Source organism: Tateyamaria sp. ANG-S1 (assembly GCF_000814025.1).
Classification (GTDB): domain Bacteria; phylum Pseudomonadota; class Alphaproteobacteria; order Rhodobacterales; family Rhodobacteraceae; genus Tateyamaria.
This window is the reverse complement of the sequence record NZ_JWLL01000003.1, coordinates 394,999-507,003: the sequence shown is the minus strand read 5'-3', so window position 1 is coordinate 507,003 and position 112,005 is coordinate 394,999. Positions and strand designations below refer to the sequence as shown.

Genomic DNA, 112,005 nt, shown 5'->3' with positions numbered 1-112,005 from the left:
AAAAGCGCTGTCAAATTGAGCGCCTAGCGGCGCATTACACTTTGATCCGCCTTGTTTCTTCTGACTGAAAATACCACCGCCGGAGGCTTCTGACGGAGATGTCGGGAGCCTCCGGCGGGGATTTTTTTGAAACAGGGAATTCGGACCGGTCCGCGCAGCGGCAAACACTCTGGGAGAGTGTTTGAGGTCCGAATGGGCGGAGCCCCAGACCGGTCCGCGCCGGTTATAAGCGATAGCCTGCGTTGACGTCGAGGATTGCGCCGGTGATCGCACCTGCCGCGCCGGAGGCGAGGAAGCGGACGGCGGCGGCGATGTCTTCGGGCGTGGCCATGCGGCGCAAGGCGCTGTCGTTGATGATCATGTCTGTGATGTCGTCGGGGCGGGTCGCTTCGGGCGTGTTGACTGCGCCGGGGGCGACGGCGTTGACGCGGATGCCTTTGGGGCCGAGCGCTTTGGCGGCGATTTTGGTCCATGTGTCGAGCGCGGCTTTGCTGGCCGAATAGCTGTGCGCGACCATGGCCGGCAGGCGGGCATTTTGGGACGAGATGTTGACGATGGCCGCACCGGGGTGGAGATGCGGCAGCGCAGCTGCAACGAGGCCCATGGGGGCGTTTACGTTGACGTTGAAATTGGTGGCGATCTTTTGGGCGTCGTAGTTTTGCGCGTCATCGGTCAGGATGCTGCCCGCGTTGTTGACGATGATGTCGAGACTGCCGAACTGGTCGATGACACGTTTGGGCAGGGCGGCTGTTGCGTTCGGGTTGGAAAGGTCGATCTGGAAGTCTGCGATATTGGGGTGATCGGTGAGCATGCCGGTCGGCGCGGTGCTGCGCCATGTGATGGCGACGTTGTGATCCTGGGCCAGATTGAGGGCGATGGCGTGTCCGAGGCCGCGGGCTGCTCCGGTGACGAGTGCGGTTTTCATGGCATTCTCCCAACAAAAAGGGCGCCCCGAGGGGCGCCCGTTCTGGTGGTATCACATCTGCTTTAGGCGGCAGACGCAAGGTTGCGCAGCACGTAGTGCAGAACGCCGCCGTGTTCGATGTATTCAATCTCAATCGCGGTATCGATCCGGCACTTGAGCATGATCTCTTTCACCGTGCCGTCACCCATGGTGATGGTGCAGGGCACTTCCTGCAGCGGCTGGATCGTGTCGAGGCCGGAGATGGAGACAGTTTCGTCACCTTTGAGGCCCAGCGATTTGCGCGTGTCGCCGTTTGTGAACTCGAACGGGATGACGCCCATGCCGACGAGGTTCGAGCGGTGGATGCGTTCGAACGATTCAGCGATGACCGCTTTGACGCCCAAGAGTGCCGTGCCTTTGGCCGCCCAGTCGCGGGACGAACCCGCGCCGTATTGTTCGCCGCCGAAGATCACGAGTGGGGTGCCGTTGTCCTGGTGCGCCATCGACGCCTCGAAGATCGAGGTCTGGTCGCCGTCCGGCCCAAGTGTGTAGCCGCCTTCGACGCCGTCCAGCATCTCGTTCTTGATCCGGATGTTGGCGAAGGTGCCGCGCATCATGATCTCGTGGTTGCCGCGACGGGAGCCGTAGGAGTTGAACTCGCGCGGTTGGACCTGGCGGTCGGTCAGGTAGCGACCGGCGGGAGTGCTTTCCTTGAACGAACCGGCGGGCGAGATGTGGTCCGTGGTGATCATGTCGCCGAGGATGGCCAGAACCTTGGCCCCGTCGATGTTGGTGATCACGCCCGGCTCGGGCGACATGCCCTGGAAGTAGGGCGGGTTCTGGACGTATGTCGACGCGGGCGGCCAGTCGTAGGTTTTCTGGTCCGTGGTTTCCACGCCTTGCCACTTTTCGTCGCCGGTGAAGACTTCGGCATATTTTTCCTGGAAGGCTTCGCGGGTCACGGTTGCTTCGACCAGCTCGGCGACCTCCTGGCTGGTGGGCCAGATGTCCTTCAGGAAGACGTCGTTGCCGTCCTTGTCCTGTGCGATGGGGTCAGAGGCGAGGTTGATGTCGAGCGTACCGGCCAGCGCGTAGGCCACGACCAGCGGCGGGGACGCGAGGTAGTTGGCGCGCACATCGGGCGAAATACGACCTTCGAAGTTGCGGTTGCCGGAGAGGACCGAGGTGGCGACCAGATCGCCGTCTGCGATGGCTTTGGAGATTTCCGGCTGGATCGGGCCGGAGTTGCCGATACAGGTGGTGCAGCCGTAGCCCACGAGGTTGAAGCCGATCTTGTCGAGGTCTTCTTGCAGGCCTGCGGCCTCCAAGTAGGCGGAAACCACCTGCGAGCCGGGGGCCAGCGAGGTTTTCACCCATGGCTTGCGGTCAAGACCCAGTGCGGCGGCCTTGCGTGCCACGAGGCCCGCGCCGATCATCACGTAGGGGTTCGACGTGTTCGTGCAGGATGTGATCGAGGCGATCACGACCTTGCCCGATTCCATGGTGTAGTCTTCGCCCTCGACCGCGACTTCCTTGCCCATGGGCCGCTTGAAGGTTTCTTCCATTTCCTTGGTGAAAGCCGCTTTGGCGTCTGTCAGCGCCACATAGTCCTGCGGGCGTTTGGGGCCGGAGATGGCGGGTACGATGGTGCCCATGTCGAGGTGGAGCGTGTCGGTGTAGACCGGCGCGTAGTCCGCGCCGCGCCAGAAGCCGTTTTCCTTGGCGTAGGCTTCGACCAGGGCGATGCGGTCCTCGTCCCGGCCGGTGTTGCGCAGGTAGCGGAGTGTTTCGTCGTCGATGGGGAAGAAGCCGCAGGTGGCGCCGTATTCGGGGGCCATGTTGGCGATGGTCGCGCGGTCGGCGAGCGGCAGGCGGTCGAGCCCTTCGCCGTAGAATTCGACGAATTTGCCGACGACGCCCTTGGCGCGCAGCATTTCGACGACTTTCAGGACGAGGTCGGTGCCGGTGGTCCCTTCGACCATGGAGCCGGTCAATTCAAAACCGATCACTTCTGGGATGAGCATGGAGATCGGCTGGCCAAGCATGGCGGCCTCAGCCTCGATCCCGCCGACGCCCCAGCCGAGGACGGCGGCGCCGTTGACCATGGTGGTGTGGCTGTCAGTGCCGACAAGCGTGTCGGGGTAGGCAACCTCGGCGCCGTTCTGATCCGTGTCGGTCCAGACCGTCTGGGCCAGGTATTCGAGGTTCACCTGGTGGCAAATGCCGGTGCCCGGGGGCACGACGCGGAAGTTGTTGAATGCGGACTGGCCCCATTTCAGGAACGTGTAGCGTTCCATGTTCCGTTCGTATTCGCGGTCCACGTTCATCTGGAAGGCGCGGGGGTTGCCGAACTCGTCGATCATCACCGAGTGGTCGATGACGAGGTCAACGGGGTTCAGCGGGTTGATCTTTTCGGGATCGCCACCGAGGGCCACCAGACCGTCGCGCATGGCAGCAAGGTCCACCACGGCGGGCACGCCGGTGAAGTCCTGCATCAGCACGCGGGCGGGGCGATAGGCGATTTCGCGGGGGTTCTTGCCGCCCTTGGCACCCCATTCGGCGAAGGCCTTGATGTCGTCCACGCTGACGGTCTTGCCATCTTCAAAGCGCAGCATGTTTTCTAGCACCACCTTCAGCGCGGCGGGCAGGTTGGCGAAGTCACCCAGGCCCGCGTCTGTCGCGGCGGGGATGGAGTAGTAGTCGATGGACTGGCCGCCGACGGTCAGCGTCTTGCGCGTCTTGGCGGTGTCGTGGCCTACGGTGATGGGCATGGGGTTTTTCCTTTCCTGAAGCGGATGGGGCAAATCTTTGGGTGCGTCATGCCCCAAGTGTGCGGGTGCGATCAACCGCATTTGGGATGCCTGCGACGATTTTGTATACTATTGCATACAGTTTTTGCGCGCAATGTCGTGATCGGGCTGTCACATACGCTCAACAAACCTTGATTGGCGCTTGGGGTGAGTCTCTCATAGGTACGCTATACACCTCGAAACTCCTCCCGACACAGGTAGCGTGCGACCGTGATGAAACGCCTGATTCCCCTTGCCTTTGCGGCTCTTGCCAGCCTTGTCACACCTGCTGCGGCGCAGTCGCCCGTTGTGGTTGAGCTGTTTACCTCGCAGGGGTGTTCGTCCTGTCCGCCTGCGGACAAGCTGATGCATGAGTTGGCCAAGCGGGATGACGTGATCGCGCTGGCGCTGCATGTGGATTACTGGGATTACATCGGGTGGAAGGATGAGTTTGCCGACCCCGCCTATGCCAAGCGGCAGCGGGCCTATGCGGTCGCGGCGGGCCGTCGGTCCGTCTACACGCCGCAGATGATCATCAATGGCGAGACTGACATCGTGGGCGCGCGACCCATGGAGCTGTCGCGCGTGATTTCGGATTATGCGGCTAAGACAACACCGGTCACGCTGGCCATCACCAAGTCCGGTGACCGTGTCAGCATTCTGGCCCAAAGTGCCACGCCGAGCGGGCCGCTTGTTGTGCAGATGGTCCGCTATACCCCCGAACGAACGGCGCGGATCACGCGGGGCGAGAATGCGGGCCACACGCTCACCTATGCCAATGTCACCGAAGGCTGGAAGATCCTGCAGCAGTGGGACGGGGTGACGGACCTTGCGATTGAGGCGGATGCGCCGGGCGACAAGCCGCTGGTCGTGATGGTGCAGAAGGGTGTGGATGGTCCCATTCTGGCTGCGGCGCAGATCAGGTAGCCAGGTCCGGGTAGTATTCATCCGTACGCCAGCGTCTTGCGACCCAGAGCCATTGTTCCGGGTTGGCCCGGATACGCGCGCCGATGCTGTCATTCATCGACTGCGTCATCGTTTCAGGGTCTGAATGGGCAATGGGATCCTCCATCACACAGTCGAAGGTGAGCCCGTCAGGTTTGCGGATACCGTAGAAGGGTATCAGCAGGGCGTTGTACCGCAGAGCCAGCTCGGCCGCGGAGACAGCAGTGCGGGCTGGATGGCCGAGAAAGTCGAGGATAGGTGCGCGCTGGACATGCTGATCGAAGAGCAGGACCAGTTGTCCGCCCGCTTTGAGGTGCCGGACGAACCCGGCGGTGCCCTTGCGTCCCTGAGCGAAGACGGGGCCGCCAAACGCCTGCATGGTGCGTACATAGTGGGCGTTGAAATACGGGTTTGACATGTCGCGGTAGAGCCCGCCCACGTCAAAGCCGCGTCCCACGAGGGTGGCGCGCAGTGCTTCGTAATTGCCGAAGTGCCCGGTGACGAGGACCACGGGCTGCCCGGTTTGTGCTGCCTGTTCAAGTGCGGCGATGCCGGGCCCTTCGATCTGGGCCGACTTTTGGCGGGCCAGGAGTGCGCCGGTTGAATAGTTTTCGATCAGCGTGCGGCCTGCATTGTTCAGGCTTTCGCGCGCGATGCGCTCGTGTTCGGTGCTGGGCAGATCGGGCAGGACAAAGGCGATGTGTTCGGCGGCGCGGCGTTTGAACCCGGCCGCGGGGCCGACAATATGCGAGAGGATCCATCCCATGAAGGGCACGCGCCACTTGTAGGGCAGTGCGAGCGCTGCACCGATACATCCGCGTGCGACGGCGTTTGTGGCCAGATAGGCCAACCGTGTCTGCCATGGCAAATCTTCGGGGTCGTGTCGCATTCGGGTCCATGTGATGAGCGCACTGCCTTGCAGCACAGGAAATCACGGACAGACATAGAACCAGGCCCCCGGGTTCACAAGAACACCGTTTGGGATCGGCGTGTCGGCGATGTCGTTGGCCGGGCACGTTGCTGAGATGCTGCCCAAATCGTCTGCCATCCGTGCCTGTGTGTAGCCGTTTACCTGCCAGGCCGGGCCAGTTGTTGCCAGTATCGAGGCTGCCCGGGGCGCTATTCTTCGTCCTCGGTGATGAGCATCAGATCGCCAGAGGCTTCCATGTCGCGGATCGCCTTGACGATATTGCCCATCGCATCCTCGACCTCTGCCGGTTTCTGTTTTCCGGCTTCCTGCACCTCTTCCCGCAACTGATCGGCCATGCGGGCCGACATGTTGTTCAGAACAAACTCGACCGATGTGTCGAGGCCCATATCGGGGGCGCCAGCAAAGGCTGTGACCAGATCCTCCTGTTCGATGTTCCGCAGGATGCGGGGGACATCGCGCGGGGCGATGCGGGTCGGGACATTGGCGAAGGTAAAGATCGCCTTGCGGACGGCCGTGGCGAAGCCTTCGTCAGTTTCATCGAGCCCTGCCAGCATGTCATCGCGCGTCGACGATGTGGAGGAGTTGAGGATCGCGCCCACACGTTCCACCGGGCCATTGTCGAAGGCGCGCAGCGGCTCTGCGTCCATCTGGCTGGCGAGCGAGAGGCCGATGCGTTCGACGGCTTCGGGCGTGACCGCGCCGGTTTGCGATACGGCATATGTGATGGAACGGGCGCGTGGGCCGGGCAGCAGGCCCAGAAGCTCGGCGGCTTTGGACACGTCGAGTTTGGACAGCATGACGGCGGCAATCTCAACGCTTTCGTCTTCGAGGATGGGGACCAGTTTGTCGGCGTCCATCTCGCGGATGCGCTGCCACGGGTCGCCGCCGCGTTTCACGCCCGCCTCTTTGCGCAGGCGGGCCGCGGTTTGGGCGCTGATCTTGCCATCAAGCGCGTCGAGCGCGCCCGCCATGCTGCCGGGGAGGCTGAGGCCGATCCGCTCAACCTCTTCCGCGAATTCGGCAGCGATTGCTTGCAACGTGTCGCGGTCGACGACACGCATGGAGCCCATCGCCTTGGTCAGATGCGCTTGCAGGTCTTCCGGTAGCTCCTCAAGCGGGATGTCGGCCCCTTCGTTCAGCAGAAGCCGCACGACAATGGCCGCCTTGGCCCGGCGGGACAGGTTCGCGGGAGGGCGTGCCACGGGAGCAGGGGTCAAAGAAACGCCGCCGCCCGGCTGCATAGGTGCAGGGGCGGCGGACATGGGTACCAAGTCTGTCATGTCCTGCCTCGAAACGATTTGGCATCGTTGTGGCAGGCAAAGGTTGAGAATCCCTCAACCTGACCCCTCACTGTGGGCGTGGATTTAGTAGTTGTAGGTGGTCCCGGTTTCGATGGCGTCGCGCAGGCTGGCTTCGGCCCAGGTGCCGGCACCGCCGCGCTCTTGGATCTCGCGCAGTTGGATCATGGCGGCGACTGTGTCGCCCTCGACCACCTTGCCTTGGCCCATGTAGGAGCGGGCGAGGATGTTGTCGGGGTTCGCGTCGATGGCTTGTTGGTAAAAGACGTTGGCCAGTTCCAGTTGGCCGGTTTTGCGGGCGGTGAAGCCGCGATAGGTCAGCACGCGGTCTTCGGCCTGGTCAGGCATCTGGTCGAGGACGGTGTTTGCTTCGTTGTATCGCCCGGCATAGGCCAGTTCGCGCACGGCTTTGTAAAGCTCATCGGCGTCCAAATAGGACGTCTTGTCGGGGCGCACGCATTTGCCGATCTTGGCGTCCCAGACGCCGTTGACGGGCTGCGAGAAGCGGACATAAGCGTTCTGCTCAGGGTCCCACTGGCGCACGTTCAGGCAGTTCTGGGTGGTTTCCGTTTTCTTTGGTTTGGCGTTATCATCGCTGCCTGCGGCAAAGCCGGTTGTGGGCAGGGCGAGCGCCGAAGCGATGGCGGTGGTCAGGATCAGCGTGCGCAACATTGTAAGTCTCCGTCGTGAGGTGCGTCAGGTTCGATGTAGAGGTAACCCGTCGCACCTCGGTCTTATGCGATCACGAAAACGTGAGCGTCAGCCGGTGGTGGCCACGCAGCTGTTGGTGTCGGCGTCATAGACGGTGCCCGCTGCACAGGACATCGCCTGTTGTTCGAGCTTGCCGTAGTTGCAGCCCATGGCGAGGCTGAGTGTGGGGGCGAGCGTGAGGGCCAGCGCCACCAGAACGGTTTTGGTCTTCATCCTTCGTCTCCTTTGTTCGGGTGACGTAAGGGTAGGGCGGATGGGCCGTTCTGCCAAAGGAAAACAGGTTTGGGCGCATCAGGATGCGCCTTACTGCATATCTGCGGGGCAATCGTAAGGCGGAGGTGTCCTCCGCCCAAGCCCGTTCACTCCTCGGCGAAGACGCGGGCGAAGATCGTGTCGACATGCTTGGTGTGGTAGCCAAGATCGAACTTTTCCTCGATCTCTGCGGGGCTGAGGGCTGCGGTGACGTCCGCATCTGCCAGCAACTCTTCCTTGAAATCGGTACGGTGTTCCCAGACCTTGAGCGCATTGCGCTGGACGTAGGTGTAGGCGTCTTCGCGGCTCACGCCCGCTTGGGTCAGGGCCAGGAGTACCCGCTGGCTCATCACGAGGCCGGGGAACTTGTTCATGTTTTCCAGCATGTTCTCGGGGAAGATCAGCATCTTGTCGATGACGCTGGTGAGACGCGCGAGAGCGAAGTCGAGCGTGATGGTGGCGTCGGGGCCGATCATGCGTTCCACCGACGAGTGGCTGATGTCGCGTTCGTGCCAGAGGGCCACGTTCTCCATCGCCGGGATCACAGCGGAGCGGACCATGCGGGCGAGGCCCGTCAGGTTCTCGGTCAAGACGGGGTTTTTCTTGTGCGGCATGGCCGAGGAGCCTTTTTGGCCCATGGAGAAGAATTCGGCCCCTTCAAGTACTTCGGTCCGCTGCATGTGGCGGATTTCAACGGCGATGTTTTCGATGGAACTCGCCACGACGCCAAGGGTGGCGAAGAAGGCAGCGTGACGGTCGCGGGGGATGACTTGTGTGCTGATTGGTTCGGGGACGAGGCCCAGCTTGTCGCAGACATGTTCTTCGACGGCGGGGTCGATATTGGCGAAGGTGCCGACCGCGCCGCTGATCGCACCGGTGGCAATCTCGGCCCGTGCGTCACGCATGCGGCTGAGGTTGCGGTCCATTTCGGCGTAGAAGCGGGCAAAGGTCAGGCCCATTGTCGTCGGTTCCGCGTGGATGCCGTGGCTGCGCCCGATGCGGACCGTGTCCTTGTGCTCATACGCGCGGCGCTTGAGGGCGGCGAGCAGCCCTTCGAGATCGGCGATCAGGATGTCGGCGGCGTGGGTGAGCTGGACGTTGAAACAGGTGTCGAGCACGTCCGAGGAGGTCATGCCCTGGTGGACGAAGCGGGCCTCTTCACTGCCCACATGTTCGGCGAGGTGCGTGAGGAAGGCGATGACGTCGTGTTTGGTCACGGCCTCGATCTCGTCGATGCGGGCGACGTCGAACTCGACATCCTTGGCTTTCCACACGGCGTCCGCGTTTTCGCGGGGGATCACGCCCAGATCGGCCATGGCGTCACAGGCGTGCGCCTCAATCTCGTACCAGATGCGGAACTTGGTGGCCGGGTCCCAGATCGCGACCATGTCGGGGCGGGAGTAACGTGGGATCATGGGGCACCTTTTATGTCTGTCGGATCGTTGCCCGCGTCCTTAGACTGAGGTCCGGTGAACGACAAGACGAAGGCCATGATATGAGACGCTTTGCCCTGATGCTGGTGGTCCTACCGGGTGCGGCGGATGACATCACCGGGGCACGCCATGTCGACTGAGCGGGTGCTGGCGGATTTCGAGGGGGCTTGGGCGATCGAGCGTGTGATCACTCCAAAGGTCGGTGCGCCCGCGCGGTTCTCGGGGAGCGCGACGTGGACGGCGCAGGGGGATGCCCTTGCCTATGCCGAGGTGGGGACATTGTATATGGACGGGGCCGCACCCATGCAGGCGGAGCGGCGGTATCTGTGGACGCCGGGCTTGCATGTCTATTTCGATGACGGGCGGTTCTTTCACACGGTGCCTGCGGCTGGGGGGGAGGCATCGCATTGGTGCGACCCGGATTCGTATAATGTATCCTACGATTTCTCGGGCTGGCCGGACTTTCGTGCCACATGGACCGTGGAGGGGCCGCGCAAGTCCTACGTGATGACCAATCACTTTCGTCCCTCCGGGCGCTGAGCCCGCGCCGCTGCGTCTGTGATCGCAAACATTGGCTTTGCACTTGCAGAAAGCGGATGTGCTTGGCACAAGATGCGCAAATTTTTGCCACTTGGACAGGTGAGACCTCATGGAAGCGACATGGAACAACAAGGTGCTGAGCGAAGCGTTCGGCGCAAATGAGGGCACCGCCCTGCGGATCAAGCAAGCGGCCCTTGTGGTGCTGGGCATCGCCTTTCTTGCGGTTGCGGCAAAGATCAAGGTGCCGATGTGGCCCGTTCCGATCACCATGGGGACATTTGCCGTTCTGACCATCGGTGCGGCCTATGGTGCGCGTCTCGGCCTCGTGACCATCATGGGGTACATGATCGTCGGTGCGCTGGGCTTTGACGTCTTTGCCGGGTCGTCGGCCGAGAAGTTCGGTCTGGAATATATGATGGGTGGCACGGGCGGTTACCTGGTCGGTTACGTGCTGGCGACGCTGGCGCTGGGCGCCCTGGCTCGTCGCGGCTGGGACCGGTCGGTTGTGTGGATGGCTGTTGCCATGCTGCTCGGCAACGTGCTGATCTATGTGCCCGGTCTGGCGTGGCTGGGTCAACTGTACGGCTGGGACAAGCCGATCCTGGAGTGGGGTCTGACGCCCTTCCTGATCGGTGACGCGCTGAAGCTGGCGCTGGCGGCGCTGGTTCTGCCCCTGGCCTGGAAGCTGGTTGGCCGCGCGCGCGGCTGATCCAACGCCTGAGCTAAAATGAGAGGCGCGGCCCCGGGTGGGACCGCGCCTCGTTTCATTTTTGGGGACAGGTTGCGGGCCTGAGCCCTTTATGCCCTAGGTTGTCTCAAGGAGTTCGCTGGCGGGTGCGAGTTCCGTGAGCACCGTCGATGTGCGTTCGAGTGTGCGGTGCACCGGGCATTTGTCGGCTATTTCGAGCAGGCGTTGGCGTTGTGTGTCGTCAAGCTTGCCGGTCAGCGTGATCCGGCGTTTCCACTCGTCAATCTTGTCGCCTTGAGTGCCGCTTGCGTCCTGCGCGTGGACCTTGTTGTGGCTGACATCGACATGGACGTGATCCAGTGGCCACTCCTTGCGCCGCGCGTACATGCGGATGGTCATGGACGTGCAGGCGGCAAGCCCGGCAGAGAGCAATCCGTAGGGCGACAGGCCCTGGTTGGTGCCGCCATAGGCGCGCGGTTCATCGGCGAGGATGTGATGCCGCGTGCCGTGGGTGATGTCCTGTAGGAAACCCTTTGGATCGGCTTCTGAACTGCGCACGACGCCTTCAGGTGCGCCGATGGGCGGGGCGGGCGGTTTGAGTTGCAGGTATTTCTTGGCCCAGGTCGCGATGATGTCGGCGGCGTATTCGGCGTGGTCCGCGTTGGTGACGAGGTGGTCTGCATCGTCGAGGGTGACGAAACTTTTGGGGTGTTTGGCGGCGAGGAAAATCTCGCTCGCGTTGTCGATGCTGACGATGGCGTCGCGCGGGGCGTGCAGGACGAGCAGCGCGGCGTTCAGCCGGGCGATGGCGGGGTGCAGGGCTTCCTCGGCGACGTCTTCGATGAATCCTTTGCCGATGCGGAAGGGGCGGCCGCCGAGGCTGACCTCAGACTCGCCTTCTTCGATGATCTTGGGCAGGGCGTCGGCGAAGTTGTGGGTGACGTGTTCGGGGTCGAAGGGTGCGCCGATGGTGGCGACGGCCTTGATCTGGTCGAGCTGCGCCGTAGCCTTCAGCACGGCGGCGCCGCCCAAGGAATGGCCGACCAGCAGGGCGGGGGGCATGTCGCGGGTGTTGAGGTAGTCGACGGCTTTGACGAGGTCCTGCACGTTCGAGGTGAAGGACGTGTTGGCGAACTCGCCGTCGCTGTGGCCCAGACCCGTGAAGTCGAAGCGCAGGACTGCGATGCCCATTGTGGTCAGCCTTGCCGCGATGCGTCGGGCGGCGGGGATGTCCTTGCCGCAGGTGAAGCAGTGGGCGAAGACCGCTGTGGCCAGGTGCGGCCCTTCGGGCAGGTCCAGCCGTGCGTCGAGCGTTCCGGCGTGGCCGGTGAAAGTGATGCGTTCGGTGGGCATGTGTCGTCTCCTTGGCAGGGAGAATGGGGGCCGCGGGCCAAGCATGGAAGGGACATGACACGTATCTCACGCAGAGGTGTGAGTCTGACACAGTGCGTTTGTGGAGCCCAAATTGGCGGTCGGCGGATGGGCTAACGACGTGGCGACACTGTTAGAGTGCGTGTTCTTCGGCTTTGGTTTCTGAGCGATTGGGTTTGAAGTTCAGGTTCGCACGCTCGCGCCAGAAGGGCGTGTCGAAGGGGAGTGCGGCGTATTGCAGGTGCGTGCTAGCGTGTGTGCGTTCCGCCGTGCGTGCAGCGAGTGCGGCGTAGATCATGGGGGCGTCTGCGTCGCCCTCGACCGCGTCCGCGACGGCGTTTCCGGCGAAGAAGCCGCCGGAGAGCGCGTTGAAAAGCCCCTGGGATGAGATTGGGTCGAAGGCCGCACTTGCGTCGCCTGTCGCGACCCATCCGCTCTCGCTTGCGCGGTCGAGGACGGCGCTGCGGCAGTCCATTGTTGCGCAAGGCGTGGTCGATTTCGGGATTGGAATGCGGGTCAGGGTGCGTGCGGCATGCTCGAGTATGGTGCCCGGTGCGCTCAGCGCCCGTTTGGCGTTTTCCGCGCTGGTGACAAAGGCGATGGTTGAGCTGCTACGACTGGGCACGGCGTACCACCAGCCGTCTTCGGTTGCTTCGGCGACCATGGTCGGCTCGGCTTCACTGGGGGTAGTCCAGAGCAATGCCACAAGGTTGGGACCGTGCAGGGCCGTCGCACCGTTGCGACGGGCGATGTGGCTGGGTCGGCCTGTTGCGTCGATCAGGTAGGAGGGCGTGGCCGTTCGGGAGGTTCCATTTTCGGAGATGTCCACCTGCCAACCTCTGTCGTGTTTGCGGGTGTGCCCGATCCGTCCTTTGATGATCTTCACGCCCATGGTCATCGCGCGGTTCCGCATAGCAACGCTCAGTGAGTGGCGGTCAACGCCCCAACCGTGCAGGCCGAGCCCCGGTGCTGCGCCGTGAGACTGGAGATGCGCACTGCCCCAGACGCTTTCGACAGCTTTGATGCGGAGAGCGTTTTCCAACACTTGGCCCAAGCCAAGCCGTTGCATGATGGCACCTGCGCCGTGCGCGAGCATTTCGGCACGCGTCTGAGAGATGCAGTCGCCGGGATCGACAACCGTCACACTGACCCGGCGTTCTGCAAGTGCGATCGCGGCGGCCAGCCCGGCAGGCCCGCCCCCTGCGATCAGAACCTCCGGCATTAGACCTCGCCCCGGCCCAGCCGCTCGAATGTCTGTTCCTCAAGCACTTCGTCGGCGTCGGCTTTGGGTGCCGCGCGTCGGGCGAGCGTTGTGACATGCTCTTCGGTCGATTGCAGGGCGACGACATCTTGCGCCAGCTTCAGGCTTGGGTCGCCCGCTGTGAAGATCGGTGAGCGGCCCGTTTCGACAAAGCACGGATCGGGCAGACCGGACCCTTTGGGCGGCGTGTGCGCCTCGACCAGACCGGTCATCCACCATTTGTGGACCATGTTGTCGATCCGTGCTGCATAGCCGGTGCCCTGCAAATCGCGCAGCCAGAAGCGGCGATGGCTGAAGTGGCGTTGTACCTGAAGCGGGACCAGTTCCGGAGTGGTGGCAATAGTATAGGCCTCGATCGGTAACACCTGGTTCGGGACACGGGCGCCCCAAAAGCTGGGTGAGGAGAGATATAGGCTGGGCGTATAGACCAGACCTGAATTGCAGGACGCTTCGTCCGTCTGCCAGGGCACGCCCATCCAGCGGGTCAGGCTGCCGGGGCCTGTTGGGCCCCATGGCCCGTCCCAGGCAAGCGCCTGTTCGCGGCTGAGTGTGTCGCCGTAATCCTGGCGGACGGGCTCACCTTCGGGCAGGGGGCGCAGGCGGTAGGGGATGTCGGGGTTCCACATGGAGGCGAGGCGCATGGGCCATGTCATCTCGATCCCCGGGTGGAACGGCCCGCCGAGGCATTCGTGCAGTGCGGCGCGGTCCAGTTCGCGGGGTTGGTCGCAGGTGGGGATTTCGTCGAAGGCCGGGACGGTGGGGATGCCCTGCCAATCGGCTTCGAACTGGCCTAAGGCCCAGTTTTCCAGGTGTTGGTACTGGGTTTTGGTCAGGAACAGATCCTCGCGCGCGGGATTCACGAGCTTGCCCTTGTTCGGGCCGTCCAGATATCGGTCGCCGTAGGTGTCGCCATAGAACGGTGGCAGGGCGGCGTGGTTCAGCGCTTCGGTGTTGCTGTTGCGGAAGAGGTTGAAGACAGCTTGGCGGTAGGTGGCGCTTGCGTCGGTCGGGTCGGCCATTTGAGCGATGATGTCGGGATCGCGGGCATCGAGCGGTGTGCCCTGACCGGCCAAAAGCAGGATGCCGTCGCAGACCCATTGGTGCCCGGTCATACGCTCGAAGATGGGCCAGACGTCGCGGGTGAAGCTGGTGGTCGTGGGCGGCTCCAAAATCCCTTCCCGGAAGTAGAGGTCGCGTACGACATCATCCATCGTGACCACGCCGAAGAGGCCCGGTCCGAAATTGGGGGGTGCGACGATCACGTGGGCCGGTGTCGCCTCGAACGCGGTGTCGCCGATGGTGACGGTCGCCCGGACCGGGCCGTCGCTGGTGTCGTCGTGCCAGCCGTCATTGTTGGCGAATGTGGTGGGGGCGGTGCCGGGCACCAGCGGCGCGGAGTGGCCGTGGCCGCCGAAGAACAAAAGCCGACCAGCCTCGTCCGTGCGCAGTTCGCCAAGATAGACGGGTTTGCCAAAGAATGTCCCGTCGTCGAATGGCGCAGAGGTTTGATTGGGGCCGGAGATGTCGCGCGGGGAGGGCCGGATGCTGAGCCTGTCCCGGTCATCACCGTTGAAATTCGCGTTGCGTTTTGGCGGCTCAAAGACCTGGTCCGGGGGCAGGTCCATGGCGTGCTGGAAGTCGTACCAGCCCGCTTTGAGATTGGCGATTTCGACGCGCCAGTTGATTTGCGCCTCGGCTGCCGTGACCTCGCGCACCTCGCCGGAGTTCAGCGTGGCGTAGATGCGGAACCGAGCGACTTGCCGTTTCAGCCGCCCTTCGGCATCGCGGAAGCCATCGCTGTCTTGCGGTGTCGCGCCAATGACATCTGGTGCGAGGAAATACCCATCTTCGGAATTACCGACCCGTGCAACGCCAATGGCCGGATGGATCGAAATACTTTTGATGTCACCGGCGTCCATTTCCAGGTCCTTTTAAATGCATTGATAAAAATCAATTACTTGTCTGGGTCGATTTTAGAATCGTTTCTTTACTTCACGTTATGCGAGAATTGCCAATTGGCCTACGATTTGTTTTCAAAAAATCTCTTGCACCAAAAAATGGAAATGGAGTGGGGCTTTTTCCGATGAACTTTGGGGTGGGTGCCTTGCGTCAGGCCCGCCCCATCAATGCGGGGTCGAAGGGGTATGTGATCAGGTTTTCGTACCCGTCCTCTGTCACCAGCACCTGATCTTCGAGCTTGATGCTGAAGTCGCCCCCCACTGCGCCAACTGCGGCCTCTACACACAGGACCATCCCGGGTTCGAGCGGATAGTCATAGGCGCCTGTAACAGCCTGATCCGGATAGGCGACCAGGGGCCATTCATCGCAAAGACCGACGCCGTGCATGAGGCAGCCGTATTTCTGCGCCTGGAATTTGTCGTCCAGCACGTGGGTGTTTGCCGTAAGCTCCGGGATCATGACACCGGGTTTGATCATCTCCATGTTCTGCATGATGTGTTCATGGGCGTGCTGCATGGCGTAGACCATTTCGGCGCGTGGTGTCTGGTCCCCGATCCACCAGCTGCGCGAGATGTCCACGCAGATGCCGTAGCTGCCGATCAGGTCGGTGTCGAAGCTTATGATCTCGTTCTGCTGGCACACGCGGGGGCCGCATTCCTGAAACCACGGGTTGGTGCGTGGGCCCGAGGAGAGGAGCCGCGTTTCGATCCATTCGCCACCACGTTTGATGTTTTCGGCGTGCAGGATGGCCCAGATGTCATCCTCGCACGTTGTGCCGTCGCCGACATTGGCGCGTGCGAAATCTTCCATCGCTTGTACGGAGGCTTCGCAGGCGTTCACGGCGCAGCGCATGGCGAGGATCTCGTCCGGTCCCTTGATGGAACGGGATTTCTCCGTGACTTCCTCGCCGTCCATGACGGTGAACCCCTGTGCCTCAAGTGCACGCAGGCCGTGGACCATTGGCTTGTCCACGGCGAGGCGTGTCAGCCCGCGCGCATGTGCGGCACAGATCTCGCGCACGCTGTTGGCGAACAGATCCGCAGCGACGTCGACCTTGTCGCCGCGGTCGAAATAGAACAGGTCGGCACCGTGCCGGACCTCGCGCACCAGCGGGTTGAACGAGGACAGAAAGGGTGCGTTCTTGTAATCCCAGATCACCATGTAGCCGTCGGCGCACAGCAGCACGGCGCGGAACGGGTTGTGCGCGTTCCAGAGTTGCATGTTGGTGGTGTCGGTGGCGTAGCGGATGTTGAGCGGGTCGAACATCAAAAGGCCCGCGTAGTCGCGGTCCACGATATGTTGGGTGAGCCTGCGCCAGCGGTATTCGCGCATGTTGGCGAGGTTGGGCAGGGTCAGCCCGGCAGCGTCCCACTCCTGAAAGGCAAGTTGGGTGGGGCCGATTTCGATCCGGTTGGCATCGTTTGGTGTGCCGTCGCCAAGTGTCGCGCCAAGGCGTGGATCGATCTTGCGGCTGTCCCGGTAATGCTGGTTCATTTGGCTGTCCTCCCGCCGGGTCAGCGTGCAGCGGAATGCGCGCGGCGAATTGCCAGATTCCGACAGGCTTTTGGCGTTTTTTTCCGCTGGAGGGGTGGTGGGCCGCGTGGCACAACGGGCCATGACCGCGATTTTGCAGACGCATTTGCCCGATGATATGCGCGTGGCGCGTGCCTTGCCGGGCATTCAGCCCGAGCGTGGGCCGTGGTTGCGTGTCGATGACGCCTATGCCGCGCAGATGGCGCGCCGGGAGGCGCTGTTGGCGGAGCAACCTGCCGATGTGCTGTATCTTGATCCGCTGGCGCGACCCGCGGCGGAGGAACTGCTGGAAAGCGTTCTGGACTGCCTGCCTGCTCTCGGGTTCGAGATGGGCGAGGCGCAGCTGATCTGCCCGGATGGGCGCTGCGTTCCAATGGACCGCACCGCGCCTTTGGAGACGCTTGGGCGGCTGTGCCAGAACGATTTCGTGTTGATGGAAAAGCGCGGTGACGCGCATGTGTTGACCGGGGCTGTCTTATGTTTTCCGGCCTCGTGGCGGCTCAGCGAAAAGGCGGGGCGTCCGCTGATCGATATTCACATCCCGGTTGAGGACTACACCGACGATCTGGCCCGTCGTGTCCAGCGGCTGTTTGACGGGATCCAGGTAGGACGTCCGCTGTGGCGGTTCAATCAGCTTTGGTACGAGGACCCGGAATTGTTTCAGCCCCGCTCGCAGTTTGAACCACGGCGTGTCGGGGCCGGGTCACAGGATGGGTCGTACTACCGGACCGAACGGCAAACGCTGTTGCGCCTGCCGCAGAGCCGGGCAGTGGTGTTTGCGATCCACACCTACGTATTGGCCCGCGCCGACGTGCCACCCTTGGAGTAGGCGGGCGGCACGCCCGCCTTACGAGGTATCATGCGCCGGACCAGGCATCGTTGATGATGACATGCGGTTGCCCGTTCGAGGTGACGCGCAGCGAGCGGCCCTTGCCGTTCACCACGCAATTCACCTGTTTGCGCCAGGCTGAGAATTGTCGCGACTGCACCACGTCAATCGCATCGTCAAACCGCAAGGTCAGCGCGTGCCGACCACCCGGCATAAGCCGCGCGGCTTTGACGAACCCACAGAAGCGATGGCCCAGATACCGGCCACTGACGCGCTGCCCTGGGGCATAGCCTTGCTGCGGCGCATCCTGGGCCCGCGCGCTGAGCGTGTTCCAATCCCGCGCGCCCCATTGGCGGGCGACGGTTTCAAGGGCTTCTGCGTGCGTCAACGGCGTGCCTGCCGCGTTGACCGTCTGTCGCAAACGTTTGGCCTGCGCCTTGAGCGCAGATCGTGAGGGTAGGGGGATATCCATATCCAGCTCCGTTATACGGTCGCGTGGTTTGGCGTTCGGGGCTCCGCGTTGCCGAGGCTGCGACCGTGAAAGAGGTCGGACAATCAGGACTTCACCACGATGCGGAGGGCAGGGGCCTGAACCCTATGCGCGGCTGATACGCCGATATGTGCGGGGGCGCAAGTGTCCGCTCGCGCCGTTTGCTCGGGCCTCAGCCGTCGATCCGGGCGCCCATGATCGCGATGGACTGCTGGTAGACGGTGGCTGCATTCCACTGTTTGATCACGGCAAAGTTCGGTTGGCCCTGTTGGTAGCCCTGACCCGGTTTCCAGCCCTTTTGACGCAGGAAGTTTGCCGTCGATGCCAGGGCATCGGTTTGGTTGTAGAGATCGACACGGCCGTCGCCGTTGGCGTCGACGCCATATGTCAGCGCGTTGCCGGGCAGGAACTGTGTATGCCCCAACTCGCCATGTTTCGCGCCCTTGGTGGCACCGGTAATGGAGCCTTGATCGACCAGTTTAAGCGCGCCGATCGCGTGTGGTTTGAAGAAATCAGAGCGGCGGCAGTCATAGGTCAGAGTGACGATGGCGGATACGACCGAGCTGTCCCCCATGAAGCCACCAAAGGCCGTTTCCATGCCGTGGATTGCAATCAGAACACCGGCGGGCACGCCGTATTGGCGTTCAAGCGCTGCGTAGAAATCCGGGCTTCGCGCTTTGCGCTTGCGGCCTTGCGCAACAATCGTATCAGCCCCACGGACCTGCATGAACTTGTCGAGGCTGTAGCGGAATGACTTTTGATTGCGGTCTGCCGCGATGGTGCGGGTGGCGTATGTGGCACCTGCGAGGGCCTGAAGGCCGCGGGATTGGACACCGGCCCGCTTTGCTTCGGCTGCAAAACCAGCCTTCCACGCTTCAAATCCGGCAGATGTATTCCCGCATTGTGCATGCGCAACTTGCGCTGCCAGACCGAGTGCCGCGGCGAAGGTACCGCCGAGCAAATGTTTCAAACACATCTGTCTTCCTCCCTCTGACAGTGCTGACTTGGGGTAGCGCGCGCATATGCGTCACCCCAAGCTTTTTCTATATGTCTTCAGGCCATGTGCGTGAGGATCATGTGGAGCCCCATAATAACCGAGGCCGCTACACAAACGCGGAGGCAAAATTGAGTTGTCGTCATATAATTCACCACTTTTAAAGTATTAATAAAGGTATGGTCTCGCTGTAGCGCGTTTGATGCAAGTCAGGAATACACCACCTCTGCTGCGCCGCAGCGAGATAGGCGAAAATACGCTCATGTTTTGAGCGCTGTCGGGGCAGGGCGCTGTTTGCAAAGGGTTTTGCTCTGCCTGCAATCGCGGCAGGCCGCTGGATTTTCGCGCGATGGTAGTGAAGTAGATTCCCTTTGAGATGGCTTTGGAAGCGTAAAATGTTGGGCACAAACTGTCCGAACGCTGCCGTTTGGAAGGCTCGTCCCTTTTTCATTTGCAGATATATACCGATTTGGCATGGGCCCTGACAAAATGCAGAAGCTGCGTTGATCCGAGGCGTCGCCACGCCTTAGGAAATGGCCGGAGGAGGTCAGGTTGAACGCAGTTCCTGAGTAGGCTTGGCCCAGCCGCCGACCGCATAAAAAAAGCGCCCCAAAATTGGGGCGCTTCAAGTTTCAACTGCCAGGGAGGATCAGCAGCTGTAGTACATGCCGAACTCAACCGGGTGCGGTGTGTGTTCGTATGTTTCGATCTCTTCCATCTTGAGTGCGATGTAGCCCTCGATCTGGTCCTTGGTGAACACGTCACCGGCCAGTAGGAAGTCCATGTCGGCTTCCAGCTCTTCCATGGCTTCACGCAGCGAACCACAGACGGTCGGGATACCGGCCAGCTCTTCTGGCGGCAGATCGTAGAGGTCCTTGTCCGAAGGATCGCCGGGATGGATCTTGTTCTGGATGCCGTCGAGGCCAGCCATCAGCAGCGCTGCAAAGCACAGGTAGGGGTTGGCCGACGGATCGGGGAAGCGTGCTTCAACCCGCTTGGCTTTGGGCGACTCGGTCCATGGGATCCGGACGCAGCCCGAGCGGTTGCGGGCCGAGTAGGCGCGCAGCACGGGGGCTTCAAAGCCGGGGATCAGACGCTTGTAGCTGTTGGTCGACGGGTTGGTGAAGGCGTTGAGGGCCTTGGCGTGCTTCAGGATGCCGCCGATGAAGTACAGGGCTTCGTCGGACAGATCGGCGTATTTGTCGCCTGCGAACAGCGGCTTGCCGTCTTTCCAGATCGACATGTTGCAGTGCATGCCGGTGCCGTTGTCGCCCGCGATGGGTTTGGGCATGAACGTGGCCGACTTGCCGTAGGCGGCGGCGACGTTGTGGATGACATACTTGTATTTCTGCAGCTCATCAGCTTGCTTGGTCAGGCTGTCAAAGATCAGACCCAGCTCGTGCTGACAGGACGCCACTTCGTGGTGGTGCTTGTCGACCTTCATGCCGAGGCGCTTCATGGTGGACAGCATCTCGGAACGCAGGTCCTGGCTTTCGTCCGTGGGGTTCACGGGGAAGTAGCCGCCCTTGACGCCGGGACGGTGGCCCATGTTGCCCATCTCGTATTCGGTGTCGGTGTTCCAGGACGCGTCGGTTGCGTCGACTTCGTAGGACACTTTGTTGATCGAGTTCGAGAAGCGGACGTCGTCGAACAAGAAGAATTCAGCTTCGGGGCCGAAGAAGGCCGTGTCGCCGATGCCGGAGGATTTCAGGTAAGCTTCGGCTTTTTCTGCGGTGCCGCGCGGGTCGCGGTCATAGGCTTCGCCCGTGTCGGGCTCCACGACCGAGCAGTGCACGCAGATCGTTTTTTCGGCGTAGAACGGATCGACATAGGCGCTGTTCTGGTCGGGCATCAATTTCATGTCGGAGGCTTCAATCGACTTCCAGCCTGCGATGGAGGAGCCGTCAAACATAAAACCTTCTTCAAGGAAGTCTTCGTCGACCTGGTCGGCCATGACGGTGACGTGCTGCAGCTTGCCGCGCGGGTCTGTAAAGCGGATGTCGACGTACTCGGCGCCTTCTTCCTTGATCATATCGAGAACGGGGTTGGCCATTCCTATGTGTCCTTCCTGACGTTTGGTATTGAGTTACAGCGCGTCCGAGCCGGTTTCACCGGTACGGATGCGGATAGTCTGTTCGATGGGGGTGACAAAGATCTTCCCGTCGCCGATTTTCTCGGTCTTGGCAGCATCAACGATGGCTGCGATGGCGGCGTCGACCTGATCGTCGTCAAGCACGACTTCGACTTTCACCTTGGGCAGGAAGTCGACCACGTATTCGGCACCGCGATACAATTCGGTATGACCCTTTTGGCGCCCAAACCCTTTCACTTCGATGACCGAAAGCCCTTGAACACCAACTTCTTGCAGTGCCTCTTTTACCTCATCAAGCTTGAAGGGCTTAATGATTGCTTCGATCTTCTTCATGGGCTGGCCTCCCTTTGTCGCGCCTTGGATTGGGATGGACCATTTCCGGGTTTGGGACGTCCATGGGATGCGGTAGAGAATAGGCGCGCGTCGCACCGATTGTGAGGTGTGCGCACTCCGATTGTGCAAAGCGCACAAAAAATGTGCGAAATAAAAACTTTGGAGATTTCAGCATGACTGAACTGCTGACGGCTGCACAGATGCGGGGGCTTGAACAGGCGGCGATTGAGTCGGGGGCGGTGACGGGCCTGGAGTTGATGGAGCGCGCAGGCGCAGGTGTGGTCGAGGCGGTCTTCGAGGAGTGGCCAAAGCTACGGCAGGGCGCGCATCGGGCCGTTGTGCTGTGCGGTCCCGGCAACAATGGGGGTGACGGTTTTGTGGTGGCGCGCCTACTGCATGGACGCGGTTGGACCATCGAAGTGTTTCTATACGGCGATGCGGAGAAATTGCCGCCGGATGCAAAGACGAATTATGACCGCTGGCGCATGCTCGGTGTCGTCGAGCCGATGGTGGTGGATCGGGTTGCAGAAGGCGCGCGACCGACCCTAATGGTTGATGCAATTTTTGGAACTGGCCTGACCCGGGCCATTCCGCTTGACTGTGCACTGGCGCATCATGCCGTGCGGGACCGCGACGTCGGCGACACTCACCCTTGGCTGCTGCCATACCATGTCGTCGCATTGGATTGCCCATCTGGCATGGATTGCGACAGCGGCAATTTTCTGATGCCCGAGTATCCGCCTGAGCTGCGCGATACAGAGGATGTTGATGCGCACCATGCTTGGTGGCTTGAGGATGCGTCTCAACGACTTGTGGGGACCCACCTTACAGTAACGTTTCATCGTCGTAAGGTAGGGCATTATCTGCGCTCACACGACTTCGCTCTGAGGGTCGCTGAAATCGGGCTGGGAGCCGAGGACCGGCACCCGTCGCATTTGCAGTTTCCGCGAGACCCAGAGATTGCGTGTCTTTTGGATTTTGATCCACCCAAGGGCGGAGGCCGACGCATTTGGCCCTATGATTTGCTAGATAAGGGCGTGCCGCGCTCCCTGCATAAGTTTGACCACGGCCATGCGCTGATCTTGACCGGCGGCCCGGGTCGTACGGGTGCGGCGCGCCTCGCAGCACGTGGTGCGTTGCGGATCGGGGCGGGGCTGGTCACACTGGGTGTGCCGCCCTCCGCTCAGATGGAGGTTGCGTCGCAGATCACGTCCTTGATGTTGCAACGCATCGACGATGACGATGCGTTGAACGCGCTGCTGGACGATGCCCGGATAAATGCGCTGTGCATTGGACCCGGTTTGGGCTTGCATGATCATGCAGGAGCGCTGGTGGATGCCGTGCTGGGCGGAGGATACCTCCGCCTTACGAGGCGGGTGGTTTTTGACGCAGATGCTTTGACCCTGATTGCGCGAGAACCGGGGCGCATGGAGGCCCTCAACGAACATGCGGTTTTGACGCCGCACGGCGGGGAGTTTGCGCGGCTGTTTCCTGACATTTCGGAAAAGCTGAAAGCCGTGCCGGACCGGGGTCCGGCTTACTCAAAGGTGGATGCTACGCGAGAAGCAGCCAAGCGATGCGGGGCCATCGTTCTATTCAAGGGGCCGGATACAGTGATCGCGCACCCGGATGGCTGCTGTTCCGTCCACGCTGCGGCATACGAGCGCGAGGTGCCGTGGCTTGCAACCGCTGGCGCTGGGGACGTGCTGGCCGGCTTCATCACCGGCTTGTTGGCGCGCGGTCTTGACCCAATGGCTTCTTGCGAAGCTGCTGCTTGGCTGCATGTCGAATGCGCCCGCGCCTTCGGCCCCGGCCTGATTGCCGAAGACCTACCCGAGATGCTTCCCCGGGTGTTGCGCGATTTGGGGGCCTAGGCGGCTTCGGCCCCCATCATCCTCATCGCGGGAACCGACAATTCGAGCCCGTCCGCATAAACAACATGCGGTGCTTCAAAGCCGAGCCGCACAAGGGTCATTTGCCGCGGACCGAGCGATGTAATGAACTCATCGTCGATCAGACATCCGGCGGGCATCACCGCTTGGGCCGCGCCGCGCATCGCCCTGGCCCGCCAGTCGCGCACCAGCACCATCTGGGCGGCGGGGATAATGACATGGTGCGTCGGCTTCGTATCCCCGAGCGATCCGGCGGCGATCTTCACCGCCTCATCCGTCGTGCGGTAGGATTGTGTCGCAGTCAGCGGGACCATCCCGGCGTTGCGGGTGACGATACGATCCCCTGCCGAGAGATACTCGACCGGGATTTCACCATCGGATGTCAAAAGAAGCGTGCCGGACACAAGTCCGACATGCGCGATATCAATGCGCAAAGGGGGCATCCGCCCGACCGTTTCGCGCCCGACCGTTTTCGGTTTCATGGCGTCTCTTTCTGTAACCTGCCTCTAGGTTGGGCACAGGTTACCTCAACACCCGCTTAATGTCGCGTCATTTTTCGCAAATACGTCTCGCCTCCCCGCGTGCTCTTTGCTATGTGGGCGCGTGTTGCGGGCGTGGCGGAATTGGTAGACGCACCAGATTTAGGTTCTGGCGCCGCAAGGTGTGGGAGTTCGAGTCTCCCCGCCCGCACCAGAAATGGCCGGAACGGCGTTGAGAAACCGTTGGCGGTTTCATACGTTCACACCTCATGACCCAGCCCGAAACAAGCAGCGTGCCGCCCAAAGATCCCGCCCTTTGGTGGCGTGCCATTCGGCATGTCGCGCGTTTGAATGATGAAAAGCATCTGGGCCTGATCGCGGCGGGGGTGGCATTTTACGCCATCCTCGCGGTGTTTCCGGGCATTGCAGCGACGATTGCCTTGTGGGGGATCATCGGCGATCCCGCCTTGGCGCTGCGGCAGATGGAGGAGTTTCAGGCGCTGATCCCCGCGGATGTCTATGCCTTGCTCGCGGCGCAGCTCGTGAAGCTTGCGACGACGGACGGGCTCACGCTGGGCTGGGCGTCGCTTCTGTCGTTCGGATTTGCCCTGTGGTCGGCGCGTGCGGGGGTGGCTGCGCTGATGCAGGGCCTGAACGCGATTTACGACGCGCCAAACCGGTCGGGCGTGGCCCACTACATCCGTGCTTTCCTGCTGACGCTGAGCCTGATCGGTGTGGTCCTGACAGCCATGGCCTGCATCGTGGTTGTGCCGGTCGTCCTTGCGTTCCTGCCGCTTGGACCCTGGGCCAATTTCGGCGTCGAGGTGCTGCGCTGGGCCGTTGGTATTGCCGTTCTTCTTGCCGGTTTCTCGGTCATTTACCGATTGGGACCCAACCTGTCTGGCCAGCGTCCGCGCCTGATTTCGCCCGGCGCCGTCTTTGCGGTTGTCTGCTGGATCGCTGCATCAACCGGGTTTTCCGTCTACCTGCAAAACTTTGGCAATTACAACGAGGTGTATGGGTCCATCGGCGCGGTGATTGTCATGTTGCTTTGGCTATTTATCAGCGCTTACCTGGTGTTGCTGGGCGGTGCATTGAATGCGGAATTGGCGCGGGCGCGGCGCGCAAAGCTGTCTATCCCAGAACCACCAGCCACATCCAAGCCGTCAGAATAGTCAGGGCGGTGGCGACCAGCACGGATGTCGCGGCCACGCGCTTGGCGCGTCCGTACATGTTGGCAAAGATGTAGCCGTTCACGCCCGGTGCCATGGCTGCCGTAAGCACCGTGGTTTTATGCAAATCAGCAGGGACGGACAGCGCGTTGCCCAGTCCAAAGGTGATAGCCGGGTGTAGCAGCAGCGAGATTGCGCAGACCATCGCGATCACCCGTGCGTCACCCTCGGGACGGTATTGGATCAGCACTCCGCCCAGGGCAAAAAGCGCCGTGGGCAGGGCGGCCCGGACGACCAGGTCGAGCCCGTCCTGCAGCACATCTGGTAGTGTGAGCCCGCTGAGGTTCACGGCAAACCCTGCCATGATGGCCAGAACCAGCACGTTGCGAAACATTGCTTTTGCGACGCCGCGGGCCATTGTCAGCGCGCCTTGCCCGCGGTTGCGTGCAATCTCCATCGCGGTGATGCCAAGCCCGTAACAGAAGGGCGAATGGAAGGCGATGATGGTGAAGGCCCCCGACAGAGCCTCTGGCCCATATGCGCGTTCGTTGATGGCAAGGCCCAGAAGGACGGAATTCGAGAACAAGCAGCAAAAGCCGATGGCAATGCTGTCCTCTATGTTGCGGTTGAAGATATAGAATGCGCCCGCTGTGCCCACCGCAAATCCGGCTGCGGCACCGACATAGAAGCTGGTGAGCAGGCGCAGGTCGAGGCTGGCCGACAGGTCAAGATTTTCGATGGCCGAGAACAGCAGGCAGGGGATGGCGAAGTTCTGCGAAAACTTCATCAAACCGTCGACGCCGCTTTGGGTGAAAAAACCACGCCAGACGGCAACGTATCCGAACCCGATCACCAGAAAGACGGGCAGGATGACCTCAAGAAGCGCTTGCATGTTCGGGCCTTTGCGGCGGGTCAGAGGGTGGGAGCCTCCGGCGGGGATTTTTTCAAATAGGGAAGGTCAGGACACGGGGCGCGTCACAGTCAGACCGTCATAGGCGGGTTCAATGTGGTTTGGCGTTTCGTTCAACACCGTCTCATAGTCGAGGTCTATATGCATGTTGGTGAGGATCGCGCGTTTCGGTTTGACCCGTTCGATCCATTCCAGGGTGTTTTCGAGGTGGCTGTGCGTCGGGTGCGGGTCGCGGCGCAGGGCGTCGACGATCCATGTGTCCAGCCCGTCCAGGGCGGGCCAGACCGCGTCGGGGATGGTCGCGACATCGGGCAGGTAGGCCACATCGCCGATGCGGAAGCCGAGCGCATCGATGCTGCCGTGATTGACCTGGAACGGTGTGAAGGTGATGGCGCCGCCGGGCCCGTCAATCACCGTATCGCCATCGATCGTATTCAGTTCGAGGATGGGCGGGTAGGGCGAGCCCTTGGGCTGGACAAAGGCATAGCCGAAGCGGCTGATCAGGTCGTCTTGCGTGTCGCCATCGGCCCAGACCTGTAACCGTTCGCGCATGTTGAAGACGATCATCCGCAGGTCGTCGATGCCGTGCACATGATCGGCGTGGGCGTGGGTGTAGATCACGCCATCAAGCCGTCCGGTTCCGGTGGTCAGAAGCTGGTTGCGCAGATCTGGCGAGGTGTCGATCAGCACCGTCGTCGTGCCGTTTTTGCTGGTACGCTCCACCAGCATGGAGCAGCGCTGTCGCCGGTTTTTGGGGTTGTCGGGATCGCACGCGCCCCAGTTCCCACCGAGCCGCGGCACCCCTCCGGACGATCCGCACCCGAGGATCGTGAACGTCAGAGTATCCGTCATGCAGCAACCTTGTAGGCTGCGGCCTTGGCGAACAGGCGGTCAAAGTTCTTCTGTGTTTGTGCGGCAAATTCGGCGTAGTCGAGGCCCATCGTCTCGGCCCCCTTGCGCGCGGTGTGTGCCGTGAAGGCGGGTTCGTTGCGTTTGCCGCGATGGGGCGGTGGCGCGAGGTAGGGCGCGTCCGTTTCCACGAGGATGCGGTCCATGGGTGCGGCGGCGAAGATATCGCGCAAGTCCTGGCTTTTGGGAAAAGCGGTGATGCCGGACATCGACAAATAGAAGCCGAGATCGAGTGCTGCGCGCGCCAGTTCCGGAGACGAGGAAAAGCAGTGCATGACGCAGGTGTAGGCGCCCTGCTTAAATTCCTCCGTCAGAATGCGGGCCATATCGTCATCCGCCGCCCGCGCGTGAATGATGAGCGGCAGGCCCGTTTCGCGTGCTGCTGCGATGTGGATGCGCAGGGACTGTTTTTGAACATCGGCGCTATCGGAAGTGTAGTGGTAGTCCAGCCCGGTCTCTCCGATGCCCACGAATTTCGGATGCTGCGCCAGGGCAATCAACTCATCCGCCGTTGCCAGCGGCTCGTCTGCGGCACTCATAGGGTGCGTTCCTGCGGCATAGAAAACGGGCGCGTGGGCTTCGGCGATGGCGCGGACCTGTGGTTCCAGCCGCAGTTTCGTGCAAATTGTGACCATGCGCGTAACACCCGCCTCTGCGGCGCGCGCAACGATCTCGGGCATCTGGCCCTCGAAATCGGGGAAGTCGAGGTGGCAGTGGCTGTCGGTGATTTCTGGGGTCATCGGGCGGGGGCCATCTCGGATAGTTTGAACAGCGTATCTAGGACCAGCGCCGCAGGGTCAAGGTTGACCGCCCTGCCGTGGCGGGCGCGGGCCAGCGCCGTCTGTGCGGTCTGTGCCCAAGCGCGGGCTTGTTGTGCGTGCGGGGCGAGGCGCATCAGAATGGCACCTTCGTCCGGTGCCGCCTCGACCGGGGGCGGGTGACCCAAAGCGCCGGTGCGGGCTAGGCGCGACAGGGCCACGTCGATCAGAGTGTATAGAAGGTCGAGCTTTTCCTCGGCCCCGCGCCCTGCGGCTGCTTCGGCCAAGACCAGCGCGCGCCCGCGGTCGAGGTTCGGTAAGGTGCCAAGAATGTGGATCACTTCGCGGTAGATCTTGAGCCCATCGAGGAGGGACAGGCGCAGGGCATCGCCAACTGATCCCGCACTGAGTTCGGCGAGTGCTGTCGCATCCGGGCCGGGATCCACCCCGGCCTGAGCCATGGCCTGTTCCATCTGCTGCGGATCAAGCGTGCCCAAGCGCAGCGTGCGGCAGCGCGAGCGGATGGTCGGTAACAGGCGGCTTGGCTGGTGGCAAATCAACAGGAGTGTGGTGCGGGCAGGTGGTTCCTCCAGCATCTTCAGCAGCGCGTTCGCGGCGTTGACGTTCATGTCGTCGGCTGCGTCGATGATCACGACCCTGCGTCCGCCATCGGTCGCACTGAGTTGGAAGAATGACCCGAGTGCGCGGATGTCGTCGATGGTGATCTGATCGCGCAGGCGCTTGGTCTTTTCGTTCTCGGTCCGGTGTACGGATTTCAGTCCCGGATCGGCGCCCGCTGCGATCCGCCTTGCGACAGGATGGTCGGGCGAGACATCAAGCGTGGCCGGGACCGGCGCGCCGAACATGTCGTCGGGGTCCGGATCCGGGGTGGCCAGCAGGAAGCGTGCGATGCGCCAGGCAAGGGTAGCCTTGCCCACACCGCGTGGGCCCGTCAGCAGCCATGCGTGGTGCAATCGACCACCATTGAATGCATCCAGGAATGCCGCCTGGGCTGCGTCCTGGCCGATCAGGTTCACGGTTTCGCGCGGGTGCGGTGCGCCGGGAATGCGCGTGGGGTCCTGGGTGTCATCGGCCATGGGTGTGACCTAGCATCGGACGTAGCTGGGGGGCCAGCCCCCCGGCGCATATGCGCCTCCCCCCGTCGTATTTTCAGTCAGAAGAAGACAGATATGAGGCGGCGACTGTCTGGACGTCGCGAGATACGGCGTCGACATCTTGGGCACCGTTGATCTTGCGAAAGCGATCCGGGAATTCGTTGGCAAGCGCGAGAAAGCCTGCGCGCATCTTTTCCTGGAGATCGCTGCCAAAGTCTTCGAACCGCTCTTCGATGCCTTGGCGTCCCTTGGCGCGGGCGAGCCCTTGGGTCGGGTCCATGTCGATCAGGATGGTCAGGTCGGGCTCTCGGCCAATCATCAGCTCATGCAGCGTGTCCACCTTGGCCCGCAGATCACCACGGCTGAGGCCCTGATACATGCGTGTGCTGTCGGCAAAACGGTCGCAGATGACGATCTTGCCCGCGTCCATGGCCGGTTGGATCAGCCGCTCCATGTGGTCGCGCCGGGCAGCGGTGAAGAGCAGGAGTTCGGTTTCAGCGGACCAGCGATCAGGGTCACCTTGCAAAACGAGCGCGCGTATTTCTTCGGCGCCCGGGCTGCCCCCGGGCTCGCGCGTCAGGATCACGTCATGGCCAAGGTCGCGCAGGTGATCGGCCAGCAACCGCGCTTGGGTGGATTTGCCGGAGCCGTCGATGCCTTCGAAGGTGATAAAGTGCCCTTTGGACGTCACGCGCCACCTTCTGGCGCGGTTTCCTCGTTGAAGCGTTCGATCAGAGACAGCGCGGCTGTCGAGATCTTGGCGAGGAAGCCGCCATGGGGCACGTCCGCTTCTGCCAGCAGCGGGATGACCACTTCTGGCAGCCCTTCGGGTTGGATAACCAACTCACCCAGCGGTGTGCCCGCAGCAATGGGCGCTTGGATCGGTCCGGTATAGACCACCTCGGCGTTGACGGTCTTGCCCGCGAGGATGGGCAGAAGGACGGTGATGTCTTCTTCGGGCACGAGGCCCACTTCGGGTTCCGCACCTTCCCAGACGCGGGCGGTGGCGACACGTGTACCGGCTTCGACCACAGTGCGTTCGGCGAATTGGCGGAAGGCCCAGTTCACAATAGCTTCGGATTCCTGCGCGCGGCCTTCGATTGTATCGAGACCCGAGATGACAAATACCACGCGGCGATCGCCCTGTTTGGCCGAACCTGTCAGCCCGTAGCCTGCTTCCTGCGTGTGTCCGGTCTTGAGCCCATCGGCGCCAATACCGAGGTTCAGGAGCGGATTACGGTTGAAGCGGTTGGCGCTTTCATTTGGATCAAAGAGGAATTCGGTTTCCGAGAACATCGGGTAGAATTCCGGGTAGTCCGTGATCAGGCGCTGCGCCAGCAGACCCAGATCGCGCATCGACATCAGGTGCCCTGCTGCGGGCCAGCCGCTGGAATTGGCAAAGGTCGAATTGGTCATGCCCATTTCCTGGGCGCGCCGGGTCATCAGGCGGGCGAAACCCGCCTCTGTCCCGTCTGGGCTAAGCGCTTCTGCAATAACGACGCAGGCGTCGTTGCCAGACAGCACGATAATGCCGCGGATCAGGTCTTCGACCGTGACACGTTCGCCCTGCTTCAAGAACATGGTCGATCCGCCAAAGCTGTGGGCATGGGCCGACACGACCAACTCGTCCGTCATGGACAATTGCCCGCGCTGCACAGCCTCGAACGCCATGTACAGCGTCATCAACTTGGACATGGACGCGGGCGGCATCGGCTCATCCGCGTTCTTGTTCAGCAGAACAGTGCCGGTCGTGTGGTCGATCACATAGGCCGCCGTCGCGCGCGTCTCAAACGCGGTGACGGGCAGGGCGGTGCTCGCAATCAGCAGAGCGGCGGCAGCAAGGGGGCGGATCACGGGTGATTTGCTCCTGATCAGTTGGTGACGGCGTATGCGTCAGTGAACCCTTCGCCCTTGATGGTCTTGAGCAACTGGCTGCGCTCGGAAGCTGTGCCAGCCGGGCCGACAACAACGCGCCAGAACGGTTTGCCATCGCGTTCAAAGGATTTCACGGTTGGAATGACCCCGGCGCCGCGCATCTGCTTGGCGGTCCGTTCGGCGTTGGCCTCGATCGAAAAGATGCCGATCTGGATGAACGGTTTGTCGAGGCTGGATGCGGTTGGTCGCGTCGTGGCCGCAGCCGGGGTTGGTTCAAGTGGTGCGGCAGGCTGGATGCCCGACGCAGGCGATGCCGGCGCGTCAAGGGCCGCAGCAGCGCTTTCGATAGGGTCAAGCGTTGTCGTCGACACGTCGGCAGGTGCGGCAACGGTTTCCGCGTCGATCGGTGCGGCTTCGGGTTCCAGCGACACTTCCTCTTTGCGCAGGGCCGTGACGTTCAACTGAGCCGGCGCACCAGCCAGCATACCCAACGCTTCGGCGGCGTCTGAACTGATCTGGATGCGCGGGCCGGGAATATCGCGTTCGCGCCGGAACAGGGCCCCCACGACGAATTGGTCGTTTTCGGTGTTGCGGATGATCACACGCTCCGGATCGGACACATCGGGGTGCGCCACCCACACGCCACCCAGAGACGGACGGCCATCCCAAAGGCCTGCTTCGGTCGCCGAGAACACCTCGGGCGCTTCGACGTCGCGTTCAACAGTCTTAAGGGCTGTGCCCGGTTTCGGCGTGCCCTCGACCGAGGTGTTGGACCGTTTGAAAGCATCCATGGCGACAAATTGGCCACTCTCATTGCACCCGGCCAAGAGGCCAAGCGCGAGAAAAGCGGCGGTGCCGCAGCGAAGTGTGGAACGGGATGATAGTCTGCTCATGGACCAAGTCCTTGCCTGCTGTTGCCTGTGCGCCCTGTTTTGGGCTGTGTTGGTGCCACATTTGGCACAGAGATTTGCCCCGCTTGAGCAGGGTTCTAGCGCGATGATAGCGCGAGTTCACCGTTGTGGAAAGCACGCGATTCGCAGATCGGCAGATTTCCACGGCGCTGTGGGCATTTGCAGAATCGCACTGGCCACCCTAAAGCACGTCGCACCGGAGGTTTGGCAGAGTGGTCGAATGCGGCGGTCTTGAAAACCGTTGGGCGTGAGAGCGTCCCGTGGGTTCGAATCCCACAGCCTCCGCCAATCGCATTATCTCCAACGCTTTGGCCTGCTATATTTGCTGATAGATGACTCTATCTTGGCGCGCCGCTGACGTAGTGTCGTTTGGTTTTTCCGGCGTCCTAGGTGGCCAGCAAACTACTCCGCCGCCCGCAACCCTCGCAGTTCGCCGAACAGGCGCGGGATTTTGTCTTTGAACCGGAAAAACCCATGCGTCGCGTGCGGCCATGCAGCACTGTCATAGCTTCGGCGGATACGGCGCAAGGGTGGTGTCCCATCAGCGCTGCTGAACCGCGCCAGCACATCTGCGGTCGGACCGACCGGCGCGTAGGGCGTGATGACCTGATCAATCCCGGCGGCCTCCGCCCAAGCTGTCAGCGCGTCGGTATTTGGCGCAACCTGGGATACCGTGCCCAGGCGATCCCCGAAGCGCTCGACTGTATCTCGTGCGGCGGCTTCGGCGAAGTCTGTGACGTGGGCTGCCAAGGTCAGCGGCGTCATCCCTGCGCGCGTTGTGATGACGGCGGTTGCTAAAGGTTCAATTCCGGCATCAAGAATGAAACCGGGGCTCAGGTCGTCATCGTGCAGGATCAGCCCTGTACGCGAGCTTGGGATCGGCAGATCGGCATCGGGTAACGGCATCACGTCCGGCTTGGGCGGGGCCGACAGGGCAGGGGCGTCACGGACCAACTGCCATTTGGGCGCAAACCGCCCCTTGGTATATTTCGATATGTTCGAGGTGCGCGCCAGATACGTCTTGCCCGGAGTTTGAATACCCGCCACCCAGCGCCAGCTGAGCGTATTTGATGCCGGATCGCCGTCGAGAAGGTGCCGCAGAAAGAAATCTGCACCCAGCTCCCACGGCAGCTGCAGCGTAAAGATCCAGATCGAGGCAAACCACATCCGCGCGTGGTTGTGCATGTACCCCGTTTCGACCAGTTCCCGCGCCCAGGCGTTGAAGCAGTCGATGTCCGTCTCGCCCTTGCAGGCTTGTTCCCACCGGTCACGCAAACCCGATTGCGTCTGCACGTTATCAAGCGCGCCCTTGAGCGAGGTCTTGTATTGCCCCCAAACCGCGGGCCGCATCTCCAGCCAGCCTTTCCAGTAGGTACGCCAGCACACCTCTTGAATGAACTTCTCCGCAGCACTCGCGCTGTGGCGTGCAAGGGTCGCGTCCAGCACTTCGGCTTCCGTAAGGAGGCGCGCACGGATGTAGGGCGACAGGGTCGACACACCGCTATGTCCATCCCGTCCCAGATCATAATTTCGCCGCGCCGCGTAGTCGCGCCCGGCATGGGGCAGAAAGCGGTTCAGCCGCTCCAGGGCGGCAGTTCGGGTCGGGGGAAATCTGGTCAGCGCTTCAGTCATGACGGGCGAGCTAGAGGTGCAGAGGCCATGTTCAAGCGTGCGCATGCCCTTGCAGCCCCCCTTGGCCAATACTAAGACTCGGGTAACACCTCTGCGGGTATGGTCTCGCAGACGTCTGACGAGGCAGGACTTATGCGCGATCCCATCGATCAATATGCACACATTCACAACAACCTAGTCCCCATGGTGGTCGAACAGACCAGCCGTGGCGAACGGGCTTACGACATCTTTTCGCGCCTTCTCAAGGAACGGATCGTGTTCATCAACGGCCCGATCCACTCGGGGATGAGCCACCTTGTGGTGGCGCAGCTTCTGCACCTTGAGGCGGAAAACCCGTCCAAGGAAATCAGCATGTATGTCAACTCGCCGGGCGGTGAGGTGACGGCGGGCATGTCGATCTACGACACGATGCAGTACATTAAACCAAAAGTTTCGACGCTGATCTGCGGCATGGCAGCGTCGATGGGATCAGTCATTGCGATCGGCGGTGAGCCGGGGATGCGCTTTGCCCTTCCCAACTCTGAAATCATGGTCCACCAGCCCTCTGGCGGGTCGCAGGGGACGGCCGCAGACATCCTGATCTCGGCCCGGCATATCGAGAAAACGCGCGAGCGCCTGTATCAGCTATATGTCAAACATGCCGGTCAGGACTACGAGACGGTGAAGCAGGCGCTGGACCGTGACACGTGGCTCACGCCGGAAGAGGCGAAGGAATGGGGCCACATTGACGAGATCGTGGAACAGCGGACCAAGTCCGATGATGACGAAAAATAAGGCATTCGCGCTGGCCCTCACGGCCAGCGTGATCTGACCGCGAGGTCAGGCAAAAAGACGATTGTGGACCCCGCGGGCCTGTCCTAAGCTGACGAGCAACGCGGGGCGGACCGGGAAATCACCGGCGCCTAGGATGGCGGCATAGGCCGGGAAGGACGCGATATGGCGACGAATTCGAGCGGCGACAGCAAGAATACCCTCTACTGCAGCTTCTGCGGCAAGAGCCAGCATGAGGTCCGCAAACTGATTGCAGGGCCAACCGTATTCATCTGTGATGAATGCGTCGAGTTGTGCATGGACATCATCCGCGAAGAGACGAAGGCATCGGGTCTGAAGTCGACCGACGGTGTGCCGACGCCCAAGGACATTTGCGAGGTGCTGGACGACTACGTGATCGGCCAGGCCATGGCCAAGCGCGTGTTGTCGGTCGCCGTGCACAACCACTATAAGCGCCTGAACCACGCCCAAAAGGGCGGTGACATCGAACTGGCGAAGTCCAACATCCTGCTGATCGGCCCAACGGGTTGCGGTAAGACGTTGCTGGCGCAGACACTGGCGCGCATCCTTGATGTGCCGTTCACGATGGCCGACGCGACAACGCTGACAGAGGCCGGCTACGTCGGTGAGGACGTTGAAAATATCATCCTCAAACTGCTGCAGGCGTCGGAATACAACGTCGAACGCGCGCAGCGCGGCATCGTGTATATCGACGAGGTCGACAAGATCACGCGCAAATCCGAAAACCCGTCCATCACCCGCGACGTATCGGGCGAGGGTGTGCAGCAAGCATTGCTCAAGCTGATGGAAGGCACCGTCGCTTCCGTGCCGCCGCAAGGTGGGCGCAAGCATCCGCAGCAGGAGTTCCTGCAAGTAGACACGACGAACATTCTGTTCATCTGCGGCGGCGCTTTTGCGGGCCTCGACAAGATCATCGCGCAGCGCGGCAAAGGGTCAGCCATGGGCTTTGGCGCTGACGTGCGCGACAATGACGAACGCGGCGTGGGCGAGATCTTCACAGATCTGGAACCAGAGGATCTGCTGAAATTCGGCCTCATCCCCGAATTCGTCGGCCGTCTCCCGGTCTTGGCAACGCTCGAAGATCTCGATGAAGACGCGCTTGTCACCATCCTGACCCAACCCAAGAATGCTCTGGTCAAACAATACCAGCGTCTGTTCGAGTTGGAGGACACAACGCTCACCTTCACCGACGACGCACTTAGCGCGATCGCCAAACGCGCGATCGAACGCAAAACTGGTGCCCGCGGCCTGCGGTCAATCCTCGAGGATATTCTGCTCGACACCATGTTCGAGCTCCCGGGGCTCGAATCGGTGACCGAAGTGGTGGTGAACGAAGAAGCGGTGACATCCGATGCCGCACCACTGATGATCCACGCCGAAGCAGAAAAAGAACCGGCCTCGGCAGGCTGACGCCATCACCAAATGCAAATGAAAGGCGGGTGTCATACCCGCCTTTTTCATTTTTCCATAGGCGCAATCGTAAGGCGCACTTACGGGTGCGCCCAAACCAAAAGGAAGTGCCATGTCCATCCAACGCATCCACTCCGGTGGCGAATTTGAACCCAAGGTCGGCTATTGCCGGGCCGTGGCGGCTGGCGACTGGATCCACGTCGCAGGCACAGTCGGTCACGGCACCACTGCGGTCGAACAATGCCGCTCCGCACTGGAGATCATCGGCAACGCCCTCAAGGAATGCGGGGCCGACTTCAGCCACGTGGTCCGCGTCACCTACATGCTGCCCGACCGCACCGAATTCCCGCCGTGCTGGCCCATGCTGCGCGAGGCCCTTGGTGACAACCCACCGGCGGCCACGATGATCGAATGCGGCCTGATCACCCCGGAGGACCGTATCGAAATCGAAGTGACGGCCTACAAAGGCACGTGATCACCTTCATGCCGGAACGCGCCTGTGCGTCCGTGTCCACTGGACGACGCTGGCATGATGCGGCATAGACAGTCCAAAGCGCTGGAGGCGAAACATGGGCATTCTCAACACGCTGCTGCGGGCAGTCACTTGGTGGAACGGCCAAACTCTGAACACGCAGCTTTTCACGGCTCGCAAGGGCGTGAAAGTGGGCGAAGACAGCCAGGGCAACGTCTTTTACAAGACGCAGGACGACAGCAAACGCTGGGTCATCTACAACGGCGAGGCCGAGGCGAGCCGCGTGGATCCCGAATGGCACGGCTGGCTGCACCGCACCTGGGACGAGCCGCCCACAGACAAGCCGCTGAAGCGTAAGGACTGGGAAAAACCGCACCAGCCAAACCTGACCGGCACGGCACTGGCCTATGCGCCCGCTGGGTCGATCCGCCGGGAAAAACCGGCCGACCGCTCCGATTACGAAGCCTGGACGCCGGAATAACATGGCCGAGAACACGACCGAGGTTCTGGTAGGCGGCGTTGTGCTTGCTGCGGCGATCGGGTTTGCAGTCTACGGCGCGCAAGTCGCGGGCCTGGGCAGCAGCGGCGGGGCATCCTATCCGCTCACGGCTAGCTTCCGCAGCCTTGAAGGTGTGAATGTCGGTACCGATGTCCGCCTTGCGGGCGTGAAGATCGGCACAGTTACCGATGTTGCCCTGAACCCTGAAACCTTCCGCGCCGACACTGTCGTGTCCGTGCGCTCTAACACGCAGATTCCGGACGACAGCGCCATCGTCATCAGCTCCGAAGGGCTGCTGGGGGGCAATTTCGTCGAGATCGTTCCGGGCGGGTCCCCTTTCTACTTCGAGGAAGGCGACGAAATCACCGACACCCAAGGGTCGGTCAGCCTAATCTCACTTCTCTTGAAATTCGTTTCCGGGGGCGAAGGCGAATGATGCGCCGCGCCGCACGCATTGCGGCACTGGCGGTTTGCATCGCCACGGGCGCAATGGCCGAAGACCCAACAGAAAGCGCGTCGGGCGCGGTTCTGCGCGGTCTTGATAAATTCAGTGGACAAGTTGTCGATATCGAGATGCTGGCGGGCCGCACCGTGCGTTTCGAACGGCTCAACATCACGCTCACCGAATGCCGCTATCCGTCTGGCAACCCATCCGGCAACGCCTATGCAGGGCTGCAAATCTCAGAAGTGGGGCGGGAGGGTGTTGTGTTTTCCGGCTGGATGATCGCGTCCGCCCCGGCTTTGAACGCCATGGAACACGCGCGCTATGACGTGTGGGTCATGCGCTGCACCACATCTTGAAAACTGCCGACGGGTGCAGCGGTAAAATCCGCTGAATGCACACCCAGCGCATGGCTCAACCGCGCATGATATGTTGCGCGTGACACTTCCTGAGCGCCCAACGTGGCTAGGTGCGGCGTCAGGAATTGCGTATCAAACAGAGTAAATCCGGTGCGCCGCAAGTGATCGACAGCCGCGGCAAGCGCCATCTTCGACGCATTTGTCCGCCGCGAGAACATGCTTTCCCCAAAAAACGCGCCCTTGAGCACGACGCCGTAGACGCCGCCGATCAACTCGTTCCCGTCCCACACCTCGACCGACCGCGCCTGGCCCCGCTTGTGCAAGGCAAGGTAAAGCCGTCGGATTTCCGGATTTATCCAGGTGTCGACACGGTCTGCACACCCGTCCACCACGCCGGCAAAGTCCCCATCCACCCGCAACATCCAATCGGTCCGCCGCATAGCCCGCGCAAGCGAGCGGGAGATATGGAAACCATCCAGCGGCAGAACCCCCCGCATACGGGGATCGACCCAGAATACCTCAGGGTCGTCACGCGACTCCGCCATCGGAAAGATGCCCGCAGCATATCCCTGCAGTAGCAGATCTGGCGTCAGTCTGATGTCGTCTTTCATGCGTGTGTCCCGCGACTACGCCGGCAGATTACCGTGACAGAGGCACACAAAAAAGGGACCGCCGCGGCGATCCCTCTTGAAAGCTTGCCCGGCTGGTCAGTCCGCCTGCGCTTCAAGCCACTTTTCCAACCAGTGAATGTTGTAATCCCCGGTGTGGATGTCTTTCTCGGCCAGCAGGGCGTGGAACAAGGGCACCGTCGTGTCGATCCCGTCGATGATCAACTCACCCAACGCCCGGTTCAGCCGCGCCAAGGCCTCTCCACGGTCGCGCCCATGCACGATCAGCTTGCCGATCAGGCTGTCGTAGTAGGGCGGGATCGAATAGCCATCATAGAGCGCCGAATCCATTCGCACGCCCAAGCCACCCGGAGCATGGTACTGCGTGATCCGGCCAGGAGAGGGCGAGAAATCTGGCAGCTTTTCCGCGTTCAGCCGCACCTCGATGGAGTGGCCGTTGATCTCCAGAACCTCTTGCGTGAACGACATGTCCATGCCTGACGCCACACGGATCTGCTCGCGCACCAGATCGACGCCAAAGATGGCCTCGGTCACGGGATGTTCCACTTGAAGCCGCGTGTTCATCTCGATGAAATAGAACTCGCCTTTCTCGTAGAGGAACTCGATGGTGCCCGCGCCGATATAGTTGATCTTGGCCACCGCATCCGCACAGATGCGCCCGATCTCGGCCCGTTCTTCAGGGCTGATCGCGGGGCCGGGGGCTTCTTCGAACACCTTCTGGTGACGGCGTTGCAGCGAACAGTCCCGCTCGCCCAGATGCACGGCACGACCCTTGCCATCGCCAAAGACCTGAATCTCGATATGACGCGGCGTGGTCAGGTACTTTTCAATATAGACCTCGTCGTTGCCAAAGGCCGCCTTGCCCTCGGCCCGCGCGGTCATGAATGCGCTTTCCATGTCGGCTGCGGTTTGCGCGACCTTCATCCCACGTCCGCCACCACCAGCGGTGGCCTTGATGATCACCGGATAGCCAAACTCTTCGCCGATGGCCTTGGCCTCTTCCAGCGTCGCGACGCCGCCGTCCGAGCCGGGCACGCAAGGCACGCCGAGCGCCTTCATCGTGTCCTTCGCCGTGATCTTGTCGCCCATGACGCGGATATGCTCGGCGGTGGGGCCAATGAACGTCAGGCCATGATCTTCGACTATCTGTACGAACTGCGCGTTCTCTGACAAAAAGCCATAGCCGGGGTGGATCGCTTCGGCGCCGGTGATCTCGCAGGCCGAGATAATCGCCGGGAAGCTGAGGTAGGACTGGGGCGAGGCCGGAGGGCCGATACAGACAGACTCGTCTGCCATACGCACATGCATGGCGTCTGCGTCCGCAGTGGAATGCACGGCGACGGTCGCAATGCCCATCTCGCGGGCCGCGCGGATGACGCGCAGGGCAATCTCTCCGCGGTTGGCAATCAGGATTTTGTTGAACATGGGCCCTGATCCTTATTCGAGGATCACAAGCGGGGCGCCAAACTCCACGGCGGCGCCGTCATCGACAAGGATGCGCTTGACCGTGCCTGCGCGCGGGGCAGGGATGTGGTTCATGGTTTTCATGGCTTCGACGATCAGCAACGTGTCGCCTTCGTTGACCTGCTGGCCGACCTTGATAAAGGACGGCGCACCGGGTTCGGCCTGCATATAAACTGTACCGACCATGGGCGAGGTGACCGCGCCCGGATCGTTGGCCGGGTCTGCCGGTGCATCGGCAGGCGCGGATGCGGCGGCTGCTGCCGGGGCCGGGGCTGCAGCGGCTTGCGGTGCAGGTGCTGCGATCTGGGTCACCACCTGTTGTGCGGTCTGGCGAGACACACGCACATTCAGGCTGTCGTCTTCGCCATATTCACGTTTGACCTGCAACTCCGTCAGATCGTTTTCACGCAGCAGTTCGGCCAGTGCCTGGATAAAGGCCACGTCCGCATCACGTTTGGTTTCTGTCATTGCTGTCCTCAACCGGTTGGTCGTTGCCGCACCGGCATATGGGCGGCTGTTCATGCTCTGGCCGCTTATAGCTGCGCAATGACGCAGAGGAAAGCGCTCTGACGCATGGCCACCTTCTGCCTGATCCGCGGCCGGAACCACCGTCCGATCAACAAAAAACCGGCCCCGCAGAGGGCCGGTTTCACATGTCCAGCATCGACTTTTCGTTCAGATGGCGAGGTATTCGGCCCGCAGCTCCTCGTTCTCAAGGACTTCGGCGGCCGTTCCATCAAACACGATCCCGCCAGTGTCCAAAATAACGGCCCGATCCGCCAGTTGCAGCGCCCGAACAGCGTTCTGTTCAACGATGATTGTGGTGATTCCCTGTTCCTTGATCACGGTTAGGGTCTTCTCAATCTCGTCCACGATGACCGGCGCCAAGCCTTCATAGGGTTCATCCAGCAACAGCACCTTGATGTCGCGCGCAAGCGCACGGGCAATGGCCAGCATCTGCTGTTCACCGCCCGACAGCGTCACACCTTCCTGGTTCCGCCGCTCTCCGAGCCGTGGGAACAGGTCGTACAGCCGCTCGATTGACCACCCGATGGGCGGCGCGATCTGGGCAAGCTTCAGGTTTTCCTCGACTGTCAGGCCCGGGATGATACGCCGATCTTCGGGGACAAGGCCAAGACCCGCCTGGCTCGCCTCGTGGCTCGACATGTTGTGCAGCGGCTTGTGATCCAGCCAAATCTCGCCATGGGTCACCTGCGGATCACCGATCCGGGCAATGGACCGCAGGGTCGAGGTTTTGCCAGCCCCGTTCCGACCCAGCAGGGCCAGAATCTCGCCCTCGTGGACGTTAAAGCTGATGCCCTGCACGATGTAGCTTTCGCCGTAATAGGCGTGCATGTCCCACACACTCAGAAAGGCGGGCGCCGTGGCTGCGTGGTTGGCGTGCTTTGAAAAGTCGGGTTTGACGTTCATCTGTCAGTCTCCTTACGCAGCATCTTGGGTTTCGCCCAGATACGCTTCGCGCACCTTGGGGTGACCCTTAATGTTGTCGGGCGTGTCTTCGACCAGCGGGGTGCCTTGCGCCAACACCGTGATCCGCTCGGCCAGACTGAACACCACGTGCATGTCGTGTTCGATGATCGAGATGGTGATGTCCCGCTCGTCCTTGATCTGCTTGAGCAGGTCGATGGTGTTGTTGGTATCCGCACGCGCCATACCCGCCGTCGGCTCATCCAACAGCAGCAGCCGTGGCTCCTGCGCCAAACACATGCCGATCTCCAGCCGCCGCTTGTTGCCGCGCGACATGGTTGCCGCGTTGTCGTTGCGCGCATCCGCCATGTTCATCTCTTCCAGCATCTGCTCGGCCCGCTCGACAATCTCGCGATCCTTGAACATGTCAATAAAGGCGTTGGGCGTGAACGCCCCGTCGCGCTTGGCAAAACACGGGATCATCATGTTTTCCATCACCGTCAGTTCGCCAAAGATCTCCGGTGTCTGGAATACCCGGGAAATCCCCATCTGATTGATTTCAAATGGCTTTCGCCCCAGAACAGACTGCCCGTCGAACATGACCGACCCGGTGTCGGGGATCAGCTTACCGACCAGACAATTCAGCAGCGTGGACTTGCCCGCCCCGTTGGGGCCGATGATGGCATGGACCGTGTTCTCGGCCACGCTGAGGTTCACGTCCCCCAGCGCTTGCAGACCGCCGAACCGTTTGCCTACGTTTTTGACTTCAAGAATACCCATTGGTTTCTCTCCTTATTCCGCAGGCGTGGTTTTGCCGTCTGGCCCGTCTTCGGCCGGTTTCTTGCGCTTGAACAGGCGGGCCACACGCTGGCCCCCTTCGACAAGGCCACCGGGCAGGAAGATCACGACCAGCATGAAGATGATGCCCAGCGTCAGGTGCCAGCCCTTGCCGATGAACGGGTAGACGAGCGACACAAGGATGTCCTCGATCCCGTCGGGCATGAACGCGAACCACTGGTGCAGGATCTCCTTGTTGATCTTGGACAGGATGTTTTCCATGTACTTGATCGCACCCGCACCCAGGACCGGCCCGATCAGTGTGCCGACACCGCCGAGAATGGACATGAGAACGACCTCACCAGAGGCGGTCCAGAACATACGTTCCGCACCCACCTGCGTGTCCATGGCCACCATGAGACCACCGGCGAGACCGGCATACATGCCCGAGATGACAAAGGCTGCGAGCGTGTAGGGCTTGGCATTGAGGCCAGTATAATTCAGCCGTTGCTGGTTTGACTTCACCGCGCGCAGCATCATGCCAAAGGGCGAGCGGAAGATGCGGATCGACATGTAGAACGCTATCAGCATCACGACCGCAGCCAGATAGTAGCCCGCGTTGAAGGTGAACAGCCAACCACCAACGCTCCATTCAAAGCTCGACCCCATCTCCAGCCCAAAGAGGTTTGCCTTGGGTGTCGCGCCTTCGGCCAAAGCACCGTCCAGAACACGCGGATCATTGACCTTTGGTTGCAGGCCCGTCTCACCGCCCGTGATCGGTGTCAGCACCGAATAGGCAAGCGAGTAGGACATTTGTGCAAAGGCCAGCGTCAGGATCGAAAAGTAGATGCCCGAGCGGCGCAGGCTGATCCATCCCACGGCGAGGCTGAAGATGCCCGCCACGATCACCGACACGAAGATCGCGGGGATCACGTTCATGGTCAGCAGCTTCATCATCCAGATCGCGGCGTAGGAGCCGACACCGAGGAAGGCCGCGTGGCCGAAGGACAGGTAGCCTGTCAGGCCGAAGAGGATGTTGAACCCAATGGCGAAGATGCCAAAGATCACAAAGCGCTGCATCAGGTCGGGATAGCCCGCATTGAACTGCGCCATGGCGGATCCTTCGGGGAAGGGGTTCAGTAGGAAGGGGGCCAGCGCCACGAGGATGGCCACCAGGATCAGGAGGCGGGTGTCTTTTTTGTCGAGACCGAACATGGATTACTCCTCCATCACGCCCTTGCGGCCCATAAGGCCCCGAGGACGGGTCAACAGAATGATGATGGCGACCAGATAGATGATGATCTGGTTGAGGCCGGGCAGCACGGCGAGGACCTCGCGCATGGATGCAAAGCTTTCGAGGATGCCAAGCAGAAAGCCCGCGGCCACAGCGCCGGGCAGGGAGCCCATGCCGCCCACAACGACCACCACGAAGCTGAGGACAAGGAAGTCCATGCCCATGTGGTAGTTTGGCGAGTTGATCGGCGTGTACATGACGCCCGCAAGCCCTGCGACGGCGGCCGCGATGCCAAACATCAGGGTGAAGCGGCGGTCGATGTTGATGCCCAGCAGCTGCACCGTCTCGCGGTCGGCCATACCGGCCCGCACGACCATCCCAAATGTGGTGAACTGAAGGAAGGCAAACACGGCGCCGATGATGACGGCGGCAAAGGCGAAGTAGATGATCCGCCAGTAGGGGTAGATGATGATGTTGGGATCAAAGCCCAGCATCGCGCCAAAATCGAACGAGCCCTTGAAGGCTGCCGGGGCGGGCGTCGGGATCGGGTTGGCACCGTAGTAGTACTTGATGATCTCTTGCAGCACGATCGCGAGGCCGAAGGTCACCAGGATCTGGTCGGCGTGGGGGCGCTTGTAGAAATGCTTGATCAACCCGCGCTCCATGATCACGCCGATGGCGATCATTACCGGGATGGCGAAGAGGATCGAGAGTGGGACGGCCCAGTCGATGATGGCGCTGCCCGTTGCCTCGCCGAACCAGTCCATCACGTAGGGCACGTCCACTTTGAGAGGGTTGCCGAGGAAGTCGGTTTGGGTGTCGTCCACAATCGTGTGGCTGAGGGTCAGAATCCGGCTCAGGGTCACGGCGCAGAAGGCGCCGATCATGAACAGGGCCCCGTGGGCGAAGTTCACCACGCCCAGAGTGCCGAAAATCAGCGTGAGACCCAGCGCAATCAGCGCATAGGCCGAGCCCTTGTCGAGCCCGTTTAGAATTTGAAGGATGATCGCTTCCATCGGCCGAACCTCTGGGTTGGGTCAGATGTCCCACGGTGGGACATGTTATGTTAAATTTTGGAATGCCTGGGATCGCGCCAGGGAAGGGTGGGCCAATCGCGGCCCACCCAGCATTTTCAATGGCTTACGCGCCCGGGTTGCAGGACCCCAGCTCGCCACCGAAGATCGATGCGTCGTAGGTGACCTGCTCGACCGGCGTGACTTCCACGATTTCGAGAAGGTCGAACTCGGATGTCGGGTTCTCTTTCCCTTTCACGACCAGCACGTCCTTGAAGCACTGGTGGTCTTCGCCACGATAGAGCGTTGGGCCGTTGCCCATGCCGTCGAATTGGAAGTCCTTGAGCGCTTCGCCAACCGCACAAGGGTTGAACGACCCGGCACGTTCCACGGCGTCTGCATAGAGCAGGGCCTGAACGTAGCAGGTGTGTGCCGCCTGCGACGGCGGGAAGCCGTACTTGGTGCCGAATGATTTGACGAACGCCTTGGAGCCTTCGTCTTGCAGCGACCAGTGCCAGTTCGTGGAGCCGAAGATCCCCTTCACGTTGGCACCCGCACCCTTCGCCATCAGGCGGGAGTAGAGCGGAACCACGATCTCGAAGTTCTTGTTGTTCACCAGCTTGTCACGCAGGCCGAACTGAACCGCGTTGGTCAGCGAGTTCACCATGTTGCCGCCGTAGTGGTTCAGAACCAGCACGTCGGCACCCGATTGCAGAACCGGCGCAATGTAGGACGAGAAGTCGGTTTGTGTCAGCGGCGTTTTCACGGCGGCGACGGTTTCCCAACCCATGGCTTCGGTCGAGGTGCGCACGGCTTCTTCGGTCGTGTAGCCCCAGTTGTAGTCAGCCGTCAGGTGGTAGGCTTTACGATCCGTGCCGTAGTTGTTGGCCAGGATCGGCGCGAGGGCCGCACCGGACATGTAGGAGTTGAAGAAGTGGCGGAAGCCATTTGCTTTCTTGTCCTTGCCGGTGGTGTCGTTCGAGTGGGTCAGACCCGCCATAAAGATCACGCCTGCCTCTTGGCAGAGCGCTTGCACGGCCACGGCCACGCCCGAGGACGAGCCGCCGGTGATCATCACAGCACCGTCTTTTTCGATCATCGAGCGGGCCGATGCGCGGGCGGCGTCAGACTTGGTCTGCGTGTCGCCTGTGACGTATTCGACTTTCTTGCCCAGGATACCGTTGCCTTGCAGGGCCTTGGACGAGAAGGTGTTCATCAGGCCGCCATCGCCGCCACCGTTCAGGTGTTCGACCGCCAGTTCGTAGGCGCGCAGTTCGTCCGCACCTTCGTCAGCGTAGGGGCCGGTCTGCGGCACGTTGAAGCCCAGCGTCACGGAAGAGCCGGTGGGCTCGTTCGTGAAAGCAGCGGCCGACTGCGCCGTGAAGATCGTCGGAGCGGCAAAGCCTGCACCCGCGACGGCACCCGTCTTGAGCACGCCACGACGAGTCAGATTCGTTTTGGACATGAATATCCTCCCATTTGTTGAAATGCGCGGTCCTGCTCCTCAACCGGGCCGCGCGCGCACTTTGTGCAAAGCCACTATCGCGTATGGTTGGAAAATTGCGCAATAAACCCCTTGTTTCGCAGAATTATTTTGTAAACATCTGCACAATACAGCGGTATACTTTGTAAACTTTCTTATGTCGCAGCGCAGAAAAGCGTTGAAATGGCTGACAAACGCAGGGGAATGGCGCATGGCGCGGGACGCATTGACAGGCACGCGAATTCGCGAGCGACGCGCCATGGGGGGACTTAAACAGTCCGATCTTGCCAAACAGATAGGTATATCCGCGTCCTATTTGAACCTGATCGAGCACAATCGCCGCAGAATCGGCGGCAAGTTGCTGTTGGACATTGCTGCAGCGCTGGACGTTGAACCCACTGTGCTGAGCGAGGGTGCCGAGGCCGCGCTAATTGCCGCGTTGCAGGAGGCCGCCCAACGCGCGCGCCTGCCGGAAGATGAGAGTGCGCGGGCCGAGGAATTCGCCGGTCGCTTCCCCGGTTGGGCGGAGGCGCTGGCGGCGGCCCATCGCAAGATCGCCGATTTGCAGCGCACGGTCGAAACACTGAGCGACCGGCTGGCGCATGACCCCGAACTGGCCGCGTCCGTGCACGAGGTGTTGTCGACTGCCGCGTCCATCCGGTCCACCGCGTCCATTCTGGCCGAGGACAAGACCATTACCGCCGAGTGGCGCGACCGCTTCCATGCCAATATCGATGCAGACAGCCGCCGTTTGGCGGACAGTTCGAAGGCGCTGGTCGGTTTTCTGGATGCCGAAACCGGGGAGGCTGCCCCGTCGGGTTCACCGCAGGAAGAGGTGGCTGCATTCCTTTCGGCGCATGCGCAGACGCTGGAGGCGTTTGAAAGCGGAGCGCAGGATCCGGAGAGCATTGTCGGGCAGGCGCCCGAGCTTGCCTCCGCCCAGTCGCGTCATCTGGCCCGCACGATCCTTGACCGTATGGTACGCGACAGTGCGGAGGTGGGTTTGGCTGATCTGAAGGGTGCGCTGTCTGTACACGGTCCAGATGTGATCGCCCTGGCCGCGCATTTTGGTGTGTCGGTGCCGCATATCATGCGTCGTCTGGCGACGGTGCCGACCCTGGACGCTGGGTTGGTGGTGGCAGATCGGGCAGGCAGCCTACTGTTTCGCAAGGATACCGAAGGCTTTGCCATTCCGCGACATGGCGCTGCGTGTCCGCTGTGGCCGCTGTTTCAGGTGATGGGCCAGCCCGGGCAGGTCATTCGGGCGCGCGTTCAGATGCCCACCCGCGACAATGCCGTCTTTGACTGTTTTGCCGCCGCCGAACCGGTAGGTCCTGTCGTCTTGAACGCGCCCCCGCTGCTGGAGGCGACGATGCTGATCCTGCCCAGTCCGGACATGCCGGGTGCGCATGATCTGCCAACCGAGGAGGTGGGATCAGCTTGCCATATCTGTCCCCGCTCCGGGTGCCGTGGCCGCCGCGAGCCATCAATCCTGAGCGATGGTTTCACTGGTTTTTGACAGGTCTGCCAATTGCGCACATAGTTGACGGGCGGGGTCCAAAGAGCGAAACAGCCTCCGGCCTGCGCGATTTGGGGAGGAGACGCAGACATGGGCAAGCATGTTCTGCTCGTCGAAGACGAGATTAATATTATAGAGGCGATCCAGTTTCTGCTGAGCCGCGAGGGGTGGAAGGTGGATACCCATTCAGATGGTGCAACGGCGGTCGACAAGGTCCGTGCCATGAAGCCCGACCTTGTGGTGTTGGACTACATGTTGCCCGGCAAGAACGGCATCGACATTCTGACAGAGCTGCGTGCCGATCCGGAATTTACCCGGTTGCCCATCCTGATGCTAACCGCACGCGGTCAGGGTCGGGATCGTGAGCTGGCCGAGCGTGCCGGGGTCAGCCGCTTCATGACCAAGCCGTTTTCCAACACAGAGGTGATGACGGCGGTCCGTGACCTTGTGCAGCTTGCACAATGAGCGACCAGACCCCCAACGCGACCCTGTTTCTGGAAAAGCGCAGCTATCGCCGTCGTCGGTTGATGGATGCCTTGCATTTGTTGCCCATCGTTGGGGTGCTGCTGTGGCTGCTGCCGGTGTTCTGGCCAAGCGGTGGCGATCATCCGGCCGATCCAACACCTGTCGCGATGTCGAGTGCAGTCACTTATGTCTTCGTCGTCTGGATGCTTTTGATCCTGGCCGCCGCTGTCTTGTGGTGGTTCATCGGCGAGCGTGATCGGGCGGACCCGGGGTCATGATCTCGGTCAACCAGTTGCTTGGCGTCAGCCTGGTTTACGTGGCCTTTCTGTTCGCCATCGCCTTTTTTGCCGAACGCGCCTCCATACGGGGCAAGGGCAGTTGGCTGCGCTCGCCCACCGTCTACACCCTGTCCCTGTCGATCTACTGCACGGCCTGGACGTTTTATGGTGCCGTCGGATACGCGGCCCGGTCCGGGATGGAGTTCGTCACCATCTATCTGGGCCCGAGCCTGGTGATGATCGGCTGGTGGTGGGTGCTGCGCAAGCTGGTGCGGATCGGGCGGGCCCAACGGGCCACATCGGTGGCTGACCTGATCTCGGCCCGGTATGGTAAGTCGAACCTGCTGGCCATTGTTGTGACCGTGATGGCTGTCATCGGGGTCACGCCGTATATCGCCCTGCAATTGCAGTCCGTGACCCTGTCCCTGTCGATCTTTTCCGAGACCGGCCAGCCCGACAGCCTGAGCCAGCAGACCGCCGCGTTCTGGGTGGCGGGAGGGTTGGTGTTGTTCACCGTGCTTTTTGGCACCCGCAACCTGAACGCCAACGAACGCCATGATGGTGTGGTCATCGCCATTGCCGTCGAAGCGGTGGTCAAGCTGGTCGCGTTGCTCGCTGTTGGTATCTTCGTCGTGTGGGGCATTGCTGGCGGCATCGGGCCGATGATGGAGCGGATCGACAACTCCAGCATCGGCGAGTGGAGCATGGACCGCAGCCGCTGGGCCGCGCTGACCATGCTGTCGGCGGCGGCCTTCCTGGCCCTGCCGCGCATGTTTCAGGTCATGGTGGTCGAGAATGAGGACGAGCGGCACCTGCAGATCGCCAGCTGGGCCTTTCCGCTCTACCTGATGTTGATGAGCCTGTTTGTCGTGCCGATTGCCGTTGTTGGCCTCGACATCCTGCCTGCGGGATCAAACCCCGACCTGTTCGTGCTGACCGTGCCCCTGGCCGAAGGGCAGGGAGGACTGGCGACGCTGTCGTTCCTGGGCGGCTTTTCGTCGGCCACCTCCATGGTCATCGTGGCGACACTTGCGCTGTCGACGATGGTGTCGAACCACGTGGTCATGCCCGTGTGGCTGAGCACGCAGGCCGAAGGGGCGCAGGTATCGGGCGATGTGCGCAATGTCGTGATCCTGGCGCGGCGCGCGTCGATCCTGATGATCATCTTCTTTGGTTACATCTATTACCGGCTTTCGGGCGGCGGGGCGGCGCTGGCGGCGATTGGCCTGATCTCTTTCGTGGGGGTGGCGCAGTTTTTACCCGCCATGCTGGGCGGCATTTTCTGGCGGGGGGCGACGCGCTGGGGGGCCTTGACCGGTCTGCTGGTCGGGTTTGCGGTCTGGGTGTTCAGTTCGCTTCTGCCGAGCTTCGGTCCGGATGCAGTTCTGAGCGCCGCGGTCTTCGAGCAGGGGATCGGCGGACTGCCGTGGTTGCGCCCGCAGGCCCTGTTCGGGATCGAGGGAATAGACCCCACGGTCCATGCGATGGTCTGGTCACTGAGCCTGAACACGGCCGTTTTCATTGCGGTGTCCCTTGTCACATTTCCAACGCCGCTTGAGCGGTTGCAGGGCGCACAATTCGTCAACATCTTTGACCACTCGACCCAGGCCCGTGGATGGGATGCGGCCCTGGCCACATCCGAAGATCTGATGATCATGGCACAACGCATCCTGGGCCCAGCGGATGCACTGGCACTGTTCCGGGCCGAGGCGCAGCGACAAGGGCTGACAGGTCATCTGCCCGAACCGACCCAGGGCTTTCTACAAACGCTGGAGCGCGAGTTGGCGGGTTCTGTCGGGTCGGCCACCGCGCACGCGATGATCAGCCAGCTTGTGGGCGGTACATCCGTGTCGGTCGAGGATCTGATGGCTGTGGCGGACGAATCCGCGCAAATCCTGGAGTATTCGAACAGGCTCGAAGCCAAATCAGCCGAACTGAGCCGCACGGCGCGGCAGTTGCGCGAGGCGAACCAGAAGCTGACGGCGCTGTCGGTGCAAAAGGATGCGTTTCTGGGCCAGATCAGTCATGAGTTGCGCACGCCCATGACCTCGATCCGCAGCTTTTCCGAAATCCTGCGCGATACCGATAAACTGGATCAGGCCGACAAGACGAAATACGCATCTATCATCCATGGCGAGACGATACGCCTGACCCGGTTGCTCGATGATCTGCTGGACCTCAGCGTGTTGGAAAATGGTCAGGTCAGTCTGAACCTGGAGCACGGGAACCTTCATGCCGTGATCGAACGGGCGCTTTTGTCGGCGGGCGGCGCGCATACAACGCCGCTGCGGATTGATCATGTTGGGGCCGATACGGACGTGCCGCTGTGCACGGATCTGGACAGGCTGCGCCAGGTCTTTATCAACCTGATCACGAACGCGCAGAAGTATTGCACAGCAGCCGAGCCATCCCTGACCGTAACGGTGCTGCAACACAACGGCGGCTTGCAGGTCGTCTTCCACGATAACGGCACACCTATTCCTGCCGACGCAAGGGCCCTGATTTTCGAGAAGTTTTCGCGCATCAACGACAAGGATGGATCGGGCGCGGGCCTTGGCCTTGCGATCTGTCGCGAAATCATGGCCCGGCTGGGCGGCGACATTACCTATGAGTCCCGCGCGGATGGCAACGCCTTTATCGTCCATCTACCGGGTCAGGTGGCGCTGGCAGCTCAGTAAGGATTATCAAAACCTTGGCGCGCATAAAGCGCTTGGTAACCTATCGCTCTTACACCGGGGCTGCATCTGCAGGCCGTAGAAACGGCGGAGGTTATGGGCGAGACAGCGAATACAAGTGTTTTGGGACGCATCGCTGCGGCGGGGCGGGATGTGCGTCAGGCGCGGGCCATGACGCTGCCCAAGGCGATGCGCCTGACCGTGGCCAAGGTGGCGGATGCGCTGATGGACCTGCCCATGGCGGTGATTGGTGCGGTCGTTGACAAAGCGTCTGGTGACCAGATCGAGGGCCAGTTTAACGATGATGCGCTTCTCATGCTGCTGGATGGACCGGACGGGCATGCGGGTGCTGCTGCATTTGATCCGGTTTTGGTTGGCGGTCTGATTCAGCAACAGACTATGGGCAGTGTCCAACCGGACAAGGGCAGCGCGCGAGCCATGACCCGTACCGATGCTGCGATCTGTGCGCCCCTGATTGATATGTTGTTCGAACGGATCGCGCCGGTGTTGGATGATCCGGACGACAGGACTTTGGTTGATGGTTACCGTTTTGGGGCCAAGGCCGAGGATGCACGCACGCTTGCCATGGCGCTTGATGCGCAGGAATACGCGCTTGTTCGACTGACCATCGACATTGCCCGGGGCGCGCGGCAGGGGGATGTCCTGTTTGTTCTGCCTTTGCCCGATCCGCTGGATCAAGTCCCGGGCGAGGATGCCCCTGAAGAGGCGTCAACCCAGTCGGCGATGACTGACACTGTTATGGCGCTGAACGCTGATCTGAAGATGGTTCTGTGCCATCTGAATCTGCCGCTTGGCGCATTGCAACGCATGAAGCCCGGCGATGAGCTGCCCTTGACCCCGGGCGCTTTTCCAAATGTGCAGATCGTCACCAGTACGGGGCGTATCGTGGGCCGGGGTATTGTTGGTCACGTGAATGGCGTGCGCGCCGTCAAGCCGCAGCGCAAGCCGAGCCATGCGTCGCAACCTTTGCGCCGTGCCTCTGACGAGCCGTTGGTGGACATGCCGGATGTCGAGGAAATCCAGGGGCCGGCACGGCGGGATGAAGACCCGAAAGTGGCCGCGCCCGAGATGGAGGCAGACGTGCCAATTGCCGTCTACACCCCTGATCCGGTCGCTGTCGATGTGCCTGCATCCATTGCCGATGAACAACCGGCGGCCGATGTAACGGAGAACCTGCCTGCTCTGACCGATTTGCCGGATCTTGATGATCTGCCGGATTTGGCTGACTTGCCGGACCTTGCGGATCTGCCCGATCTGGCTGCGGGCAACGGTTAGCCGTTTTTGTGCGCTGCGATGGCTTCGATCGTGGGCCGCAGCGCGTCGAGGTCGTAGCCCCCTTCGCGCGCTGTGCGCAGGATGTCGTCACACGACATGCGCCCGGCTTGGCCCAGACACCACACCACCGTCGACCGCGTGCCCGAGGCGCAATAGGCCAGAACGGGTGTGTCCGTGTCTTCGGCGAACGCCATGTGTTGGGCCACGTTGTCGGGCGTCATGGTCTGGTGCGTCAGGGGCAGGCGGTGAAAGGCGAGGCCGGCGGCCAGGGCTGCTGCCTCAAGCGCATCGGCCTGGAACGCTGGTGGGACTTCGATATCGGGCCGGTTGCAGATCACGGTTTTGATCCCGGCCGCCGCGATGTCCGGCATGTCCGCTGGGTCCAGTTGCGGGGCAACGAAGTAGGCGGGCGTGATCTGTCTGATATCCATGTGCTTGGTTTAGGCTGCGCATCGGCTGCTGTCCAGCCGAGCGCGGCGGGCAGGGCAGGAAGCGCGCGCAATCCCGTTCAGCTGTGCGCTAAGCTAGGAAAATCCCGACAATCACCAGCATCAGGCCAAGCACCGATACGAACAGCGCCCCGAGGTTCAGGGGCAACACACGCGACATGACGGCGCGCATCTCGGCGTCTTCCAGCCCAGCGGCGCGGGCGCGCCACACCTTGAGGATGCACCAGACAAGCCCGATCAGGCCCAGAACCGACAACGCGGCCCCGCCCCAAATGACACCGTCGAACACGGTAAAACTGCTTTGCTCTTCCATGCCTCGGGGCTATCCGAGGCCCAAGCGGATGACAAGAGATCATGCCCCTTGCGACACTGTGCCTGCGCGGCTATCCAGCAGGCTCAGCAAAGCCAAGGAGCGCGCAATGACCGACACTGCCACCAATGCCGAAAGCTACCGTGTCACGGCGGATGAGTTGCGTCAGTTCATCGAACGTTTCGAGCGTCTTGAAGCCGAAAAGAAGGATGTCGCGGAGCAGCAGAAGGAAGTGATGGCCGAGGCGAAGGCGCGCGGGTACGACACCAAGGTGATGCGCAAGGTCATCGCGCTGCGCAAGCGCGACAGTGATGACATCGCCGAAGAAGAAGCGGTGCTTGAGCTTTACAAAGAAGCGCTTGGCATGAGCTGAATGCTAGTCGTCGCCCGATGTGGCCGTCCGCGGCTGTTTCACATCATAGGCAAGGCGAGACAGCGGCAAAGCGTCCGTTTTCGCAACGATACCGATTTCGACCGGCGCGCCGGATGCCTTGTCCGACAAGGCCAGGGCGGATGTCCCATCACCTATATGCTTGTCGCCCCACTGCATCAGAGCCAGGATGACCGGCGTCAGGTCGCGCCCCTTCCGCGTGAGCACATAGGCATGTCGGGTGCGCGCCGACCCATCGCGGTAAGCCTTTTTTCGGGCCAGCCCGTTTTCAACCATCTGTGACAGGCGCGTGGACAGAACGGATTTCGGAATGCCGATGTCCGATTGAATATCTGCAAATCTGCCAACGCCGTACAGCAATTCGCGCAGGATCAGCCATGTCCAGCGATCCGGGAGTTCGCCGATGGCCAGCGCGGCACCGCATTCCTCCAGGGGAACAGGCGCCGCGCGTGTGAGGTCTTCATCTGGGTTTGACATTTGAACTCAGCCCTGTCAGCGTTCTGCCATCACACGGAGGATACTGTGGCATGGCAGCAGAAACCACAGCACAGCATAGTCAGACCGGTGGGTGCTATTGCGGCAAAGTCCGATATGCGATTACCGAGCGCCCTTTGGTCAAAGGTCAGTGTCATTGCCGGGCCTGCCAGTATATGGCAGGCGGCGCACCGCAATATTTCCTGCTTGTGCCACCCACCGGGTTTGCCTGGACCCGCGGTCGTCCGGCGTCGTACCAAAGGCAAGACGTTCCGAACTCAGTGACGCGACAGTTTTGCCCGGAATGCGGAACCCAACTGGTGACACGGCGGCAAGACAACCCGGCCATCGTGGTCAAGGTTGGCACACTGGATGACGCCAGTCGCTTTAGTCCTCGGGTGGCGATATGCCATGCACAGGCGCAGCCTTTTCACCATGTACCCGATGGCGTTCCGATCTTTGACGACCTGCCGCCGGGCTAGGGGGCCAGAAAGGTGATGCCCGGAATAGCCGCGACACGCGCCATGTCTTCCTCATAAAGGTCTGTCATGGTGTTGATCGTCTCTTCGGTCCAGCCGGGGGCGTTCAGCTCTTCCTCCATCTCTTCCTCGATCGCGAATTTGTCGAGAAAGGCGATGATCACCCGACGCTTTTGCGCCTCTGTCATCGTCGGATGCGTTTTCAGGTATGACCGGAAGCGTTGCATGCCTTCTTTCGACATGATCTCGGACAACAGATCAAAACCGCCGACGATCTTTTCGCCCTGCTTCAGACCGGCAAGGTCGCGGATAATCTGCGCCCAGATCATCGGCATATCTTCGAAGCACCATGTGGTGATGGTTACGTCGGGCGCTGCAGAGCGGATGGCCGCAAGCGTGTCGGACCAGCGGATGGCGTACGGGTCCGCGCCGCGCAAGAACGCATCCATGTCATCCTGAGGGGCCTGGTTGAACAAGGCAGGCAGAAAGGTTGCCGGATTGCGCATGGCCAGAAAAAGCTGGACCTGATCGTTGGCAAACAGCGACGACAAATGCGCGATCCGCTCGGGTGCGGCCTCATAAATAAAACCGTTGCGCACGCAGGCGCGCGGTGCTCCGAACAGGAACATGTGGCTCAGGATCATCCGGTCCGCGTTTTCTTCGTCAAGAATCAGATCCAGCAGAACATCCCGTGCATCCGGCGCAGGGGGCGCGTCCTGCAGCGCGGCCATGGTCTGTTTCAGTAGGCTGCGATACTTGCCCGGGCCGGGGACAGCGATTCCGCGTTTCGAAAAGTCTTCCTTGTTGCGCAGCAAGCAGCGCACCAGACGATCCTCCTCCGTAAAGTGTGCACCGGCGTGAAGGACAATTTGCATGCGGATCGACCTGAGGGAACTGTGAACGACACCAGCTAGATATACGGAAAACCGGTTGGGATAAAACCTCTGACCTGTTTGGAAAAACGATCTTGCCACCGCGATGCGCACAGAGTAGACGATGCGCCCAAGGCCCCTATAGCTCAGCTGGTAGAGCAACTGATTTGTAATCAGTAGGTCCGCGGTTCGAGTCCGTGTGGGGGCACCAAAACAGACTCCCTTACCATCAACTGCCCTTAACGCTTTGAATGGTAAGGCGATTTGGGCGGTTCTAGGTCCCTTATTCCGGTCATAGTGAATACGGTCTGCGAAGATCAGTTTGAGCACTGTTCTGCGTAGGGCTGTGTGACCTGTTTCCCAGATTTTCCAGGGGTTTGCGAGGAAAGTGAGCACTGGTTCTAGTTTTTCCTCATAGGTTCCCTTGGGTTCGGCCTGTTTTGCCAGTTGATCACCCAGAACGATCTTCTGTTTTTCAAGGGTAGTTATCTTGTCTTCATAGGTGCCGATCACGGCGGCGTTCGTTGATTCCATGATGCGCGATAACAGCGTTTCGATTTGCTTGTCCAAAGCATGGAGTTGGTCTTTGCCGGACTTGATTGCCTCTTGCGCTTGGGCGCGACGCTGATCCCAGGCATGGCGGAACATGGCCTTAGCGAGCGCAACGAGCTGTTGGGTGGGCTGCAGCGATTTGATCATCTCACCGATATCGCCCTCGATTTTGTCCCGCGCGATGGATTTACCGTAGCTTTCACAGTCCTTCGTTTGGCAAAGATAATAGGCGTAGTTCTTGGTGCGCCCTTTGGACCAGGATGAGCGCAGAGGTACGCCACAGTCCGCACAGCAAACCATGCCGCGAAGGGCAAAGTCATCACCAACATTCTTGCGCAGAGGCGCTTTGACGATCCCGTTCAGGCGCGTCTGGACCTTCTCGAAGGTCTCAACGCTGATAAGCGGCTCATGATGCCCTTTGAGCCAATCAATGCCGTAGTTTTCCGAGCAGATGTAGCCGGTGTAGAGCGGGTTCGTAAGCGTGTCTTTCACGCGCTGGCGGGTGATGTCGCCTTTGCTGTTGCGAGGGAAGGTTGGAAAGGTTTCAAAGAAGCGCTGGATTTCGGCCTGCGTTTGGAACCGGCCCATGGCATAGCCTTCGAAGGCATCGCGCACGACATCGGCCAGGGGTGCATCGGGGAAGAGCATCTTTCCCCGACCTCGAACCGTCTCATATTTGTACCCAACCGGCGCGGTATGAACCCAGTACCCAGATTGCATACGCGCCTTCATTTTCTGAGAGACCTGCCGCCCGTTTTGTTCGCGCTCTAACTGCCCCTGGGCGGCCATGATGGTTTCAATGAACTTGCCTTCTGGCGAGTTGTCGAAGTTGAAGTTCAAGCATTCCCGTCGCGCGCCCCGCGCATCCATTTCCCGCCGGAGTTTGATGTGGAACTCGACATCGCGAGCATAACGTTTGAGATCGTCGAAGATCACGACGAACTGCTCATCGGGATAGGCGTCCAGATACGCCAACAAAGACCGCATGCCAGGACGTTGGATAAAATCACCGCCGCCCGAGATCGTATCGGGGAAGACCATGGCAACCTCATAGCCTTTTGACTCAGCATGCTGACGACACCGCAATTCCTGGCTGTTGAGACCGTGGCCTTCGGATTCTTGCGATTTGGACGAGACGCGACAGTAGATAACGGCGCGTTGCGTTTCGCTATTCTTTCTCACGGGTCGCCTCCTCGTTATGCTTTTCTGATGCTTCTGAGGATAGCACAGCCGCCTCTAGCGCAGCTTTCAGATCAATGGTTTCTCCACAGGTTTCTGGGGTGGAATTGATGTCCCAACCAAGATCGACAAAGGCGAGGATGATAGACCACAGGGCTTCGATCAACTCGCGCTTTTGGGCATCGTTGGCGGCTTCATCTTCAAGGTAAGGTAGCCAGTCCATCCAGTTGAACTGGACGGTAGTTTGTTTTGTGTGGTGTTGCGGGGCGGTGTCTTTCATCTCTGCTCTTTCTGTTCTGTCTCCTTTGTTGTGTTCACGCGATCATCGGCGTGAACAAAAAAGGAACATATTAGGCATATTTTCCTAATTCGGGCAAGGATTTACTAGACTATCTTTGCGGAACTGACCTTTGCATCTGTGCCTGTTCGCGCTTGCGGGCAGCACGTGCGGCCTCGCGCACGGGCGTATGGTGCTTCTCCTCAAGTTCTTTGCCGTACTCGCGCAACGAAGGTCCATCGGCCCGTTCAAAGGCCTCGGCCATCATCTTCTTCGCGCCACTTTCCGTGATGCTGTGGGCACGCGCCATCGTTGTTCCAGCGATATCTGCGGTTTGATAGAATGGCATGGTCGGACCAGAGGCGATCATATCGCCGATGCTGCGGGCATGATGCAGGGCTTGCGGCTGGATAGTGTCGCGGATGGCGGCTTCTTTATTCAACAAGCCTTCTCGGGTTTTGTTCATGCTCTCCCCATAGCGAGCCGAGTAAATGTCGCGCAGGATGACTTCTGCGCGGTCTTTGTTGAACTTGCGGTCGGTCTCGAACGCAGTGGCATATTTGCCAAGTGTGGTGATGAAGCTTCCAGAACGATGGATTTCACGATTGATGATGCCAGCGATGTGCCAAGCCTCATCGAACTGACTGTCCGTCATACGACTTCCGGTAAAGCTATCCCGAGCGACTTGCCGCCTTGGATCGATGTATTGCTGTGTCATAAGATTCCTTTCATTGGCGTTGCATCCGGCGATCTTGCCCGTCGCGGCGATCATTCACGCGATTGAACTCATTGCTGGGCAGCTCCCGTGCTTGCTCGCGGGCGCGGATGTCTTGCTTGAGCTTGGCGTAGGCCAAACCTTCGTCTTCGCGGATTTTGATCAGGCGGGTTTCGTGGGCCTGCTCCACTCGACGGCGGGCCTCCGCATCGATGGTGGTTTTGTTGAAGCGGTCGGTGCCGAGAGGCGTCGGATGTTCAAACGTCTTCGATCCGGCCTCATTGATCAGTTCTTCGCGGGCCTTGGCGAGCAGGTCCGCCTTGTCGCGGTCAAAGGTATCCTTTTCCTGCTGTTCAGCGGCGCGGGCGTTGCGATCAATCTGCTTGAACCGTTCCCAGTCCGATGTGGTTTTGAGCGATGACATGAGGTTCTGCTTGGTGGCATCACGGAACAAGGTGGTGACGCCAAGATCGAGGGATGTGTGCATCTTTCAGACTGCTCCGCGCTCAAAATTTGCATTGGCAAAACGCGATGTGGCACACTGGTGCCATGGTTGTTTTCCAAGACATTCAGGATGTTGAAGAATGGCTGGAACCCTTGGACTACATCGCGTTCTGGGAGGCGGTTGCCCCCTATGGTGTCTTCAGCATCGCAGACCGCGATCACTGTGACGGGCTGATTTCCGGCGGAACGGTGGTGCAGGATTTAATCCTGGAGTGCATCAAAGCGATGGCCCGCAACAGCCTACGCGACGGCTTCGGGCTTAAACATCGCCCGCGTCATACACATGCGGATCAGGGTCTACGCTCGCTCCACTAGTTTAGGTGGAACAGCCGTACTATGGGGCAGCGCCCGACCTGGTCCGCGGTTTTTACCGTGTGCCATCCCCAGCCGTAGTAGGTGCAGGAGGTGTACTGGCGAGCCACAGTCGGGTTGTGAGCGTCACCATTGTCCAAGAACGTATAGCTGAACAGCAGATGCGGGCTGCCGAAGGTGTTGTGCGCGGCCACCGCAAGAAACGGCACTGCAATCCAAAGAAGCATCGCGGCCCATCTCATGAAGCGATCTCCACATTCGTCGTGAAGGTGATCCAGGGATCAGCAGCCAAGGTGCCACTCTCGATCCTGTTCATGCCCACCTCATGGCAAAACGGCGCGACATTCTGCATGCCCACCTTCCGCGCGAGAAGGAAGCCCAGCCCCTTCACATAGATCAGTTGCACATGGCTCGGCATGGCCAGCAATTCGGCGGGCGAGAGAATGCGCTGTTTGATCAGGCTGATATTGGTGTTGAGCTTGAGATCATCATTGCGGCCTAACGAAGTAGACACCGCATGTTCTTCACCCATCATATCACTGATCATCTGCGCTTCTTTGAGCGAACTCACTCCGTACCAGATTTGCACAACGGCATTATCTGCTATGGTTTCCGCCTCTTTTTCGCCGAAGCGACGGACAATCTCTGAGCGCGATTGTGCGATAATGTGAAGCTCAGCCCCAAATCCCCGCAAGGTCGTCAGCATCTCCACAAGGGATTGCAACGGACAGTTGGTGAACTCGTCTGCTATGATCCGCAGCGGTCCCGCATCGTTATAAAGCGCTTCGGCAAAGGCCAGCATATGCAGAGCATAGTAGACGCCGAGCCTATTCATATATGCCTGTGGGCCAATCAAGAAGATGACATAGCCTTCCCGGATCAATTGCTCGTGGGTGATGTTTGCATCCCGGCCCGCCATGTGCAGGCGGGTTCCCGGCGCAAAGACTTTCATAGCCCTTTGCGCCTCTTCGAGGTGCTGTGGCCAATGTTCATGCGACGCCATGGCGAGGATGCTTTGCGCCAGCCCCTTGAGATACGGATCGCCTTCTTCAGCTTCGATTTCGGCAAATTCCAACATCATCTTCTGATGGCTCAGCAACATACTGACGCCGCCAGGGATCACCTGATCAAGTTGACGCTTTGCGTAGAGGAGAATGCAGAACTCGATCAGATTACGAGGCCAGGCCCGGAAGTAGATGTTTTTGGCGTCACCGTCCGGCGGCTCTTTGATCGCGGCATTGGTGATGTTTTCCGTCGTAAAAATCATATCGCGGGGATCGCGCCGATAGGTGGAAACCGCCGCGCCGAACGGGTTGAGCGATATGCGATAGGCCTCCAGATCAGTCCAAACGCCCATATCGTCGACAACGGCAACCTTGCGGCCCATCTTGGCCAGCATTTCCGCAGCTTGGATCGCCATTTCGCCATTCTTGGAGTCCAAGCACAGAATAGCCTTATCGGGTTCAGATGCCGCAAAGGAATAGAGCCAAACCATGGCCCCGCAGGTGGTCTTGCCTGATCCGGCTGCGGCCAGCAGAAGACTATGCCCGGAGGGTGCCCAAAGCGGTTCGTTGGTCTCTAATGTGAAGCCAAGCAAGCGCTGGCCTGCCGCGTCTACCGCCTTTTTGACAAAGGGCCGCGACATGCGCGGCCCCTTTCCAAATGTTAGCCCAAAGGGAAAACTCATCGGATTATCCCCCTGTCTTTCAACGTATCGCGGACAGGTTTGGGATCGGATTTCGGCTTCGCCGCCTTGCCTATAGTCCGCCGCCAGGACCAATGACCCCAGACCAGACCAACCGCCTCAAAGCTGGTCCGAACGAACTGCACGCCGCCGCCGACCAGAAGGATGCCGCCAAACAGCCATAGCTGCCAGCTGGCGATGGATGCGTTGGTCCAACAGAACCACCCGGGTATCAGAAGAATGACGCTGCCCAGAAAGCGCATGTTAATCTGCCAGATGCGCTTCCACGGGATTTTGCCCGGATTGTTCATGACCGCACCTCGCCAGATGTGGTTTCCTTTTCACGGGCAAAGTCTCGTGCGTTCAGGATTTGCGGGCGCAAGCGGTTGAGATGCCTGTAGGTGCCGTAAACCGCATCCGCGATAGGAAGCCCGCGCAGATCACGGCTGATCAATTGCAAGCGCCCAACCATCACCCCGCCTAGGAGCGCCAAACCTCCGACAGCAGCTAGCGTGACCAACTCCCCAGCATATAAAATGTCGGCGAATGCCAACCCGAACAGGGTACAAAATCCGCCGATCATTAGCCCTGAAGACAGAAATGGCCGCCGAGCGGACACTGCGGTCACGCTGGCCAGGGCATAGCTATCATTATGGGTTTCAAGTGATGTGCCGGTGATGGTGATATAGCCTAAAATCATTGATCAGCCCTCCATCCCGCACGCAGGGTTCCGCAAGGCACGGAACAGCGCAGAATTGCGGTTTTCGACGGGTTCTGGCGTTGTTAAACGCCCGCTGGCCGCATAAAGCGCCAACGACATTCGCTCTTTTTCCACATAAACAGAGGTGGCGCAGGAGCAGGCATTTTCTGTCTCCGCGACCGCCCGGCGAATGCGGGCTTCTTCGGCTGCACGTGCACGGCGTTCTGCCTCACGCGCAGGCGCATTGACGTCTGGGATCATGTGGCAAAGCTGGTTTAGCTCCGGGTAGAACGTGCAGAGCATGTTTCCGAGGTCCGGCACCTCGGGAACGGCCTGTCTGGGCCTTCGTGTGGCTTCTATGTCAGCGCGGAGTTCGCTTTTGCAGACGGTCATCCAGTCCGAATTGGCGATCTCGCGCTTGGCGATGGTAGGTCCTGCAGCAAGAAGAGAGAAGGCTGCAAACCCCAAGGCTGCAAGGATGAATGTACCGCTCACAGGCAACGACGAAGAAACATCAGGAGACATCGGCTTTCCTTTCGATCAGTTAAATTGGCAATGCGTGAGGGCGATGATCCTGAGCGCGTCCGCGCTGAGGCCAAACCCGGTCAATGCGCTCTCATCTAACGATGAGAGAGCCGCCCATTCGGGCGGGCTTTCGGCGGATTTTGCGGCCAATTCGATCTGCTGATGCACAGCGCCGTCCGGCACGCTGACATAGCACCACTGGCTGGCCGGAATGCCATCCACCACGTCCCGGGCTGTCGCAAAGCGGATGCCTGTTTGAACCAGCAATCCTTTGCCCGCGATGGGCTTGGTGCGGAAAAAGGTGAAGTCTGACGCGGCTTCCAGCGCCTCCTCAAACCGGTTCACCGTTTCGCAGGCGTCTACGTCCCGCCCAGGCGGGCACCAGCCCTGCGCTGACCACTCTGAAGTGAAGGCTGCGCGGAACCGCTCCAGACGGTCACGAAGGGCGTAAGGGTCGCTGTCCCAGGCTACGACGCACACCACGACCGCAAGGCAGAGAAGGCCTGCTAGCGACAATACAATCCCCCGCACAAGGCGGGGGATTGCGTTTCGGCACTGAGGCCCGTTCATGACGATGTCTCATTCGCGCGGGCTTCATTTTCCGCCATCTCCATTTCGCGAACATGACCCCAGTAGGTCATGAGGTATAGCGACAGGGGCAGAACCAGTTCTCCGACGATCACGATGGCGGCGATAGCCAAGAAGGCGGGTATGTAGCGCAGGACATCTGCCATGCCTGGGCGATCCGGCATTTCCGGCAGCACCAGCTCCTCACTCGGCAGATCGTTCAGCTGATCCAGCAGTCCAGTGCCCAGGTCTCGCAGATAAGCACTCAAAGCACGCGAGCCCGCCGGATCACTCGGAACACTTGCGCCCGCCCGCAGATCGTCAGCCAGCTCATTGACGAGGCCGATGGGCAAGGCTTGATCCAAGGCTACGGCCACCTGCCCAATTTGCGCATGGATGCCCTGCATTGCCGCACGGCGGTCACTGATAGGGCGGTCGGTGTCACCCAGAACTTCAAGGAATTCCGCGTGTAGCTGGTTCAATTCTTCCAGCCGCTGGTCCCGCACCAAGGTTCCTTGCTGCAGGGCTTCCGCGACGACCAGGACTTGTCCGGCCTTTGCATCCAACGCCCGACTTACGGGACCATTCCCGCCGTTGCCATTGCCAGAAAGGCTGGAACTGGCGCGTTCACCGGCTGCCGTCTGAGTGATGTCAGCCGCCAGGGTCTCAACCGCAGGGGCGATCTGCTGTGCGCCAACGGCCACTTCATGCGTGAAGCCGATATAGGCCCCGATCTCCTGCCCGAACGCCTGATAGGTTTTGACTTCAACGGAGCCAATGATGAGGCCGGTGAGCGCTCCAAGCGCCGTGCCAAACCCCGTCAGCATGATACCGAGAATGGCGGCAAGCCCGGCCATCCTGAAGTTCTGTGCGTGCAATTTCGCCAGACGATCAACGGCGAACTTGTTAACGCCATAGGCCGCACCCGCTGCGGCAAAGCCGACGAGCAAGTATTTCAAACTCGCCGCTGGCCCTGTCTCTTCGCCCATTGCAAAGAGTGCGAGCGGCACAAGTATTAGACTTGTAAGAAAGATTGCCAAAAGCGCGAAGTCCGCCAGTGTCATGCCTGGGCCGGTTTCGTGGCGGTACACCGTGGCAGGCGCTATTGCAGCGCTAACCCCGTTGTTTTGGTTTACGTTTGGTTCGCTCATCTCCGAGCCTCCTGTGCTGAATGAAAGTCACGAGGCCCGTTGTGAAAGAAAGAGGCCGATCTCCCGGGCGGGAGATCGGCGGATTTGTGGAGGAGGTGGCCGACAATTCATTGGCCACCTGTCTTGAGCTATTCGGCAATAATCTGGGTGAAGATCTTCGCTGCCACGGCAATCCAAAAAAGACGCGGTAAGTTCTCAACACTCACCCGCCGCTGCGAAGTTTGCCCTTGCTTAGCTCGCATGTGATTGACACAGCGGCGTGGGCTTTGGCCAAAGGCCTCCTCAAGCCTGATCAAGGGCACAAGCGGCTCCAAGAATACCGGCTTGTCGTTAACATCATAGATGATCAGTTCGCCGGTAAACTCCGCTCGCTCGATATCTAAAATCCCCCCGCTAGCCGTGGCAAGCTCCCCGCCATTATCCAGCCAGTCCTGCACAAGATTTTGAACCGCATCGAAGCACATCATGTCGGTCTCGCCGAGGTTCAACATGAATTCCGTGAGCTCTTGTTCTTTATGCGGGTCGCGTAGGTCTGCAGCCCGAGGGCCGTAAACGATATTCGTATTCATTGGGTTTCCTCACCAAAGAAGTTGATTGGTTCGGAACGCGTTCCTTAGGCTTCGAGAGATGTGCCGACGTTCTCGAAATCTCAGGAACCAATGTGCCCGAGAGCGTCATGTATTCGAGTTGTATTTCGAGGTGGTTTTTGTGGAACCAATTGAAACATAACAGTTATTTATTGACGAATGGGGTCGTATTGGACTATTCTGAAGCGTGGATCACAACGATGAACATGGAGAATGGCAGGAATATAGGGTCAAGGCGCGATACCTTCCCGGCACGAGTGCCGTAGTCGAAGAGCGCTGGTACGATGCTTCCCTTGAAGACGCTCTTGGTCGCAGTCATGCACCAGCGGTTCTTGTTTGGGACTCTGACACCCTTAATCTAATTCGAGAAGAACACTGGATGATGGGCATGCTTCAAAGCCCGCGGTCCGATGAGATTCCAGCCATCACCGAGTACGATCCCATCAATGGAAGCCCCACAAAGCGTGTCTGGATGACGCACCACGAAAAGCACCGGGCAGAAAACCTTCCTGCGGTGGAATTCCTGAAAGACGGAAAACCTGTTCGTCATGAGTATTGGGTGCGTGGTCAATTGACGCGGGAAGACGGTGGGCCACCGGTTGTCAATTTTGACCCAATCAACGGAGAAGTGATAAGCACCTCTGACAAGATGGATCGTGGATCTCAAGTCATTCCGCGACCCAAACCTTCACTTTTCCGCCCAGGGTAGGTTTACACAACAGCTAAGATCACCTTGGATGAACTCCGGCTTTAGTTGGGGTAGCCATGGCAAAACTCGTTACACAGTTTGAATTCGAAAAGCTGTTTGAAGGCAAGGAAGTCAGACCGCAGGTGGCAGATCAGGTCACGAGGTTTATCGAATCCAAGGAATTTAAGGGCGACCGGCATTCAAAGGAAACAAAAGTTGCCTCCGTGTTGAGGCAAGTCGAAGTCAAGCGATACGCGTCCCCCAAAAACACCGGCAGGGAAAAAACGAACAGCATTAAATCGTTCGCAGATATGCACGTCAATTGGGGAAGGCGCAACAGAGCCACAGGAAAATCCGACCCCAAGGGCAGTAGGGACTTCGCTCTTGGGGCGCTCTACTACTTCTTTCGGGATGTGAAGAACCCGGATTATTTTCTCTCAATCATCAAAGAACTTTGGAAACCTCGAGACTATGACTTTCGAAGGCTCTATTTCGCTAAGTTTTCAATAGAACAGCCTTGGGACGAGTTCGCAGTTGTCAGTACGCGGTTCTCAATGCCAAGCCTTGATATTCGAGAAGGATTCGACAGGATTTGGTCTGGCGAGCCGTTAGCGCCAACGGAACAGGTTCTGTTGGGAAAGTTCAACTTGCTTCTCGGGTTTGATGAAGATGTTCGCATCAGAGAGCTGCAGTCCAAACCTTCCCAAGAACTGTACGGAGACAAATCCCCGAATGTTTTTGCCGCATTGAATTGGCGCGCAAAGCTGTCGAAGCTCTATGGTCGAGACAAGCAAGTGCAGAGACTGCTTGATTGGGCCACTGACGGGGACATGCATCCCAAAACCATGCTCGTCAGCGGTCCCGGCGGTGTGGGAAAGTCTCGCTTGGCTGGCGATGTCGTGGAGATTTTGAAAAACAAACTGGGATGGGCTGCCGGCGAATTGCCGATCGAGTTGGCGGAAGGCGATGTCTTGGATGGCAGGGGCAACGGTGTTGCTGTTGTCGTTGACTACCCAGAAGAAGATTTTGAGATGGTGGAGCGGCTGATTAGGGCCTGCCAGAATGCACAAACATATCCATGTCCGGTCCGAATTATTCTGGCCTCACGCGATAATCTGACTGCCTGGAAGAAACGGCTGGCCATGGAAGATCTTGGGAACATTGAAGAGGTGCCGCTTGAGTTCAAGCCGTACCTCAACAAGAGAGACGGACTGGCTCTCTCCAAAGAAGTTGCGGAGACTTTTGCCAAGGAAGTCAGAAAATCCGTTCCAAAATTGGTTGGGGTGGCCGAGTGGCGTGAACTGAACCCTATCCATTCACTACCGCTGTTTTTGGTAGCAGCATCGATCCACGCCGTTTTGGACCCGAAGAATGCCTTCGCGTTGTCGGGGAAGGAGTTGCTGCTTAAGCTTGCTCAAATCGAAATGAAGCGCGTGTTTTGGTATTCGAGGAACGTTCTTAAGGACGAAGCGGGCCTGCAAAAACTACTGGCGCTCTCCCTGCTGACGCTTAATGGTCTTTCGAAGAAAACAATATATGAGCTAGGTCAAGCCGGGCTCTGCGCCGAGAAATCCGGGGACACCTTGCTGGAAGCGGTCCAGAAAACGCCCTACTGGACCAAAAGAACTGAACAAGTTCCAGGTCACTTGATGCGCTTGCAGCCAGATCGGCCTGCTGCGGCATTTTTCTACCTTGCTCTTGGTATGGACGACGAACCATCTCCTGCATTGCCGCGCTGGTTTGCACAAACCGTTGCTCAAGAAGGCGACGAGATTTCTCACACACTTTCAAGAATTTCTTTTGATATTGCTCAAATCGACACGAAGGCCAGCGTTGATGTCGAACAGACCGCAATAAGAATGCTCGACAGCTCTCCAAGCCTGGTGGTCAAATTCGGAGCGTTAACACACAAGATTCCGCCCGTATTTTCTGCAGGCTTTACTGCAGAGATTTGTGAACGCTGGCTGCGCTTTTACGACGAAGGGGAGCAACGCGGAAGTCTTTTGTACAATCTCTCTTTGAGGCAGTCGGATCTCGGGCAGCTCAATGAAGCGCTTGCAAGCGGTGATGAGGCCGAGAAGATATTCCGCCGCCTCGCTAGATCGGACCGAGGCCGGTTTCAAAAGAAGCACGGTATGTCGCTGCAGAATTTGGCCTTTTTGTGCGGCAAGGTTCAAAACGAGGAAAAAGCCCTAGCTTCAGCGACGGAAGCAGAAAAGATTGGCCGTAGTCTCGTTCAAGAAAATCGGGAATCTTTTTATCCTGAGTTCGCCAATTGGCTAACAAATATCGCGAGTGTACTCTCCGATTTTGGTCAGCATGACGACGCGCTTGTTCGCTTAGTGGAAGCGATAGAGATACTTCAAGAGTTGCCAGAGGAAAGACGCGAAGAAAGCAAACAGCAATTGGCTGCCTCATATAACAATTACGCAAATAGGCTGAACGCCATAGGCCGAATTGACGAAGCATTGGTTCCATCAACGAAAGCTGTTGAGATTTTCGCTGAACTCGCGACCAGTCAGCCAGATGCTTTCCAGCCAGCCTATGCTCTATTACTTGGCAATCTTTCAAACAAGCTCATGCGACTTGAGAGATACCTTGAAGCGTTGGAGCACGCTCAAAAAGCAGCTGAGATAACCAAGATGTTAGCTGACGCGCGTCCTCAAGCATTCTCATTCAATCTTGTACACGCCTTGATTTCATTGGCGCAGTGTTTCCAGAAGCTCGACAGGAACACGGAAGCGTTGTCCAAAATCGAAGAAGCGGTTTCCACTTCTAGAGACCTGGCAGCGACACAGCCTGATGCATTCGAACCAATCCTGGCTTTATGCCTTTCAGTTAAAGCCAGCATCTTTCTTCAAGACGGTCAGTTTATTGATGCTGTCGAAAATTCACGTGAAGCAATTGAACGTCTCACCCCACACTTTAACCGAAATCCCGAGAAGCATCGAGCCGAGGTGTTTCAGGCTGGTCGTTGCTATTGGGAGGCTTGTAAATTGTCGGAGACCGAGGTCGATCCAGAGGTAATCGGACCAATTAACAAAAAACTTGATGATCGAGATATTCAGAACTTGAAGCAGAGAGGATTTCTGTAACTCGGATTGTTCTAGGGTGCCTTGGTCGGATGCCTGCAGGAGGCACCGAATCTGGCCTCAGGGGACTTAGGCGAGCTTTGTGCTCAAGCACCTCAAGTCGGTTCACTTTGAACCACAGCTTGTCAAAAAGTAGCATTGAAAAGGCTAAGGCAAGCTGTGTCCCGTAATACGTGACTACTTGCAAAGGGGGATTTTTGTGCCCCCGTTTGATCCCCCAGGTCCTTGGGAGTGCGCGGCCCAGAGCCGAAGTCCACCAATGTTGCTTTTGCCGCATTGCAGCTTTCGCAAAGCGGTCATCCGTGATCCACTTAGTGTTTGAAAGCCTAAACCCGCTTCAAACTCAGATCCAAGGCAGATGTCGTACAAGGATATGTGGAATGACAGTCCCAAAGGTAGACTATTCCAAAATAGATGATGTCTCTGAAGACGCCAGTCGCCTGTTTAAAGTTATGATGCGTCTAGAATTCGCCCTCAAAGACGTGGGATTTTTTGTTCCAGGTCGAAGGGCAGTAGCAGAGGTGGATTGGGTTCGTTTCGCTAACGATCAACTTGGTGCCGATTTCTGGCAGAGGATCCAACGTGTAGACGAAGTTCAGGTGCTCTTACAAGCCCCTCCCAGGAAGCAAATTGTTGATGAAAGTGGTCACTTGATCTGGCGGGATCGTGGTGCGGTTGTATCCGTTCAAGAACTGATCGCCGCACTAAACGGGGTCCGGAACAACCTCTTTCACGGAGGAAAGAGCGGCGATCCTGATGGCAATCGTAACGCAGAACTAATCTCGGCAGCGCTCTATTTGGTTGATCAATTGCTTAAGGAGGATGATGTCCTTCACACCAGCTTTAGCGGAGCCTACTGATGTATGCTCGGCCCATTTCGGTCCTCCGACCCAGTTTTTCCATGCTGCATTTGCATCCCGCATTGCCGACATTCGCTCCAGCTGCAAAATCCGAGTGTTCTGGGTAACCAATGGTTTCGAACAAAGGTCGACAGCCCCAGCTCGCAACAGTGAGGAGTCAAGCTACGAGTCAGCTTGTCAGAGCTAAGGTGTTCGACCCAAAACAGCGGCATCTTCTATGATAGACGTTATGTCCTTTACTTTTGCAAGATTGATCCGGACGGTTGCCATCATACCCTTCCCTCTCAGGTACTCGATCATCGGACGATGAGGATCAAACCCGCGCGCTACTGTCTTCAGAGGCTTTACGCTACCATTCTCCAATTCGAAATCCAAGCAACGCCCCGCCCAAGACGACCAGCGAGCTCGCCTAGAGCCAACCTATTTGTCAACCGGCGATGTTCATAAATGTAAAACTATGCGTGTTCTGTATGCTAGCTCTCGGAGGCTAACCTTCAGGCGTGAGGGAATCGATCAGCGTAAGACGTTTGTCCCACTAGCGAGTAGATGCTTGTGCAATGTCGAGTGTGAATTAAAATGATGCAAAAATAGGACGAATAATGGAAATTTGGGCAGGTGCGCTTTCTGTAATTTTGGCAGGCTTGGGGGTTTTTTTTGGACAGGCCGGCGAGCGGAATCGCGTTACAAGGGTGGGCTATGCAATCTTAGTACTTATCCTAATTTCCGGTACTGTTGATACAGTGGCTACAACACTGAATAAACGGAGTGCTGAGAAAGAAGCCGAAGGCATGAGAACCGCGATAGAACTCGCCAATCGCCAGATTGTGATTCAGAATATTGATTTAGATCGGCCCTTCTACGATGTATCGGTATGGGCGGGATTTGAAATCTGGGGTAGAGAAAATAGCCCAAGCGTCGTTGATGTTTCTGACTTGAGTTTCGAGCCGGCATACGTTGCGCCCTTCTGGCCTAAACAAAGTGATGGTGATGAGGTAGCCAAGATCGAGATAAGAATTGGAGAGAGCACTAACCGGGGTTTCACTCTAGTTCAAACCGAGGAAGGAATTTTGGTGACCCAATCCATCGGTCTTGGCGAGGGAGCAGAAAGGTTTTCGTACATTTACGGCATGGACAGCTGTACAGCAGTTGAAGAAGGTCAAGAGTGTTCGTTCACTTACAGTGGAGGCCGGGCAGCCTACCAGGAAGGAATTGACCTCGGTTCAGCGGGCGCAAGTTTTGATGTTTCATCTCAGATCAGTGCAGGCAGAACAATATCCGATTTACTCACACAAGGGGTTGTCATGAATATTCGAATTCCTGATGCTTATAAACACCTTGCATGGTGGCAGTTAGGTAAGCGAAACCGGCTTACTCGACTGTGGGTCGAAGAATTGGATGTAGGAATCTCATTGAGACAAGCTAGAAATATTTCTCAGGAAAAAACTACGCCTAATGAAAGCTGCTTAGTCACATTTTCGATTGACCTCCATCCAAGCGATCCATGGACGCAACATACTGGTAAACGTTTGAATATGTTTCAAAGATGGAAGACCCGTCATGGTTTTGGGTTGTTTGAGGATGACTTGTGGCTGTCATACTTTCCTGAAGGGGTGATTTCTCAGCAGATTTGTCCCGGTTATCCGTAGAATGGTAGGAGTTCTGTTTATGCTACTTCAAAGAAAATGTCAGTTTCCGGCCCGAAGCCGACCTCCAAATGTTGATCGCGTCGCTGCGATGCGCCCGTAAGAGCAGCCGTTCGCTGCAAGCGCAAAATCCAAGCTGCGGCCAACTCACATATCGCGGACGAAGCTGACATCCAACGGTCTTCTGCGAATGGCGGTGTGCGGTTGAGAGACACCAACCCACTACATACATTACCACTGCAGACAGAGTGAAGCGTCACTTGCCATGACCCAAGACTTGCCAAAACAGAAATGTAGAATCGCGACTGCGACAGATGTTTCGTTTCTGGCTCGCGTGACCTACGAAGCCACCTTGCCGCCACTGGGCAAGTCTTTCTGGGACAATCTGCTGCAAGGAACAGAAACGGAAACTCACGAATTCCTTCAGGTTATGCTTCAAAACCAGGCGTCAAACTGGGGTAACGTACAGGATTTCATCGTTCTTGAGGCAGAAGGTGAACCAGCAGCAGCGTGCGCTGTGTTCAGGCCAGGTCTGACCCCAGGCAGTGAGACTCCATTTGATCTTTCACGCTTGGAGAATGTGGCGTCATCACTCGCGTGGTCGCAGGAAACAGCTATGATGTTTCGAAGGACGTTCGAGACCGCTTGGGGTGACGGCGACGCGATCTTATTGAAGCCGCAAGCCGATCTAATCATAGAGAATTTTTCAGTTGTTCCAGATCATCGTGGGAAGGGGCTCGGCACGAACCTGATCAAGGCCGCTTTTGATCGGGGTCGTCACCTAGATGCTCAGAGCATCGGGCTTATGGTGATCCACGGCAATGACGCAGCGCAAGCTCTGTATGAAAAACACTTTGAACCCTACCTCACATTTCACGCGGCATACTTCGATCACACTATTCCAGGTGTGACCAAGTACAAGAAAGACCTATGATCGGTGGTCGGCGACGCGTCTTTAGAGGTCTGAAAGCAGTCATTCGTTTGCAGCGCAGCATGTGATAGTTTGGGCTCGCCGCTGACCTTCGTTGCATCCAGTTCCAAGGTCATCCCCCAGCCCCAAGCGGACGTTGGCCACATCATTCCAATGTGACTTGGTACTTCAAAAGATGTAGCGGAACGCGGCTATACATTCGAAAATCAAAACGGTCGCGCCCAGAGCCAACATGAAACTTCCGCAGATGCGCTTACGCCAGCTTGGCCGTGGGTGGTCATTGGCAACGAACAGGTGCGCGTCTTTTGGTTTCATGAGTACCCTCTCTCTGATGACTGCAAAGGCCAACCCCGACACCAAGCACAGAACAATCCCTCGCTCTGTGATGCGAGATATCCAAGTCTGCTAGCAAAACCTCGTGCTTTGCCGCAGTCAGAGCCGTGTTCAACTGAGTTTCCAGATGAGCCAGGTTGTGCTTCTTGGCATAGTTTTTAAGATCCTCACATACCTCAATAATCCAGTCGTGTTTTTGCATTTCCGAATCCTTGGCTTGCCTACACATCAAGCAAAAGGAGATTTGGTTAACCGTTGGTAAAGCCGTACGGAGCCCGTCCAAGGTTTGGTCTCAACGATGAGCGCAAAGACACAGCAGGATGTGAATTTGACAGACTGCCAATCATCCGCTCGTCGCTGCATCTGGATGCGCGCAACACATCCAGAAGTGCAGCATGCGTTTGGCTGAAACCTGCGCGACGCGCTTCTTCAGCGGCTATCATGACCTTTGTTTCGAAGCATTCTGTTGTAGGCATTCAGTTTACCTCCATAAATGATGGGTAAACTTCTGCTTCGCATAGTTAATGACCTCTTAACGTGAAGGTAACGTCCTGTAACACGGGCGAGAGTTTGCCTATCTGACGTCATCATACGCTCTGCTAGGGCCGGAAGCAGCCCAAACCGGACATTCACCCAGCACGATCACCGATCGACTTGTGTGATAAGAAGTTCAGATGGATCAATTGGATTGACGAAGACTGCCATACCATAGCCATCGCCATAGCACCCATGCTGCGACTGAAGCACAAACAGCAAGCATGGAATATTTGACAATGAGATACGCCCAGAAAGCCGTGGTGCTAACAGAGGTCCATTCGCCTGGCTGATCTCGCAGCTTCATCAGATGCTGACTGCCTTCTACTTTGTAGTCAACAACCACGCCACCGATCCATAAATGCAAGATGATACATACGGCGAGAAGAAGCCAGAAACCTGTTACCCGGAGTTTTCCGATACTCTGCACCAAAATTACCCTTTGCTCTAGAGGTTTGCCGTTTGAATCCTTGGATTACTTAGAAGACAATAGTCACGCAAAGTGCAGCATTTGGGAAGTATGGTCTCGTTGCCGCGGGCATAGTAGAGGCAGCATCAGAGCTTGGTCATCACTGGTCCTTGCAGTGGACAGCCCAAACCGGACGTTGGTATTCGACGGTGCGATGGAACCCGAAGTTCGCTGCGCATGCGGAGTTACTGTGGACGGTCTGTGAAGCCAGACGATCCCTTGAGTTGTGCCAAAAAATACTGTTTGGAAGTTCAGATATTGTAGCGGTGGGCTATGTGATCATAATGGCCGAGCGCGACAGAAGCCATATCTGGAGGGCACTTCCTCATTGAGATGCGGCGAAGCCTCTCATTTGCATGAAACACCAAGGAAACTAGGAAACGAATGCTACTTGAAGAAATCGAAAAAGCGCAGCGGAATGTTCGTACCGACGCCTTTCAGATGTCCATTGGCGAGTTGGTGAACCTGTACGATGACGGTGACATAATAATCGCACCAGAATTCCAACGACTTTTTAGATGGGAAGTAGGCCAGAAGTCAAAACTGATCGAGTCTCTGCTGCTGGGTATCCCGCTGCCATCTATCTTCGTGTACGAGCTAGAAAACGGGCAGTGGGAGCTCGTAGATGGTCTGCAGAGGCTTTCATCAATTCTAGAGTTCATGGGCAAATTGAGGGACGAAAAAGGTGTGGCTTGCCCACCATCTGTCTTGGAAGCAACAAAGTACCTGCCGTCCCTACACAATGCAGTTTGGGAAAAAAGTGCAGCAATTGCTGACGTGGAGGAGAATGAACAAGTCGAACTTGATCGAAGCCTTCAACTGGCCATTAAGAGGTCTCGTATTGGAGTGGAAATCCTCAAGCGTCCGAGCGACAGCATGACGAAGTTTGACCTGTTTCAACGACTAAATGCTGGTGGGACGACCGCAAACGCCCAAGAAATCCGAAACTGCATAATTTTGATGGTCAATGCCGACTACTTTAGGGCGATCAAAGCCGCGGCGGAGACCCCCAAATTTCTTGCTGTAACGGGCTTGAACGAAGGCCAAACAGAAAAGCAGCGACACATCGAGATGGCGGTAAGACTACTGGTACACACGTTAGTAGATTACGACGGAATCCTAGACGTCGGTGAATACATAGACGAGGGTATCGTACAACTTGCTACGGAGGCCGATATTACCGGTGCCTCCACGACTATCAAAAGCACCATGGACCTTCTGCATGAAGCTGCGGGCGGGAATGCTCTTCGGCGCTTCCAAAATGGAGACTACTCAGGAAGAGTGGGACTAGTGGGCTTAGAAGCGATTGCTGTAGGTGTCGCAAAGAACCTTGCGGACATCGAGCAGCAGGCAGACCCAGTACAGTTCGTGCGCGACAAGTCTCAGGCATTTTGGGAGCAACCTGAAGTTGAAGGTTTCGTATCACCCGGCATGCGTGGAACAACGCGGATTCAAAAAACCGTGCCTTTTGGAAGCGAGTGGTTCAAGCCATGAGCAAACCGTATACCGCGGACGATTTCTCAAGTCTTGTAACCGCAGACAGGACTTGGCGTATCCGCGAGATATCGGATTTGAAGACTGCAATTCGAAGTGCCGATCAGAACTTAGGGAGAGTTCTGCTTAGGGCATTGGTCACAATTTCATATGCCCACTGGGAGGGGCATGTTAGAAATTCAGCAAAACTGTATTTAACGCATGTCGCGTTGCGTAAGCATCCATACGCAAGCCTCAACAACCAGTTTTTAAAAAATTACTTTTTGCCAAGGCTCGCGGCTCTATCGAAGAGCAAGGGAAGTATCGAGTCGAGGTGTAACCTTCTGGATGAGATCCTTGCATCTTCGAACAGGTCGTTCAGTAAAGTGAATGATGATCTGATCAACACTAAATCGAATCTAAACTCTGAGGTGCTGAAGGAGATTTGCTTGGTTTGCGACGTTTCTTACCAAGAATTCATTGAACACGAGGCCTTCATTGACGCAATGCTTCTGAAGAGACGAAATGCGATTGCCCATGGCGAAGACACCTTCATGGCGAAGGACGACTTAGATGAAGTCACAAATACAACCGTCGCTTTGATGCGAATGTTTGGGGACGCTTTGGACAACAAGGTTCAACTGAAAACCTATATGGCCGCGTGACTACGACCATCTGAAAAGCCGACCTCCACCGGAGCAGTGAGATGTATTGGCTAAAGGCGGCAACGGCCTTTCGCTAGACTTTGCAAAGTCCGCTTTCTGCGCGTTCCAGACGTTCGCTGATGACAGGGCATCAATGCTGGCACACCACCGCCAATGAACGGCTGCTTTTGGCTCAGCGAGGAGCGCCTTTCGCGGATGCAGCTAAAGTCCGCTTTCCGCCCGACCTGTAAATATGCCCAGGGTTCGAAGTGTTCGGTGCAGACAAATTTAGATTGCAAAGTCCTCGAGGCTTTTCCCTGAAGAAAGCCCTTCCTTGATCCAGCCTGGCTGACGCCCACGGCCCGACCAAGTCAGCGTTGGGTTTTCTGGGTGTGCATACTTGGGGGGGGCCTTGCTTGCTTTCGCGCCTCCGCTCCCGACAAGATCTTTCAACGTAAAGCCCAGCTCGGCTGCCTTGGCTTCAAGAGCTGCAAGTGCTTCCAGTTTCTTGCGTGCCTCGAAGGTTTCGATTGCTTTGCCAGCTTGCTTTTGAATGTCCTTCAGCTCGTCGAGAGACAACTTATCCCAGTTTATTTTGGCCATGCTAACTCCTATCCTAGACAGTGAGATCGCACAGCAGAGAAGTTGTCTCAATCACCAAGTTGTCTTCTCTTAAGACGCCCAGTTCTACGGGGACTGCGCTAGGCGAAATTCACAAGCGTCATATCCATGTATGACCTAAACATTTCTCTTGTCAGCCAAGTTAGCATCGTTCACTTTATGTTCCTTTTTGAACGAAAGGAAATTTATGAACTCAAAAGATACTCAAAACACAAAGAAGATGGACGCACCCGGACTGAAGCGGCCTCTCATGCTGGCCTACACAGTTAAAGCCGTCGGCGACGGGAAGAAGTCTATCTGGAGCAAGATCGGCGCGGCTTGGACCCACAATGATGGCCAAGGATATGAGATCCGCATGGACGCGCATCCGGTCGATGGCCGCATTGTTCTTCGGACGATTAGAGGCAACGGAGATGATCAAACCGGAGAGCTATTCGAACAATCACCCGCTTAGACGAGAAGCAGTGCTTTACTTTGAGGGCGAGCCATTGGTTCGCCCTTTTTTTGTGCACGTGTTGTCCGGAGGGGCACCACGTTTGGCGGAAGGTCTTATGGCTTCGCCCCCAGCGCAGGGCAAGCAAATTAGATCGAAGAGATCCTTGCTTTGACGGTTTCCCGGCGCACCGTGAGCCTCCGTCAAAGGCAGAGCATCTTTCGCCGATTTTGCTTCACCTTTGCACCCCCACTCTCGGCGAGGGCCAAGGGTTGCATGAGCAACCCATACCCAAAGAGAGGAAAAGACATGACACAGCACAACATTATCAATGGAGAGGCCTTGGAAACCCTAAAAGGCATTGAGGCCGGTACGATTGATCTGGTGGTTACCGATCCGCCTTACCTTTGCAATTATCAGGACCGGGACGGTCGGAAAGTCCGAAACGACGACAATGCGGCGGGCGTCTTGGGCGTGTTTTCAGAGCTGTTTCGTGTCCTACAGCAAGACAGCTACGCGGTTGTATTCTGCGGCTGGACTGCGATTGATCAATTCTCAAAAGCATGGGCGGATGCAGGCTTCAAAGTCGGGGGGCACTTGGTTTGGGGCAAGGACTATGTGTCGAATACAAAGCATGTTCAGTATCGCCATGAGAGTGCTTGGCTTCTGACCAAGGGCAACCCGCAACGGCAAGGAAAGGCGCTGCCTGATCTGCTTGATTGGACCTACAGCGGAAACCGTCACCACCCAACGCAGAAGGCGGTCGAAGTGATAGCGCCGCTGATCCGTAGCTTCTCGAAACCCGGGGATGTAGTTTTGGACCCGTTCTTAGGGTCAGGTACAACAGCAGTAGCCGCAGCTTTGTCGGGGCGCGTTGCAATCGGTGTGGAGCTGGAAGCTAAATACTGTGAGCTTGCCAAGAACCGGGTAAGCGGTGCCGAGCGATACCACGCGGCAAAAGGCGAACGCCAAGCCGCATAGGGTATTCCAAATCTACAATATGACCCGCTGCGCTGATAGCCGCAGAGGGTCTCACGGTGCGCTTTCCCGCGCCGCGCTCCCCGTGGTCGCGCGGCTGGCCAGGCTGGCTTGTTGCACAGCCTGAAAGATCCTTGCTTATTCAGGGAATAGCCGATCATTCAGAACCTGTCCAAACAACCAAGCTCTGGGCCCCACCTGTCGCAGCACTGACAGGGCCTTAGTCAAGAATTTACAAAGCAGTTTTCAGGAAGAACCGAGGACTTACAGATCTCACTATGTGCCTTAGTTCGCGTGGGTGAATAGCGTCTAAAGCGAACCTTCGCGCAACCTGCAGAGAAAGACCGCTTCGAGCCCTTTTCGACTGATGCTGCATGATGCACCAAGGTCCGCTTTGGCAGCGCTTGGGGCACTGGCCAAGGGTCCAGTTCGCGAGAAGATGCCGCAAGCCTACTGGTACAGAAGTTAGTCTCTGATACTCTCAGATCGAAGACTTAACACTATTAATAATTCTGTTCACTCCCGCTGCACTCAAGCGGGTGCCGGGGATGTGGATAAGCTGGCATTGACGCTCTCAGTGTGAACAGTTTTCGGGTATCGTGTTCATGAGCACGTTTTCGAGCATGGTTGAGGCAAAGTTCGCTGCCTCTCAGCTTCGCCTCTAACGCGAACTTTGCCAAGTGATCATTTGAGCCCGAAAAACTGATATGAGTGAAATGCGCCTCTATGACCCTGCCGGTAATCGCCTGTATCTGAACGCAGAAGAACGCACCGCTTTCTTAGCCGTTGAGCGCAAGAAACCCGCCCGTGACCGCGCATTGTGTGAGACATTGCACTTCACGGGCTGCCGTCCTTCCGAACTTCTGTAGATCACACCGGTACGAGTAGACCTCCCAGTCGGCACAATTGCAATCCGCAGCTTGAAGAAGCGCAAGGATGCAGCGGACAAGCAGAAAGTGGTCTTTCGCACGGTGCCGGTGCCGTCAGACTACCTAGACACGCTGAACACGGCCCACGGCATCCGAGAGGCGCAGAAGTCGAAACGGCAGGCCAGCGCACCGATTTGGGCGCTTGGACGGACGCGGGTCTGGCAGATCGTGAAGCGCATCATGATAGAGGCCGGGATACCGGATGCGCCGCACCGCAGTCCTAAGGGCTTGCGCCATGGCTTTGGGATCAATGCGAGCGTGAACGGTGTTCCTCTCAACATGCTGCAAAAGTGGATGGGCCATACGCAGCTCACAACGACGGCGATCTATGCGGACGCCGTTGGCAAGGAAGAGCAAGACATCGCGGCGCGGATGTGGGGGGAGGAGAGATGTATCTAACAAAGATCGCGCCCGAACTTACGCAGTTTCGGTTCTACCGGATGAGCATCTTGCGTGGCCCCTTTGCCAACTGGAGAATAGGGCGCGAATTTGGACGCATCGGTGACGGCGGTCAGTCATTTACAGATTGGTCTGACACGGAGAACGCTTCAAAGGACGCGCTTCTATTTGTGCATGCAGAAAACCAAGCGCGGGCGTACGTCAGACATGATCGCCGCCGACGGTATTTCTTGCGTGCTCAACGCCGCAATAAAGGTATCATGGGTTTGAAATCGTTTTAACCCTGCAATCACCCCCTTTTCCATCAGAATAAATTGTGCCAAGCACTCGCTGGAAAACATGCAACAAGCGAGGCATTTTCAATCTTGACCAAAGGAAAAGCAGTATTCAATCTGTGTTGCGGAGTTTTGTTGCTATGGTTCGGTTTTTATTGGTCTGAACCTGAGCAGGACAACTATTTGTCAAACTTTTGCGTTGCTTTCGGTTTCTTCCTGGGTTTCTTCCGAAGTGTGTTTCCATTCTTAGCTACTCTCGTTCTTAAGAGGCAGGGAGTACTAAAGAGTGGTTTAGATAACCAAGGTTTCCTGGGTCGCGTCAGGAGCTTATTTGTAATAAAGGACATTTAGTTGAGTGAAGTTGGTTTTTACGGGCAAATTGGCACGTTTGGGGGCGCAATTGGTTTCGATAGTGAGAACGGTGCGACAGTAAGTGGCTTCTTTAGTTTTTCGGCTGGCATTAGCTACGATGAATGGTCTTCGTATAGTGTGGGTGCCGGATATGAAGGGACGTCGCGGTACTTGGGGGGCGGTGTCCCAACTGGTGCTCCAACCCCTGTCGGAATCAATGTTCAGCGAAACTTGGATACAGGCGATGCGTTTGGAACATTTGGACTGAACCTAGGGCTCGGAAACAACATTGTGCAGGTCGGCGTATACGTCGAAGGGGACGCGCTTGGTACTGTGCCGGCACCTGCAGATTGGGTTAGCAATTCTACACCGGCCGGGATACTGGCCAATGTCCTGAACTCGCCTGGTATGACTGATGCACTACGGGACTATCCAATTGACTTAATAAACTCGAACTACACCGATCCATCGAACCCGCATAACCCCGAATATGGCTCTCCTGGAGGTGCGACGGGCCAACCCGGTCAAAATCCGGATGGCTACGGGTCTCCAGTGGGTGAACCACGCACAGGCGATGACGCTGATCAGGGTGGAGGTTCGCCGAGTAATCCGACTTCTTCCAACGATGGCGGTTCACCGTCAACAGGCGGCGAAGGCATAAATCCTGATACTGGCCACGACACTAGCTACGGCGATACAACCAGTGGAGAATTCGGTGACGCTCCAAATGATGGAGGATTTGACGGCCATGGAAATACTTCCGAGGGCGGTGAATTCGCTGGTTTTCCAATCGTCCTCGACCTTGACGGCGATGGAGTTGAGCTCACGTTCGGCCAGCAAACGTTTTTCGATTGGGACGACGACGGCTTCCTGGAACAAGGTTCATGGGCCTCATCAGACGACGGTTTTCTTGTTATTGACCTCAATACAGATGGCACGCGCGGTGCGGGCGATGGTGAAATTGATCAAGCGCGCGAGTTGGTCTGGTCTTTGTGGGGCGATGATGAAGACACAGACCTTCAAGCCTTACGCCGCGCCTTTGACGATAACGACGATGGCGTAATAAATGCGAACGACCAGATCTGGGGTGAACTCCGCATATGGCAGGATTTAGACCAGGATGGTGTGACGGACCGCGGGGAGTTGTTTGTCCTCGGTGGCGTAACCGCAACAGCCTGGTACGACGAGAATGGCGATGGCATTGAGCAGGCCAGTGAAGTCCATACGCTCGAAGAAGCAACGGCCACGGTTTGGAACGACCTGAACGGCGACGGCGAACGGCAAGACAATGAGCTGACGCAAGAGGTCATCACAGACATTAACCTGATCTACGACGATGGCTCGGACTATTCAGATACCGATGACGACATCACGGTCTTTGGCAACACGCTGCACGGGCTGGCGTCCTTTGTGACCACCAACGGCGCGGTCGAAGGTGGCCTGGGGGACGTCTCCTTGTCTTACAACAGCCTGGGATACCGCGAAGTTCAGACGGCCCTTGGTTACGCCATCGAGTTCGAAACCGGTGAGAGCTACCACTACGCCGTGGTCACGGACGACGGCCCGCAACACGTGAACCTCGACGCCTTGGCGCTTGATGGAGCGACCGGAGATGAGCGGGCCAACAATCTGAGTGCGTTTGGTCATACACGTTCGGTGCAGATCGCTGGCGGTGAGGGAAACGACACAATCCGGGGCGGTGAGAACGACGATATGCTGTCCGGAGACGATGGGGCGGATGTCATTGACGGCAATGACGGCAACGACCTGATTTTTGCGGATGCAGCGGATTTTGCAATGGGCGCGGTCTCAGGCGGAAACGGGTTCGACACGTTGATCGTGGTGGATCCAGACCGTCCCGAGACGCCGACCGACGCTTATGCAGCACCAGGCGTGAGCGTCAACTTGGCCGCGCATGCATTTGAAGTGGCCTATGGTGGAGAGGGCGACGATTTCTTCTCCGCTCAGGGTGCGACTGCAGGCACAGTTGGATTGACCGACAACGTCAATCTTTTTGGTGGAGAAGGCGACGACACGCTCCTTGGCGGTGTCTCAAGTGACCTTCTGAGCGGTGATGGTGGCCACGACTCAATCAATGGTTGGCATGGCGATGACGCCATCTTTGGTGGAGCTGGAAATGACGCTCTAAACGGTCAGTCTGGTGATGACACTCTGTTGGGAGGGGACGGTGCTGATGTTGTTCATGCCGGGGGCGGCGATGACCAAGTCTCTGGTGGTGACAGTGCGGACACGCTGCGTGGCAACGAAGGAGACGATACGCTTGATGGAGGTGCCGGAAACGACAGCCTGATTGGCGGCAATGGAGAAGACGTCATTCGGGGCGGTGAAGGCGACGATACAATTGGCGGGAACGATGGTGTCGGTGACGACATCATCTTTGGCGGCGAAGGCAACGACGTCATCTACAACTCTTCCGGGGATGACGTTTTCCACGGCGACGAAGGCGACGATGTTTTCTACCACGGCGGTCTGATAGATTATGACGTCTACTTCGGCGGTGGAGGCCACGACGTTCTGTACCTTACCGGCAGTCAGAGCCAGTACGTCGTGGAATGGACTGCGGCGTCAGGGTACAATCAGATCCAAGTGACAAGCCATCAGCTCGGAATCGAAATTGATACACGCGGTATAGAAGTATTTGTCTTTGATGATGGGTCAGAAATATACCACTTATCCGCGTCTTACGGCGATCAAGGGGCGGAGCATTACGTTGAACGCGCTACAACATCCAACAGTTCAAATATGTGGTCTGGCTGGCAGGACAACAATTATGTTCACGCGACAAACCTTGGCGACCATCGCTTCACGGGCTCGGGTGATGACTGGATCGACGCATATGGCGGTAACGACTGGATCCAGGCTGGACAGGGCAATGACACAATCATCGGTGATGATGGTGCGGATTGGCTCGAAGGCGCGTCCGGTCGTGATGTAATCGCGGGCGGTACCGGCAACGACACCCTTCTTGGCTTGTCCGGTGCTGACAGCATCTGGGGCGACGAAGGTGCAGATAGTATCCTCGGGGGCACTGGTTCAGATCAGTTGTCTGGTGGCGACGGCAATGACGTAATCAACGGTGACACCGGAGCCGACCGTATCTGGGGCGACGCTGGAAACGATACTATTCATGGCTTCACAGGATCAGACTTCCTGAGTGGTGACGCCGGTAACGACATCATTCTAGGCGAGACAGGTGATGACAACATCTTTGGTGGTGAAGGCCATGATATCGCGCATGGCGGCTATGGTGCCGACCAACTGACGGGTGGCGAAGGCAATGACCAGCTAAACGGCAACAGTGGGGATGATCGTCTCTTCGGTAATGATGGCGATGACGTCCTAAGAGGCGGCGAGCACTTTGACTTGTTGTCTGGAGGAACCGGTTCTGACACGTTGTACGGCGACGAGGGCGATGATTATCTGATCGGCAATGCATTCACCGCACCGCAGCTGAACCTGTATGTGCCGCCGACCATGCACGCGCAGGCCGATGACTACACGGCGCTCTTGTATTTGGCCTCCTATTCGGACCTCGTGGCAACGGATGCGGCCAGTGGCCGTTGGCACTATGCAAACTATGGCGCCGCCGAAGGTCGCACGATCTCGTTTGACGCGCTGTCCTACTTGGCCGCTAACAACGACATCATCCAAGTCGTCGGTATGAATCTTCAAGAGGCTGTCCGGCACTACCTGGTTTACGGTCAGCATGAGATCGCAGCAGAAAACCCTGGCAGGACCCTTTCATTCGATCCCGAGCAATACCTCCGCAACTACGCAGACCTTCGCGCAGCATTTGTGAACGACTATTCTGAAGCAACTCGACACTACATTGCGTACGGCTTCGCTGAGGGACGGATATGGCGAGAGCCAACAGAAGACGCTCTCACGGAAGACGGCTATCAAAGCTTTCTGCTAAACGTAGAAGACGGCAATGACGTCCTTTACGGCGGTGAAGGCCGTGATGTCCTTGAAGGTGGTGCCGGAGCCGACACAATTGATGGCGGTGGAGGCGTTTTGGATGTGGCCAGCTATGTTGCTTCAGATGCGGCTGTGGCCATTGACCTCACAAATGGTACAAACTCGGGCGGTCACGCTGAAGGTGATGTCATCACCAGCATCGAAATCCTGATCGGCTCACAGTTCGCTGACCGCCTGACCGGCAACGATATCGACAATACGCTGCAGGGTGGTGCAGGCGACGACACGCTGAACGGTGGCGGCGGTAATGATGACCTTTATGGCGATGGCGGCGACGACAGCATTCACGGTGGAGCTGGCGCTGATCGCATTTATGGCGATGACGGCGATGACAGGGTCTTTGCGGGTGACGGAAACGACAGGGTTGATGGCGGGGTAGGCAACGACACGATCATAGGTGGCAGCGGCGTCGACACGTTGAGTGGGGGTGCAGGCCAAGACACATTTGTGTTCCGTGCCCCAGGTGACGATGACGCACCTGTTTGGCGGGAACAGATCACCGACTTCGTGGCGGCTGACGACATCATTGAGTTCCAAAACACCACGGTGACAAGCTTTACAGAACTCACCATCTTCTACGAGGCCGGGAATGACATCACCATTGTGCGCTATGGGAATGAAGGTTCTTTGCAGCTGACCGGCGACCAGACGGGATTGCTTGGCGACGGCAACTTCCTGTTCAGCTAAGGCTGAAAAGTGGGGACGCTGCCGGCACATGTAGCGTCCCCATGATCGGGTATTTACAAAGGATGCTCGGAAATACTTTGGCAGCTAGCAGACCATTGCTGTGTTGCGATGCTCATGGTTATCGCAACAGCTACTGACTGTTGTGCTGGCATGTCAAAGCCCGCCAATGCGAGAAGTAGTATGTTCACGAACCATAAAGCCGACACTGGTGCAACCGCAGCGAAAGAGCGCTTTGTCCGCTCTTTGCCCGTCCGCCGGTGCGATGGCCAATGGCAGCATCGTTCGCATAGGGGTCATCACGTGATCAGCGACGCGGCCCAGGAATTTTGCGTTGCAATCTGGGAAAATGACTTGGCGAGCGACGTTCCGACCAAGCTGGTTGATCTGTTTCATTGATGTAAAGCTGTGCGCTTTCTCGGTGCCGCGTCATAGCCACGTAAGTCAGCGGTTCATCCATCGTTCTTGAAGCCAACACATAAGACCGATCCACGGTTGCGCCTTGGGATTTGTGGATGGTCACGGCATAGCCATGATCAAAGGCGCGATAGGTATTGGGATCGAAGCCAATGGAGCGGCTTTCCTCATGATCTAGCCTGACCGCTATTTCACTACGGTTTGCATTAGTCACAGTACCCAGCATGCCGTTCTTGACGCCAATGGCCCTGTCGTTGCGCGTGAACACGATCCTATCACCTTCGGCGAAGGCACGCGGGCCTGTTTCCGTCTCAAACAGGGCTTCAGGGTTCGACTGGTCGGCTGATCGGATCGCTGCCCTGATACCTTGGTTCAATGCAAAGACGTCCTTACGGCGGTGTGCGTAGGCAAGTCGCGAGCCGCTGTCTCCATTTATCTCAACATCGCTCACGTAGTCTTCGACCAAGGCTGCCAGAGTGGCTGCGCGCGATGACTGATGAGCGACGGAGCCTCGATTTTCATAGCTTTCAATCGCTTCACGCACACGTCCTTCGGCGAGATCGCGTGAGGCTTCGCGTTGCCACTGGTCGCGCTGACGATGGATTTCGGTGAGGCGGGCCGCACCGTGGGTTTGGATCAAGTGGCAGAAAGGACGCCCAGCTTCAATGGGTTGCAACTGGTCGGGATCACCGACGAGCACTAGCTTAGCACCGATGTCTCGCAATTTGTTGGCAAAGCGCATCATTTGACGGGTGCCAATCATGCCCGCTTCATCGACCACGAGCACATCGCCAGACGCAATCGGCTTACAACCGTTCTCCCAACTTGCCTCTAAAGACGCCAGCGTGCAGGAGTTGATGCCGGAGGCCGATTGCAGACCTTCAGCAGCCTTTCCTGCCAATGCTGCCCCATGGACGGTGACGCCTTGTTTCTCCCAGGCGGTTCGAGCGGTTCTCAGCATTGTGCTTTTTCCGGCCCCGGCCAACCCGACGACGCAGGCGAGTTGTTCTGGTCCAAGAATGTGATGCAGCGCCGCGCGTTGTTCTTCGCTCAATCGCCCGCCAAAGCTATTTTGCATCTGAGCATCCTGCGTGCTGATAGCCTGTGCGATATAAGCCCCATCCACAGCCGCACCACGTGAGGCAGACAGTGCAGCACAACTCATGTTCAAGCTGATTTCGGCAGCATGGTAATTCTTGGTGGTAACATCGCCGCTTTCGCCGAGCCGAAGCAGGTCGGGTGATGCCATGGCCGTGTCCACAGCCGCCCGCAGCGCCATCGGATCAGGAATGCGCTTCGACAATTCGCGCAGAATGTCGGTTCGTGTGAAGCGAGCTTTCTTGTGCGAGATGTGACCCAAGATCTGTGCCGGATCAGCGATCAACTGTTCGCGCGTGAAGGGGATATCGTCTGGTGGCAGGACGAGCTTCTGTTGAGGGTCGGGGCAGGTTGCGGTCTCAAATGACGCCAACAACTCCTTTAAAATGTCTGGCTGTGACCACTCCAGATCCAATGCGTTCCGTTCGGTTAAGTGCCGGTGGATCAGATTTTGCTGCTCTTGCCTGTCACGCGCCTCAGCGGTCTTGGCTTCTTTGTCGATCCCCTCAATCAACGCCTGATATCGACCCGTCAGCCGCGCCCATACAGCTTTCAAGCCCGTCGGTAGACGTTTCTGTCGTGCCTTTAGCTCGTTAGTTCTGCGGCTTTCATGTGCGGCCCGCTGCTGAATGCGTTCTGAACGCTGACGCTCGACCAGCGATTTCAGTCGACGCTCAAACTCAGGATCGCGCTTTGTCTCTTCTGGTGCTGACTTTCGTGCGTCCAGTCCGTCGAACGCAGCTTTCGCGTCATCAATGGACCACAGCGATTTCTCTGATCCTAATCTCGCCCGCAATTCCTTTGGTCTAACGCCGCACCAACGAGAGAGCGACCAAACTTTCCCCGAGGCATCAACGGCGACAAATCCTCGCCGGTCACCTCGTGCAAGCATGTAACCTTCTTCCCAGAGCGCTGCGGCAAAGGCTGCGCGAGAATCCGATTGTTCCCAGCATCGGCAGAACATAGCCTTCAGATCTTCCCGGTCGGCTTTAGCGCGTTTGGCTTGTCCAGCTTCTTGCCGGGAGTAGTTTTGTGGGTCACGCGCCTCATGATCGCGGAAGCCGTCTGGCATATCCCAATTATGGGTCAGATACAGCTCGCGCGAAATGTCCATGAGTTTGCGTTTATAGTGCGACAGCTTGATCGCTTTCATCTGGCACGCATCGATCCGTGACCACACGCAGTGGGCGTGACGGCGCCCCAGCTTTTCATGGAAGACGATAGCGCGGGGTTGACCGTTAAGACCCAGTTTCTTTTCGACCGATGCAATCGCTTGTTCAAATACCTCAACGGGCACTGCTGGTCCCGGCGGTGGATTGAGGGACAGCGAGAACAGGTACTTGTGGCATTGCGTGCCGCCCGAAATCGCTTCGGCCTCAGTGAAGGCCCCATGGAGGTCATCAGCAATGAAGCCTTCAACAGCATGGACAGTCACGTGATCATTGTCGCGCGGATTGAGCAGGTGCCGCGCTAACTCAGCTCCATGTCCGCGCTCATTGCCTTCAAGGATCATCCCTGTTTCCCGAGCGCCTGCATCAGCAGCGTACGGATTGATTGAACATGGCCATAGGCCTCAGCAATCTGCGCNNCGAGATAGTGGTGCGCTTCGCGGCGTTTTTCTGCGATCCGCTCATAGCGACGGTCCTCGTGTTCGCTTGCGCGGCGTGGACGCCGTTCGTGCTTTGCTCTTTGGACTTCCGATTGGCGGCGCTGCAGCTGCTTCGAACTCACTAAACCAACGAACAAGCTCCGGTTCCGCATTTATGACGGCACCCCAATCTTCCAACTCATCAAGCAGAGAAACGAGCGATGCAGGTTCTAGGTTCGTCTGGTCAACTGCACCATTTTCCAAACACCACAGACGATAATAAGTCGATTTTTATACCGGGTATGGCGGTCGTTCTCGTCGTGAACGGGCGGTGCATTTGATATTTCTCAAGTGCTCGGAGCCGCCTGGAAATGTCTATCAATAGCCCCGGCATAAACCGGTGATGTAAGGCCTGTTTTTGTGCGCGCTCAGGGGGTGGGAACCTGCAAGTTTCTTGCGGAATTTTTCAAAAGCTGCGCTATTTTGGGACTCAAAAAATATAATTTAATTTCAAGTATTTAATCGCGTTTTGACGTGCCTGGACCGCCATAAACCAAAGGTATAGGCCCGATTCCGGCCCGTTCTTAAACCGCCAACCTATCGACCGGGTTTGAGCGGTACACAATCTGTTGATCAACCAACGGCGCACCCCGCTGCCGTGACATCAAAAGGTTGATCGCACATGCCAACGATCTCGAACATCAGAACCTGCGCCGCACATCCACCACTCACGGGCGCATTTGATCGCCATGGCGCCTCTGTGATCAGCGATCTTCAGTGGGAGGTCGTGTGATGTGTAACTCGCCCCGCCAAAACGACACCTGCCCTCTGGCCGCAGTGTGTGGTGCAGCGTGCCGTCGGCTGTTTCAGGCCCCTGACCGGCCCGGCCTGGTCGTAACGCCCCCCTCATTTTCAAAGCACGCGCCGCGGTGGTCCGTGCACAACACCAAGGAGAACGACATGAAATACTTCAAGCGGATCCGGAGCGACGTGGATGTCAAACCGTTCCTGAACGAGATTGCCAGTGTCGATGATGCGTGGGCGCAAGCCACGGGCCGCCAGGACAAGATTGCGGTTCAGCGTGAAGCGCTTGCCATTCCCTTGCGGGGGCTGCGTAAGTCCATGATCCTTGGCCGCAAACGCCGCGACGTCCATGAAAGCCGCTGGACCAGCGGATCCATCAACTTCCCCTTGGCCCGCGGCTTTATCGAGGATGTGGCGAACGAGCTCGACGCCGATATGAGCCGGGCCAAGATCGTCTGCCTGCCCGGCGGTCGGCGCGTGTATCCGCATATCGACCGTGGTGAGTACTACCGGTTCCGCGGTCGCTATCACTTCGTCCTGAAGTCCTCTGCCGGGTCCTGGATGAAGGCCGGGGACGAGGAAATCCGGATGAAAGAGGGTGAGCTGTGGTGGTTTGACAACGACCAGATGCACGAGGCCTTCAACGATGGAGATGAGGATCGGATCCACATCATCTTTGACCTGTTGCCGGGCGACATGCGCGCCAAGGCCGCCGCCGCGACTGAAAAGGCGCGCGCAAAACTGGCAGAGGCGGCTTGACCCATGGCACGCATTCACTTTCGTCACGGGATACCGGGCGTTGTTCCAAGTGCGTGGGTTATCCACCCTGACGCGGGCCGCACTGACCTGGCCCCCGTCGTCGCGGTCCACGGCCTGAACCGTGAGACTGAGGTTATGGCCAATCTGCTCGCACCTCGGGCCGATGCAACTGGCAGGACACTGGTCCTGCCGATCTTCGACCTGGCGTCGTGGCGCCGCTACCAACTGGCGGCCTGCAAGCAACGGTCGGACTGGGCGCTGGTTTCGCTGCTGCGTGTCTTGCGGGATGAAGGGGTGATTGGACATGACCGTCCCGACATCTCAGGCTTCTCCGGCGGCGCGCAATTCGCGCACCGCTTTGCCTGGCTCTATCCTGATCAAGTGGCGCGGCTGTGCCTCGTGGCGCCTGGCTGGTGGACCTTCCCCGACGCGCGCGGAGCCTTTCCGCTTGCCATGGGCGAGGGCTGCAACGCGCGAGAGTTTCGTTTGCGCGCCAACCTCAAGCACTTCCTGAACCGGGAGGTGCATGTGAGTGTCGGTGCGCTTGACGTTCAGCAGGATCGAAACCTGCGCCAGGACGCCCAGACCAACGCGCAGCAGGGGGTCAACCGGGTTGCACGTGCGCGCCGGTGGACGGCCGCTGCTATCCGGGCGGCGCGGCGCGTCGGAATGCAGCCGCGCGTCACCTTCGACCTGATGCCCAACTGCGTGCACAGCTTTTCCGACTGTGTCGCGAATGCGCGGCTGGATCGCGCATTTGTTCCAGACCTCCCTTCCGAAAACCAAACCCCGCTTTTTTGCGGCCAGGACCAACTTGAAAAGGTGGCATGATGCATCTTCTTGATATGAATACCGACGCAGGCCCTCAGATTGCAGGTGCCAAATGGAGCTTTGTGACCCGACGTGTGCCGCCGAGGGTCGTGCAGAAGCTGGATGGCGACCTGACGGCCGCCCGCTCCGGTGATCTGGTGCTGGCCGAAGTGCAGCAGATCGGCAGCCACAAGCGGTTGCAGCTGAGCGACGGGCGCTACTCTGCGCTCTATCCCAAGGACCGGATCGTGCTGGCCTGCGGCGACCGCTTTGCCGAGGACCAGTTCGAAGGCATCGCCGTTCTGTCGCCTGATGGCGCGGACCTGTTGGCCGGAGGCGGGGTCATCGGCCAGATGCAGTCGCGAAACGGCAAGGTGAAATGTCCCACCAGCCTGTCCGTGATCGGCCGGTTGGCAGACGCCGATGGCTGCGTGCTGAACCTTGACCAATTTGCCCTTGCGCCAAGCCACGGGGCCGCACCGGCGCGGGTCATCGGCGTGCTGGGCACCGGCATGAACGCGGGCAAGACCGCTGCGGCGGCTGGCCTTGTGAACGGCTTCACCCGTTTTGGCGACCGGGTTGCGGCGATCAAGGCGACAGGCACCGGATCGTTCGGCGACGTGCACCAGTATGAAGCGGCGGGTGCCGCACGCACGCTGGACTTCACCGACGCGGGATTTGCCTCGACCTTCCGTCAGCCGGTTGAGTGCATCGACACGCTCACGCGCACGCTTCTGTCCGCGTCATCTGATTGCGATATTGCAATCGTCGAACTGGCGGACGGTGTGACCCAGGTGGAAACAGCCGAGCTGTTGAGCCGCCCCAGCTACCGGGCGCTGTTTGATGCGTTCGTTCTTGCGGCACCCGGTGCGCTGGCATCGCGCGGGGCGTTGGCATGGCTTGCCGAACACGACATCACGCCCATTGCGCAAACCGGTCTGATGACGCAAGCGCCGCTTGCCGCGCGCGAGGCCGAAACGCTTGGCCTGCCGGTTCTGTCGCGCGAGGATTTGTCTGACCCCGCAACGGCAGGCTCCCTGCATACTCTGCTGTCGGATGCCCGTTCGGAGCATGTGGCATGAGCCGTAGACCTGGCATAGCAGCCGATCGCCGGTGGATGGGATTGTGTGTCCTTGTCTGCCTGGCGATCGGACAGGCGGTCACCATGGTCGTGACCGCCTTTGCCACCCGCGACGTGATCGGTGCGCTGCGGGACGGCAGCGGGGTTGTGCCCATGCACGCCCTGTTGGCGATGGTTGCCGCAGGCTTTGCCATCTTCGCCCTGCGCTCTGCCGAGGGCGCGATTGGCGAGCGGACAGCGCAAAGCTATGTGTCCGCCATCCGCCGGACCCTGTTTCTTCATATGACCAAGATGCCCGCCAGTGCCATGGCCCGCCGTCGGGCCGGTGCCACCGCCCTGCGTTATGTCGGTGATCTGACTGCGTTCAAGGGGTGGGTGGCGCGCGGACTTGTCCGCTTTATTTCCGCCGGGGCGACGATCCCCGCCGCATTTCTGATCCTCTACTGGCTTGAGCCGCGCCTCGCGCTCGCCGCTGCGGTGCCAATTGGTATCGTGATGATTGCAATCTTCTGGCTGGGCCGTCCCCTCGCGGACGCGCACGCCACCCTTCGGTCAAAGCGTGCGCGCATGGCCGCTGACCTGGCCGAGCGGTTGCCACAGGGCATCGCGCTGCGCCGCTCCGGGCGCGTGAAAAAGGAGTTGCGCGCGCTTGATGAGAAGTCGGGTAAGATCGTGCGCGCCGCGGTGTGGCGCGCCTGGCTGTCCGAAACGGTCCGCGCCATGCCCGATGCCGCGGCAGGGATCGCGGGTGCGCTGTGCCTGTGGGTCTGTCTGGATCTGCAACTGAGCGTCGCGGACGCGGTGGCTGCGCTGACGTCGCTGGCCCTCGTGGTCTGGCCGCTGCGCCATCTTGCCGAAGCGCGGGATCGGCAAAAGGCATTCGGCGTCGCGCGCGCCAAGCTGGATGCGGCGCTGGCAGCACCGCGCATGCCCGCGCTTAAAAAACAAAAGGCGGACCCCGAAGCGCCCGCGATTGAGATGCAAGATGTGCAATGGCCCGGTGTTGCGCCTGTTGATCTGCTGCTGGACCGCGGCGCGATGCGCCGTTTGGCCGGACCGCCAAGCTGCGGCAAAAGCCGCCTGCTTCTGACCCTTGCCGGGTTCGAAACGCCGCCGCAGGACGGGATGTTGAAGGTGCTGGGCAATGTGCCCGCTGCACTGTCAGGTGGGCGCATCCTGTATCTCGGGCCCCATGCGCCGACGCTCAAAGGGTCTTTGCGCCGCGAATTGACACTGGGCACAGGGCGTAGCCCGAAAGATGCAAAGCTGCTGAACGTGATCGCGCAAGCGGGCCTGAGTGACACCGCAGAGCGCCTTGGCGGGCTGGATGGCAAAGTGGCGGAAGGGCGCCGTAATCTGACGGCGACCGAGCGTGGGCGGCTTTTCCTTGCGCGCGGGCTTATTGCCCGTCCGAACCTTGCCCTGATCGATGCCGACGAAATCGGGTTGAAGGGCGCGGCGCTGACCCGTCTTCTGACCCACTTCGAGCAAATTGGCGCGGCCTGCCTGATCGTCACATCGGATAAGGAGGCGCAGATCAAACTGGGTGCCCCCCTGTGCCTCGACGTCACGGACGGTGGGTCTGTTGCAGCGGCATGACGCTGGAAAAGGTCACATTGTGGATGCCTTCCACAAGCGGGCAAGTTCAATCATTGCGTGCAGATGCCTTGATCGTGGTTCGAACATAATCCCGCGCTCCAAGACCTGAAGCGCCTATTGTTTGTGCGATTTCATATTTGAAGCGTAAAAAAACTGCAGCCACATGCGTATCGGCCCATTTTTTGAGCGCCAGCGGGTGAGAACAGCGCGCAGGGCGATACCACTTGCGGCGGGCGTCACTGCCCAAAGTTCGTGCGATGGCGTCGGCCTAGGAAACCAAAAAACGCCACCGCACTCCGCATCAAATGCGTAGGGGGGCATATGGATGTTCGGTATTCCGAATGCAACGCCCTGCGCGACACGCAAGGGGATACACGATGTCTAGAAAACTTCTCACCACAACGGCTGCGTTGGCTGTGATGGCAGCGCTGCCTGCCGCTGCTCAGGATTGCCCGATCAAGGTTGGCGTTCTGCACTCGCTGTCGGGGACCATGGCGATTTCGGAAACCACGCTGAAAGACACGATGGAAATGCTGGTTGAACAGCAGAATGCCGCCGGTGGTGTTCTGGGCTGCCAGCTTGAGGCTGTGGTTGTGGACCCGGCATCTGACTGGCCGCTTTTTGCGGAAAAGGCGCGCGAGTTGCTGACCGTGCACGAGGTCGACGTGATCTTTGGCAACTGGACATCGGTGAGCCGCAAATCCGTGCTGCCCGTGATCGAGGAACTGAACGGTCTGCTGTTCTACCCGGTCCAGTACGAGGGCGAGGAAAGCTCGAAAAACGTGTTCTACACCGGCGCGGCCCCCAACCAGCAGGCCATCCCGGCGACCGACTACTTCTTGGAAGAACTGGAAGTCGAAAAGTTCGCACTTTTGGGCACAGATTACGTATATCCGCGCACGACCAACAACATCCTCGAGTCCTATCTGAAGGACAAGGGCATTCCGGCCGAAGACATTTTCGTCAACTACACGCCCTTCGGTCACTCTGACTGGTCCAAGATCGTGGCTGACGTTGTGGCGCTGGGCGCGGACGGCAAGAAGGTCGGCGTGATCTCGACCATCAACGGTGACGCCAACGTTGGTTTCTACAAGGAACTGGCTGCTGCGGGCATCTCGGCTGACGACATCCCCGTCGTCGCATTCTCGGTTGGTGAAGAAGAGTTGGCCGGTCTCGACACATCGAACCTGGTCGGTCACCTGGCGGCATGGAACTACTTCCAGTCGGCAGATAGTGAAGCCAATGAGACATGGGTCGAAGCGTGGAAAGCCCGCATGGGTGAAGACCGCGTGACCAACGACCCCATGGAAGCGCACTACATCGGCTTCAACATGTGGGTGAATGCTGCCACTGTAGCAGGCACGACTGACGTCGACGCTGTCCGCACCGCGATGTACGGTCAGGAGTTCCCGAATCTGACCGGGGGTACGGCTGTCATGCTGCCGAACCACCACCTGGCCAAGCCGGTCCTGATCGGTGAGATCCAGGAAGACGGCCAGTTCGACATCATCAGCCAGACCGAGGAAGTGCCGGGCGACGCCTGGACAGACTTCCTGCCGGAATCGGCTGTGCTGGTGTCCGATTGGAAAGAGCTGGGCTGCGGGATGTACAACACCGAGACGTCCACCTGCGTCCAGATCAAGTCGAACTACTGATTTGAACCTTCGGGGGCGGGTAACTGCCCCCGATCACCATCTAGGATTGGATGCCCATGTCGGTTTTCCGTCGCTTCTTTGTTGCGGCCTTGTCCCTTTTCGTGACGCTGGCCGCTTTGCCTGTCTCCGCCCAGGATGCTCAGGCACCGATCCAGCGCTTGCTGCAAGAGCATGGCGAGATTATCGCCAAAAGCTCGCGGCGCACCATCGGCCCCGCGATTGACGCTCTGGCCGCAAGCGGTCTGGACGAGGCGCAGACCGTGCTGGAACGCTGGCGCGAGAAGGAGATGTGGCAGAACAAGGACACGGGGCTTTTCGTCTACGCCGAGGAAATCGACCGCCGCACCATCCGCGCCTTCGACTTTGCCACAGGCGCTGCGCTGGGCGAGTTCGAGGACAAAGCCTACAAACAGCTCAAGCCCAATAGCGGCATTCGTGGTCTGATCAGCGCGGCCCTCGTTCGCTTTCAGTTGACCGACCCGAACCCACGCGCGCGCATTGCCGCGCTGAACGCGATTGAGCGAGATGCGGACGAAAGCCACCTTGCCGCGTTGCGCGCGGTGGTTGACGCCGAGAGCGATGCAAATATCGCGCAGCGCATGAAGCGGCTGGAGCGCATCCTCACCATTCGCTTTGCCGAGGAAGACGCCGAACGGATTGCTGCCATCCAGAGTTTCGAGGGCGACCTGGGCGTGGACGTTCGCGCCGCACTCAACCCTCTTGTCGTCACGCAGTTGGATGTCGATAGCACCGTGCCGGACAGCCCTGACGTCGTACGCCAGATCGAGCCCGGAACAGACGCCCTTGGTCTGGATGCCGCCTATGCGCTGCTGGTGTTCAAAGACCTGGCGGTCGAGCGTATCTCGCGTGATGCACAAAAGGCGGCGCTAATTGCCAATATCGACGGCGATACCGTTGGCGGCCTTCAGGTCGCCTCGCTCAACACCGAGACGGCACGCGACCTCGCCTATGCGGCATTGGTCCAGCAGGGTGCAGTGGAAGCTGCTGCAACCGACGCCGAGGTCAGCGAAACGCTCAGCCAGTTCGTCTTCTTCGAACGCTACAGCGCCGTGTCGCCAGAGGTCGCGCTGGCTGCGCATGCGGTCCTCAAGGGCATCGAAAACAAGGTCGCTGTGAACCAGACCATCGACCTTGGCCTTGACGCCCTGTCACTCGCGTCGATCTATTTCCTCGCGGCCATCGGCCTCGCCATCACATTTGGTGTCATGGGTGTCATCAACATGGCCCATGGCGAGTTCATTATGATGGGGGCTTACACGGGCTACGTCGTGCAGCTTTTCGTGTCTGACTACACGCTCAGCATCCTCCTCGCCATCCCACTCGCCTTCATGGTCACATTCGGCACAGGCGTCGCGATGGAGCGGCTGGTGATCCGCTGGCTCTACCACCGCCCGCTGGAAACGCTGCTCGCGACCTTCGGCATTTCCATCGCGCTCCAGCAATTGGCCAAGAACATCTTCGGCACCCAAGCCCGTCCGCTCACGGCCCCGGACTGGCTGGACGGCTCACTGGTCTTCAATGACATCGTGTCGATCAGCTACATCCGTATTGCGATTTTCGTCCTCGCCCTTCTGTTCCTGGCCCTGTTTTTGATCGTCATGAACCGCACCCGGCTGGGGCTGGAAGTGCGCGCGGTCACGCAAAACCCGCGCATGGCGGCGTCGATGGGCATCAACCCTGACCGCATCAACATGCTGACCTTCGGCTTCGGCTCCGGCATCGCGGGCATCGCCGGTGTCGCTATCGGGCTTTACGCCAAAGTGACATCCGAGATGGGCAGCGACTATATCGTCCAATCCTTCATGACCGTGGTCGTGGGCGGTGTCGGCAACATCTGGGGCACGCTTTTGGGCGCCACCATGGTCGGCACACTGCAAAAGGGGATCGAGTGGTTGAACCCGTCGAACACACTGGCGGCACAGACCTACATGATCCTCTTCATCATCCTGTTCATCCAATTCCGGCCCAAGGGCATCATCGCCCTCAAGGGCCGCGCGGCGGAGGCATAGGCGATGACCGACACAACATTCGCCCCGGCACGTCAGCCCATCGTCAAACGCTATCCGGTCGTTCTGGTGTTCCTCGGCTGCCTCGCACTCTTCACGCTTGGGGTCACGATCCTGTCTGAAGGGTTCGGGATCGGCGTGATCTCCACCAGTTTCGTCAAGACACTGGGCAAGACGTTGTGCCTCTGCCTCGTGGCATTGGCCATGGACCTTGTGTGGGGCTATTGCGGTATTCTCAGCCTTGGGCACATGGCGTTTTTTGGCCTTGGCGGCTACGCCATCGGCATGTGGCTGATGTATGCGCGCACGGAAATCATTGTGGTGCAAAGCCTCTCCGCCGCCCCCCTGCCACCTACGGCCCAAGAAATCTCCGACGGGATTGCCACGCAGATCTTTGGCGTTGTTGGTGCATCTGAATTCCCGCCGATCTGGGCCGTGGCGCATTCGCTGCCGCTGCAACTGGCCGCCGTTGTTTTGGTGCCGGGCCTGCTGGCGTTGGTCTTTGGCTGGCTCGCCTTCCGCAGCCGGGTCACGGGCGTCTACCTGTCGATCCTGACCCAAGCCATGACGCTGGCCCTGGCGCTGTACCTTTTCCAAAACGACAGTGGCCTGCGCGGCAACAATGGACTGTCGGGCCTGCAGAATCTGCCGGGCCTTGGGCACGTGCCGCAATCCACCGTGTCGATCTGGTTTTTCTGGGCCTCGGCTTTGGCACTCGGCATTGGCTTCCTGCTTTGCACATGGGTCGTGTCCGGCAAATTTGGGTCGGTCATCCGGGCCATTCGCGATGATGAAAGCCGCGTGCGGTTTCTTGGCTACCCGGTTGAGGCCTACAAACTGTTTGTTTTCACCCTGACAGCGGTCATCGCAGCCATCGCTGGTGCGCTCTACTATCCGCAAGCGGGCATCATCAACCCGGCTGAGATTGCGCCAATCGCGTCCATCTACCTGGCTGTCTGGGTCGCCATCGGGGGCAGGGGGCGGCTTTATGGCGCCGTCATGGGGGCCGCTTTCGTCTCGCTTTTGTCCACCTATTTCACGGGCGGTCAGGCCCCCGACATCAACTTGGGCTTCTATACGATCCAGTGGGTCAACTGGTGGACCGTGCTTTTGGGCCTGTCCTTTGTTGTCGTCACGCTCTTTGCGCCCAAAGGGTTGGGCGGATTGTTCGATTTGATCGCTGCGCGCACGTCACCGAACCGGCACGGCGCAGACCTTGGCCCCGACGTCGGTGCCCTGCGCGAAAAGGAGGCTGAGAAATGAGTTCCCTTCTCGAAGTTTCGGGCGTCTCCGTATCCTTTGACGGGTTCAAGGCCATCAACAACCTGACCTTTCAGATTGGTGAGGCCGAAATGCGCGCCGTGATCGGGCCCAATGGCGCGGGCAAGACCACTTTCATGGACATTGTCACGGGCAAGACGCGCCCGGATGAGGGTCGCGTACTCTGGGGTGAGAAGTCGCAATCTCTCTTGTCGATGTCGGAAAGCCAGATTGCGCAGGCGGGCGTCGGTCGCAAGTTCCAGCGCCCGACCGTGTTCGAGGATCAGACGGTTGCCGAAAACCTGATGTTGGCGCTGAAAAAGAAACGCGGGCCTTTGGCTGTTCTTGGCTTTCGAGCGTCCCGTGCGGATCAGGACAAAGTGGTCGAGTTGGCCGAGGAAATTGGCTTGTCCGCTGCGCTTGATCGCAAATCGGGCGAGCTGAGCCACGGCCAAAAGCAATGGCTGGAAATCGGGATGCTGCTTGCCCAAGAGCCCAGATTGCTATTGGTCGACGAACCGGCCGCAGGCATGACCCCGGCCGAACGCGAACACACGACCGAGATTCTGGTCGAAGCGGCCAAGACGCGGGCCGTTGTGGTGGTGGAGCACGACATGGAATTCGTGCGTCGCTTGAACTGCAAGGTGACGGTTCTGCACGAAGGCTCCGTGCTGGCCGAAGGGTCGATTGACCATGTGACATCGGACGAAGCTGTGATCGAGGTGTATCTTGGCCGATAACCTGTTGGAAATCGAAGGGCTGACGCTGCACTACGGCGGCAGTGAAATCCTGCGCGGCGTGGACTTGACCGCAAAACCGGGCGAGGTGACCTGCGTCATGGGCACCAACGGCGTGGGCAAGACCAGTCTGCTCAAGGCGATCTCGGGCACACACGCCCGCAGCGGCGGGCACTACCGTCTGAACGGTCAAGACATCGGCAAGCTCAGCGCGCACGCCTTGGCCCAGAAGGGCGTGGCCTATGTGCCGCAGGGGCGCGAGATTTTTCCCTTTTTGACGGTGCAGGAGAACCTGGAAACAGGCTTTGCCTGCCTACCACGGGCCGAGCGCCGTGTCCCGGCAGAGATTTTCGACCTGTTCCCGATCCTCAAGGATTTCCTGTATCGTCGGGGTGGTGATCTGTCAGGTGGTCAGCAACAACAGCTTGCGATTGCGCGCGCGCTGGTCACAAACCCTAAGCTTTTGCTGCTGGATGAACCCACCGAAGGCATCCAACCGAACATCATCAAGCAGATCGGCAATGTCATCGCGACACTGCGGGAACGGGGCCAAATGGCCATCGTGCTGGTCGAGCAGTATTTTGATTTTGCATTCGATCTGGGCGACAGATTTACGGTGCTGGAACGCGGGGCTGTGAAACTGGAGGGCCCGAAGTCCGCGATCAAGCGGCCTGATCTACTGGCTGCTGTATCGGTCTGATCAGGGCCTATTGCGCCGCGCAGTAGCGATCAACGATGGCGTTGATCTCGGACGCAACGATTGGCTTTCGCAGGTACCCGTTCATACCCGATGACGAAATTGTCGTATCATCGTGATAGTCACTGTCTGCGGTGACTGCGATGATGGGAATGTTCTTGGGCGGATGCTGTGGCGCGCTGCGGATATTGCGAGCTGCATCAACACCGGACACGCGGGGCATGTGAATGTCCATCAGGATCACGCCATAGGCATCGGGGTTGGCGTGCACCTTCTCCTGGCATTCCTGGCCATCTTTGGCGATCTCGAACTCGTATCCAAGCGTGTGAAAAATCTCACCCATCATGTATTGGGTGAAACTGTCATCCTCCGCTAAAAGGATTTTTTTTGACGTCGAAGTCATGCCGCTGCTTCCTCGATACCCTGTGTCGGGATGCGCAAGGTGAAAGTCGTTGTATAGTTGAGATAGCGGGAAGGGCACTCAACCTCAAGATGTCCGCCCATCAGTTTCGCAAGGTCAAAGCTGATTGACAGGCCCAAACCGGTCCCGCTGTAGCGCCGCGTCAGGCTGTCGTCGACCTGTAGAAACCGCTCAAAAACATTGCCTGCGTCTTCGGGTGACAAGCCGGGGCCCGTATCGGACACCGAAATCTCGATCATCCCCGGCTCCGCACTGTCGCCGTCCGCGCGGCGCACATCTATCAACAGCGAACCGCGCGTCGTGAACTTGGCCGCGTTGTCGCACAGATTGTGGACAATTTGACTGACACGTTTGTCGTCCATGGGCACGGTTTCGGGCAACTCGTCGGCGACCTGAACCTGCACCTCGATATCCTTGCCATAGCGTTTCACGGATCCGTTCGCCGTATCGCACCACTGCTGCGCGATCGCAGCAAGATGTGTCTTCTTCGGGTTCAGCTTGACGGCGTTCGCCTCCAGCCGGGACACCTCAAGCACGTTAGTAAGCTGTGCCAGCAACACCTTGGCGGCCTCCAGCCCTGTGGCGGCTTGCTGTTTCTGGCGATCCGGCACATCCGACATCTCGATCAGTTGAAACAATCCCATCATCGCATTCAACGGCGTGCGCACTTCATGGCTCATGTTGGCCAGGAACCTCTTGCGGGCCAGCGATGCCGCAACAGCGTCGCGCTCCGCCTTCTTGCGCTGCGCAACCTCGTTCTCCAGCGTGCCGATCTGATGGGTCAAGCGCTGGCTCATGTCGTTCAGCGCCAGCACGATCCGGTCGATGGCATCGGTGTTCGATTTCGTGTTGCGATCCAGTCTCAGGTTCAGCGGCGTTGAATTGGATATGGATGCGTCAACCTGGCGAACAACATCTGTCAGGTGACGTGTCACCATCCAATAATACAAAAGCAACAAGGCGAAGGCGACCAGATAGGCCTTGATCAGGTTGGTCGCAACAAGAGCAAGAAACTGCGCCCAAAGGTCCGCCCAGATGCTGTCGAGCGACAGGTAGATTGTCAGCGTTCCGATGGGTTCGTTCAACCCGTTCAGCTCTCGGAGCAGATCGAATTCGTTGCGCCGATCCACATAGTCGGGATCGCCAAACTCAAACACATGCCCGGTCGTGGATTGCAGTTCCACATGGGCGACAGCGGGATCGGCCTGTATCCCCCGCAGGATTATATCGACCTGGTCAAAGTCGAACTGCCACAGTGCATTTTGAAGCGGATCGACCGATGTCGCACTGACCCGGTCAACGATCTGGAAGGCTGCCCCGACCTGACGCTGATAGCTGAGAAAAAGCTGTATGCCCGCCGCAAAGGTGGAAAACACCGTGCTGACCAGCAGGGTCACCACTACAAGGCGCAGACCCAGCCTGTCTTTCAGTGCTGTCCGAACAAAGGTCATTCGTTAAGGTGTAACATGCTCGGACAGAATCTCGGCCAGCGTTCCATCGCTTTGCATAGCCAGCAGGGACGCACTGAAGTCTGCCAGGATTTGATCTCGGTTCGGAAAGTCCTTTCGCATGGCCATGTGAACCTCTTGCGATGTCATCACACCGGGCACGAACTCAAGCTGTTCCGCGAGCGAAGGCTCAAGCGTGCCCATCGCGTAGTTTACCACATCCACACTGTCCAACGTCAATTCCGCGCGGCCAAAGGCCACCATTTGCAGGGCCTGCAACGTCGTGGTCACTGTGATCTTGTTCAGGTAATCGGCGCTGTCGAATTCATCTTCGTACAGCAACCCGTCACCGACAGCGATGGAATAGGGCGCTAGATCAGCCACACTGGTGTAGCTGTGTTCGTCTCCGACCCGCTGGACCAGCCGAACGTCGGTTGCGTAAAATGGTCGTGAATACTGCAGAACGTCGGTCAGATCCGGATCGAAGAACAGGCTGCCAACAACGTCAAATTCATTGCGTTGCACGCCATCCATGATGCGCGCCCAGGGCAGGACATCGCTGGAAACATTATAGCCCGCGTGTTCGAAAACGGCTGTGATCACATGCAAGGACAGTCCTTGCTGCGGTAAGTTCGCGCCTGAAAAGGGGGGCCATTCGTCCGCTACTACCCGGATGCTTGGCTTGGTTTCATCAGCGACGGCAGCGGTTGTCAAAAGCGCGAGCAGCGTCAGAAAGATGTGAAGTATTCTCATTGAAATGGGCCTCGGCCCCCTTGTGCGCAGATACCTGTATCAAGACGTCATTTGCATTTAACATTCAATTAAAGGCTGAAAAATTCGACATTTAATCTTCTCTTTCATGGGGTAGCGGGAACATTGAGATACTGCGGAGGTCTACATCGCCCGCTGCCCAAACACGCGGTTATGTGTGTAGGACGCATCGACGTTCCAAAGGGCTTTGATGAGACAGATTGGAATTAAGTTATTGTTTTTATGTCATAAATTTCTACTAACTTTTTAGTTTGACAGAAATTTTACTTTGCGCCTATCGTATCACAAGTCGGTGAAAACCGGCTCACATAGAAATTTGGGAGGATGAAAGATGCGCAAGTATCTTCTCTCCGCGACGGCTGTTGCTGCAGTCATTGCGGGGCATGGGACTGCTTTTGCCGACACGGCGGCAGCCCAGAAATGGATTGATCAGGAATTCCAGCCATCCACGCTCACGAAAGAAGAGCAGATGTCGGAGATGGAGTGGTTCATTCAGGCGGCAGAGCCATTTTCCGGCATGGAAATCAACGTGCTGTCCGAGGGCATTCCGACCCACGGCTACGAATCCGAGGTGCTGACCAAGGCGTTCGAGGAAATCACCGGGATCAAGGTAAACCACCAGATCCTAGGTGAGGGCGAAGTGGTGCAGGCCGTGCAAACGCAGATGCAGACCCAGCGGAACCTCTATGACGGCTACGTCAACGACTCTGACCTGATCGGCACGCACTCGCGCCTGCAACTGGCCTACAACCTGACCGAACAGATGGCGGGTGATTGGGCGGCGACAACATCGCCGACGCTGGACCTTGAGGACTTCATGGGCATCCAGTTCACGACTGGCCCCGATGGCAACCTCTACCAGCTGCCCGACCAACAGTTTGCGAACCTCTACTGGTTCCGCAAGGACTGGTTCGACAACGAAGAGTACAAGGCCGCGTTCCAGGCCAAGTACGGCTATGAGTTGGGCGTTCCGGTCAACTGGTCCGCTTACGAGGACATCGCTGAATTCTTCTCCGAAGACGTCAAGGAAATCGACGGCGTCGCGATTTACGGCCACATGGACTATGGCAAGCGCGCACCCGACCTTGGTTGGCGTATGACTGACGCGTGGCTGTCGATGGCCGGCGCTGGGTCCGTGGGTGAGCCCAACGGCGTGCCGATCGACGAATGGGGCATCCGCATGGAAGCCGGGTCCTGTAACCCCAACGGTGCAAGCGTCACGCGAGGCGGTGCTGCAAACGGTCCGGCGGCGGTCTACGCGATCCGCAAGTGGGACGAATGGCTGCGCGCTTACGCTCCACCCGGTGCGGCGTCCTACGACTTCTACCAGTCGCTGCCCGCTCTGGCTCAGGGCAACGTGGCCCAGCAGATCTTCTGGTACACCGCCTTCACCGCCGACATGGTGAAGCCGCAGTCGGAAGGCAACAACACGGTGGACGAGGATGGCATGCCGCTCTGGCGGATGGCGCCCAGCCCGCATGGCCCATACTGGACCGAAGGGCAGAAGGTTGGTTACCAGGACGTGGGGTCGTGGACCTTCCTGAAGTCCACACCGTCGGATCGTGCGCAAGCAGCCTGGCTTTATGCCCAGTTCGTGACGTCCAAGACGGTCGACGTGAAGAAATCCCATGTGGGTCTGACCTTCATCCGCGACAGTTCGGTCAACCACGAGTCGTTCACTGAACGTGCCCCCAAGCTGGGTGGTTTGGTCGAGTTCTACCGCTCGCCCGACCGCGTGGCCTGGTCGCCCACGGGCATCAACGTGCCGGATTATCCGAAACTGGCGCAGATCTGGTGGCAGCAGATTGGTGACGTGAACTCGGGTGCCTTCACGCCGCAGGAAGCAATGGACCGTCTGGCCGAAGAGATGGACATCACCATGGCCCGGATGCAGCAGGCGGATGAAGCCGCTGGCGTCTACGGCGGTTGCGGCCCACGCCTGAACGAAGAGCGTGACGCCGAATGGTGGTTCGCCAATGGCGGCGCCAAGCCGAAGCTGGAGAACGAAAAGCCGCAGGGTGAGACCGTCAACTACGACGATCTGGTCGCGCGCTGGCAGCAGTAACTCCCCGTGGGTCCGCCCTGTGAGTGGGGGCGGGCCGACATGGGCCGGGGCTCTGGTTGTGCCCCGGCCTTTTACGGACACAAGGTTTCCAACAATGACAATCGAGCTGAAATCGGCGGTCAAGACGATCCGCGGGATCACGCATATCAAGCCAACTTCGCTGGTTTTGGAGACAGGGCATTTCAACGTCCTGCTCGGTCAGACCGGATCGGGCAAAACGTCCCTGATCAAGCTGATGGCGGGCCTCGATCCGCTGGCGAGCGGAGAGGTCTGGATGGACGGGCGCGACGTTTCGAAACTGTCGACACAGAAGCGCAACATCAGCCTCGTGCACCAGTTCTTTGTGAATTACCCGCAGATGACGGTCTTCGACAACATCGCCTCCCCCTTGCGGGTTGCAGGCATGGCGAAGTCTGAAATTCAGGGGCGTGTGGAAGAGGCGGCAGATATCCTGCAACTGCGCCCCATGCTGAATCGCCGCCCGCAGGAATTGTCGGGCGGGCAGCAGCAGCGGTGTGCCTTAGCCCGCGCGATTGCCAAGGAAAGCCGGGCAGTGTTTCTGGACGAACCGCTCGCGAACCTCGATTACAAGTTGCGCGAGGAGTTGCGTGAGCAATTGCCGGAGCTGTTTGCTGGGCGGGGTGCCGTGGTGGTCTATGCGACCTCCGAACCGGAAGAGGCGCTGCTGCTCGGCGGTAGGACGGCTCTCATGGATGATGGGGTTGTCACGCAATTTGGACCAACCGCCGAGATTTACAGAAAGCCCGAAAGCCTAACAGCAGCGCGCGTGTTTTCCGATCCACCGATCAACGCGGCGCGGATGTCGAAAACCGGCACAACCGCGACGCTCGATACAGGCGCGAGTTGGACTGTTTCGGGGCCTACGGCGGATCTGCCTGATGGGGCGTATACGCTGGCGATCCGGCCGCATCACGTGACGCCTGTCCCCGCGGGGACAGATTATGTGAAATTATCTGGTGAGGTTTTGGTAACGGAATTGTCCGGCTCGGAGTCCAGTGCGCATTTTGAGTTGGGTTCGGAAGGCTGGGTGTCGCTGGCGCATGGGGTGCATCCCTATGAGGTCGGTGAGGCGCATGATTTCTATATGGATGCCAGCCAGGCCTTCTATTTCTCGGAAGATGGGAGGCTTGTGGCCTGATGGCGAAGATCACGCTTTCGAACCTGCGCCATTCCTACATGCCGAACCCGGAAGGACCGGAAGATTACGCGCTCAAGGAAATCGATCTCGATTGGCAGGATGGGGGCGCCTACGCGCTGCTCGGCCCGTCGGGCTGCGGGAAGTCCACGCTCTTGAACATCATCTCGGGCCTGCTTACGCCGTCCGAGGGGCGCATCCTTTTTGACGATCACAACGTCACAGACCTGCCGCCCAATCAACGCAACATTGCGCAGGTGTTCCAGTTCCCGGTGATCTACGACACGATGACAGTGCGGGATAACCTTGCCTTTCCCCTGCGCAATCGCGGCGTGGACGAGGCGCGGATTGCAGCCCGCGTGGCCGAGATTGCGGCGATGTTGGAGGTCGAGGAGATGCTCGACACCCGGGCTTCACACCTGAGCCCTGACAACAAGCAGAAGATTTCTATGGGCCGTGGCCTCGTCCGCGATGACGTGAATGTCGTGATGTTTGACGAGCCTCTGACAGTCATCGACCCGCATCTTAAGTGGAAGCTGCGGTCGAAACTGAAGGAGCTGCACCAGCGGGTGAAGGCCACGATGATCTACGTCACCCACGATCAGACCGAGGCGCTGACCTTTGCGGATCAGGTGGTGGTCATGCAGGAGGGCGAGGTGGTGCAGATCGGCACGCCGGTCGAGTTGTTCGAGCGGCCGCAGCATACGTTTGTTGGGCACTTTATCGGCTCACCCGGCATGAATGTTTTGCCTGCCGAGGAACATGGTGGCGGCGCTCGTTTCGAAGGGCGACATGTCGCGCTTGAAGGGGCGGTGACCGGGCAGGGGGGCAAGACCCAGATCGGTATTCGGCCGGAATTTGTGTCCCTGGCCGACGCGGGTCTGCCTGCGCGCGTTCGCAAAGTGTCCGATGTCGGACGGCACGCGGTGGTCGAAGCAATGGTGGGCGACACTCCGGTTAAGGCGATCATTGAAGGTGAACTGCCTGAACAAGGTGCAGAGGTGCATTTGGCATTCCGGCCATCTCACACGCGCCTGTATCGAGACGGGTGGCTTTCTACTGAGGTTGAGGGAGCGGCGTAGTGAAGACCGAAAATCAAAAGGCATGGTTCTTTGTCCTGCCGGTGTTGCTGCTTGTTGCGTTCAACGCGCTGGTGCCGATCATGACCGTGGTCAACTACTCGGTACAGGAAACGTTCGGGAACAACGTGTTCTTCTGGCAGGGCCTCGACTGGTTCGAGCAAATCCTGCGGTCGGACCGGTTCCAGGCGGCCCTTGGGCGGCAGTTCCTGTTCACCTTCCTGATCCTGATCATCGAGATCCCGCTGGGGATCATCATTGCGCTGTCCATGCCGAAGAAGGGCATGTGGGTGCCGGTCTGTCTCGTCTTGATGGCGCTGCCCATGCTGATCCCGTGGAACGTGGTTGGCGCGATGTGGAACATCTTTACCCTGCCGAAGATCGGGCTGCTCGGGTACTTCATGAACGACGTGCTGGGCGTGAATTATGACATGACGCAGGACCCGCTGGCGGCATGGATCACAATCATTGTCATGGATGTGTGGCACTGGACGTCGCTGGTTGTCTTGCTCAGCTATGCGGGCCTCGTGTCGATCCCGGATGCCTATTACCAGGCGGCGAAGATTGACGGGGCGTCTCCCTGGAAAGTGTTCCGCTACATTCAGTTGCCGAAAATGAAGACGGTGCTGACCATCGCGATCCTGCTGCGCTTCATGGACAGCTTCAACATCTATACGGAGCCGTTTGTTCTGACCGGCGGTGGACCCGGCAACTCGACAACCCTGCTTTCGATTGACCTTGTGAAGATTGCTCTTGGGCAGTTTGACCTGGGTCCGGCTGCGGCGATGAGCCTGATCTACTTCGCGATCACGCTGCTGGTGTCGTGGCTGTTCTATACCTTGATGACGAAGGATGACGCGAAATGAGAAAGCGGTCCCTTATCCCGATCCTCTACATCGCGTTCCTGATGTTGCCGATCTATTGGCTGGTCGCGATGTCGTTCAAGACGACGAACGAGATCCTGTCGGGGTTCAGCCTGTTCCCGCAGACCTTTACGCTGGACAACTACAAGGTCATTTTCACCGATCCGAGTTGGTATTGGGGCTACATCAACTCCATCATCTACGTGTCGCTGAACACGGTGATCTCGGTCGCTGTGGCGCTGCCTGCAGCCTATGCGTTCTCGCGCTACCGGTTCCTGGGCGACAAGCAGTTGTTCTTCTGGCTGCTGACGAACCGGATGGCCCCTGCGGCGGTGTTCGCCTTGCCGTTCTTCCAGCTGTATTCCTCAGTCGGACTGTTCGACACACACATCGCGGTGGCGCTGGCACATTGCCTGTTCAACATCCCGCTCGCGGTCTGGATCCTTGAGGGGTTCATGGGGGGGGTGCCCAAAGAGCTTGATGAGACGGCCTATGTCGATGGCTATTCCTTCCCGCATTTCTTTGTCGTGATCTTCCTGCCGACGATCAAGGCCGGGGTCGGCGTGGCGGCCTTCTTCTGCTTCATGTTCTCGTGGGTGGAGCTGCTGTTGGCCAAGACACTGACGGCGGTTCAGGCCAAGCCTATCGCGGCGGAGATGACCAAGACGGCGTCGTCTGCGGGCTATGAATTGGGGCTTTTGGCGGCGGCGGGGACGCTGACGATCATCCCCGGGGCCATCGTAATCTACTTTGTTCGTAACTACATCGCCAAGGGCTTTGCTCTGGGGAGGGTATGATGAAACGACTTCCGTATCTTCTGGCACTCTTACCCACGGCCGCTTGGTCGCAGGGCTGGGGCAATGTTGCCAATCAGCAGGAGGAGACCGGGTTTTCCTGGACTGACCCGCTGTGGCCGGCCTTCTGGATGGCGTGGACACCTGCAACCTTTGCGCTGTTCTGCTGCATCTTTGGGGCCATCGCTGTCATAGGCTTGCTTGAGGTGTTCAAGTATCGCGATGGGGTAGAGCGGCGCGGTGTGCTTGGGCTGACGACCACGCTGGGTGACCGGCTGTTCATCTCGCTTTTAGGTTCAGCCTACATCTTCCTTGCTTGGCTGGGCTTGATGGGTCAGCCGCTTTGGATCCCGCTGGGTCTGGCCATTGCTTGGGGCATCTTTTGCTTCTGGAAGGTGTGAGAAAGCGTTTTGTGAAACGAAAGTTTTCGTATTTACTCCCTCGGGCATAACGAGTGAGCGATACGTCTTGGATAGGACGGTATGAGACAAAAGAAGAAAAGCGACCTGCTGACCGAGGTGGAACTGGAGTTCATGACGGAACTTTGGGATCTGGGTGAGGGCACCGTACGGGACGTTCTGGACAAGCTGCCCGAAGATCGGAACCTCGCCTATACCTCGGCCGCGACCATTCTGCGGATACTGGAGCAAAAGGAATTTGTGACCAGCCGCAAGGATGGCAAGCGCCACGTCTTCAAGCCGACGCTGGGCAAGGATGCGTACCAGACACGTTCACTCAAGGATCTGTCGATGAAGCTGTTTGACGATACGCCTGCGTCTTTGGTCGCGCGGCTGGTCAATGACGATGCGCTGACAGAGGAAGCATTGGGGCAAATCCGGGCACTTGTGGATCGGAGGTTGAAAAATGATTCCGGGTGACGCGCTGCTCGACGCTTTTATCAATGCCAATATTCTTCTTGTCGTAGCCTATGGCCTTTGGTCGGTTGCGCGTTTTATGTTTCACCGTTTCGGATTGAGTCACTGTTTCGCCACGCAGTTGCAGTTGTTGAACAGCGTTTTCGTGGTGATTGTTCTGTCGCCCTTTGTGATCCTGACCTTCGCGACGCTGCAGTCGAACGGCTATGCGCAATCGGTCAACGTGAACCTGTCGGACATGGTTGTGGCGTACTACCTGAATGGCGGCTTCAGCATGCAGGCGACCGAGTTTGAGCGGCTGGTCAACATGCGCGATACGTTTCTGAATAACGTTGTGAATGCCGCCGGTTGGGTGGCCTGGTCGGTGATCGCGGCATTTTTGATCGGGCTGATTGTTGGGGCCGCGCGTTTGGTGTTTTCCATGTTCTGCCTGTTTCGCATTGTATCGGCGAGCTACGGGTGGCGGCAATTCGGTAGAATACGACTGCGTCTGTCGGACAAGACGCTGGTGCCCTTTTCGACGCGGGGGCTGCGCTACTATTACGTTGTTATTCCATCGCACATGCTGGGGCAGCCCAAGGAATTGAGCGTGTCGCTGGCGCATGAATTCCAGCATCTGAGACAGGGCGACATCGAGTGGGAAATCGTGCTTGAGGCGCTGAAACCGTTCTTCTTTCTCAATCCGGCCTTTCACGCATGGAAGCGGCAGGTGGAGAACTTGCGCGAGTTGTCCTGCGATGCCGAAGTGCTGACCCGCGGACGGATCGACGTGCGCGCCTATTGCGATACGCTGCTGGCAGTGTGTCAGCAGACGCTCAGACGGGACCGTATGTTCGTGGTTGCCGTGCCCAAGGTCACGCTGGTCACGGCTGACCGGTCGGCGCTGCGGGATGGACGCATGAGTTTTTTGGAGCGGCGCATTATGTCCTTGCTGGATATGCGCCACTTGCGGCGGCCACGCCTGCTTTACATGGCGACACTGCTGCCTTTGGCTGCGGCGATCATGCTGACGGCGGTCGCGATTCAGCGGCCGGGTGACTGGAGCCAGGACAGGCTGATGTTGTCGACCGTGGTCAATCTGGAACGGTTGGATGAGATCAACCGGCTGTCAACATTCGGGCGTATCCGAAACTAGTATCAATCGACGCGCAACGCGGTATCGTCAGGTCGGTCGAGCGCCTGCATCGGAGGCTCGTCAGGGGCGCTGATCCTGTGCATGAGCGCGCGCGCCAGAAAGTTGCCGGCCTGGTCGATATTTTCTTCGACGACCAATATGCCTGACCTAAACCGGCGCAAGAAGGTGATCGCCTCCTTGGCGACCATGTCGAAGTCATTTCCCAGCAAAAAACCCATCTTTTCGACTGTTGAGACCATCGTGACGCACCCACCGATACTGGGGGCAATCAGACCGTCAGGCCGATCGTCGCCTTGGAAAATTGGGATCATGGCCTGTTCGATGACCGGATTGTCATTGTGCGCGTTCGCGGCCTCGATAACCGAGAATTGCACACCGTGTTCGGCGGCCATGCGGGTTGCTCCGTCAATCATGCTTTGGGCATAGGTCTGGTTTTGCGGCGGGGCCAGCATCGCGATGTTTTTGCGCCCCCGACCAACTAGCGCCTTAACCGCAAGCGCACCGTAGTTCGTGTTGTCATAGTCGAAATAGGCGTGCCGTTCGCAGGCGCTTGTTCTGCCGTGGGTCACAAAGGGAAACTTGTGCTCGATCAGGTAGTCTACGCGGGGATCGTTCGGTTCGATCTGGTTGATGATCAATCCGTCCGCGCTTCCGGTTTCCACAATGTACCGGATTGGAACCATCGGATCCTCGTCTGGGAAGTAGGGTGTGATGATCATGTGGTATGGCGTGCCGCGCAGTGCGGATGCGACCGCAGATATCAGGCGCGCCGTATGGTTCATCATGTCGTGTTCGGTCGACATCACGATGCTGATCACATTGGTTCGCCCCGTCCGTAGACGAACACCCGCACGGTTTGGGCGATACCCGATTTGCTGCGCGATAGTGCGGATCCGCTGCTTGGTGTCCTGGCCGATGTCCGGGGCATCGGCGAGGGCGCGCGAGACGGTGGGTACAGCCAGCCCTGACAACCGCGCGATGGTCTTCAGAGTCGGGCGTTCGCCGGGTGCGAGAGCGATTTCTTTGGACGCATCTGTCGTGCCTGATTTGGTCATGGGCGGCCCTTTCTGATGCGCTGAGCCATTTTCTGAAACAGTTCGTCCGCGCGGATTGCCAACAGAATCAAGCCGTTGGCAGTACATTGATGATTAATTCGACTGTCAGCAAAATTCTACCTTGATCGAAAAATCTAAATCGTTGTAGCAATTACTATAACGATTTAGAAGTCAGGGAGGACTCAAGATGAAAACTTTTTCGAAACTGCTGGGCTCTGTTGCCTTGCTGGGTGCGTCGGTGGCGCATGCGGGCGAGCTGGAGGTGACCCATTGGTGGACATCGGGCGGCGAGGCCGCGGCCGTGTCGGAATTTGCCAAGGCGTTTGATGCGACCGGCAATACGTGGGTGGATGGTGCTATCGCTGGCTCGGGTGGCACGGCGCGCCCCATCATCATCAGCCGTATTCTAGGTGGTGATCCCATGGGCGCCACCCAGTTGAACCACGGTCGTCAGGCGGAGGAACTGATTGAGGCTGGTCTGATGACAGATCTGACCGAACTGGCCGAAGCAGAGGGTTGGACAGACCTTGTGAACCCGCCCGCACTGCTTGATGCCTGCACCTACGAAGGCCGCATCTATTGCGTGCCCGTAAACATCCATTCATGGCAGTGGCTTTGGTTGAGCCATGATGCCTTTGCTCAGATCGAAACGCCTGTGCCGTCGAACTGGACAGAATTTGCGGCCGCCGCACCCAAGTTGGAAGAAGCCGGAATTGTCCCGCTTGCAATGGGGCAGCAGGGTTGGCAGCAAAACGGCGCCTTCGGCGTGATGACCATTGCCATTGCCGGGCTTGAAACCTGGCGCAAGGTCGTGGTCGACAAGAATGCGGATGCGGCCCGTGGACCGGAATACGCAGCAGTATTCGAGGCCGCGGTCGACGCGCGCAACTTTGCGTCGAACTCGAACGTTCAGGACTGGAACCTGGCGACCAACATGGTCATCACCGGCAAGGCTGGTGCGCAGATCATGGGTGATTGGGCACAGGGCGAGTTCCAGATGGCCGGCCAGGTCGCAGGTGAAGACTATACCTGCCTGCCTGGTCTGGGCGTGAACGAAATCCTCGACACTGGTGGCGATGCTTTCTACTTCCCGGTCATCGATGATGAAGAGACGAAGAAGGCGCAGATGGCGCTGGCCTCTACCCTGATCTCGCCAGAGGTCCAGGTGTCCTTCAACCTCAAGAAAGGGTCGCTGCCCGTCCGTGGTGACGTCGATCTGAGTGCGGCCAATGACTGCATGCAAAAGGGTCTCGATATCCTCAAAGCAGGTGGGATCATGCCGTCGGGTGACATGAACCTGACTGCGGACACGCAAACGCAGATCGAGGACCTGATGGCCGAGTTCTGGACCTCCGACATGTCTGCTGCCGATGCGCAAGAGCGTTACGCAGACATCATTGCGTCCGCCGAATAAGGGCGCACCTCCCAGTCACCTGCCCGGGCGACCGGGCAGGTGCAGTTCGGCATGAAACGGGGTCCTGTCATGTCTTCTTCGAATGCGCGGAGGCCGTCGAGCCTGTTCCGCAACCTGTCGGCCAAGCTGGCGTCTATCCCAATGGTGCTTACTGCACTGGTGGTGTTTGTTGGCGGTACGGCCTGGACTGTGGTCTATTCTTTTACGTCGTCCAAGCTGTTGCCTAAGGCGAACTTCGTCGGGCTAGATCAATACGAGCGGCTCTGGAGCACGCGGCGCTGGTTGATCTCGATCGAGAACCTGGCCGTTTATGGCTTTTTCTCCATGATCTTTACGTTGCTGATTGGGTTCACGCTGGCTGCCCTGCTGGATCGCAAGATCAGGGGCGAGGATGTGTTCCGCACGATCTTCCTGTATCCATTTGCCCTCAGCTTCGTGGTGACGGGGCTGGCGTGGCAGTGGATCCTGAACCCCGATCTGGGCGTGCAGAACGTGGTGCGTTCAATGGGGTGGGAAAGCTTCACCTTCAACCCGCTCAATGACCCCGACATCGTGATTTACGGCATTTTGATTGCCGGGCTGTGGCAGGGTACTGGCCTCATCATGTGCATCATGCTTGCTGGCCTGCGCGGCATTGATCAAGAGATCTGGAAAGCCGCGCGAGTAGACGGGATTGGGACCGTAAAAACCTATGTCCGCATCGTTATTCCCATGATGCGTCCGGTGTTCGTTACGGCGCTGGTTTTGATCGCCAGCGGGATCATCAAGATCTACGATCTGGTGGTGGCCCAGACCAACGGCGGCCCCGGTATCTCGTCCGAGGTGCCTGCGAAATACGTTATCAATTATATGTTCCGTGCCCAGAACCTGGGCCAGGGCTTTGCCGCGTCGACCATGATGCTGCTGAGCGTAGTCATCATCCTTATCCCCTGGGCGTATCTCGAATTCGGAGGCAAGAAACGTGGCTGACGTAGTGACCCCGCGCGGGCCCAAGCCCCGCCCCCGTTTTTCGCGTACCAACATCATGCTTTATGGCACGCTGATTGTCGTTGCCGCCTACTACGCCCTGCCGCTCTATGTGATGATCGTCACATCGCTCAAGGGCATGCCCGAGATCCGCATCGGCAACATCTTTGCCCCGCCGGTCGAGGTGACCTACGAGCCGTGGGTCAAGGCATGGGCCGAAGCGTGCACAGGCATCAATTGCGAGGGGTTGAGCCGTGGCTTCTGGAACTCGGTACAGATTCTGATCCCCTCGGTCATCCTTTCCATCGCGATTGCCTCGGTGAATGGCTACGCGCTGGCGAACTGGAAGTTCAAAGGGTCGGAAGTGTTCTTCACCATCCTGATCGTGGGCGCCTTCATCCCTTATCAGGTGATGATCTACCCCATCGTGATCATTCTGCGCGAAATGGGTCTTTATGGAAACATCTGGGGGCTGGTGCTGGTGCACACGGTCTTTGGTATGCCGATCCTCACGCTACTATTCCGGAACTACTTCACCTCCGTTCCCGAGGAGTTGTTCAAGGCGGCGCGTGTCGACGGGGCAGGGTTTTGGGGCATCTACTTCCGCATCATGCTGCCCATGTCGTTGCCCATCTTCGTGGTGGCGATCATCCTGCAGGTCACGGGCATCTGGAACGACTTCCTGTTCGGCGTGATCTACACCAAGCCCGCTGACTACCCGATGACCGTGCAGCTTAACAACATCGTTAACTCGGTGCAGGGCGTGAAGGAATACAACGTCAACATGGCCGCCACGCTGCTGACCGGTCTTGTCCCCCTCATCATCTACTTCGCATCCGGCAAGCTGTTTGTCCGGGGCATCGCCGCAGGCGCGGTGAAAGGCTGATCCATGACTTCTGTTCTTGTCAAAGACCTGACTTTGAAATTCGGCGCGCTGACCGTGCTGGATAACCTCAACATCGACATTCCCGAGGGCGAGTTTCTGGTCCTTCTGGGCGCGTCCGGCTGCGGGAAGTCCACGCTGCTGAACTGCATCGCCGGTTTGCTGGATGTGACGGACGGTGAAATCCACATCAACGACCGCAATGTCACGTGGGAGGAGCCATCGGGGCGGGGTATCGGCATG

General features: G+C 58.8%; 109 protein-coding genes and 3 tRNA genes (2 of these 112 cut by a window edge). 59 read left to right on the top strand and 53 right to left on the bottom strand.

The annotated features are described in order from the left end of the window. Positions 1–19: the final stretch of a DsbE family thiol:disulfide interchange protein gene (locus tag RA29_RS04330; RefSeq protein WP_039683216.1), read on the top strand. The gene continues 521 nt to the left of window position 1, outside the view; 19 of the gene's 540 nt are visible here — the last part of the coding sequence; its start codon lies off the left edge, out of view; its stop codon occupies positions 17–19. Positions 20–223: 204 nt separating this feature from the next. On the opposite strand, the gene RA29_RS04325 is transcribed toward RA29_RS04330, so the two are convergent. Then, positions 224–925 (bottom strand): SDR family oxidoreductase, encoded by a 702-nt coding sequence (locus RA29_RS04325; protein ID WP_039683214.1) that lies wholly within the window; start codon positions 923–925, stop codon positions 224–226. Between the two features lie 62 nt (positions 926–987). After that, positions 988–3,675, bottom strand: a complete 2,688-nt coding sequence (gene acnA, locus RA29_RS04320; protein WP_039683213.1) for an aconitate hydratase AcnA — start codon at positions 3,673–3,675, stop codon at positions 988–990. Between the two features lie 252 nt (positions 3,676–3,927). Here acnA and RA29_RS04315 point away from each other — a divergent pair, with 252 nt between their 5' ends. After that, on the top strand, positions 3,928–4,620 hold the full coding sequence (locus RA29_RS04315; protein WP_039683211.1) for a DUF1223 domain-containing protein: 693 nt from the start codon (positions 3,928–3,930) through the stop codon (positions 4,618–4,620). On the opposite strand, the gene RA29_RS04310 is transcribed toward RA29_RS04315, so the two are convergent. From RA29_RS04310 to purB, 5 genes are all read right to left on the bottom strand, one after another. Beyond that, positions 4,613–5,527: a lysophospholipid acyltransferase family protein gene (locus RA29_RS04310; protein ID WP_039683209.1), complete on the bottom strand. Its 915-nt coding sequence runs from the start codon at positions 5,525–5,527 to the stop codon at positions 4,613–4,615. The genes RA29_RS04315 and RA29_RS04310 overlap by 8 nt on opposite strands. Positions 5,528–5,757: 230 nt before the next feature. Further along, positions 5,758–6,849, bottom strand: a complete 1,092-nt coding sequence (locus tag RA29_RS04305) for a FliG C-terminal domain-containing protein (RefSeq protein ID WP_082029427.1) — start codon at positions 6,847–6,849, stop codon at positions 5,758–5,760. An 84-nt stretch (positions 6,850–6,933) separates the two neighbouring features. Then, positions 6,934–7,539 carry a hypothetical protein gene (locus RA29_RS04300; protein ID WP_039683205.1) on the bottom strand — a complete coding sequence of 202 codons (606 nt, stop codon included), beginning with the start codon at positions 7,537–7,539 and terminating at the stop codon, positions 6,934–6,936. An 87-nt stretch (positions 7,540–7,626) separates the two neighbouring features. Next, positions 7,627–7,791, bottom strand: coding sequence for a carbohydrate-binding module family 14 protein (locus RA29_RS22750; RefSeq protein ID WP_152612928.1), 165 nt, complete (start codon positions 7,789–7,791; stop codon positions 7,627–7,629). 146 nt (positions 7,792–7,937) lie between these two features. Continuing rightward, positions 7,938–9,245, bottom strand: coding sequence for an adenylosuccinate lyase (gene purB / locus RA29_RS04295; RefSeq protein WP_039683203.1), 1,308 nt, complete (start codon positions 9,243–9,245; stop codon positions 7,938–7,940). Positions 9,246–9,392: 147 nt separating this feature from the next. On the opposite strand from purB, the gene RA29_RS04290 reads away from it, so the two are divergent. After that, positions 9,393–9,803 (top strand): DUF6314 family protein, encoded by a 411-nt coding sequence (locus RA29_RS04290; RefSeq protein ID WP_039683956.1) that lies wholly within the window; start codon positions 9,393–9,395, stop codon positions 9,801–9,803. Between the two features lie 109 nt (positions 9,804–9,912). Further along, complete coding sequence (locus RA29_RS04285) at positions 9,913–10,512, top strand: biotin transporter BioY (RefSeq protein WP_039683201.1); 600 nt, start codon at positions 9,913–9,915, stop codon at positions 10,510–10,512. 96 nt (positions 10,513–10,608) lie between these two features. Here the strand turns inward: RA29_RS04285 and RA29_RS04280 are convergent, their stop codons facing one another. The 4 genes from RA29_RS04280 to dddP all read right to left on the bottom strand — a co-directional run bounded on the left by RA29_RS04280 (position 10,609) and on the right by dddP (position 16,576). Continuing rightward, positions 10,609–11,844 carry a bifunctional alpha/beta hydrolase/OsmC family protein gene (locus RA29_RS04280; protein ID WP_039683199.1) on the bottom strand — a complete coding sequence of 412 codons (1,236 nt, stop codon included), beginning with the start codon at positions 11,842–11,844 and terminating at the stop codon, positions 10,609–10,611. A gap of 151 nt (positions 11,845–11,995) precedes the next feature. Further along, positions 11,996–13,084 (bottom strand): tryptophan 7-halogenase, encoded by a 1,089-nt coding sequence (locus RA29_RS04275; protein ID WP_052249459.1) that lies wholly within the window; start codon positions 13,082–13,084, stop codon positions 11,996–11,998. Next, positions 13,084–15,042, bottom strand: coding sequence for a LodA/GoxA family CTQ-dependent oxidase (locus RA29_RS04265; RefSeq protein ID WP_052249458.1), 1,959 nt, complete (start codon positions 15,040–15,042; stop codon positions 13,084–13,086). Before RA29_RS04265 ends, RA29_RS04275 begins: the two co-directional genes overlap by 1 nt. 190 nt (positions 15,043–15,232) lie before the next feature. Beyond that, a complete protein-coding gene (gene dddP, locus RA29_RS04260) occupies positions 15,233–16,576 on the bottom strand; it encodes a dimethylsulfonioproprionate lyase DddP (protein WP_039683193.1) in 1,344 nt (447 codons plus the stop codon). A gap of 121 nt (positions 16,577–16,697) precedes the next feature. On the opposite strand from dddP, the gene RA29_RS04255 reads away from it, so the two are divergent. Continuing rightward, positions 16,698–17,444 carry a DUF3445 domain-containing protein gene (locus tag RA29_RS04255; protein ID WP_039683952.1) on the top strand — a complete coding sequence of 249 codons (747 nt, stop codon included), beginning with the start codon at positions 16,698–16,700 and terminating at the stop codon, positions 17,442–17,444. A 28-nt stretch (positions 17,445–17,472) separates the two neighbouring features. Here RA29_RS04255 and RA29_RS04250 read toward each other — a convergent pair whose 3' ends face one another. From RA29_RS04250 to RA29_RS04235, 4 genes are all read right to left on the bottom strand, one after another. Continuing rightward, positions 17,473–17,916, bottom strand: a complete 444-nt coding sequence (locus tag RA29_RS04250; RefSeq protein ID WP_039683191.1) for a glyoxalase superfamily protein — start codon at positions 17,914–17,916, stop codon at positions 17,473–17,475. Positions 17,917–18,106: 190 nt separating this feature from the next. Next, positions 18,107–18,910: a lytic transglycosylase domain-containing protein gene (locus RA29_RS04245; RefSeq protein WP_052249457.1), complete on the bottom strand. Its 804-nt coding sequence runs from the start codon at positions 18,908–18,910 to the stop codon at positions 18,107–18,109. 667 nt (positions 18,911–19,577) lie between these two features. Next, positions 19,578–20,981: a type I glutamate--ammonia ligase gene (gene glnA / locus RA29_RS04240; protein ID WP_039683190.1), complete on the bottom strand. Its 1,404-nt coding sequence runs from the start codon at positions 20,979–20,981 to the stop codon at positions 19,578–19,580. Positions 20,982–21,014: 33 nt separating this feature from the next. Beyond that, a complete protein-coding gene (locus RA29_RS04235; protein ID WP_039683188.1) occupies positions 21,015–21,353 on the bottom strand; it encodes a P-II family nitrogen regulator in 339 nt (112 codons plus the stop codon). Between the two features lie 173 nt (positions 21,354–21,526). Between RA29_RS04235 and RA29_RS04230 the strand changes: the two genes are divergently transcribed. Next, positions 21,527–23,227 (top strand): bifunctional ADP-dependent NAD(P)H-hydrate dehydratase/NAD(P)H-hydrate epimerase, encoded by a 1,701-nt coding sequence (locus RA29_RS04230; protein WP_039683186.1) that lies wholly within the window; start codon positions 21,527–21,529, stop codon positions 23,225–23,227. Here RA29_RS04230 and RA29_RS04225 read toward each other — a convergent pair. Beyond that, complete coding sequence (locus tag RA29_RS04225) at positions 23,224–23,727, bottom strand: Hint domain-containing protein (protein WP_039683184.1); 504 nt, start codon at positions 23,725–23,727, stop codon at positions 23,224–23,226. The genes RA29_RS04230 and RA29_RS04225 overlap by 4 nt on opposite strands. A 126-nt stretch (positions 23,728–23,853) precedes the next feature. Here RA29_RS04225 and RA29_RS04220 point away from each other — a divergent pair. Both RA29_RS04220 and RA29_RS04215 read left to right on the top strand, forming a co-directional pair. Beyond that, positions 23,854–23,938, top strand: a tRNA-Leu gene (locus tag RA29_RS04220). 55 nt (positions 23,939–23,993) lie between these two features. Continuing rightward, on the top strand, positions 23,994–24,899 hold the full coding sequence (locus tag RA29_RS04215) for a YihY/virulence factor BrkB family protein (RefSeq protein ID WP_082029426.1): 906 nt from the start codon (positions 23,994–23,996) through the stop codon (positions 24,897–24,899). On the opposite strand, the gene RA29_RS04210 is transcribed toward RA29_RS04215, so the two are convergent. From RA29_RS04210 to RA29_RS04180, 7 genes are all read right to left on the bottom strand, one after another. After that, positions 24,859–25,788 carry an AEC family transporter gene (locus tag RA29_RS04210; protein WP_039683183.1) on the bottom strand — a complete coding sequence of 310 codons (930 nt, stop codon included), beginning with the start codon at positions 25,786–25,788 and terminating at the stop codon, positions 24,859–24,861. The two genes, RA29_RS04215 and RA29_RS04210, sit on opposite strands and share 41 nt — an antisense overlap. A 66-nt stretch (positions 25,789–25,854) precedes the next feature. Further along, the gene (locus tag RA29_RS04205) at positions 25,855–26,658 is read right to left on the bottom strand and encodes an MBL fold metallo-hydrolase (protein ID WP_039683181.1); all 804 of its coding nucleotides are present in this window, start codon (positions 26,656–26,658) and stop codon (positions 25,855–25,857) included. Beyond that, the gene (locus RA29_RS04200) at positions 26,655–27,455 is read right to left on the bottom strand and encodes a TatD family hydrolase (protein WP_039683179.1); all 801 of its coding nucleotides are present in this window, start codon (positions 27,453–27,455) and stop codon (positions 26,655–26,657) included. The genes RA29_RS04205 and RA29_RS04200 overlap by 4 nt, the downstream gene beginning before the upstream one ends. Beyond that, positions 27,452–28,570: a DNA polymerase III subunit delta' gene (locus RA29_RS04195; protein WP_039683177.1), complete on the bottom strand. Its 1,119-nt coding sequence runs from the start codon at positions 28,568–28,570 to the stop codon at positions 27,452–27,454. The genes RA29_RS04200 and RA29_RS04195 overlap by 4 nt, the downstream gene beginning before the upstream one ends. 73 nt (positions 28,571–28,643) lie before the next feature. Then, positions 28,644–29,279 carry a dTMP kinase gene (gene tmk / locus RA29_RS04190; RefSeq protein WP_039683174.1) on the bottom strand — a complete coding sequence of 212 codons (636 nt, stop codon included), beginning with the start codon at positions 29,277–29,279 and terminating at the stop codon, positions 28,644–28,646. Then, positions 29,276–30,442, bottom strand: coding sequence for a D-alanyl-D-alanine carboxypeptidase family protein (locus tag RA29_RS04185; protein ID WP_039683172.1), 1,167 nt, complete (start codon positions 30,440–30,442; stop codon positions 29,276–29,278). Before RA29_RS04185 ends, tmk begins: the two co-directional genes overlap by 4 nt. Positions 30,443–30,459: 17 nt before the next feature. Further along, complete coding sequence (locus tag RA29_RS04180; RefSeq protein ID WP_039683170.1) at positions 30,460–31,356, bottom strand: SPOR domain-containing protein; 897 nt, start codon at positions 31,354–31,356, stop codon at positions 30,460–30,462. 216 nt (positions 31,357–31,572) lie between these two features. On the opposite strand from RA29_RS04180, the gene RA29_RS04175 reads away from it, so the two are divergent. After that, positions 31,573–31,662: transfer RNA gene (locus RA29_RS04175), tRNA-Ser, on the top strand. A 114-nt stretch (positions 31,663–31,776) separates the two neighbouring features. Here the strand turns inward: RA29_RS04175 and RA29_RS04170 are convergent. After that, a complete protein-coding gene (locus RA29_RS04170; protein WP_241462543.1) occupies positions 31,777–33,051 on the bottom strand; it encodes an FAD-binding domain-containing protein in 1,275 nt (424 codons plus the stop codon). Positions 33,052–33,138: 87 nt separating this feature from the next. On the opposite strand from RA29_RS04170, the gene RA29_RS04165 reads away from it, so the two are divergent. The 6 genes from RA29_RS04165 (at position 33,139) to RA29_RS04140 (ending at position 36,980) form a co-directional block, all read left to right on the top strand. After that, positions 33,139–33,780 carry an ATP-dependent Clp protease proteolytic subunit gene (locus tag RA29_RS04165; protein ID WP_039683946.1) on the top strand — a complete coding sequence of 214 codons (642 nt, stop codon included), beginning with the start codon at positions 33,139–33,141 and terminating at the stop codon, positions 33,778–33,780. 162 nt (positions 33,781–33,942) lie between these two features. After that, complete coding sequence (gene clpX, locus RA29_RS04160; RefSeq protein ID WP_039683166.1) at positions 33,943–35,208, top strand: ATP-dependent Clp protease ATP-binding subunit ClpX; 1,266 nt, start codon at positions 33,943–33,945, stop codon at positions 35,206–35,208. 112 nt (positions 35,209–35,320) lie between these two features. Beyond that, positions 35,321–35,683, top strand: a complete 363-nt coding sequence (locus RA29_RS04155; protein WP_039683164.1) for a RidA family protein — start codon at positions 35,321–35,323, stop codon at positions 35,681–35,683. A gap of 94 nt (positions 35,684–35,777) precedes the next feature. After that, on the top strand, positions 35,778–36,161 hold the full coding sequence (locus RA29_RS04150; RefSeq protein WP_039683162.1) for an NADH:ubiquinone oxidoreductase subunit NDUFA12: 384 nt from the start codon (positions 35,778–35,780) through the stop codon (positions 36,159–36,161). 1 nt (position 36,162) lies between these two features. After that, complete coding sequence (mlaD, locus tag RA29_RS04145) at positions 36,163–36,615, top strand: outer membrane lipid asymmetry maintenance protein MlaD (RefSeq protein ID WP_039683160.1); 453 nt, start codon at positions 36,163–36,165, stop codon at positions 36,613–36,615. After that, the gene (locus RA29_RS04140) at positions 36,612–36,980 is read left to right on the top strand and encodes a DUF2155 domain-containing protein (RefSeq protein WP_342666380.1); all 369 of its coding nucleotides are present in this window, start codon (positions 36,612–36,614) and stop codon (positions 36,978–36,980) included. The genes mlaD and RA29_RS04140 overlap by 4 nt, the downstream gene beginning before the upstream one ends. Here the strand turns inward: RA29_RS04140 and aat are convergent. The 8 genes from aat to RA29_RS04100 form a co-directional block, all read right to left on the bottom strand. Continuing rightward, positions 36,944–37,579: a leucyl/phenylalanyl-tRNA--protein transferase gene (gene aat, locus RA29_RS04135; RefSeq protein ID WP_039683943.1), complete on the bottom strand. Its 636-nt coding sequence runs from the start codon at positions 37,577–37,579 to the stop codon at positions 36,944–36,946. The genes RA29_RS04140 and aat overlap by 37 nt on opposite strands. Positions 37,580–37,687: 108 nt before the next feature. Beyond that, positions 37,688–39,034: an acetyl-CoA carboxylase biotin carboxylase subunit gene (gene accC / locus RA29_RS04130; protein ID WP_039683158.1), complete on the bottom strand. Its 1,347-nt coding sequence runs from the start codon at positions 39,032–39,034 to the stop codon at positions 37,688–37,690. Positions 39,035–39,046: 12 nt separating this feature from the next. Next, the gene (gene accB, locus RA29_RS04125) at positions 39,047–39,541 is read right to left on the bottom strand and encodes an acetyl-CoA carboxylase biotin carboxyl carrier protein (RefSeq protein ID WP_039683941.1); all 495 of its coding nucleotides are present in this window, start codon (positions 39,539–39,541) and stop codon (positions 39,047–39,049) included. 207 nt (positions 39,542–39,748) lie between these two features. Then, on the bottom strand, positions 39,749–40,504 hold the full coding sequence (locus RA29_RS04120; RefSeq protein ID WP_039683156.1) for an ABC transporter ATP-binding protein: 756 nt from the start codon (positions 40,502–40,504) through the stop codon (positions 39,749–39,751). 12 nt (positions 40,505–40,516) lie between these two features. Continuing rightward, positions 40,517–41,281: an ABC transporter ATP-binding protein gene (locus RA29_RS04115; protein WP_039683154.1), complete on the bottom strand. Its 765-nt coding sequence runs from the start codon at positions 41,279–41,281 to the stop codon at positions 40,517–40,519. 12 nt (positions 41,282–41,293) lie between these two features. Then, entirely contained in the window at positions 41,294–42,493 is a 1,200-nt protein-coding gene (locus RA29_RS04110) for a branched-chain amino acid ABC transporter permease (RefSeq protein ID WP_039683152.1), read from the bottom strand. Positions 42,494–42,496: 3 nt separating this feature from the next. After that, entirely contained in the window at positions 42,497–43,528 is a 1,032-nt protein-coding gene (locus RA29_RS04105) for a branched-chain amino acid ABC transporter permease (protein WP_039683150.1), read from the bottom strand. A gap of 124 nt (positions 43,529–43,652) precedes the next feature. After that, positions 43,653–44,990, bottom strand: coding sequence for a substrate-binding protein (locus RA29_RS04100; RefSeq protein ID WP_039683147.1), 1,338 nt, complete (start codon positions 44,988–44,990; stop codon positions 43,653–43,655). 229 nt (positions 44,991–45,219) lie between these two features. Between RA29_RS04100 and RA29_RS04095 the strand changes: the two genes are divergently transcribed. From RA29_RS04095 to RA29_RS04075, 5 genes are all read left to right on the top strand, one after another. Further along, positions 45,220–46,527, top strand: coding sequence for a helix-turn-helix transcriptional regulator (locus RA29_RS04095; protein WP_039683939.1), 1,308 nt, complete (start codon positions 45,220–45,222; stop codon positions 46,525–46,527). Between the two features lie 90 nt (positions 46,528–46,617). After that, positions 46,618–46,992, top strand: coding sequence for a response regulator (locus tag RA29_RS04090; protein ID WP_039683146.1), 375 nt, complete (start codon positions 46,618–46,620; stop codon positions 46,990–46,992). Continuing rightward, the gene (locus RA29_RS04085) at positions 46,989–47,270 is read left to right on the top strand and encodes a hypothetical protein (protein ID WP_039683144.1); all 282 of its coding nucleotides are present in this window, start codon (positions 46,989–46,991) and stop codon (positions 47,268–47,270) included. The genes RA29_RS04090 and RA29_RS04085 overlap by 4 nt, the downstream gene beginning before the upstream one ends. Beyond that, a complete protein-coding gene (locus RA29_RS04080) occupies positions 47,267–49,948 on the top strand; it encodes a sensor histidine kinase (RefSeq protein WP_039683142.1) in 2,682 nt (893 codons plus the stop codon). The genes RA29_RS04085 and RA29_RS04080 overlap by 4 nt, the downstream gene beginning before the upstream one ends. 93 nt (positions 49,949–50,041) lie before the next feature. Further along, positions 50,042–51,241 (top strand): FliM/FliN family flagellar motor switch protein, encoded by a 1,200-nt coding sequence (locus RA29_RS04075; RefSeq protein WP_039683140.1) that lies wholly within the window; start codon positions 50,042–50,044, stop codon positions 51,239–51,241. On the opposite strand, the gene RA29_RS04070 is transcribed toward RA29_RS04075, so the two are convergent. After that, complete coding sequence (locus RA29_RS04070; protein WP_039683139.1) at positions 51,238–51,672, bottom strand: TIGR01244 family sulfur transferase; 435 nt, start codon at positions 51,670–51,672, stop codon at positions 51,238–51,240. The two genes, RA29_RS04075 and RA29_RS04070, sit on opposite strands and share 4 nt — an antisense overlap. Positions 51,673–51,760: 88 nt before the next feature. After that, positions 51,761–52,003, bottom strand: a complete 243-nt coding sequence (locus RA29_RS04065) for a hypothetical protein (protein ID WP_193743457.1) — start codon at positions 52,001–52,003, stop codon at positions 51,761–51,763. Positions 52,004–52,109: 106 nt separating this feature from the next. Here RA29_RS04065 and RA29_RS04060 point away from each other — a divergent pair, with 106 nt between their 5' ends. Continuing rightward, on the top strand, positions 52,110–52,373 hold the full coding sequence (locus RA29_RS04060; protein WP_039683137.1) for a DUF2312 domain-containing protein: 264 nt from the start codon (positions 52,110–52,112) through the stop codon (positions 52,371–52,373). 3 nt (positions 52,374–52,376) lie between these two features. Here RA29_RS04060 and RA29_RS04055 read toward each other — a convergent pair whose 3' ends face one another. After that, the gene (locus tag RA29_RS04055; RefSeq protein ID WP_039683135.1) at positions 52,377–52,868 is read right to left on the bottom strand and encodes a helix-turn-helix domain-containing protein; all 492 of its coding nucleotides are present in this window, start codon (positions 52,866–52,868) and stop codon (positions 52,377–52,379) included. Positions 52,869–52,918: 50 nt separating this feature from the next. On the opposite strand from RA29_RS04055, the gene RA29_RS04050 reads away from it, so the two are divergent. Beyond that, positions 52,919–53,347, top strand: coding sequence for a GFA family protein (locus tag RA29_RS04050; RefSeq protein ID WP_039683133.1), 429 nt, complete (start codon positions 52,919–52,921; stop codon positions 53,345–53,347). On the opposite strand, the gene RA29_RS23135 is transcribed toward RA29_RS04050, so the two are convergent. Next, on the bottom strand, positions 53,344–54,219 hold the full coding sequence (locus tag RA29_RS23135; protein WP_039683935.1) for a hypothetical protein: 876 nt from the start codon (positions 54,217–54,219) through the stop codon (positions 53,344–53,346). The two genes, RA29_RS04050 and RA29_RS23135, sit on opposite strands and share 4 nt — an antisense overlap. 132 nt (positions 54,220–54,351) lie before the next feature. Here RA29_RS23135 and RA29_RS04040 point away from each other — a divergent pair. From RA29_RS04040 to RA29_RS23520, 3 genes are all read left to right on the top strand, one after another. After that, positions 54,352–54,427, top strand: a tRNA-Thr gene (locus tag RA29_RS04040). A gap of 749 nt (positions 54,428–55,176) precedes the next feature. Next, a complete protein-coding gene (locus RA29_RS04030; RefSeq protein ID WP_039683129.1) occupies positions 55,177–55,539 on the top strand; it encodes a hypothetical protein in 363 nt (120 codons plus the stop codon). A 117-nt stretch (positions 55,540–55,656) separates the two neighbouring features. Continuing rightward, entirely contained in the window at positions 55,657–55,830 is a 174-nt protein-coding gene (locus RA29_RS23520; RefSeq protein ID WP_241462542.1) for a hypothetical protein, read from the top strand. Positions 55,831–55,936: 106 nt separating this feature from the next. Here the strand turns inward: RA29_RS23520 and RA29_RS04025 are convergent, their stop codons facing one another. From RA29_RS04025 to RA29_RS04015, 3 genes are all read right to left on the bottom strand, one after another. Beyond that, complete coding sequence (locus RA29_RS04025) at positions 55,937–56,227, bottom strand: hypothetical protein (protein WP_152612925.1); 291 nt, start codon at positions 56,225–56,227, stop codon at positions 55,937–55,939. Positions 56,228–56,336: 109 nt separating this feature from the next. After that, on the bottom strand, positions 56,337–56,996 hold the full coding sequence (locus RA29_RS04020; RefSeq protein ID WP_152612924.1) for a hypothetical protein: 660 nt from the start codon (positions 56,994–56,996) through the stop codon (positions 56,337–56,339). Continuing rightward, the gene (locus RA29_RS04015; RefSeq protein ID WP_039683123.1) at positions 56,953–57,426 is read right to left on the bottom strand and encodes a hypothetical protein; all 474 of its coding nucleotides are present in this window, start codon (positions 57,424–57,426) and stop codon (positions 56,953–56,955) included. Before RA29_RS04015 ends, RA29_RS04020 begins: the two co-directional genes overlap by 44 nt. Positions 57,427–57,488: 62 nt before the next feature. Between RA29_RS04015 and RA29_RS04010 the strand changes: the two genes are divergently transcribed. Further along, the gene (locus RA29_RS04010) at positions 57,489–57,758 is read left to right on the top strand and encodes a hypothetical protein (protein ID WP_152612923.1); all 270 of its coding nucleotides are present in this window, start codon (positions 57,489–57,491) and stop codon (positions 57,756–57,758) included. Here the strand turns inward: RA29_RS04010 and RA29_RS04005 are convergent. The 8 genes from RA29_RS04005 to RA29_RS03970 all read right to left on the bottom strand — a co-directional run bounded on the left by RA29_RS04005 (position 57,755) and on the right by RA29_RS03970 (position 62,951). Continuing rightward, positions 57,755–57,997 (bottom strand): hypothetical protein, encoded by a 243-nt coding sequence (locus tag RA29_RS04005; protein ID WP_039683119.1) that lies wholly within the window; start codon positions 57,995–57,997, stop codon positions 57,755–57,757. The genes RA29_RS04010 and RA29_RS04005 overlap by 4 nt on opposite strands. After that, the gene (locus RA29_RS04000; protein WP_052249455.1) at positions 57,994–59,400 is read right to left on the bottom strand and encodes a TraM recognition domain-containing protein; all 1,407 of its coding nucleotides are present in this window, start codon (positions 59,398–59,400) and stop codon (positions 57,994–57,996) included. Before RA29_RS04000 ends, RA29_RS04005 begins: the two co-directional genes overlap by 4 nt. Positions 59,401–59,438: 38 nt before the next feature. Further along, on the bottom strand, positions 59,439–59,750 hold the full coding sequence (locus RA29_RS03995; protein ID WP_039683117.1) for a hypothetical protein: 312 nt from the start codon (positions 59,748–59,750) through the stop codon (positions 59,439–59,441). Then, positions 59,747–60,139: a hypothetical protein gene (locus RA29_RS03990; protein WP_152612921.1), complete on the bottom strand. Its 393-nt coding sequence runs from the start codon at positions 60,137–60,139 to the stop codon at positions 59,747–59,749. Before RA29_RS03990 ends, RA29_RS03995 begins: the two co-directional genes overlap by 4 nt. Before the next feature lie 3 nt (positions 60,140–60,142). Continuing rightward, positions 60,143–60,664 (bottom strand): hypothetical protein, encoded by a 522-nt coding sequence (locus RA29_RS03985; RefSeq protein ID WP_152612920.1) that lies wholly within the window; start codon positions 60,662–60,664, stop codon positions 60,143–60,145. A 15-nt stretch (positions 60,665–60,679) separates the two neighbouring features. After that, positions 60,680–61,234 (bottom strand): hypothetical protein, encoded by a 555-nt coding sequence (locus RA29_RS03980; protein ID WP_152612919.1) that lies wholly within the window; start codon positions 61,232–61,234, stop codon positions 60,680–60,682. After that, complete coding sequence (locus tag RA29_RS03975) at positions 61,231–62,382, bottom strand: hypothetical protein (RefSeq protein ID WP_039683109.1); 1,152 nt, start codon at positions 62,380–62,382, stop codon at positions 61,231–61,233. Before RA29_RS03975 ends, RA29_RS03980 begins: the two co-directional genes overlap by 4 nt. A gap of 128 nt (positions 62,383–62,510) precedes the next feature. Further along, the gene (locus RA29_RS03970) at positions 62,511–62,951 is read right to left on the bottom strand and encodes a hypothetical protein (protein WP_039683107.1); all 441 of its coding nucleotides are present in this window, start codon (positions 62,949–62,951) and stop codon (positions 62,511–62,513) included. Between the two features lie 205 nt (positions 62,952–63,156). On the opposite strand from RA29_RS03970, the gene RA29_RS22730 reads away from it, so the two are divergent. From RA29_RS22730 to RA29_RS03940, 7 genes are all read left to right on the top strand, one after another. Further along, complete coding sequence (locus RA29_RS22730; RefSeq protein WP_152612918.1) at positions 63,157–63,678, top strand: hypothetical protein; 522 nt, start codon at positions 63,157–63,159, stop codon at positions 63,676–63,678. A 56-nt stretch (positions 63,679–63,734) separates the two neighbouring features. Beyond that, positions 63,735–66,752, top strand: a complete 3,018-nt coding sequence (locus tag RA29_RS03960) for a tetratricopeptide repeat protein (protein WP_039683103.1) — start codon at positions 63,735–63,737, stop codon at positions 66,750–66,752. 377 nt (positions 66,753–67,129) lie between these two features. Further along, positions 67,130–67,609 (top strand): hypothetical protein, encoded by a 480-nt coding sequence (locus RA29_RS03955; protein WP_039683101.1) that lies wholly within the window; start codon positions 67,130–67,132, stop codon positions 67,607–67,609. A gap of 599 nt (positions 67,610–68,208) precedes the next feature. Then, on the top strand, positions 68,209–69,255 hold the full coding sequence (locus RA29_RS22725; RefSeq protein ID WP_152612917.1) for a hypothetical protein: 1,047 nt from the start codon (positions 68,209–68,211) through the stop codon (positions 69,253–69,255). Between the two features lie 262 nt (positions 69,256–69,517). Next, positions 69,518–70,186, top strand: a complete 669-nt coding sequence (locus RA29_RS03950; RefSeq protein ID WP_039683100.1) for a GNAT family N-acetyltransferase — start codon at positions 69,518–69,520, stop codon at positions 70,184–70,186. Between the two features lie 1,717 nt (positions 70,187–71,903). Continuing rightward, positions 71,904–73,013 (top strand): DUF262 domain-containing protein, encoded by a 1,110-nt coding sequence (locus tag RA29_RS03945; protein WP_039683098.1) that lies wholly within the window; start codon positions 71,904–71,906, stop codon positions 73,011–73,013. Continuing rightward, the gene (locus RA29_RS03940) at positions 73,010–73,657 is read left to right on the top strand and encodes an MAE_28990/MAE_18760 family HEPN-like nuclease (RefSeq protein ID WP_039683096.1); all 648 of its coding nucleotides are present in this window, start codon (positions 73,010–73,012) and stop codon (positions 73,655–73,657) included. The genes RA29_RS03945 and RA29_RS03940 overlap by 4 nt, the downstream gene beginning before the upstream one ends. A gap of 267 nt (positions 73,658–73,924) precedes the next feature. On the opposite strand, the gene RA29_RS03935 is transcribed toward RA29_RS03940, so the two are convergent. Then, positions 73,925–74,239: an H-NS histone family protein gene (locus tag RA29_RS03935; protein ID WP_039683094.1), complete on the bottom strand. Its 315-nt coding sequence runs from the start codon at positions 74,237–74,239 to the stop codon at positions 73,925–73,927. A gap of 238 nt (positions 74,240–74,477) precedes the next feature. On the opposite strand from RA29_RS03935, the gene RA29_RS03930 reads away from it, so the two are divergent. From RA29_RS03930 to RA29_RS22715, 5 genes are all read left to right on the top strand, one after another. Beyond that, positions 74,478–74,711 carry a hypothetical protein gene (locus RA29_RS03930; protein ID WP_052249496.1) on the top strand — a complete coding sequence of 78 codons (234 nt, stop codon included), beginning with the start codon at positions 74,478–74,480 and terminating at the stop codon, positions 74,709–74,711. Positions 74,712–74,999: 288 nt separating this feature from the next. Next, positions 75,000–75,671, top strand: a complete 672-nt coding sequence (locus RA29_RS03925) for a DNA methyltransferase (RefSeq protein ID WP_039683090.1) — start codon at positions 75,000–75,002, stop codon at positions 75,669–75,671. A gap of 866 nt (positions 75,672–76,537) precedes the next feature. Beyond that, a complete protein-coding gene (locus RA29_RS03920) occupies positions 76,538–76,996 on the top strand; it encodes a tyrosine-type recombinase/integrase (protein WP_275041501.1) in 459 nt (152 codons plus the stop codon). Then, positions 76,987–77,277 carry a WGR domain-containing protein gene (locus RA29_RS22310; protein WP_082029424.1) on the top strand — a complete coding sequence of 97 codons (291 nt, stop codon included), beginning with the start codon at positions 76,987–76,989 and terminating at the stop codon, positions 77,275–77,277. The genes RA29_RS03920 and RA29_RS22310 overlap by 10 nt, the downstream gene beginning before the upstream one ends. 753 nt (positions 77,278–78,030) lie before the next feature. Continuing rightward, positions 78,031–82,308: a calcium-binding protein gene (locus RA29_RS22715; protein ID WP_152612914.1), complete on the top strand. Its 4,278-nt coding sequence runs from the start codon at positions 78,031–78,033 to the stop codon at positions 82,306–82,308. Between the two features lie 304 nt (positions 82,309–82,612). On the opposite strand, the gene RA29_RS21720 is transcribed toward RA29_RS22715, so the two are convergent. Further along, positions 82,613–85,333: an AAA family ATPase gene (locus tag RA29_RS21720; RefSeq protein ID WP_052249454.1), complete on the bottom strand. Its 2,721-nt coding sequence runs from the start codon at positions 85,331–85,333 to the stop codon at positions 82,613–82,615. Positions 85,334–86,368: 1,035 nt separating this feature from the next. Here RA29_RS21720 and RA29_RS03900 point away from each other — a divergent pair. From RA29_RS03900 to urtE, 9 genes are all read left to right on the top strand, one after another. Continuing rightward, complete coding sequence (locus RA29_RS03900; RefSeq protein ID WP_193743456.1) at positions 86,369–86,971, top strand: aspartyl/asparaginyl beta-hydroxylase domain-containing protein; 603 nt, start codon at positions 86,369–86,371, stop codon at positions 86,969–86,971. A gap of 3 nt (positions 86,972–86,974) precedes the next feature. After that, positions 86,975–87,802 carry an alpha/beta hydrolase gene (locus tag RA29_RS03895; protein ID WP_152612913.1) on the top strand — a complete coding sequence of 276 codons (828 nt, stop codon included), beginning with the start codon at positions 86,975–86,977 and terminating at the stop codon, positions 87,800–87,802. After that, positions 87,799–88,863 carry a hypothetical protein gene (locus RA29_RS03890; RefSeq protein ID WP_052249453.1) on the top strand — a complete coding sequence of 355 codons (1,065 nt, stop codon included), beginning with the start codon at positions 87,799–87,801 and terminating at the stop codon, positions 88,861–88,863. The genes RA29_RS03895 and RA29_RS03890 overlap by 4 nt, the downstream gene beginning before the upstream one ends. Beyond that, on the top strand, positions 88,860–90,461 hold the full coding sequence (locus RA29_RS03885) for an ABC transporter ATP-binding protein (RefSeq protein ID WP_082029422.1): 1,602 nt from the start codon (positions 88,860–88,862) through the stop codon (positions 90,459–90,461). Before RA29_RS03890 ends, RA29_RS03885 begins: the two co-directional genes overlap by 4 nt. Before the next feature lie 377 nt (positions 90,462–90,838). Then, the gene (urtA, locus tag RA29_RS03880; protein WP_039683079.1) at positions 90,839–92,116 is read left to right on the top strand and encodes an urea ABC transporter substrate-binding protein; all 1,278 of its coding nucleotides are present in this window, start codon (positions 90,839–90,841) and stop codon (positions 92,114–92,116) included. A gap of 56 nt (positions 92,117–92,172) precedes the next feature. After that, complete coding sequence (gene urtB, locus RA29_RS03875) at positions 92,173–94,146, top strand: urea ABC transporter permease subunit UrtB (RefSeq protein WP_039683928.1); 1,974 nt, start codon at positions 92,173–92,175, stop codon at positions 94,144–94,146. Between the two features lie 3 nt (positions 94,147–94,149). Then, on the top strand, positions 94,150–95,406 hold the full coding sequence (gene urtC, locus RA29_RS03870; RefSeq protein ID WP_039683076.1) for an urea ABC transporter permease subunit UrtC: 1,257 nt from the start codon (positions 94,150–94,152) through the stop codon (positions 95,404–95,406). After that, positions 95,403–96,143, top strand: a complete 741-nt coding sequence (gene urtD / locus RA29_RS03865) for an urea ABC transporter ATP-binding protein UrtD (protein WP_039683075.1) — start codon at positions 95,403–95,405, stop codon at positions 96,141–96,143. Before urtC ends, urtD begins: the two co-directional genes overlap by 4 nt. Further along, the gene (gene urtE / locus RA29_RS03860) at positions 96,133–96,840 is read left to right on the top strand and encodes an urea ABC transporter ATP-binding subunit UrtE (RefSeq protein ID WP_039683073.1); all 708 of its coding nucleotides are present in this window, start codon (positions 96,133–96,135) and stop codon (positions 96,838–96,840) included. Before urtD ends, urtE begins: the two co-directional genes overlap by 11 nt. Before the next feature lie 7 nt (positions 96,841–96,847). Here the strand turns inward: urtE and RA29_RS03855 are convergent, their stop codons facing one another. Genes RA29_RS03855 through RA29_RS03845 form a run of 3 tightly spaced genes read right to left on the bottom strand, consistent with a single transcriptional unit; the run spans position 96,848 to position 99,459 of the window. Further along, positions 96,848–97,240 carry a response regulator gene (locus RA29_RS03855; protein ID WP_039683071.1) on the bottom strand — a complete coding sequence of 131 codons (393 nt, stop codon included), beginning with the start codon at positions 97,238–97,240 and terminating at the stop codon, positions 96,848–96,850. Further along, the gene (locus RA29_RS03850) at positions 97,237–98,709 is read right to left on the bottom strand and encodes an ATP-binding protein (protein WP_039683069.1); all 1,473 of its coding nucleotides are present in this window, start codon (positions 98,707–98,709) and stop codon (positions 97,237–97,239) included. Before RA29_RS03850 ends, RA29_RS03855 begins: the two co-directional genes overlap by 4 nt. A gap of 3 nt (positions 98,710–98,712) precedes the next feature. Further along, entirely contained in the window at positions 98,713–99,459 is a 747-nt protein-coding gene (locus tag RA29_RS03845) for a transporter substrate-binding domain-containing protein (protein ID WP_039683067.1), read from the bottom strand. Between the two features lie 349 nt (positions 99,460–99,808). Between RA29_RS03845 and RA29_RS03840 the strand changes: the two genes are divergently transcribed. From RA29_RS03840 to RA29_RS03805, 8 genes are all read left to right on the top strand, one after another. Then, positions 99,809–101,542: an ABC transporter substrate-binding protein gene (locus RA29_RS03840; protein WP_039683065.1), complete on the top strand. Its 1,734-nt coding sequence runs from the start codon at positions 99,809–99,811 to the stop codon at positions 101,540–101,542. Positions 101,543–101,636: 94 nt separating this feature from the next. Beyond that, entirely contained in the window at positions 101,637–102,701 is a 1,065-nt protein-coding gene (locus RA29_RS03835; RefSeq protein WP_039683062.1) for an ABC transporter ATP-binding protein, read from the top strand. Next, positions 102,701–103,780: an ABC transporter ATP-binding protein gene (locus RA29_RS03830; protein WP_039683060.1), complete on the top strand. Its 1,080-nt coding sequence runs from the start codon at positions 102,701–102,703 to the stop codon at positions 103,778–103,780. The genes RA29_RS03835 and RA29_RS03830 overlap by 1 nt, the downstream gene beginning before the upstream one ends. Continuing rightward, complete coding sequence (locus tag RA29_RS03825) at positions 103,780–104,643, top strand: sugar ABC transporter permease (protein ID WP_039683058.1); 864 nt, start codon at positions 103,780–103,782, stop codon at positions 104,641–104,643. The genes RA29_RS03830 and RA29_RS03825 overlap by 1 nt, the downstream gene beginning before the upstream one ends. After that, complete coding sequence (locus tag RA29_RS03820) at positions 104,640–105,437, top strand: carbohydrate ABC transporter permease (RefSeq protein ID WP_039683056.1); 798 nt, start codon at positions 104,640–104,642, stop codon at positions 105,435–105,437. Before RA29_RS03825 ends, RA29_RS03820 begins: the two co-directional genes overlap by 4 nt. A 128-nt stretch (positions 105,438–105,565) precedes the next feature. Beyond that, on the top strand, positions 105,566–105,835 hold the full coding sequence (locus RA29_RS03815; RefSeq protein ID WP_342666388.1) for a DUF2160 domain-containing protein: 270 nt from the start codon (positions 105,566–105,568) through the stop codon (positions 105,833–105,835). An 81-nt stretch (positions 105,836–105,916) separates the two neighbouring features. Next, complete coding sequence (locus RA29_RS03810) at positions 105,917–106,312, top strand: BlaI/MecI/CopY family transcriptional regulator (protein WP_039683054.1); 396 nt, start codon at positions 105,917–105,919, stop codon at positions 106,310–106,312. Next, positions 106,299–107,444: a M56 family metallopeptidase gene (locus tag RA29_RS03805; RefSeq protein ID WP_039683052.1), complete on the top strand. Its 1,146-nt coding sequence runs from the start codon at positions 106,299–106,301 to the stop codon at positions 107,442–107,444. Before RA29_RS03810 ends, RA29_RS03805 begins: the two co-directional genes overlap by 14 nt. A 2-nt stretch (positions 107,445–107,446) precedes the next feature. Here the strand turns inward: RA29_RS03805 and RA29_RS03800 are convergent, their stop codons facing one another. Further along, the gene (locus RA29_RS03800) at positions 107,447–108,499 is read right to left on the bottom strand and encodes a LacI family transcriptional regulator (protein WP_052249494.1); all 1,053 of its coding nucleotides are present in this window, start codon (positions 108,497–108,499) and stop codon (positions 107,447–107,449) included. A gap of 187 nt (positions 108,500–108,686) precedes the next feature. Between RA29_RS03800 and RA29_RS03795 the strand changes: the two genes are divergently transcribed. From RA29_RS03795 to RA29_RS03780, 4 genes are all read left to right on the top strand, one after another. Then, positions 108,687–109,913, top strand: coding sequence for an ABC transporter substrate-binding protein (locus RA29_RS03795; RefSeq protein ID WP_039683050.1), 1,227 nt, complete (start codon positions 108,687–108,689; stop codon positions 109,911–109,913). 69 nt (positions 109,914–109,982) lie between these two features. Continuing rightward, on the top strand, positions 109,983–110,882 hold the full coding sequence (locus RA29_RS03790) for a sugar ABC transporter permease (protein WP_206540135.1): 900 nt from the start codon (positions 109,983–109,985) through the stop codon (positions 110,880–110,882). Further along, entirely contained in the window at positions 110,875–111,765 is an 891-nt protein-coding gene (locus RA29_RS03785) for a carbohydrate ABC transporter permease (protein WP_039683046.1), read from the top strand. The genes RA29_RS03790 and RA29_RS03785 overlap by 8 nt, the downstream gene beginning before the upstream one ends. A gap of 3 nt (positions 111,766–111,768) precedes the next feature. Then, positions 111,769–112,005 carry the 5' end (the start) of an ABC transporter ATP-binding protein gene (locus tag RA29_RS03780; RefSeq protein ID WP_039683044.1) on the top strand. 837 nt of this gene lie beyond the right edge of the window, so the window shows 237 of its 1,074 coding nt (coding positions 1–237); its start codon is at positions 111,769–111,771; its stop codon lies beyond the right edge, outside the window.

Excerpts from the sequence above, each read along its gene's own strand:
- RA29_RS04325 (WP_039683214.1), bottom strand. The coding sequence starts at position 925 with ATGAAAACCGCACTCGTCACCGGAGCAGCCCGCGGCCTCGGACACGCC.
- acnA (WP_039683213.1), bottom strand. The coding sequence starts at position 3,675 with ATGCCCATCACCGTAGGCCACGACACCGCCAAGACGCGCAAGACGCTG.
- RA29_RS04315 (WP_039683211.1), top strand. The coding sequence starts at position 3,928 with ATGAAACGCCTGATTCCCCTTGCCTTTGCGGCTCTTGCCAGCCTTGTC.
- RA29_RS04310 (WP_039683209.1), bottom strand. The coding sequence starts at position 5,527 with ATGCGACACGACCCCGAAGATTTGCCATGGCAGACACGGTTGGCCTAT.
- RA29_RS04305 (WP_082029427.1), bottom strand. The coding sequence starts at position 6,849 with ATGACAGACTTGGTACCCATGTCCGCCGCCCCTGCACCTATGCAGCCG.
- RA29_RS04300 (WP_039683205.1), bottom strand. The coding sequence starts at position 7,539 with ATGTTGCGCACGCTGATCCTGACCACCGCCATCGCTTCGGCGCTCGCC.
- RA29_RS22750 (WP_152612928.1), bottom strand. The coding sequence starts at position 7,791 with ATGAAGACCAAAACCGTTCTGGTGGCGCTGGCCCTCACGCTCGCCCCC.
- purB (WP_039683203.1), bottom strand. The coding sequence starts at position 9,245 with ATGATCCCACGTTACTCCCGCCCCGACATGGTCGCGATCTGGGACCCG.
- RA29_RS04290 (WP_039683956.1), top strand. The coding sequence starts at position 9,393 with ATGTCGACTGAGCGGGTGCTGGCGGATTTCGAGGGGGCTTGGGCGATC.
- RA29_RS04285 (WP_039683201.1), top strand. The coding sequence starts at position 9,913 with ATGGAAGCGACATGGAACAACAAGGTGCTGAGCGAAGCGTTCGGCGCA.
- RA29_RS04280 (WP_039683199.1), bottom strand. The coding sequence starts at position 11,844 with ATGCCCACCGAACGCATCACTTTCACCGGCCACGCCGGAACGCTCGAC.
- RA29_RS04275 (WP_052249459.1), bottom strand. The coding sequence starts at position 13,084 with ATGCCGGAGGTTCTGATCGCAGGGGGCGGGCCTGCCGGGCTGGCCGCC.
- RA29_RS04265 (WP_052249458.1), bottom strand. The coding sequence starts at position 15,042 with ATGGACGCCGGTGACATCAAAAGTATTTCGATCCATCCGGCCATTGGC.
- dddP (WP_039683193.1), bottom strand. The coding sequence starts at position 16,576 with ATGAACCAGCATTACCGGGACAGCCGCAAGATCGATCCACGCCTTGGC.
- RA29_RS04255 (WP_039683952.1), top strand. The coding sequence starts at position 16,698 with ATGACCGCGATTTTGCAGACGCATTTGCCCGATGATATGCGCGTGGCG.
- RA29_RS04250 (WP_039683191.1), bottom strand. The coding sequence starts at position 17,916 with ATGGATATCCCCCTACCCTCACGATCTGCGCTCAAGGCGCAGGCCAAA.
- RA29_RS04245 (WP_052249457.1), bottom strand. The coding sequence starts at position 18,910 with ATGTGTTTGAAACATTTGCTCGGCGGTACCTTCGCCGCGGCACTCGGT.
- glnA (WP_039683190.1), bottom strand. The coding sequence starts at position 20,981 with ATGGCCAACCCCGTTCTCGATATGATCAAGGAAGAAGGCGCCGAGTAC.
- RA29_RS04235 (WP_039683188.1), bottom strand. The coding sequence starts at position 21,353 with ATGAAGAAGATCGAAGCAATCATTAAGCCCTTCAAGCTTGATGAGGTA.
- RA29_RS04230 (WP_039683186.1), top strand. The coding sequence starts at position 21,527 with ATGACTGAACTGCTGACGGCTGCACAGATGCGGGGGCTTGAACAGGCG.
- RA29_RS04225 (WP_039683184.1), bottom strand. The coding sequence starts at position 23,727 with ATGAAACCGAAAACGGTCGGGCGCGAAACGGTCGGGCGGATGCCCCCT.
- RA29_RS04215 (WP_082029426.1), top strand. The coding sequence starts at position 23,994 with ATGACCCAGCCCGAAACAAGCAGCGTGCCGCCCAAAGATCCCGCCCTT.
- RA29_RS04210 (WP_039683183.1), bottom strand. The coding sequence starts at position 25,788 with ATGCAAGCGCTTCTTGAGGTCATCCTGCCCGTCTTTCTGGTGATCGGG.
- RA29_RS04205 (WP_039683181.1), bottom strand. The coding sequence starts at position 26,658 with ATGACGGATACTCTGACGTTCACGATCCTCGGGTGCGGATCGTCCGGA.
- RA29_RS04200 (WP_039683179.1), bottom strand. The coding sequence starts at position 27,455 with ATGACCCCAGAAATCACCGACAGCCACTGCCACCTCGACTTCCCCGAT.
- RA29_RS04195 (WP_039683177.1), bottom strand. The coding sequence starts at position 28,570 with ATGGCCGATGACACCCAGGACCCCACGCGCATTCCCGGCGCACCGCAC.
- RA29_RS04180 (WP_039683170.1), bottom strand. The coding sequence starts at position 31,356 with ATGAGCAGACTATCATCCCGTTCCACACTTCGCTGCGGCACCGCCGCT.
- RA29_RS04170 (WP_241462543.1), bottom strand. The coding sequence starts at position 33,051 with ATGCGCACGCTTGAACATGGCCTCTGCACCTCTAGCTCGCCCGTCATG.
- RA29_RS04165 (WP_039683946.1), top strand. The coding sequence starts at position 33,139 with ATGCGCGATCCCATCGATCAATATGCACACATTCACAACAACCTAGTC.
- clpX (WP_039683166.1), top strand. The coding sequence starts at position 33,943 with ATGGCGACGAATTCGAGCGGCGACAGCAAGAATACCCTCTACTGCAGC.
- RA29_RS04155 (WP_039683164.1), top strand. The coding sequence starts at position 35,321 with ATGTCCATCCAACGCATCCACTCCGGTGGCGAATTTGAACCCAAGGTC.
- RA29_RS04150 (WP_039683162.1), top strand. The coding sequence starts at position 35,778 with ATGGGCATTCTCAACACGCTGCTGCGGGCAGTCACTTGGTGGAACGGC.
- mlaD (WP_039683160.1), top strand. The coding sequence starts at position 36,163 with ATGGCCGAGAACACGACCGAGGTTCTGGTAGGCGGCGTTGTGCTTGCT.
- RA29_RS04140 (WP_342666380.1), top strand. The coding sequence starts at position 36,612 with ATGATGCGCCGCGCCGCACGCATTGCGGCACTGGCGGTTTGCATCGCC.
- accC (WP_039683158.1), bottom strand. The coding sequence starts at position 39,034 with ATGTTCAACAAAATCCTGATTGCCAACCGCGGAGAGATTGCCCTGCGC.
- accB (WP_039683941.1), bottom strand. The coding sequence starts at position 39,541 with ATGACAGAAACCAAACGTGATGCGGACGTGGCCTTTATCCAGGCACTG.
- RA29_RS04120 (WP_039683156.1), bottom strand. The coding sequence starts at position 40,504 with ATGAACGTCAAACCCGACTTTTCAAAGCACGCCAACCACGCAGCCACG.
- RA29_RS04115 (WP_039683154.1), bottom strand. The coding sequence starts at position 41,281 with ATGGGTATTCTTGAAGTCAAAAACGTAGGCAAACGGTTCGGCGGTCTG.
- RA29_RS04110 (WP_039683152.1), bottom strand. The coding sequence starts at position 42,493 with ATGTTCGGTCTCGACAAAAAAGACACCCGCCTCCTGATCCTGGTGGCC.
- RA29_RS04105 (WP_039683150.1), bottom strand. The coding sequence starts at position 43,528 with ATGGAAGCGATCATCCTTCAAATTCTAAACGGGCTCGACAAGGGCTCG.
- RA29_RS04100 (WP_039683147.1), bottom strand. The coding sequence starts at position 44,990 with ATGTCCAAAACGAATCTGACTCGTCGTGGCGTGCTCAAGACGGGTGCC.
- RA29_RS04095 (WP_039683939.1), top strand. The coding sequence starts at position 45,220 with ATGGCGCGGGACGCATTGACAGGCACGCGAATTCGCGAGCGACGCGCC.
- RA29_RS04090 (WP_039683146.1), top strand. The coding sequence starts at position 46,618 with ATGGGCAAGCATGTTCTGCTCGTCGAAGACGAGATTAATATTATAGAG.
- RA29_RS04085 (WP_039683144.1), top strand. The coding sequence starts at position 46,989 with ATGAGCGACCAGACCCCCAACGCGACCCTGTTTCTGGAAAAGCGCAGC.
- RA29_RS04080 (WP_039683142.1), top strand. The coding sequence starts at position 47,267 with ATGATCTCGGTCAACCAGTTGCTTGGCGTCAGCCTGGTTTACGTGGCC.
- RA29_RS04075 (WP_039683140.1), top strand. The coding sequence starts at position 50,042 with ATGGGCGAGACAGCGAATACAAGTGTTTTGGGACGCATCGCTGCGGCG.
- RA29_RS04070 (WP_039683139.1), bottom strand. The coding sequence starts at position 51,672 with ATGGATATCAGACAGATCACGCCCGCCTACTTCGTTGCCCCGCAACTG.
- RA29_RS04065 (WP_193743457.1), bottom strand. The coding sequence starts at position 52,003 with ATGGAAGAGCAAAGCAGTTTTACCGTGTTCGACGGTGTCATTTGGGGC.
- RA29_RS04060 (WP_039683137.1), top strand. The coding sequence starts at position 52,110 with ATGACCGACACTGCCACCAATGCCGAAAGCTACCGTGTCACGGCGGAT.
- RA29_RS04055 (WP_039683135.1), bottom strand. The coding sequence starts at position 52,868 with ATGTCAAACCCAGATGAAGACCTCACACGCGCGGCGCCTGTTCCCCTG.
- RA29_RS04050 (WP_039683133.1), top strand. The coding sequence starts at position 52,919 with ATGGCAGCAGAAACCACAGCACAGCATAGTCAGACCGGTGGGTGCTAT.
- RA29_RS23135 (WP_039683935.1), bottom strand. The coding sequence starts at position 54,219 with ATGCAAATTGTCCTTCACGCCGGTGCACACTTTACGGAGGAGGATCGT.
- RA29_RS04030 (WP_039683129.1), top strand. The coding sequence starts at position 55,177 with ATGATGCCCTTTGAGCCAATCAATGCCGTAGTTTTCCGAGCAGATGTA.
- RA29_RS04025 (WP_152612925.1), bottom strand. The coding sequence starts at position 56,227 with ATGAAAGACACCGCCCCGCAACACCACACAAAACAAACTACCGTCCAG.
- RA29_RS04020 (WP_152612924.1), bottom strand. The coding sequence starts at position 56,996 with ATGATCGCCGCGACGGGCAAGATCGCCGGATGCAACGCCAATGAAAGG.
- RA29_RS04015 (WP_039683123.1), bottom strand. The coding sequence starts at position 57,426 with ATGCACACATCCCTCGATCTTGGCGTCACCACCTTGTTCCGTGATGCC.
- RA29_RS04010 (WP_152612923.1), top strand. The coding sequence starts at position 57,489 with ATGGTTGTTTTCCAAGACATTCAGGATGTTGAAGAATGGCTGGAACCC.
- RA29_RS04005 (WP_039683119.1), bottom strand. The coding sequence starts at position 57,997 with ATGAGATGGGCCGCGATGCTTCTTTGGATTGCAGTGCCGTTTCTTGCG.
- RA29_RS04000 (WP_052249455.1), bottom strand. The coding sequence starts at position 59,400 with ATGTCGCGGCCCTTTGTCAAAAAGGCGGTAGACGCGGCAGGCCAGCGC.
- RA29_RS03995 (WP_039683117.1), bottom strand. The coding sequence starts at position 59,750 with ATGAACAATCCGGGCAAAATCCCGTGGAAGCGCATCTGGCAGATTAAC.
- RA29_RS03990 (WP_152612921.1), bottom strand. The coding sequence starts at position 60,139 with ATGATTTTAGGCTATATCACCATCACCGGCACATCACTTGAAACCCAT.
- RA29_RS03985 (WP_152612920.1), bottom strand. The coding sequence starts at position 60,664 with ATGTCTCCTGATGTTTCTTCGTCGTTGCCTGTGAGCGGTACATTCATC.
- RA29_RS03980 (WP_152612919.1), bottom strand. The coding sequence starts at position 61,234 with ATGAACGGGCCTCAGTGCCGAAACGCAATCCCCCGCCTTGTGCGGGGG.
- RA29_RS03975 (WP_039683109.1), bottom strand. The coding sequence starts at position 62,382 with ATGAGCGAACCAAACGTAAACCAAAACAACGGGGTTAGCGCTGCAATA.
- RA29_RS03970 (WP_039683107.1), bottom strand. The coding sequence starts at position 62,951 with ATGAATACGAATATCGTTTACGGCCCTCGGGCTGCAGACCTACGCGAC.
- RA29_RS03960 (WP_039683103.1), top strand. The coding sequence starts at position 63,735 with ATGGCAAAACTCGTTACACAGTTTGAATTCGAAAAGCTGTTTGAAGGC.
- RA29_RS03955 (WP_039683101.1), top strand. The coding sequence starts at position 67,130 with ATGACAGTCCCAAAGGTAGACTATTCCAAAATAGATGATGTCTCTGAA.
- RA29_RS22725 (WP_152612917.1), top strand. The coding sequence starts at position 68,209 with ATGGAAATTTGGGCAGGTGCGCTTTCTGTAATTTTGGCAGGCTTGGGG.
- RA29_RS03950 (WP_039683100.1), top strand. The coding sequence starts at position 69,518 with ATGACCCAAGACTTGCCAAAACAGAAATGTAGAATCGCGACTGCGACA.
- RA29_RS03945 (WP_039683098.1), top strand. The coding sequence starts at position 71,904 with ATGCTACTTGAAGAAATCGAAAAAGCGCAGCGGAATGTTCGTACCGAC.
- RA29_RS03940 (WP_039683096.1), top strand. The coding sequence starts at position 73,010 with ATGAGCAAACCGTATACCGCGGACGATTTCTCAAGTCTTGTAACCGCA.
- RA29_RS03935 (WP_039683094.1), bottom strand. The coding sequence starts at position 74,239 with ATGGCCAAAATAAACTGGGATAAGTTGTCTCTCGACGAGCTGAAGGAC.
- RA29_RS03930 (WP_052249496.1), top strand. The coding sequence starts at position 74,478 with ATGGACGCACCCGGACTGAAGCGGCCTCTCATGCTGGCCTACACAGTT.
- RA29_RS03925 (WP_039683090.1), top strand. The coding sequence starts at position 75,000 with ATGACACAGCACAACATTATCAATGGAGAGGCCTTGGAAACCCTAAAA.
- RA29_RS22310 (WP_082029424.1), top strand. The coding sequence starts at position 76,987 with ATGTATCTAACAAAGATCGCGCCCGAACTTACGCAGTTTCGGTTCTAC.
- RA29_RS22715 (WP_152612914.1), top strand. The coding sequence starts at position 78,031 with ATGACTGATGCACTACGGGACTATCCAATTGACTTAATAAACTCGAAC.
- RA29_RS21720 (WP_052249454.1), bottom strand. The coding sequence starts at position 85,333 with ATGATCCTTGAAGGCAATGAGCGCGGACATGGAGCTGAGTTAGCGCGG.
- RA29_RS03900 (WP_193743456.1), top strand. The coding sequence starts at position 86,369 with ATGAAATACTTCAAGCGGATCCGGAGCGACGTGGATGTCAAACCGTTC.
- RA29_RS03895 (WP_152612913.1), top strand. The coding sequence starts at position 86,975 with ATGGCACGCATTCACTTTCGTCACGGGATACCGGGCGTTGTTCCAAGT.
- RA29_RS03890 (WP_052249453.1), top strand. The coding sequence starts at position 87,799 with ATGATGCATCTTCTTGATATGAATACCGACGCAGGCCCTCAGATTGCA.
- RA29_RS03885 (WP_082029422.1), top strand. The coding sequence starts at position 88,860 with ATGAGCCGTAGACCTGGCATAGCAGCCGATCGCCGGTGGATGGGATTG.
- urtA (WP_039683079.1), top strand. The coding sequence starts at position 90,839 with ATGTCTAGAAAACTTCTCACCACAACGGCTGCGTTGGCTGTGATGGCA.
- urtB (WP_039683928.1), top strand. The coding sequence starts at position 92,173 with ATGTCGGTTTTCCGTCGCTTCTTTGTTGCGGCCTTGTCCCTTTTCGTG.
- urtC (WP_039683076.1), top strand. The coding sequence starts at position 94,150 with ATGACCGACACAACATTCGCCCCGGCACGTCAGCCCATCGTCAAACGC.
- urtD (WP_039683075.1), top strand. The coding sequence starts at position 95,403 with ATGAGTTCCCTTCTCGAAGTTTCGGGCGTCTCCGTATCCTTTGACGGG.
- RA29_RS03855 (WP_039683071.1), bottom strand. The coding sequence starts at position 97,240 with ATGACTTCGACGTCAAAAAAAATCCTTTTAGCGGAGGATGACAGTTTC.
- RA29_RS03850 (WP_039683069.1), bottom strand. The coding sequence starts at position 98,709 with ATGACCTTTGTTCGGACAGCACTGAAAGACAGGCTGGGTCTGCGCCTT.
- RA29_RS03845 (WP_039683067.1), bottom strand. The coding sequence starts at position 99,459 with ATGAGAATACTTCACATCTTTCTGACGCTGCTCGCGCTTTTGACAACC.
- RA29_RS03840 (WP_039683065.1), top strand. The coding sequence starts at position 99,809 with ATGCGCAAGTATCTTCTCTCCGCGACGGCTGTTGCTGCAGTCATTGCG.
- RA29_RS03835 (WP_039683062.1), top strand. The coding sequence starts at position 101,637 with ATGACAATCGAGCTGAAATCGGCGGTCAAGACGATCCGCGGGATCACG.
- RA29_RS03830 (WP_039683060.1), top strand. The coding sequence starts at position 102,701 with ATGGCGAAGATCACGCTTTCGAACCTGCGCCATTCCTACATGCCGAAC.
- RA29_RS03820 (WP_039683056.1), top strand. The coding sequence starts at position 104,640 with ATGAGAAAGCGGTCCCTTATCCCGATCCTCTACATCGCGTTCCTGATG.
- RA29_RS03815 (WP_342666388.1), top strand. The coding sequence starts at position 105,566 with ATGGCGTGGACACCTGCAACCTTTGCGCTGTTCTGCTGCATCTTTGGG.
- RA29_RS03810 (WP_039683054.1), top strand. The coding sequence starts at position 105,917 with ATGAGACAAAAGAAGAAAAGCGACCTGCTGACCGAGGTGGAACTGGAG.
- RA29_RS03805 (WP_039683052.1), top strand. The coding sequence starts at position 106,299 with ATGATTCCGGGTGACGCGCTGCTCGACGCTTTTATCAATGCCAATATT.
- RA29_RS03800 (WP_052249494.1), bottom strand. The coding sequence starts at position 108,499 with ATGACCAAATCAGGCACGACAGATGCGTCCAAAGAAATCGCTCTCGCA.
- RA29_RS03795 (WP_039683050.1), top strand. The coding sequence starts at position 108,687 with ATGAAAACTTTTTCGAAACTGCTGGGCTCTGTTGCCTTGCTGGGTGCG.
- RA29_RS03790 (WP_206540135.1), top strand. The coding sequence starts at position 109,983 with ATGTCTTCTTCGAATGCGCGGAGGCCGTCGAGCCTGTTCCGCAACCTG.